General features: G+C 48.0%; 112 protein-coding genes, 1 other RNA gene and 1 pseudogene (2 of these 114 cut by a window edge). 62 read left to right on the top strand and 52 right to left on the bottom strand.

The features are described from left to right. Positions 1–494: the 5' portion of a ribose-5-phosphate isomerase RpiA gene (gene rpiA / locus U1F02_RS09450; protein WP_409990137.1), read on the bottom strand. Its footprint begins 178 nt before the window's first position; 494 of the gene's 672 nt are visible here — the first part of the coding sequence; the start codon lies at positions 492–494; the stop codon falls past the left edge of the window. A 124-nt stretch (positions 495–618) separates the two neighbouring features. Between rpiA and ilvA the strand changes: the two genes are divergently transcribed. Together ilvA and U1F02_RS09460 are read left to right on the top strand one after the other, a co-directional pair. Continuing rightward, positions 619–2133 (top strand): threonine ammonia-lyase, biosynthetic, encoded by a 1515-nt coding sequence (gene ilvA / locus U1F02_RS09455; RefSeq protein WP_409990138.1) that lies wholly within the window; start codon positions 619–621, stop codon positions 2131–2133. Between the two features lie 111 nt (positions 2134–2244). Next, positions 2245–3096, top strand: a complete 852-nt coding sequence (locus U1F02_RS09460) for an alpha/beta fold hydrolase (protein WP_409990139.1) — start codon at positions 2245–2247, stop codon at positions 3094–3096. 352 nt (positions 3097–3448) lie between these two features. On the opposite strand, the gene U1F02_RS09465 is transcribed toward U1F02_RS09460, so the two are convergent. The 5 genes from U1F02_RS09465 to U1F02_RS09485 all read right to left on the bottom strand — a co-directional run bounded on the left by U1F02_RS09465 (position 3449) and on the right by U1F02_RS09485 (position 5580). Further along, positions 3449–4042, bottom strand: a complete 594-nt coding sequence (locus tag U1F02_RS09465) for a 5-formyltetrahydrofolate cyclo-ligase (protein WP_409990140.1) — start codon at positions 4040–4042, stop codon at positions 3449–3451. A gap of 234 nt (positions 4043–4276) precedes the next feature. Continuing rightward, a non-coding RNA gene (gene ssrS, locus U1F02_RS09470) (6S RNA) lies at positions 4277–4454 on the bottom strand. A 183-nt stretch (positions 4455–4637) separates the two neighbouring features. Beyond that, positions 4638–5006: a VOC family protein gene (locus U1F02_RS09475; RefSeq protein WP_409990141.1), complete on the bottom strand. Its 369-nt coding sequence runs from the start codon at positions 5004–5006 to the stop codon at positions 4638–4640. A gap of 51 nt (positions 5007–5057) precedes the next feature. Continuing rightward, positions 5058–5357, bottom strand: coding sequence for a cell division protein ZapA (locus tag U1F02_RS09480; protein WP_409990142.1), 300 nt, complete (start codon positions 5355–5357; stop codon positions 5058–5060). Positions 5358–5373: 16 nt separating this feature from the next. Next, on the bottom strand, positions 5374–5580 hold the full coding sequence (locus U1F02_RS09485; RefSeq protein ID WP_189420179.1) for a TIGR02449 family protein: 207 nt from the start codon (positions 5578–5580) through the stop codon (positions 5374–5376). 228 nt (positions 5581–5808) lie between these two features. Between U1F02_RS09485 and U1F02_RS09490 the strand changes: the two genes are divergently transcribed. The 12 genes from U1F02_RS09490 (at position 5809) to U1F02_RS09545 (ending at position 16632) form a co-directional block, all read left to right on the top strand. After that, a complete protein-coding gene (locus tag U1F02_RS09490) occupies positions 5809–6411 on the top strand; it encodes a UPF0149 family protein (RefSeq protein ID WP_409990143.1) in 603 nt (200 codons plus the stop codon). A 213-nt stretch (positions 6412–6624) separates the two neighbouring features. After that, positions 6625–7935: a Xaa-Pro aminopeptidase gene (pepP, locus tag U1F02_RS09495; RefSeq protein WP_409990144.1), complete on the top strand. Its 1311-nt coding sequence runs from the start codon at positions 6625–6627 to the stop codon at positions 7933–7935. Positions 7936–8111: 176 nt separating this feature from the next. Next, positions 8112–10799: a hypothetical protein gene (locus U1F02_RS09500; RefSeq protein ID WP_409990145.1), complete on the top strand. Its 2688-nt coding sequence runs from the start codon at positions 8112–8114 to the stop codon at positions 10797–10799. Positions 10800–11005: 206 nt separating this feature from the next. Next, positions 11006–12247 carry a 2-octaprenyl-6-methoxyphenyl hydroxylase gene (ubiH, locus tag U1F02_RS09505; RefSeq protein WP_409990146.1) on the top strand — a complete coding sequence of 414 codons (1242 nt, stop codon included), beginning with the start codon at positions 11006–11008 and terminating at the stop codon, positions 12245–12247. A gap of 65 nt (positions 12248–12312) precedes the next feature. Beyond that, a complete protein-coding gene (locus tag U1F02_RS09510; protein ID WP_409990147.1) occupies positions 12313–12609 on the top strand; it encodes a DUF3144 domain-containing protein in 297 nt (98 codons plus the stop codon). Positions 12610–12640: 31 nt separating this feature from the next. Continuing rightward, positions 12641–13846 (top strand): UbiH/UbiF/VisC/COQ6 family ubiquinone biosynthesis hydroxylase, encoded by a 1206-nt coding sequence (locus U1F02_RS09515; protein WP_409990148.1) that lies wholly within the window; start codon positions 12641–12643, stop codon positions 13844–13846. Between the two features lie 15 nt (positions 13847–13861). Continuing rightward, a complete protein-coding gene (locus U1F02_RS09520) occupies positions 13862–14365 on the top strand; it encodes an MgtC/SapB family protein (RefSeq protein ID WP_409990149.1) in 504 nt (167 codons plus the stop codon). 42 nt (positions 14366–14407) lie between these two features. Further along, positions 14408–14782, top strand: a complete 375-nt coding sequence (locus tag U1F02_RS09525; RefSeq protein WP_409990150.1) for a hypothetical protein — start codon at positions 14408–14410, stop codon at positions 14780–14782. Between the two features lie 275 nt (positions 14783–15057). Then, positions 15058–15267 carry a cold-shock protein gene (locus U1F02_RS09530; RefSeq protein ID WP_189420171.1) on the top strand — a complete coding sequence of 70 codons (210 nt, stop codon included), beginning with the start codon at positions 15058–15060 and terminating at the stop codon, positions 15265–15267. A 151-nt stretch (positions 15268–15418) separates the two neighbouring features. Beyond that, positions 15419–15739 carry a DUF3301 domain-containing protein gene (locus U1F02_RS09535; protein WP_409990151.1) on the top strand — a complete coding sequence of 107 codons (321 nt, stop codon included), beginning with the start codon at positions 15419–15421 and terminating at the stop codon, positions 15737–15739. A gap of 18 nt (positions 15740–15757) precedes the next feature. After that, positions 15758–16054 (top strand): hypothetical protein, encoded by a 297-nt coding sequence (locus U1F02_RS09540; protein WP_409990152.1) that lies wholly within the window; start codon positions 15758–15760, stop codon positions 16052–16054. A gap of 11 nt (positions 16055–16065) precedes the next feature. Next, complete coding sequence (locus U1F02_RS09545) at positions 16066–16632, top strand: NUDIX domain-containing protein (protein ID WP_409990153.1); 567 nt, start codon at positions 16066–16068, stop codon at positions 16630–16632. 34 nt (positions 16633–16666) lie between these two features. On the opposite strand, the gene U1F02_RS09550 is transcribed toward U1F02_RS09545, so the two are convergent. Then, complete coding sequence (locus U1F02_RS09550; RefSeq protein WP_409990154.1) at positions 16667–17389, bottom strand: acyltransferase; 723 nt, start codon at positions 17387–17389, stop codon at positions 16667–16669. Between the two features lie 73 nt (positions 17390–17462). Between U1F02_RS09550 and U1F02_RS09555 the strand changes: the two genes are divergently transcribed. From U1F02_RS09555 to U1F02_RS09565, 3 genes are all read left to right on the top strand, one after another. Next, entirely contained in the window at positions 17463–18089 is a 627-nt protein-coding gene (locus U1F02_RS09555) for a class I SAM-dependent methyltransferase (RefSeq protein ID WP_409990155.1), read from the top strand. A 577-nt stretch (positions 18090–18666) separates the two neighbouring features. After that, positions 18667–20043, top strand: coding sequence for an ATP-dependent RNA helicase DbpA (gene dbpA / locus U1F02_RS09560; RefSeq protein WP_409990156.1), 1377 nt, complete (start codon positions 18667–18669; stop codon positions 20041–20043). A 25-nt stretch (positions 20044–20068) separates the two neighbouring features. After that, positions 20069–20341 (top strand): hypothetical protein, encoded by a 273-nt coding sequence (locus tag U1F02_RS09565; protein WP_409990157.1) that lies wholly within the window; start codon positions 20069–20071, stop codon positions 20339–20341. On the opposite strand, the gene hslO is transcribed toward U1F02_RS09565, so the two are convergent. Genes hslO through yrfG form a run of 3 tightly spaced genes read right to left on the bottom strand, consistent with a single transcriptional unit; the run spans position 20338 to position 22365 of the window. Further along, a complete protein-coding gene (hslO, locus tag U1F02_RS09570) occupies positions 20338–21240 on the bottom strand; it encodes an Hsp33 family molecular chaperone HslO (RefSeq protein WP_409990158.1) in 903 nt (300 codons plus the stop codon). The two genes, U1F02_RS09565 and hslO, sit on opposite strands and share 4 nt — an antisense overlap. A gap of 19 nt (positions 21241–21259) precedes the next feature. After that, complete coding sequence (locus U1F02_RS09575) at positions 21260–21673, bottom strand: RNA-binding S4 domain-containing protein (RefSeq protein WP_409990159.1); 414 nt, start codon at positions 21671–21673, stop codon at positions 21260–21262. 26 nt (positions 21674–21699) lie between these two features. Then, complete coding sequence (gene yrfG, locus U1F02_RS09580; protein ID WP_409990160.1) at positions 21700–22365, bottom strand: GMP/IMP nucleotidase; 666 nt, start codon at positions 22363–22365, stop codon at positions 21700–21702. A gap of 30 nt (positions 22366–22395) precedes the next feature. Here yrfG and nudE point away from each other — a divergent pair, with 30 nt between their 5' ends. From nudE to U1F02_RS09620, 8 genes are all read left to right on the top strand, one after another. After that, entirely contained in the window at positions 22396–22953 is a 558-nt protein-coding gene (nudE, locus tag U1F02_RS09585; RefSeq protein WP_409990161.1) for an ADP compounds hydrolase NudE, read from the top strand. Continuing rightward, on the top strand, positions 22950–23807 hold the full coding sequence (cysQ, locus tag U1F02_RS09590) for a 3'(2'),5'-bisphosphate nucleotidase CysQ (protein WP_409990162.1): 858 nt from the start codon (positions 22950–22952) through the stop codon (positions 23805–23807). Before nudE ends, cysQ begins: the two co-directional genes overlap by 4 nt. A gap of 221 nt (positions 23808–24028) precedes the next feature. Beyond that, positions 24029–26704, top strand: a complete 2676-nt coding sequence (locus U1F02_RS09595; RefSeq protein WP_409990163.1) for a response regulator — start codon at positions 24029–24031, stop codon at positions 26702–26704. A 12-nt stretch (positions 26705–26716) separates the two neighbouring features. Continuing rightward, positions 26717–29641 (top strand): class I adenylate cyclase, encoded by a 2925-nt coding sequence (locus U1F02_RS09600; protein ID WP_409990164.1) that lies wholly within the window; start codon positions 26717–26719, stop codon positions 29639–29641. 89 nt (positions 29642–29730) lie between these two features. Further along, positions 29731–30318: a TetR/AcrR family transcriptional regulator gene (locus tag U1F02_RS09605; RefSeq protein WP_409990165.1), complete on the top strand. Its 588-nt coding sequence runs from the start codon at positions 29731–29733 to the stop codon at positions 30316–30318. A gap of 95 nt (positions 30319–30413) precedes the next feature. After that, entirely contained in the window at positions 30414–31154 is a 741-nt protein-coding gene (locus tag U1F02_RS09610) for an SDR family oxidoreductase (protein WP_409990166.1), read from the top strand. Positions 31155–31280: 126 nt separating this feature from the next. Continuing rightward, the gene (locus U1F02_RS09615; protein ID WP_409990167.1) at positions 31281–32654 is read left to right on the top strand and encodes a family 43 glycosylhydrolase; all 1374 of its coding nucleotides are present in this window, start codon (positions 31281–31283) and stop codon (positions 32652–32654) included. Between the two features lie 149 nt (positions 32655–32803). Continuing rightward, the gene (locus U1F02_RS09620; RefSeq protein ID WP_409990168.1) at positions 32804–33490 is read left to right on the top strand and encodes a hypothetical protein; all 687 of its coding nucleotides are present in this window, start codon (positions 32804–32806) and stop codon (positions 33488–33490) included. A 101-nt stretch (positions 33491–33591) separates the two neighbouring features. Here the strand turns inward: U1F02_RS09620 and U1F02_RS09625 are convergent, their stop codons facing one another. Further along, on the bottom strand, positions 33592–34188 hold the full coding sequence (locus U1F02_RS09625) for a hypothetical protein (RefSeq protein WP_409990169.1): 597 nt from the start codon (positions 34186–34188) through the stop codon (positions 33592–33594). 583 nt (positions 34189–34771) lie between these two features. Beyond that, the gene (locus tag U1F02_RS09630; RefSeq protein ID WP_409990170.1) at positions 34772–35800 is read right to left on the bottom strand and encodes a hypothetical protein; all 1029 of its coding nucleotides are present in this window, start codon (positions 35798–35800) and stop codon (positions 34772–34774) included. Between the two features lie 318 nt (positions 35801–36118). Between U1F02_RS09630 and U1F02_RS09635 the strand changes: the two genes are divergently transcribed. Next, positions 36119–36655 carry a hypothetical protein gene (locus U1F02_RS09635; RefSeq protein ID WP_409990171.1) on the top strand — a complete coding sequence of 179 codons (537 nt, stop codon included), beginning with the start codon at positions 36119–36121 and terminating at the stop codon, positions 36653–36655. A 270-nt stretch (positions 36656–36925) separates the two neighbouring features. On the opposite strand, the gene U1F02_RS09640 is transcribed toward U1F02_RS09635, so the two are convergent. From U1F02_RS09640 to U1F02_RS09710, 15 genes are all read right to left on the bottom strand, one after another. After that, positions 36926–37312 (bottom strand): hypothetical protein, encoded by a 387-nt coding sequence (locus tag U1F02_RS09640; RefSeq protein WP_409990172.1) that lies wholly within the window; start codon positions 37310–37312, stop codon positions 36926–36928. 53 nt (positions 37313–37365) lie between these two features. Next, positions 37366–37692, bottom strand: coding sequence for a type II toxin-antitoxin system RelE/ParE family toxin (locus U1F02_RS09645; RefSeq protein ID WP_409990173.1), 327 nt, complete (start codon positions 37690–37692; stop codon positions 37366–37368). After that, positions 37692–37967 carry a type II toxin-antitoxin system Phd/YefM family antitoxin gene (locus U1F02_RS09650; RefSeq protein WP_409990174.1) on the bottom strand — a complete coding sequence of 92 codons (276 nt, stop codon included), beginning with the start codon at positions 37965–37967 and terminating at the stop codon, positions 37692–37694. Before U1F02_RS09650 ends, U1F02_RS09645 begins: the two co-directional genes overlap by 1 nt. Before the next feature lie 176 nt (positions 37968–38143). Continuing rightward, positions 38144–40477, bottom strand: coding sequence for a penicillin-binding protein 1C (pbpC, locus tag U1F02_RS09655; protein WP_409990175.1), 2334 nt, complete (start codon positions 40475–40477; stop codon positions 38144–38146). A 20-nt stretch (positions 40478–40497) separates the two neighbouring features. Then, positions 40498–42222, bottom strand: coding sequence for a hypothetical protein (locus U1F02_RS09660; protein ID WP_409990176.1), 1725 nt, complete (start codon positions 42220–42222; stop codon positions 40498–40500). 220 nt (positions 42223–42442) lie between these two features. Next, positions 42443–42730 carry a type II toxin-antitoxin system RelE/ParE family toxin gene (locus U1F02_RS09665; RefSeq protein WP_409990177.1) on the bottom strand — a complete coding sequence of 96 codons (288 nt, stop codon included), beginning with the start codon at positions 42728–42730 and terminating at the stop codon, positions 42443–42445. Beyond that, positions 42711–42959 carry a CopG family ribbon-helix-helix protein gene (locus tag U1F02_RS09670; RefSeq protein ID WP_409990178.1) on the bottom strand — a complete coding sequence of 83 codons (249 nt, stop codon included), beginning with the start codon at positions 42957–42959 and terminating at the stop codon, positions 42711–42713. Before U1F02_RS09670 ends, U1F02_RS09665 begins: the two co-directional genes overlap by 20 nt. A 111-nt stretch (positions 42960–43070) precedes the next feature. Then, positions 43071–49070, bottom strand: coding sequence for an alpha-2-macroglobulin family protein (locus U1F02_RS09675; protein WP_409990179.1), 6000 nt, complete (start codon positions 49068–49070; stop codon positions 43071–43073). Between the two features lie 103 nt (positions 49071–49173). Next, positions 49174–50211, bottom strand: coding sequence for a TraB/GumN family protein (locus U1F02_RS09680; protein ID WP_409990180.1), 1038 nt, complete (start codon positions 50209–50211; stop codon positions 49174–49176). Positions 50212–50381: 170 nt separating this feature from the next. Beyond that, positions 50382–50936: a porin family protein gene (locus tag U1F02_RS09685; RefSeq protein WP_409990181.1), complete on the bottom strand. Its 555-nt coding sequence runs from the start codon at positions 50934–50936 to the stop codon at positions 50382–50384. Between the two features lie 221 nt (positions 50937–51157). Next, positions 51158–52471, bottom strand: coding sequence for a diguanylate cyclase domain-containing protein (locus U1F02_RS09690; protein WP_409990182.1), 1314 nt, complete (start codon positions 52469–52471; stop codon positions 51158–51160). A 14-nt stretch (positions 52472–52485) separates the two neighbouring features. Continuing rightward, entirely contained in the window at positions 52486–53097 is a 612-nt protein-coding gene (locus U1F02_RS09695) for a hypothetical protein (protein ID WP_409990183.1), read from the bottom strand. Between the two features lie 3 nt (positions 53098–53100). Next, positions 53101–53469 carry a response regulator transcription factor gene (locus tag U1F02_RS09700; RefSeq protein ID WP_409990184.1) on the bottom strand — a complete coding sequence of 123 codons (369 nt, stop codon included), beginning with the start codon at positions 53467–53469 and terminating at the stop codon, positions 53101–53103. A 159-nt stretch (positions 53470–53628) separates the two neighbouring features. Continuing rightward, the gene (locus U1F02_RS09705; protein WP_409990185.1) at positions 53629–55959 is read right to left on the bottom strand and encodes a response regulator; all 2331 of its coding nucleotides are present in this window, start codon (positions 55957–55959) and stop codon (positions 53629–53631) included. Positions 55960–56066: 107 nt separating this feature from the next. After that, entirely contained in the window at positions 56067–56675 is a 609-nt protein-coding gene (locus tag U1F02_RS09710) for an RBBP9/YdeN family alpha/beta hydrolase (protein WP_409990186.1), read from the bottom strand. Positions 56676–56917: 242 nt separating this feature from the next. On the opposite strand from U1F02_RS09710, the gene U1F02_RS09715 reads away from it, so the two are divergent. From U1F02_RS09715 to U1F02_RS09755, 9 genes and pseudogenes are all read left to right on the top strand, one after another. Beyond that, a complete protein-coding gene (locus U1F02_RS09715; RefSeq protein ID WP_409990187.1) occupies positions 56918–57109 on the top strand; it encodes a DUF2292 domain-containing protein in 192 nt (63 codons plus the stop codon). A gap of 92 nt (positions 57110–57201) precedes the next feature. Beyond that, complete coding sequence (locus tag U1F02_RS09720; protein WP_409990188.1) at positions 57202–58470, top strand: porin; 1269 nt, start codon at positions 57202–57204, stop codon at positions 58468–58470. A gap of 78 nt (positions 58471–58548) precedes the next feature. Next, on the top strand, positions 58549–59541 hold the full coding sequence (locus U1F02_RS09725; RefSeq protein WP_409990189.1) for a sulfate ABC transporter substrate-binding protein: 993 nt from the start codon (positions 58549–58551) through the stop codon (positions 59539–59541). Positions 59542–59640: 99 nt separating this feature from the next. Then, positions 59641–60522 (top strand): sulfate ABC transporter permease subunit CysT, encoded by an 882-nt coding sequence (gene cysT / locus U1F02_RS09730; protein WP_409990190.1) that lies wholly within the window; start codon positions 59641–59643, stop codon positions 60520–60522. Positions 60523–60524: 2 nt separating this feature from the next. Next, positions 60525–61421 (top strand): sulfate ABC transporter permease subunit CysW, encoded by an 897-nt coding sequence (cysW, locus tag U1F02_RS09735; protein ID WP_409990191.1) that lies wholly within the window; start codon positions 60525–60527, stop codon positions 61419–61421. Between the two features lie 275 nt (positions 61422–61696). Beyond that, complete coding sequence (locus U1F02_RS09740) at positions 61697–62755, top strand: sulfate/molybdate ABC transporter ATP-binding protein (protein WP_409990192.1); 1059 nt, start codon at positions 61697–61699, stop codon at positions 62753–62755. 607 nt (positions 62756–63362) lie between these two features. Further along, positions 63363–63596 (top strand): annotated as a pseudogene (locus U1F02_RS09745) (methyl-accepting chemotaxis protein); the annotation flags it as partial. 96 nt (positions 63597–63692) lie between these two features. After that, entirely contained in the window at positions 63693–64049 is a 357-nt protein-coding gene (locus tag U1F02_RS09750) for a CZB domain-containing protein (protein ID WP_409990289.1), read from the top strand. A gap of 208 nt (positions 64050–64257) precedes the next feature. After that, the gene (locus tag U1F02_RS09755; protein ID WP_409990193.1) at positions 64258–64476 is read left to right on the top strand and encodes a hypothetical protein; all 219 of its coding nucleotides are present in this window, start codon (positions 64258–64260) and stop codon (positions 64474–64476) included. A gap of 112 nt (positions 64477–64588) precedes the next feature. Here the strand turns inward: U1F02_RS09755 and U1F02_RS09760 are convergent, their stop codons facing one another. Further along, on the bottom strand, positions 64589–65863 hold the full coding sequence (locus U1F02_RS09760; RefSeq protein ID WP_409990194.1) for a M48 family metalloprotease: 1275 nt from the start codon (positions 65861–65863) through the stop codon (positions 64589–64591). 67 nt (positions 65864–65930) lie between these two features. Between U1F02_RS09760 and U1F02_RS09765 the strand changes: the two genes are divergently transcribed. From U1F02_RS09765 to U1F02_RS09780, 4 genes are all read left to right on the top strand, one after another. Continuing rightward, positions 65931–66413: a DUF4265 domain-containing protein gene (locus U1F02_RS09765; protein ID WP_409990195.1), complete on the top strand. Its 483-nt coding sequence runs from the start codon at positions 65931–65933 to the stop codon at positions 66411–66413. Positions 66414–66436: 23 nt separating this feature from the next. Further along, positions 66437–67216: a peroxide stress protein YaaA gene (gene yaaA, locus U1F02_RS09770; RefSeq protein ID WP_409990196.1), complete on the top strand. Its 780-nt coding sequence runs from the start codon at positions 66437–66439 to the stop codon at positions 67214–67216. A gap of 198 nt (positions 67217–67414) precedes the next feature. Beyond that, positions 67415–67801 (top strand): TfoX/Sxy family protein, encoded by a 387-nt coding sequence (locus U1F02_RS09775; protein WP_409990197.1) that lies wholly within the window; start codon positions 67415–67417, stop codon positions 67799–67801. Between the two features lie 77 nt (positions 67802–67878). Further along, the gene (locus tag U1F02_RS09780) at positions 67879–68748 is read left to right on the top strand and encodes a response regulator (RefSeq protein WP_409990198.1); all 870 of its coding nucleotides are present in this window, start codon (positions 67879–67881) and stop codon (positions 68746–68748) included. A gap of 12 nt (positions 68749–68760) precedes the next feature. Here the strand turns inward: U1F02_RS09780 and U1F02_RS09785 are convergent, their stop codons facing one another. Beyond that, complete coding sequence (locus U1F02_RS09785) at positions 68761–70653, bottom strand: ATP-binding cassette domain-containing protein (RefSeq protein ID WP_409990199.1); 1893 nt, start codon at positions 70651–70653, stop codon at positions 68761–68763. A gap of 109 nt (positions 70654–70762) precedes the next feature. On the opposite strand from U1F02_RS09785, the gene U1F02_RS09790 reads away from it, so the two are divergent. Then, positions 70763–72364 (top strand): alpha-N-arabinofuranosidase, encoded by a 1602-nt coding sequence (locus tag U1F02_RS09790; protein WP_409990200.1) that lies wholly within the window; start codon positions 70763–70765, stop codon positions 72362–72364. A 14-nt stretch (positions 72365–72378) separates the two neighbouring features. After that, positions 72379–72858: a TIGR02444 family protein gene (locus tag U1F02_RS09795; protein ID WP_409990201.1), complete on the top strand. Its 480-nt coding sequence runs from the start codon at positions 72379–72381 to the stop codon at positions 72856–72858. Between the two features lie 67 nt (positions 72859–72925). Here U1F02_RS09795 and U1F02_RS09800 read toward each other — a convergent pair whose 3' ends face one another. Next, a complete protein-coding gene (locus tag U1F02_RS09800) occupies positions 72926–73825 on the bottom strand; it encodes a hypothetical protein (protein ID WP_409990202.1) in 900 nt (299 codons plus the stop codon). Positions 73826–74289: 464 nt separating this feature from the next. Here U1F02_RS09800 and U1F02_RS09805 point away from each other — a divergent pair, with 464 nt between their 5' ends. Continuing rightward, positions 74290–75141 carry an FKBP-type peptidyl-prolyl cis-trans isomerase gene (locus U1F02_RS09805; protein WP_409990203.1) on the top strand — a complete coding sequence of 284 codons (852 nt, stop codon included), beginning with the start codon at positions 74290–74292 and terminating at the stop codon, positions 75139–75141. A gap of 192 nt (positions 75142–75333) precedes the next feature. On the opposite strand, the gene rsd is transcribed toward U1F02_RS09805, so the two are convergent. Continuing rightward, positions 75334–75795, bottom strand: a complete 462-nt coding sequence (gene rsd / locus U1F02_RS09810; protein ID WP_409990204.1) for a sigma D regulator — start codon at positions 75793–75795, stop codon at positions 75334–75336. A gap of 171 nt (positions 75796–75966) precedes the next feature. Continuing rightward, positions 75967–76488: a disulfide bond formation protein B gene (locus U1F02_RS09815; protein ID WP_409990205.1), complete on the bottom strand. Its 522-nt coding sequence runs from the start codon at positions 76486–76488 to the stop codon at positions 75967–75969. A gap of 149 nt (positions 76489–76637) precedes the next feature. Between U1F02_RS09815 and U1F02_RS09820 the strand changes: the two genes are divergently transcribed. Continuing rightward, the gene (locus U1F02_RS09820; RefSeq protein ID WP_409990206.1) at positions 76638–77210 is read left to right on the top strand and encodes a flagellar basal body-associated FliL family protein; all 573 of its coding nucleotides are present in this window, start codon (positions 76638–76640) and stop codon (positions 77208–77210) included. 40 nt (positions 77211–77250) lie between these two features. On the opposite strand, the gene gshA is transcribed toward U1F02_RS09820, so the two are convergent. Together gshA and U1F02_RS09830 are read right to left on the bottom strand one after the other, a co-directional pair. Next, complete coding sequence (gene gshA / locus U1F02_RS09825) at positions 77251–78873, bottom strand: glutamate--cysteine ligase (RefSeq protein ID WP_409990207.1); 1623 nt, start codon at positions 78871–78873, stop codon at positions 77251–77253. 45 nt (positions 78874–78918) lie between these two features. Further along, complete coding sequence (locus U1F02_RS09830) at positions 78919–79308, bottom strand: hypothetical protein (protein ID WP_409990208.1); 390 nt, start codon at positions 79306–79308, stop codon at positions 78919–78921. Between the two features lie 190 nt (positions 79309–79498). Between U1F02_RS09830 and xerC the strand changes: the two genes are divergently transcribed. Then, positions 79499–80416, top strand: coding sequence for a tyrosine recombinase XerC (gene xerC / locus U1F02_RS09835; protein ID WP_409990209.1), 918 nt, complete (start codon positions 79499–79501; stop codon positions 80414–80416). An 18-nt stretch (positions 80417–80434) separates the two neighbouring features. On the opposite strand, the gene U1F02_RS09840 is transcribed toward xerC, so the two are convergent. Beyond that, a complete protein-coding gene (locus U1F02_RS09840) occupies positions 80435–80965 on the bottom strand; it encodes a DUF2059 domain-containing protein (RefSeq protein ID WP_409990210.1) in 531 nt (176 codons plus the stop codon). Positions 80966–81149: 184 nt separating this feature from the next. On the opposite strand from U1F02_RS09840, the gene U1F02_RS09845 reads away from it, so the two are divergent. The 5 genes from U1F02_RS09845 to U1F02_RS09865 are packed head-to-tail and all read left to right on the top strand — an operon-like array spanning position 81150 to position 85741. Continuing rightward, the gene (locus U1F02_RS09845) at positions 81150–82463 is read left to right on the top strand and encodes a glycosyltransferase family 4 protein (protein WP_409990211.1); all 1314 of its coding nucleotides are present in this window, start codon (positions 81150–81152) and stop codon (positions 82461–82463) included. After that, positions 82464–83180, top strand: a complete 717-nt coding sequence (locus U1F02_RS09850) for a class I SAM-dependent methyltransferase (RefSeq protein ID WP_409990212.1) — start codon at positions 82464–82466, stop codon at positions 83178–83180. After that, on the top strand, positions 83177–84238 hold the full coding sequence (locus U1F02_RS09855) for a prenyltransferase (RefSeq protein ID WP_409990213.1): 1062 nt from the start codon (positions 83177–83179) through the stop codon (positions 84236–84238). The genes U1F02_RS09850 and U1F02_RS09855 overlap by 4 nt, the downstream gene beginning before the upstream one ends. A 27-nt stretch (positions 84239–84265) precedes the next feature. Beyond that, positions 84266–84700, top strand: a complete 435-nt coding sequence (gene trxC / locus U1F02_RS09860; protein ID WP_409990214.1) for a thioredoxin TrxC — start codon at positions 84266–84268, stop codon at positions 84698–84700. A gap of 21 nt (positions 84701–84721) precedes the next feature. Beyond that, entirely contained in the window at positions 84722–85741 is a 1020-nt protein-coding gene (locus U1F02_RS09865) for an Ldh family oxidoreductase (RefSeq protein WP_409990215.1), read from the top strand. A gap of 62 nt (positions 85742–85803) precedes the next feature. Here the strand turns inward: U1F02_RS09865 and U1F02_RS09870 are convergent, their stop codons facing one another. The 5 genes from U1F02_RS09870 to U1F02_RS09890 form a co-directional block, all read right to left on the bottom strand. Then, complete coding sequence (locus U1F02_RS09870) at positions 85804–86226, bottom strand: GFA family protein (RefSeq protein WP_409990216.1); 423 nt, start codon at positions 86224–86226, stop codon at positions 85804–85806. Between the two features lie 86 nt (positions 86227–86312). Continuing rightward, entirely contained in the window at positions 86313–86774 is a 462-nt protein-coding gene (locus tag U1F02_RS09875) for a DUF4426 domain-containing protein (RefSeq protein ID WP_409990217.1), read from the bottom strand. A 47-nt stretch (positions 86775–86821) separates the two neighbouring features. After that, complete coding sequence (locus U1F02_RS09880; protein WP_409990218.1) at positions 86822–87541, bottom strand: hypothetical protein; 720 nt, start codon at positions 87539–87541, stop codon at positions 86822–86824. 12 nt (positions 87542–87553) lie between these two features. Then, positions 87554–88141 (bottom strand): methionine biosynthesis protein MetW, encoded by a 588-nt coding sequence (gene metW / locus U1F02_RS09885; RefSeq protein WP_409990219.1) that lies wholly within the window; start codon positions 88139–88141, stop codon positions 87554–87556. 6 nt (positions 88142–88147) lie between these two features. Further along, the gene (locus U1F02_RS09890; protein ID WP_409990220.1) at positions 88148–89293 is read right to left on the bottom strand and encodes a homoserine O-acetyltransferase; all 1146 of its coding nucleotides are present in this window, start codon (positions 89291–89293) and stop codon (positions 88148–88150) included. A gap of 448 nt (positions 89294–89741) precedes the next feature. Between U1F02_RS09890 and U1F02_RS09895 the strand changes: the two genes are divergently transcribed. After that, the gene (locus U1F02_RS09895) at positions 89742–91205 is read left to right on the top strand and encodes an ammonium transporter (protein ID WP_409990221.1); all 1464 of its coding nucleotides are present in this window, start codon (positions 89742–89744) and stop codon (positions 91203–91205) included. Then, positions 91202–91582 (top strand): hypothetical protein, encoded by a 381-nt coding sequence (locus U1F02_RS09900; RefSeq protein WP_409990222.1) that lies wholly within the window; start codon positions 91202–91204, stop codon positions 91580–91582. The genes U1F02_RS09895 and U1F02_RS09900 overlap by 4 nt, the downstream gene beginning before the upstream one ends. A 291-nt stretch (positions 91583–91873) precedes the next feature. Here U1F02_RS09900 and U1F02_RS09905 read toward each other — a convergent pair whose 3' ends face one another. After that, positions 91874–93886 carry a dynamin family protein gene (locus tag U1F02_RS09905; protein WP_409990223.1) on the bottom strand — a complete coding sequence of 671 codons (2013 nt, stop codon included), beginning with the start codon at positions 93884–93886 and terminating at the stop codon, positions 91874–91876. A 289-nt stretch (positions 93887–94175) separates the two neighbouring features. Between U1F02_RS09905 and U1F02_RS09910 the strand changes: the two genes are divergently transcribed. Beyond that, positions 94176–96170, top strand: a complete 1995-nt coding sequence (locus U1F02_RS09910) for an alpha-L-arabinofuranosidase C-terminal domain-containing protein (protein ID WP_409990224.1) — start codon at positions 94176–94178, stop codon at positions 96168–96170. Positions 96171–96245: 75 nt separating this feature from the next. Here the strand turns inward: U1F02_RS09910 and U1F02_RS09915 are convergent, their stop codons facing one another. Continuing rightward, a complete protein-coding gene (locus U1F02_RS09915; protein ID WP_409990225.1) occupies positions 96246–97103 on the bottom strand; it encodes a PA4780 family RIO1-like protein kinase in 858 nt (285 codons plus the stop codon). 175 nt (positions 97104–97278) lie between these two features. Here U1F02_RS09915 and U1F02_RS09920 point away from each other — a divergent pair, with 175 nt between their 5' ends. Continuing rightward, positions 97279–97518, top strand: coding sequence for a hypothetical protein (locus U1F02_RS09920; RefSeq protein ID WP_409990226.1), 240 nt, complete (start codon positions 97279–97281; stop codon positions 97516–97518). A gap of 110 nt (positions 97519–97628) precedes the next feature. Here U1F02_RS09920 and U1F02_RS09925 read toward each other — a convergent pair whose 3' ends face one another. The 6 genes from U1F02_RS09925 to U1F02_RS09950 all read right to left on the bottom strand — a co-directional run bounded on the left by U1F02_RS09925 (position 97629) and on the right by U1F02_RS09950 (position 102583). Further along, positions 97629–99455 carry a hypothetical protein gene (locus U1F02_RS09925; RefSeq protein WP_409990227.1) on the bottom strand — a complete coding sequence of 609 codons (1827 nt, stop codon included), beginning with the start codon at positions 99453–99455 and terminating at the stop codon, positions 97629–97631. A 104-nt stretch (positions 99456–99559) separates the two neighbouring features. After that, the gene (locus U1F02_RS09930) at positions 99560–100015 is read right to left on the bottom strand and encodes a helix-turn-helix domain-containing protein (RefSeq protein ID WP_409990228.1); all 456 of its coding nucleotides are present in this window, start codon (positions 100013–100015) and stop codon (positions 99560–99562) included. 74 nt (positions 100016–100089) lie between these two features. Beyond that, entirely contained in the window at positions 100090–100404 is a 315-nt protein-coding gene (locus U1F02_RS09935) for a DUF167 family protein (RefSeq protein ID WP_409990229.1), read from the bottom strand. Further along, positions 100405–100995, bottom strand: coding sequence for a YggT family protein (locus tag U1F02_RS09940; RefSeq protein ID WP_409990230.1), 591 nt, complete (start codon positions 100993–100995; stop codon positions 100405–100407). A 24-nt stretch (positions 100996–101019) separates the two neighbouring features. Further along, positions 101020–101856, bottom strand: coding sequence for a pyrroline-5-carboxylate reductase (proC, locus tag U1F02_RS09945; RefSeq protein WP_409990231.1), 837 nt, complete (start codon positions 101854–101856; stop codon positions 101020–101022). 25 nt (positions 101857–101881) lie between these two features. Further along, complete coding sequence (locus tag U1F02_RS09950) at positions 101882–102583, bottom strand: YggS family pyridoxal phosphate-dependent enzyme (protein WP_409990290.1); 702 nt, start codon at positions 102581–102583, stop codon at positions 101882–101884. 111 nt (positions 102584–102694) lie between these two features. On the opposite strand from U1F02_RS09950, the gene U1F02_RS09955 reads away from it, so the two are divergent. Genes U1F02_RS09955 through U1F02_RS09965 form a run of 3 tightly spaced genes read left to right on the top strand, consistent with a single transcriptional unit; the run spans position 102695 to position 105273 of the window. Then, entirely contained in the window at positions 102695–103729 is a 1035-nt protein-coding gene (locus U1F02_RS09955) for a type IV pilus twitching motility protein PilT (RefSeq protein ID WP_409990232.1), read from the top strand. A 59-nt stretch (positions 103730–103788) separates the two neighbouring features. After that, entirely contained in the window at positions 103789–104934 is a 1146-nt protein-coding gene (locus U1F02_RS09960) for a PilT/PilU family type 4a pilus ATPase (RefSeq protein ID WP_409990233.1), read from the top strand. A gap of 27 nt (positions 104935–104961) precedes the next feature. Beyond that, complete coding sequence (locus U1F02_RS09965; protein ID WP_409990234.1) at positions 104962–105273, top strand: hypothetical protein; 312 nt, start codon at positions 104962–104964, stop codon at positions 105271–105273. A gap of 10 nt (positions 105274–105283) precedes the next feature. Here U1F02_RS09965 and ruvX read toward each other — a convergent pair whose 3' ends face one another. The 4 genes from ruvX to gshB are packed head-to-tail and all read right to left on the bottom strand — an operon-like array spanning position 105284 to position 108232. Beyond that, positions 105284–105700 carry a Holliday junction resolvase RuvX gene (gene ruvX, locus U1F02_RS09970; protein ID WP_409990235.1) on the bottom strand — a complete coding sequence of 139 codons (417 nt, stop codon included), beginning with the start codon at positions 105698–105700 and terminating at the stop codon, positions 105284–105286. A 5-nt stretch (positions 105701–105705) separates the two neighbouring features. Continuing rightward, positions 105706–106299 (bottom strand): YqgE/AlgH family protein, encoded by a 594-nt coding sequence (locus tag U1F02_RS09975; protein WP_409990236.1) that lies wholly within the window; start codon positions 106297–106299, stop codon positions 105706–105708. A gap of 56 nt (positions 106300–106355) precedes the next feature. Further along, on the bottom strand, positions 106356–107267 hold the full coding sequence (locus U1F02_RS09980) for an energy transducer TonB (protein WP_409990237.1): 912 nt from the start codon (positions 107265–107267) through the stop codon (positions 106356–106358). Next, a complete protein-coding gene (gene gshB, locus U1F02_RS09985) occupies positions 107264–108232 on the bottom strand; it encodes a glutathione synthase (protein WP_409990238.1) in 969 nt (322 codons plus the stop codon). The genes U1F02_RS09980 and gshB overlap by 4 nt, the downstream gene beginning before the upstream one ends. A 323-nt stretch (positions 108233–108555) precedes the next feature. Between gshB and pilG the strand changes: the two genes are divergently transcribed. The 6 genes from pilG to U1F02_RS10015 all read left to right on the top strand — a co-directional run. Next, the gene (gene pilG / locus U1F02_RS09990) at positions 108556–108951 is read left to right on the top strand and encodes a twitching motility response regulator PilG (protein WP_189419968.1); all 396 of its coding nucleotides are present in this window, start codon (positions 108556–108558) and stop codon (positions 108949–108951) included. A gap of 71 nt (positions 108952–109022) precedes the next feature. Next, entirely contained in the window at positions 109023–109385 is a 363-nt protein-coding gene (gene pilH, locus U1F02_RS09995) for a twitching motility response regulator PilH (RefSeq protein WP_409990239.1), read from the top strand. Between the two features lie 105 nt (positions 109386–109490). Then, a complete protein-coding gene (locus tag U1F02_RS10000) occupies positions 109491–110033 on the top strand; it encodes a chemotaxis protein CheW (protein WP_409990240.1) in 543 nt (180 codons plus the stop codon). A gap of 106 nt (positions 110034–110139) precedes the next feature. After that, complete coding sequence (locus tag U1F02_RS10005; protein WP_409990241.1) at positions 110140–112290, top strand: methyl-accepting chemotaxis protein; 2151 nt, start codon at positions 110140–110142, stop codon at positions 112288–112290. A 47-nt stretch (positions 112291–112337) separates the two neighbouring features. Next, positions 112338–113186, top strand: a complete 849-nt coding sequence (locus U1F02_RS10010) for a CheR family methyltransferase (protein ID WP_409990242.1) — start codon at positions 112338–112340, stop codon at positions 113184–113186. A 55-nt stretch (positions 113187–113241) separates the two neighbouring features. Next, a protein-coding gene (locus tag U1F02_RS10015; RefSeq protein ID WP_409990243.1) for an Hpt domain-containing protein crosses the window boundary here: on the top strand, positions 113242–115343 show its beginning. 5062 nt of this gene lie beyond the right edge of the window; 2102 of the gene's 7164 nt are visible here — the first part of the coding sequence; its start codon is at positions 113242–113244; its stop codon lies beyond the right edge, outside the window.

The following is a 115343-nucleotide window of genomic DNA, read 5'->3' on the forward strand; positions in this document are numbered from 1 at the left end:
ACCACGCCTTCGCGATAGACGGGGGCACCGCCTAATTTCACGAGCTCGCGCGCAACGTATGAGCGGGCCATAGGAATAACTTCTACCGGCAGCGGGAATTTACCCAAGACATCCACCCATTTGCTGCCGTCGGCAATACACACAAACTCTTTGGAAATAGCGCGCACAATTTTCTCGCGGGTAAGGGCTGCGCCACCGCCTTTAATCAAATGCAGTTGCGCGTTGCTCTCGTCCGCGCCATCCACGTAAACCACCAACTCGCTTACGGAGTTGCAATCCAAAACCTCAATGCCCAGCTTTTTTAAGCGCTCGGCAGAAGCATCGGAACTGGCGACGGCACCCGCAAATTTGGTTTTGATGGTGCCGAGGTAATCAATAAAAAAATTCGCCGTAGAGCCAGTACCCACGCCAATAATGGAATCGTTAAATAATTTGGGGGTGATGTAATCAACCGCTGCGCGCGCGACAGCTTGTTTTAGTTCGTCTTGGGTCATGACCGAGTCCTCTCTTTGAATGCGCGCATTATACGGAAAATCGCCCTCAACGCGCGTTTTGAGTAAAGCCCGCAAATTGTTTACTATGCGGGTCACTTTAACGCCATGAATCTTTTGAAATCCTATGCCTGAATCTTACATAAAACGCATCCTCAACGCCCGCATCTACGATCTCGCGGTAGAAACGCCGCTTGACGAAGCGCGCCTGCTATCCGCACGTACCGGCAACAAAGTCTTGCTTAAACGTGAAGACCTGCAACCCGTGTTCTCGTTCAAATTGCGCGGCGCTTACAACAAGCTGCAACAACTCAGCGAAGAAGAGCGCAACCGCGGCGTAATTTGCGCCTCCGCGGGTAACCACGCGCAAGGTGTTGCGCTCGGCTCGCAGCACCTCGGTATTAAAGCCACCATCGTAATGCCGCGTACTACACCGGCGATTAAGGTGGATGCGGTAAAAGCGCGCGGCGCAAAAGTCGTGTTGCATGGCGATAGTTACGACGAAGCCTCTGCGCACGCCAAAAAGCTGATGGAAGAAAAAGGCCTTACCTATATTCACCCGTTCGATGACCCGGACGTGATCGCCGGCCAAGGCACCATCGGCATGGAAATTTTGCGCCAGTACCCCGGCAAAATCGACGCGATCTTTATCGCCGTTGGCGGTGGCGGCTTAGCTGCAGGCATAGGCGCTTACATAAAATATGTTCGCCCGGAAACCAAAATTATCGCCGTGGAATCTGACGAGTCTGCGTGCTTGTTCGCGGCTATGGAAAAGAAAAAACGTGTTGTGCTTCCGCAAGTGGGTATTTTTGCGGACGGTATTGCGGTGGCGCAAATCGGCGAAGAAACCTTCCGCGTGTTACGCAAGGTTGTGGATGAATGCATCACCGTCACCACCGATGAAATTTGCGCAGGCATTAAAGATATTTTTGAAGACACGCGTTCTATTGCCGAACCTGCAGGCGCAACCGGCATCGCTGGTTTGAAAAAATACGTGGAGAAATATGGCATCACCGGTCAAACACTGGTGGCAATTGACTGCGGCGCAAATATTAATTTTGATCGCTTGCGTTACATCAGCGAGCGCACCGAAAGCGGTGAACAACGCGAAGCCATTTTGGCGGTAACTATTCCAGAGCGCCCCGGTGCTTACAAAGATTTTTGCAAAGCCTTGGGCAAACGCAACATCACGGAATTTAATTACCGCTACGCTGACACCAAAGACGCCAAAATTTTTGTAGGTATTCAAGTAGCTCCCGGCGGCAAAGCGCGCGAGGAATTAATTGCGGAATTAAAAGGCCAAGGTTACGAGCTTGTCGATATGACCGACAACGAACTCGCCAAATTGCACATTCGTCATTTGGTCGGCGGCCACGCACCACAAATCACGGACGAAGTGTTATACCGCTTCGAATTCCCAGAGCGCCCCGGTGCGTTAATGACGTTCCTCAATAAAGTGGCAGGCCGCTGGAATATTTCTTTGTTCCACTACCGCAACCACGGCTCCGCGGCCGCGCGCGTGTTGGTGGGAATGCAAGTGCCTAAAAAAGATTACGCGGAATTAAAAGTCTTTTTAAATGATTTGAATTATCCCTATTGGGATGAAACCAAAAATGAGGCATATAAGTTTTTTTTGGGGTAGATGAGTGACGAAAAGGCGCAACGAGAGTTGCGCCTTTTTATTGTGTATAAAAATTAGATTTATTTCGCCTGCTGGCGAAACAAAAACTCAATCAACATACTAATCAAATCTATGAAAATTAAACTCAACCAAATCATCGCCTCCCTCAGCATTCTACTCATAACTTTCTTCTGCACCCACGCCTTCCTCTCAAACGCATCTTCCGCAAAAGGCGAATACATAAACCTCGGCGACATCACCATGTACGTCGAACAACAGGGTAAAGGCGAGCCGATAATTTTCTTGCATGGCGGAATGGGCAGTGCAAATTCCTGGGTTGACCAAGTTGCATTTTTTTCAAAAAACTATCGCGTGATTACGCCAGAGAGTCGCGGGCAAGGTCGCACGAGTGATGCAAATGTTCCGCTGACGTATCACCTCATGGCGGAAGATACGATTCGCCTGATGGATGCTTTGAAAATTCAGTCCGCCTATATCGTGGGTTGGAGTGACGGTGGAAATATTGGAATCGATATGGCGATTCACCATCCAAGCCGCGTGAAAAAATTGGTTGCTTACGGAGCCAACATCAACCCGAATGGATTGCAGCAGCATTTCCTAAACTATTTACAAACCGTTAAGCCAGAAAAAATGCAGCGTGATAACGGTAGCGATTATTTAGCGCTTTCAAAAACGCCAGAGCATCTTCCTGTCATGGCCGAAAAAATTCGCGTGATGTGGCTGGCAGAACCCAAATTCACTGCGCAGGAGTTGGGTTCCATTTCAGCTCCTACCTTAGTAATGGACGGCCAGCAAGAAGAACTGATTCGCCCCGATCACGCCGCTGAAATTGCGCGCGCTATTCCCAGGGCAAAATTGGTGATGCTGCCTAACGTTGGTCATTACGGCACCTTCAAGACGCCGCAGCAATGGAATTCTGCAGTCGAAAGCTTCCTTAAGGCGGATCAAAGTTCTGCGAAGTGAGCATCAATGCACAAAATTGATGCAATTTGGCGTTTTATCCTTCAAATTCATAGACCGACTGTATCTTTTTTGTACAGCTGAGTTATGCTTGCCCTCCCGCTCACACCCCTGTGTGCGGCTGACGTTGGAGCCAGTCTGGCTCTTCTAACAATAACGATGCGTCAACAGTGTAATCCCAAGGTGAACCCATGAAGCTCGATATTATTTCATCCGTTGTAGTGGTGTTTTGTTTGTGCGTTTGCATCACGCTTGCCTCAGAGGCTAAAACCTTTTTTAGCAGTAAGAGTGAGCATGTTGTAGTTGCTAAGGCGCCTTGATTTCTCCGTTGCCAAGGAGTTGGCAACATCTCACTTCATTTGACTTTAATCAGCTCTTTATCGCTCACAACCCCAAATAGCGGAATATCCCAATCGGCCATTTCCAAGCTCTCCATTTCCTGACACGCGTGGGCGAGTCCTAACAAATAGGGCTTGGTTTTCTTTCCTTTGTGAAAGGCGAAGGTGCGATCGTAAAAGCCGCCACCCATGCCCAACCGGCCACCTTTGCGGTCGAATCCCACCAGCGGTAAAAGCACCACATCAAGCAATTTGGCGGGTAGTTTTCGCTCTTGGCGGTGATCTGGCTCGGGAATACCAAAGCGATTGGGTTTTAGAGGAGTTTCTGGCGTGTACTCTAGGAACCACAGCTCGCCTTCGCGGGTTGGGTGCAAGACTGGCAGGTAAGTTTGCTTGCCCATTTTCCATAGTTGATGGGCTATAGGTTGCGGATTCAGTTCGCCGTCCGCCGCCATATAAAGCGCGACGTGCTGTGCCCGCAAGAATTGCGGAAGCTTCATCAAATGCCGCAACGCCCAAGCCGATGCCGCTTCTTGTTGAGTTGTATTCAACGCATTTCGGCGCGCACGTAATTCTTTGCGTAAGGTTTGGCGGTAATCTGGGTTGGTCATAGGAAGTCACGCTGATTGAATTGGGGAACATTCTAATTCAGCTGAGCGAGTGAGTAACCCTGAAATGAGCGTTTGGGAAATTGGATGATTTTATTCGAAGGCGCGTGATGCAAGGACGCATCACCATTTGCGCGAGCAAATGCGAGAGCGAAAAAACAAGCAAACCCACGCGTTTGCGCCAGTTTTTGTTGCTCGACAAATTAAAAAGTCATGGATGACTTTTTAATTAAATGAAAGAACCCCGAAAATGCCGCTACCAAGCTGGCCTTGAACCCATAGGTTCAAGGAGGTAGCACCTGTGGTTCTTAAGGCTTTCCGTCAGGCGGACATGCACACCAAACACAACGAGACACCACCAGTTTTGTGGAAATCGGCTCAAGGACTTGTCGGTTTGCAAACATTCCAGGGCGGAGGCCAGTATAACCCAGAGTCCCCCGCTGCTCGCAAATGATATTAAGCTTGGGTCATATAACCATTTAGAAAAAATTAGTCTTATAAACGGCTGGACAGGAAACAAAAACGCGCTAATTGGCGCGATAAAAATCACATTGCGGAAAGCCTGATCGCTTGGGTTAAAAAGTGATTCAAAAAATAATTAGCGCTTTTCTTCCATCAATCCAACGAGATTTCCATCGAAGTCGCGCAAAAAGCCAATCCAGAGTTCGTGATCGGGCATCTTGGCTGCGAGCTGAGGTGCACGCTCAGGTGTGGCACCGCGGGCGACAAAATCCGCAAAGCTCTTTTCTACATTTTCGTTTTTGAAATAAAGTGTTGAGTTTGCTCCAACAGCTCCGGCACCTTGTGGCGTGCTGAGCATAATGCGCACAGAGCCGGCGGCGAGGAATGCGAGGTTCGGGCCGGCACTAAATAGAAACTCCAAGCCGAGGATGTCGCGGTAAAATCCCAAAGCTTTTTCCACATCGCTAACGGTAATGGCGATTTGCCCTATATCCGATACCGGCATATATCCCTCCCAGAAACAAAAACGCCTGCGTTTGCAGGCGTTTTAGGTGATTTAGTTGCCCGAGAGGGCGCGTTCAATTTTATCGCTTAAGCGCTGCAAGTCGGCTTTGTCGGTTGCTGATCCAGCAGCTGCGGGATTTGCCGATTTGGCTTGAAGTAATTCATGGCTCAGGTTGAGCGCTGCCATAACGGCAATGCGCTCCAAACCTATTACTGCGCCGGAACCGCGAATGGCTTTCATGCGTTCGTCCAGTAGCTGGGCAGATTCAATCAGCGCCTGACGCTCTTCGCGCGGGCAGGCCACTTGGTATTCTTTATCGAGGATTTTTACAAAAACGGTTTCGTTAGCCACGGCGATTTCTCGGTAATTATTCGGTATCTAGACTTTTGAGATGGGTAATCATGGCTTCTACGCGACTACGCGCCAGCTCGTTCTTTTCAATCAAGCGCACGCGCTCTTGCTGCCATGCGCTTTCGCGCGCTTTCAGCTCAGCATTTTCCTGCTGTAACCGGCTGGTGAGCAGAATCAAGCGGTCGAGCTTGGTTTCCAAGGAGAGTAAGAGTTCGTCAGACATGATGTTTGGTGACCAATATCAAGGCAAATGTACGTAGGTCAGTCACTATATTGCGGGACTTGGCGAGGGTCAATCGCCCTAGTGCCTTAGGGATGGGTTTTAAAGTAATTTCGAGGACTGATCGAAAATTCGGCGTCACAGGCTTCAGGTGGGTGAATTGCGGCGCGAGAAAAGCAAAGGGCATCGTGGTAGCATTCTTCTTCTACTTATTGAACGGCTTTTCCTCTCATGACTGAACAATCGCTCTCCCCCGAAATTACCTTCTTAAACTTCGACGACTTCTGCAACCTGATCGCTCCATTGGGCGCTATTACCAGCCCCTCGGAACTGCATGGATTATTGTGCGGAAAATTAAGCGGGGGTGCGGAGCTGAGCGAAGTCCGTTGGTTGTTAGACGCCGTAGAATTTTTGGATTTCACTCAAGCGCCCGATGAACGCGTGCGTGAAGCGCTGACCAATTTGTACCACACGAGTTTGCAGCAATTGCGCGATGGTTTTGGTTTAAAGCTTATGTTGCCGGATGACGATACCGATCTCAGCCAACGCACGGCAACGCTCGGCCAATGGTGCTACGGATTTTTAACTGGATTCGGTTCAGCGGGGAATACCAAGCGCGAATTAACCGAAGAAGCTGAAGATGGCTTGCGCGACCTCGCCGCAATTTCGCAAATCGCCGTGGAAGATGGCGATGACTCCGATGAAGCCGACTATATGGAAGTAAGCGAATACGTTCGCCAAATTGCAGCTTCCTTATTTTTGGAATACGGAGCGCAAACTAATAAAGCATCCAGCGATGCAATTGCAGCGCCTATTTCTAACCAGATTCACTAGAACAAAATTGTTGTAGCATTCCGTTAAATCAATTTTGAGTTACATCGTCGAAAAATAGGGAGTCGTCATCCTCGCGTAGCGGGGATCCAGCTCTTAAAATTATCGATACAGAACAAAAGCTTGATCCCCGCTGCGCGAGGATGACGATTCCCTGATTAATTTTTACTAGCGGGAACGTTTGATGATCTAGACAAGAGAAATTAGAGAACCGCTATGAGAATCAGCAAACAAGAATTCACTCGTCGTCGTAAAGCGCTCATGACGATGATGGAACCCAACAGTATCGCTATTGTGCCCGCCGCGCCGGAGCGCACACGCAGCCGCGATACGGAACATCACTATCGCCAAGACAGTGATTTGTTTTATCTCTCTGGTTTTGCTGAACCGCAGGCAGTACTTGTGTTGATTCCTGGCCGCGAACACGGCGAATACGTTTTATTTGTGCGCGAGCGTAACCGTGAACGTGAAATTTGGGATGGCTACCGCGCGGGTCCTGAAGGCGCGATTAACGAATACGATGCAGACGATTCATTTCCCATCGACGACATCGACGATATTTTGCCGGGCTTGATCGAAGGCCGCGAGCGCGTCTACTACGCCATGGGCAAGGACAGCGAATTCGATAAACAAGTGATGGATTGGGTGAATACCATTCGCGCAAAAGTTCGCTCAGGCGCAACACCACCGGGCGAATTTTTAGACCTCAGTCATTTCCTCAACGAATTGCGTTTATACAAAAGTGCCGCCGAATTGCGTGTGATGAAAGAAGCCGGCGAAATCTCTGCGCGCGCTCACGTTCGCGCTATGAAATTTTGCAAACCCGGCGTAATGGAATATCAACTCGAAGCTGAAATCATGCACGAATTCCAAATGGCAGGTGCGCGTTTTGCTGCCTACAACACCATCGTCGGCGGTGGAAAAAATGGCTGCATACTTCACTACATTGAAAATTCTGCACAATTAAAAAGTGGCGATTTGGTTTTGATTGATGCCGGTTGTGAGTTGGAAAGCTACGCTGCAGATATCACCCGAACTTTCCCCGTGAGCGGAAAATTTTCGCCCGAACAAAAAGCGCTTTACGAAATTTGTTTGCAAGCCCAACTTGAAGCCATTGCTGTTGCCAAACCGGGTAATCATTGGAACGACCCACACGAAACGACGGTACGTGTTATTACCGAAGGTTTAGTGAAGATTGGTTTGTTGGAAGGTGATGTAGACGAACTGATAAAAACCGAAGCCTACAAAGAATTTTATATGCACCGCGCCGGTCACTGGTTGGGCATGGATGTACACGACGTTGGCGACTACAAAGTTGGCGGCGAATGGCGTGTGCTCGAACCGGGCATGGTGATGACCGTAGAACCTGGCATTTACGTCGCGCCCGATAACGAACGCGTTGCGAAAAAATGGCGCGGTATTGGTATTCGCATCGAAGACGATGTCGTCATCACCAAAGACGGCAATGAAGTTTTGACGAAAGATGTACCCAAAACAATTGCTGATATTGAAGCATTGATGGCGTAAAACCGCGTCTGAACGAGCCTCCTGCCCAAAGAGATCGGGAGGCTGTAATCTCGCCCCTTCAATTATGTAGTCAAATTGTGATCAATTTGTCATTTGGCACTTGCGTCAACGCAAAGATCCCTTTGATGTGACTTGTTATGCTCCATCGATATAACTATATCGACCGGATCATTCATATGAGTAAGTTTTGGCGCTGTAGCGGTTTTGCTCGTAACCAAGCCTCTTTAGGTGGATTTTTACTGTTTCTCTTTACTTTGTCGGGTTGCGGTGGGGGCGGCGGAGGCGAAACAACTTTCAATGCGCCAGCCAGCAGCGTCGCGGCAACCAATACAACTGCGGTTTCAATGCAGTCACTTTCCAGCGTTTCTAGCTCCAAATCAGCGCTGAGTTCGGTCTCAGTTAGCTCATCTGCGGTAAGCGCGTCTAGTACACCAAGTTCTCAGGTCTCGTCAGCTATTGTGGTCTCAAGTTCGCCCAGTTCCGTAACAGCGTCCTCCGCTGGCCAGACGTCGTCGGCGGCTTCGCTTTTATCCTCTGTGAACTCAACGTCTAGTCAGATTAACAGCTCAGGGTCTGTCAGATCTTCTTCCTCATCTGCTGTGAATGCGAGTTCGTTTTCATCGGCATCCAGCGTGATAAGTTCAGCGAGTTCGGTTGCAAAAATCCTTATGCCTATCGAGGTTATAGGCACGCCGGGTACGGTCAAAAGTGCCGATTTTGTGCTCACGGGCGATGTAGGAACAGCAACTCATTTGTGGCTACAAACTCATCGGCTAACCTGGCGGGAGGATGGTGAATTTGCGATGATTTTCAATGGTTCGGTTCGCCCCGGCTCAAAAGGTAGCGTGCGGTTAAACAATGGACCTTGGTTGGGTCTGTCTAACGCGACTGTGACCTGCGAAGCCCATGAGGCAGCCTACGGTTGTTTGAATGGCACTTACGCTTCTGTGCGTTTGCGCGTGCCCCTGAGTGCTTTGGGAGAACCCGGTTTAAAAGCAGGCATCAATCACATCGAGTTCAGGTTTGATGCAACCGATGGCATTAGTAGTGGTTGGCGAGTCTTGGCTTTTATGGTCAAGGGCACCTTGGGAGACCAAATAGCTGCTAACAGTTTTGTGTCCGATAATCCCGATACTTGGGTTGCACCCAAGCCTTTGCCCAGCGATGTCGCTGAGGGGAAACAGCTATGGGAATCCGCCAACCTAACGGATTTAGGTTTTTCCAATAGTCGCCACGCTATTAATGGCAAATGTAAAAGTTGTCACGCTCGCGACGGTTTCGACTTGGCCTATTTTAACTACTCCAATCTTTCCATTGTTGAGCGCGCCAAATTTCACGGTTTGAGTCAGGATCAGGGGGAAAAAATCGCGTCCTACATTCGCTCTCTGGACATCCATCTGCCTTCGGGGTACAGCAAGAAAGACGCGGGAAGACCTTGGAATCCACCCTATCAGCCCGGCTCCGGTTTGGATGCTAAACCGGTTGAGTTGTGGGCTGCGGGAGCAGGGCTCTCCGCAGTGCTGGAAAACGACACCGTCATGAAAGCCTATATGTTTCCCAATGGTGAATACAATGCGGCGATTTTGGGAGCGCGCGGCTTTTTAAATCCCCGGGAGATGCCGCAAGCCTTCCAGCTACCGGATTGGAATACGTGGGTGCCGACAACGGCATTGGAAGACATGGTTGTTGATCCTAGCAAGGTAGTTGCATTTGCAGGCGATACGCCACCGCCGGATAACGAACTCAATCCCTTGGATATGCTTAAAGTCGCAATTCAGTGGCTTGATAAGTACCGCTACACCAACATGGAGACAGACGACTGGTATATGCGCTGGGGCTTGTTTTTGATTCACCGTTGGGGAACCTCCAAGTGGCCGAATGCAAACCCCGGAATACCAGGTACTCTCCTCAGCCAGTCAGATCCAGTCGCGCGCGCTCGACAGGGGCTTGCGTTCAATGCGTGGTACGGAATGCGCATGTGGGAGCTAATGAAAAAGTACAAGCTGGAAGACGTAGCCACTCGTTCAGGCCTGAACCTCGCAGAGACCACAACAGATCCGGTTCGAGGTACGGTTAATACGGGTTCAGCCACGCGCGGACTTCCGCAGAACTATCGTAGCTGGCCAATGCCTCATCGCACCTTGTTTGAACTCGCCCCGCACTTTGTGGGCCCCAACGGGCCCACCTACGGCAACTTCGTATTTTCCAAGCCCGGCGAATATTTAACGACAGCCTGGTACACCTTGGAGCAAATAGTAAATGGTGGTTGGCACTCGGGTTCAGCGGGGATTGATTGGAACTACCATCCGCAGCATCTAGCTGGAATGCATTCGGGTGGGACTGGGTATTATAAGGATGGCCCAATGCATCCCTATCGCTGGGCTTGGTCTGTACTTTGGCTTTATCAAACCCGTCCCACAGATTGGGCACCCAACTATTTCGCAGGATGCACCTGCGGCTTCATGCAACGTCAGATCGGATTGGGATTAGATGTCCCTTTTATGGACGAAGCCGAGGCTGCTGGCCAGATAACAACAGCTGAACGCAAGCAACTTCAGGAGGCCTTGGCGCTCGCCTTCCTTGGCACAGTTGAGCGCTACACACCGAACCAGTGGACGCGTCGAGTGGCAGACGACGCAGCACACCTAGACTCCTCCACCTTTGAAACTGTGAATTACGCACCCCGGTATAACCCGCTAAATTCCTACGATTTGCCTGAACGCGGCTATCAAGCGGACGCTTACTACTTGCGTATCAAGACACTTAAAGATCGCAACTACCTCACTGCTTCAACCCTAAATCGCTTGGTTAATTGGGGAGCAAGTATTTGGCCGAAGGGGGAGTGGGAGTTGTTGCGGCCTTGATGAGGCGGGAAAAAGGTGGCTCAAGGGGTGCATTTTCGTATTCCGGAAGCACTCCCAAATTTGATGGGCTCTTTTCGCTGACACCAGATTCTGTTTTGTGGGAGGGTTTGATTTAAGTCGAGCTTGCCCTAAATATCGACAACCCTGATGAACCCCACCGCCTTAATGGGATACTATGAGCTATTGATAATCACTCTACTCTTCTCATGCCTGATTTAATTTCCTTCGACATCGCTATCATCGGCGGCGGCATGGTGGGCGCAAGCCTTGCGCTTTTGCTCGCTCGCCAAAATCCCGCGTGGCAAATTGCATTGCTTGATGCGCAACCTTTCTCTGATTCAGACACACAACATTTCCAACCCAGTTTTGATTCGCGCTCCACGGCAATTGCTTACGGTAGCGTAGAAATTTTGCAAGATTTGGGGGTGTGGCAAAGCTTATCGCAACATGCCACGGCAATCTCTCAAGTACATGTGAGTGATGCTGGTCATTTTATGGGTGGTTTGATTGATGCGAATACTTATGGCTTAAATGCTGTGGGCTACGTGATTCCCAACGCATGGATTGGCCGTGTGTTGTTAGGTGAATTGCACAACTACACCAACATTCGTTTATTTGCGCCTGTTCAAGTTCAATCCATTAAGCCGCGACAATTGGGTGCGTTGCTGTTGGTAAAAAGTGGCGAAGATATTGTTGAACTGCAAACAAAATTGGCGGTAGTGGCTGACGGTGGTGATTCACCGCTGCGCAGAGCTTTAGGTATTGATTCTCAAATCAAAGATTATGGGCAAACCGCCATCATTACGAACGTGAGTTACAGCGAGCCACACAAAGGCGTTGCCTACGAACGCTTCACGGCGCAAGGCCCGCTTGCTCTTTTGCCCTTGGGTGAAAAAGCATCTGCAAAAGAATCTGCATTGGTATTAACGCTTCCGCGCGATACTGCACACGAAATTGCCGAATTAAATGATGCGGAATTTTTACATCACTTGCAGGCACGATTTGGTAATCGTTTAGGTCGCTTCCTAAAAGTTGGCAAGCGCCATGTGTACGATTTAAAACTGGTCACGGCGACTGAGCAAATTCGTTCCCACATAGTTCTCGTGGGTAACGCTGCGCATTTTCTTCATCCCGTTGCGGGCCAAGGCTTTAATTTATCGCTACGCGACTGCCAATGTTTGGTGGATGCGTTGATGACGGGCGAGGCTTCTGGAAAATCTTTAGGCGAACTCAGCGTGCTGCAAGACTATTTAGATCGCCAAGCCTTGGATCAGCAAATCACTATTGAGTTTAGCGATAAGTTGGTACGTCTTTTTTCAAGCGCATCATTGCCGTTAATTGCCTTGCGTCATTTAGGCTTTGTTGGTTTGGATTTAATGCCCTCGGTGAAAACACGCTTTGCGGCGCAAACCATGGGAACGGCAGGCCGAGCTTACATATCTCCTTAAAATTAAACGATTCGATTTAAGTCGTCCGACTTTACGATGCCTTATCCAATGTTAGAAGGTGCCCAATGGCAGAAGATTCAGATGAAAAATTCTATGATCGCGCAGACGCGCATATTCGTCTGGCGAATGAACAACTAACCGATATCGCACGCGGCAGAGTAAGCGGATCATTAATGTTTGCTGCTGCTCGCTATAACGCCTGGGTTAGTGCGACTGACTTGCAATCGAGCCAGGAATTGAAAAATCGCAGAGATGAATTGATCAATTACTTTGTTGGCCAATATAAATCCATGTTGGAACACAATATCGACAACTATATTGCGCATTTTGATGACTACATGAATGCTGCGAAAAAATCTTAAACTCTTAGCGAATCATAACGGCAAATAATAGATGGCAACTGCAGATTACGACATAGCAATTATTGGCGCGGGTCTCGTCGGTGCGAGTTTGGCCTGTACTATTGCCCGACATTCTGACGCTCATAGTCTCCGCATAGCCTTGGTTGAAGCGAGTGTTGATCAGCAGGCATTTAATGGCGAAGAATTTGACCCACGTGTTGTTGCGCTCACGCAAGCATCGCAAAATTTATTGGATGCGATTGGTGTCTGGGATGAAATAGCGAACACTCGCGTTTGCGCTTACCGTGATATGCACGTGTGGGACGGCGAGGGTACCGCAGAAATTCATTTTGATTGCGCGGAAGTTCGCACGAATTACCTAGGGCACATTGTCGAAAATTCTGTTGTGCTAAACGCCTTGCGGAAAAAAGTAGCTCAATACACAAATATCACCCTTATCCAACCGGCGCGCGTGACATCTCTGGTTAATGGCAGTTGCGTGCAAGTTGCTTTGGATAATGGCGAACTCATTAATACTAAATTACTAATTGCCGCAGATGGCGCACAATCTAAAGTGCGTGAAATTGCCGAGTTTGAAACCCGCGAATGGGAATATGGCCACAAAGCGATTGTTACGACTGTACAAACCGAATTACCTCACCAAGCAACAGCATGGCAACGTTTTATGCGGACAGGACCTCTTGCATTTCTACCGCTTTCTTCTGTTAATGGAAAACACTTTTGCTCCATTGTTTGGTCAGCAGAAACAGAATTGGCTGAAGACTTGATGCAATTGAATGATGAAGAATTTCGCACACGTCTTGGTGTGGCTTTTGAGCATCGCTTAGGAAAAATTTTGCGCGCCGATAAACGCTTTGCGTTTGGTTTGCGTCAACGCCATGCAAAAACCTATATTCAACCGCACATAGCCTTAGTTGGAGATGCTGCGCACAATATTCATCCATTAGCAGGCCAAGGTGTTAACTTGGGTTTGTTAGATGTTGCGGCTTTGTCGCAAGAAATTCATCGCGCGCTTGAGCGAAAAATTCCCCTGAATGATTTTTCCATTCTCCGTCGTTATCAACGCCAGCGCTTGGCAGGCAATTTAGTGATGATGAGTGCAATGGAAGCTTTCAAACGTTTATTTGGTAGCCAGTCGCTAATGATTACCTGGTTACGCAATACCGGTATGCGTCAACTCAACTCTTTAGCGGAGTTGAAAAAAATCATCATTAAAGCTGCTATGGGCTTGTCTTAATTTTTTGGATTTAAAATGACATTTGCAGAAATTGTTTCTATAGCTCCCTTTGAATGGAAAGCCATTCTCACTTCGCTTGCGTGTGGGACGATCATCGGTCTTGAACGTCAGCTGCGCGGCAAGCCGGTAGGTATTCGTACATCGGCATTAATTGTTTTGGGCACCTATATTTTTATCGCGGCATCTATGTTGGTGTCTAACGCAACCACGACCGATCCATCGCGAATCATCGGGCAGGTCATTACAGGCATAGGTTTTCTCGGCGCAGGTGTCATGCTGGCGCGTGATGGCATGGTGTGGGGCGTGACCTCTGCTGCAACCATTTGGGCTTTGGCGTCCATCGGTGTTTGTATCGCCATTGGTTACGATGTTATTGCGATCAAGCTTTCGCTTGTGGTGGTTTTTGTTCTGGCGGGTGTGGATACCATGGAGGATTATTCGCAGGCGCTCACGCGTGGTGTACATAAGAAATATCACGATTGGTTTGAAAAACAGAGTGATGGCGACAAGCCATCGTAAACATTGGTGTAAAAAAGTAACACTTATTCGTTGGATAACACGATGTCAAAAACCTTAAAAGTCGCAAACACTCTACGCTGGATATTGCTCGCATTCCTCGTAATGTCCGTTGCAGGATTTTTATCATTTGGAAATATTTACGGCTTATTCTTGGCGTCTGTTACCGCATTAATTGCATTTGGTGTCTATAAAAATCACCCTTTGGGTTATTTTGCAGCAGCAGCCTGGGGTTTAGCTGCGTTTCAATTGGCTAAACAAGGCTATGAATTTCAAGACATTAAGCGTTTTGCGATGACTGCCGGTTTTGTTGTAATACCCGTAGCACTCTTTTTGCACGAAGTTCTTGCCAGAAAAAGAGGCAGCAGTGCGCAAAAAAGTGTCAAAAATGAAACCGATAACCGCAATATGCCCGAGTAAAATGTGTGCTCCTTACACAAATTTGCGATATTGCGGAATTTAGCGCATAACTGCTTGAACTCATGTTTCACAAGTGCTTTAATTTTGAACTGCTGCAGATTGAGATTCGCCCCAAGAAAAACGCTTTTGTAAGACAACCGCTTGCTCAAGACACTTGGACGTACCACGACCTGAGCAATAGCTTTATTAACAAGCTATTTCACTCTGGCTTTTAGTAAAGTCGGTTATTTTGTTCGGTCAGCTTCGCTGACGTTTTATAGTAAGACGAGGAAAGTATGTCAGATTTAGTCTCTGGTGTTGTTAAGTGGTTCAACGACGATAAAGGCTACGGTTTTATTGAGCGTGAAGGCGGTGCAGACGTATTCGTTCACTTCCGTGCAATCAACGGCAGCGGTCGTAAAACCTTGAAAGAAGGTCAAAAAGTGACTTTCGAAGTGACCGCTGGTCAAAAAGGTCCGCAAGCGGAAAACGTAACTCCTCTCTAATGAGATGAGTTGTGAAACAAAGGGCGATTGAGCAATCAATCGCCCTTTGTTGTTTATAGCCACAAAATTTCGGGTACGCTTTTTAGGCGCACTTGAAGTCCAGGGTTCCCACCCCACCTCAATGACTTCTTACTACACATAGCTCATTCCCATGTATTTTGATATCACCTCTATTTTGTGGTTAACCGTTTTTGCCGTGGTTATCTTCTATTGGATTCACGCAGTTCGCAGCAAAGAAATTGCCGTTAAAGCAGCCGAAAAGCACTGCGAATTTATGCAGGTTCAATTTCTGGATCAAACTGTATTTCTAAAGAAACTCAATTTCAAACGCTACGGTGACGGCCGTTTGGGATTTATGCGTGAATATTATTTTGAATTTACCGTGAGCGGCGAAGATCGCTACTTTGGGCGCGTATTTATGCTGGGCAATCGTGTTGAAAGCGTAAATCTTGATCCACATCGTATTCACTAATTTTAATCAGGTATTGCTGTGGATCTTATCGATAAAATTATTTTTGTTTCAAAAAAGCTCGTTATGGAAAACGGAAAAGTATATTTCGACAATTATTTTGTGCGGACTAAAGCGATTAACGAAGAAGCGTTGGTTGTCGTTAAAGCCAATGGCGAAGAAGAAAATCTACCACTCGACCAAGACTTCTATGAGCAAGCTGAACCTGGTTTATATGAGTTAGATGATGGGACTCAATGTGAAGACCCGGACTATATTGCTGAGTTTCTGATTTTTGAAAATGACGAGACCTACGAAAAATTCAAAGATGATTATTAAGTAGAACAAACATGAGCGAAGAAAAGTTCCCAATCGAAAAAGTCGGCGGCTGGATAACTAAATCGTCAAACGTAGCCTACGAAAACCCTTGGCTAAAAGTTTCCCATGAAGAAGTTGTAACACCCAAAGGTACAGATGGTATTTATGGGGTCGTACATTTTAAAAATACCGCAATTGGTGTACTACCTATAGATGAAGAAGGTAATACGTGGTTGGTGAAACAGAGTCGTTACTCGCTTAATCAATACACATGGGAAATCCCTGAGGGCGGTTGTCCGCATGGCGAAGAACCTGCAAATGCAGCGCGCCGTGAACTCGAAGAAGAAGTCGGATTAAAGGCGGCGGAGATTACCGAATTGATGCGTATGCATTTATCCAATTCGGTAACCGATGAATTGGCAATTATATTTGTGGCTAAAGGTTTATCCGCAGGCCAACAAGCGTTGGAATCCACAGAAGATATCGAATATAAAAAGTTACCGCTCCAAGAAGCCATCGCAATGGTGCTGTCCGGCGAAATCACCGATAGCATTTCCGTTGCGGCGCTGTTGCGTTTGGCTTTGGTTACACGACCATAAAATTTGTGAGGCAGGTGCGGAACGCTAGACATTTCTAATCCTGCTGATTTGGCTTAATCAAAGAGAGTAGCCAATTCCATAAGGAATTTTTTCCTAGCATATACCTGTCTAACTGATCCTGATTATAAAAATAGTGCTCAGCATCTTTAAATAATAATTCGCGCTTTAGCATGCGTCGGTTAGGGTTAATGGATTTAATAACACGAGCAGGATTTCCGGCGGCGATGGAATTTGGTGGAATATCTTTTGTAACCACTGCGCCCGCACCTACAACGGAGTTCTCTCCAATCGTCACACCTTTATTAACGATAACGCTCTCGCCCAGCCACACATTATTTTCCAACACTACAGGTTTGGTGCATCTAAAAGGACGTATGCGGTTGTAGATTCCGTGCCAATCACTATCGCTAATATATACGTTGGCCGCGAACATGCAGTTATCTCCGATGCGAATGGAGTGAGCGGCAGAAATACGTACGCCGGGAGAAATCAAACAATAATCACCGATCCTAATTTCACCTGAACGCTGCTTGCTGGGCCAAGTGGTAAAGCGAATGCAATTATCTGGCGCGGCGATAATTTGCGCGTAATGGCCAATATGAATATTGCGGCCAAAAATCACCAGATGACGAGGATGCCCAATATCCAAACCTTCGCCCACGCTATCAAATTGCGGTGCGATAAAACGCCGCACATAAAAGCGGTTAACCGCTGAATAGATGCGTTTTACAAAGTAAGGCGTGTTATTACGGCGCATGAAAGAATTCGCAGCGAGGTTGTTGGTGAGTAAGTCTGTTAGAATGATGGCTTCATTATGCTTGAGACTCGCCATGCTGCCAAATGCACTAGATCTTCCGTTGGATATAGAATCGGTTAAAGGCTTTTTAGACGCGGAAGAGGCGCTGGCGCTTTATCATCACGCCGTTTCAGCAGCAGCGCGCGGCCCGCTGTTAGAAGTAGGCAGCTATTGCGGTAAATCGACTGTCTATTTAGGCACAGCCTGTAAGCAGCAGAACAGTGTTTTATTTGCGGTTGATCATCATCGCGGTAGTGAAGAACATCAATTAGGTCAGGAATATCACGATCCAGATTTATTTGATAGCCGTTTTAAAAAAATGGATAGCTTCCCCGAATTCCGCCACACACTGGCGCGCGCAAGTTTGGAAGATGTTGTTATTCCGATTGTTGCACCATCAGCGCTTGCTGCAAAAGTTTGGTCAACGCCGCTTGCCATGGTGTTTATTGATGGCGGCCACAGTATGGAAGCGGCGTTGACAGATTATCGCGCATGGAGTGTTCATGTAATGTGCGGCGGATTCTTGGCCATTCACGATGTGTTTCCAAATCCTGCCGATGGCGGAAGGCCACCGTTTGAAATTTGGAAGCTTGCACAAGAGTCAGGATTGTTTGAGGCATTGCCCTTAGTAAAAAGTTTAGGCGTTTTAAAACGCCTTTGATTTTCGCTTTTGTTCTAAAGTCCCCCTTATGGCTTCGCCGAGCACTGGAATAAAATGGGTGTAAAACAAACAGGAGGTTTGTTTTAGTGACTACGCGACATGGATGTCGCGTCGGAACGACAGCCATTTTATGAAGCGCGCAGGAAAACGAAGACGTAGGGTGCCATTTCTTTTGGCTACTTTTCTTTGGGCAAGCAAAGAAAAGTAGCTCGCCAAGAGGCGAAACACATTTTATAAAACGGCAGAAAAGTTTTTAAATTATTTGGTATGCCTGCCGCAGGCCTCACTTTTCTTTCATGAAAGCCATCCGTGGCTTTCACCCTAACGGGCAGCTGAGCTGTGCAAAATTACTTCCTGTAATTTTGTGCTCTCGCCAAAGAAAAGTAAGCAAAAGAAAAGCGACCCGTCTCGCTCGTGTTTCCTGCGCGTTTCGGAAAATTTAAGTCATAAATTTTCCTGCAATGCTCGGGGCGCTCTCATGGGACAAATGCACCCCGATCACGAGTTGAAGAGGGAGTCGGCATCCTCGCGTAGCGGGGATCCAGCTTTTAAAATTTTCAAACTATTTGAGTTAGCTATGACATCAACAACATTTTCATCTCTTCCACTCTCTGCCGAGATGCTCTCCAATTTGGAATCCCTCGGTTATAACGAGATGACACCCATTCAATCGCAAAGCCTACCAATTATTTTGCAAGGCCAAGACATTATTGCCAAAGCCAAAACCGGTAGTGGAAAAACTGCGGCCTTTGGTATTGGCATTTTGGCGATGCTGGATGTAAAAAAATTTGCCATACAATCATTGGTGCTTTGCCCAACGCGCGAACTTGCTGACCAAGTTGCAAAAGAAATTCGCCGCATTGCGCGTGCTACTCATAACGTTAAAGTACTAACACTTTGTGGCGGTGTTTCAATTGGCCCCCAACTAGGTTCGCTGGAACACGGTGCGCATATTATTGTGGGCACGCCGGGCCGCATTGTTGACCATATTGAAAAAGGTTCGTTAAAGCTCGATAACATAAAGCAGCTTGTTTTAGACGAGGCTGATCGCATGTTGGATATGGGTTTTGCTGATTCGTTAAAAGTTGTATTGAATGCCTGTCCTGCCGAACGACAAACCTTGCTGTTCTCGGCGACTTATCCAGACGAAATAAAAGCCATCAGCGCACACTGCCAAAAAAATCCGCAAGAAGTACACGTTGAATCGGTTCATAGCGATGTGAATATCGAGCAACATTTTTACGAGTTGCGTGAAGGTGAAGCAAAAGATGCCGCTGTACAAAAACTTCTCGCGCATTTCAAACCTCAATCGTCGATTGTGTTTTGCAATACGAAAGTTCAATGCCAGGAAGTATGCGATTTATTGCGCGCTCAGCGCATTAATGCGCTGGCATTGCACGGTGATTTGGAACAACGTGAACGTGATCAGGTTTTAGTACGCTTTGCTAATAAAAGTTGTTCGGTGTTAATTGCAACTGATGTTGCTGCGCGCGGTATTGACGTTAAAGGTTTGGATGCAGTAATTAATGTTGAATTAGCGCATGATAGTGAAGTTCACATTCATCGCATTGGACGAACGGGTCGTGCAGGTGAAAACGGTCTTGCATTAAGTTTGGTTTCACCAAAAGAGTTAGGGCGTTTGAATCGTTTGGAAGATTATTTACAAAAGCCAATCACGCTTGAACAGGTTCCGGAAAATGATGGTGCTATTGGCATAATGCCGGAAATGGTGACTTTAAATATCGATGGCGGTAAGAAAGACAAGGTTCGGCCCGGCGATATCATTGGTGCGCTGACCAAAGATGCAGGCTTACCTTTTGAAAAAATTGGCAAGATCGATATTTTTGAATTTGCTTCTTATGTTGCTGTGCATCAATCTATTGCGAAGCAAGCCTTGCAACACTTGCAAGATGGAAAAATCAAAGGCAGAAAATTCCGCGCGCGTAAGTTGTAATAGGTTTTTAAGATAAGAGATTTGTATGAAAAGGTTTTGGTTTCGTTTGGTGATTATGAGCGGTTGTCTGCTGTCGCTAGTAGCAACTGCTGATAACGCAGAAAAGGCAGCAACAGTCGGTCTTGCTGCTTCGAGCGCGAAACAAAAATCAGGGTCAGAAACTATTATCACCAATGAAGCTGATTATGCGGAACTGGTGCGGGCGAGGGAAAATCAACAAACAACTTCAGCAACATCTTCAACGATAAAGTCGTCTAACAAATCTTCCCAGGCGTCGAGCACATCAAACAAGCCTTAGTGCAGCGTTTTTCCACCGAGTAAAACACGTACGTCTTCTGGCGTGAAATGGTAATGTTTATTGCAGAATTGGCAGTCGATATCAATACTGCCTTTTTCAACTAACAACTCTTCCACTTCTGTTTTACCCAATGCAAGCAGGGCGCTTTCACTTCGCTCACGCGAGCAGCTGCACGCAAATTTAACTTGGGTTGGATCAAATACGCGAACCTGCTGCTCATGGAACAAACGGTAAAGAATTTGTTCGTGATCGAGTTGTAACAATTCTTCTGGCGTAATCGTGTTCGCCAAGGCTTCAATGGTTTCCCATTGGTCGCGGTTTTCTTCTGGCGTTTTTAATTGATGAGGCAGGGCTTGAATTAAAAATCCGCTAGCATGTTCGTTGTCTGCCGCAATCCAAAAACGGGTAGCAAGTTGTTCGGATTGTTGAAAATAATCTTCCAGGCAACCTGCCAAGGTTTCACGCTCAAGCGGAACAATACCTTGGTAGCGCTCCAATTTTCCGCCGAAGTTTTCTGCGCGTTTAGGTTCAATGGTTATCACTAATACGCCGTTGCCTAACAGATCTTGCATGCTGCCGTTGTTCGCCAATTCTTCGCTCAGTTCAACGTCTGGTTTTAAACGCACTATGCCGCGAATATTATTGTGATGATTGCACTCGGCCATGATGGTTGAAATAGCGCCATCGCCGCGCGCTTGCAAAATAATCATGCCATCAAATTTTAGTGTGGAAGACATGAGGCTGATGGCCGCTAAAAATTCGCCCAACAATTTCTGAATAGCAGGTGGGTAATTGTTGTGGCTGAGAATTTCGCGATAGCTCTCACCCAAAGTGACCAGTTCGCCGCGAATATCGCAGTCGTCGAAAATAAAACGGTTTAATAAATCGTTGCTAGGCATAATGAAATTCTTTAAAAATTTAATCGTCTGAATAAAGGTTGATACGCTGAAAACGGTGAATATGTCGGCGTTCGCGCTTGTCCGGTTTGTGATCGCTGGCGATAAAACTACCCATCCCGGCTTTACGCTCTGCGCTGCGCTTTTCGCGTTCCGCTTTGCTCTCTTCGGTTTCTTCGTACAGCAACATGGCTTCCGGTGAGCCGCGGCGTTGGTCAGAAAGCATTTTCACCACCACCACTTTTTCGTCCCAATCCTGACGAATGCTCAGCGTAATACCCACGCTAATTTCTTTCGCCGCTTTTACGCGCTGACCGTCGCAATGCACCTTGCCGCCTTCAATCGCCTGCTTGGCGAGATTGCGGGTTTTAAAAAATCGCGCGGCCCAAAGCCATTTATCCAAGCGGACCTTGGATTCAAGGTAAGGTTTGAACATGTGTTGTCTACTAAAAACTGAATCGGTTAAGCGGGCGGCATAATTTCATCAAAGTGATGAATGGCAGGAAAAGCATCCATGGTGCGTGCTTTTTGGCTGTCGGGCTGGTGAATGCCAATCAAATACTTTATGCCAAAGGTTTTTGCTGACTCCAAGATGCGGGCGGTATCGTCAATAAACAAGGTGCGCGCTGGATCAAAATGTTCGCGTGCTTGCAGCGCGTGCCAGAAAGCCTGCGCTTCCTTGGGCTGATTGAACTCGTGGGAGGAGATAATGATATCCAAATCTTTATCGATTTCAGTCACATCGAGTTTTAGCGACAGGCTCTGTGGGTGGGCGTTGGTCACCAGTAGGCATTTTTTGTGGTGTTTGCGCAGGCGCTTCAGGAACTCTTTTACATGGGGGCGAATCTGGATTTTGTGTTTTACCTCTTCTTTGAGGCTGCGAATATCCACATCCAACTGGCGCGACCAAAATTCCAAGCAATACCACTGCAAAGTGCCTTCGTACTGGCTGATATTTTCGTTCAAACGTTGTGTGGCTGTGGCAAAATCCACCTTGTGAATTTCAGCGTAACGTTTGGGCAAGTGCTCCAGCCAAAAAAAGTTGTCGAAATGGAGGTCGAGTAGAGTGCCATCCATATCCAACAGCACCGTATCTATTTGGTTCCAATCAACAAGCTGCGCGGCCATAAACGTCGTCATCAGTAAAAAGAGGGCAGTATGCCGACAAAACCCGAGATATTAAAGCGCGAAACCGTCATGCGCAGCCGCCTGTTCCGCGCCGACCAAGTGCACTTGCGCTTTAGCAATGGCGAGGAACGCCACTACGAAAAACTGGTGGGCGGTGGTCGTGGCGCGGTTTTAATTGTGCCGCTTTTGAATGACGATACTTTTCTGTTGGTGAAGGAATACGCGGTGGGTTTGGAGGATTACCATCTCGCCTGCCCTAAGGGTGCCATCGACGAAGGCGAAACCCTGTTGGATGCTGCCAACCGCGAGCTGAAGGAAGAGGTTGGCTACGGCGCGCGTAAGCTGACCTTCCTGAAAAAAGTTCATCTCTCTCCTTCGTACATGGAACACGGCATTAACATCGTGATTGCACAGGATTTGTATCCCGAGCGTTTAGAAGGTGATGAGCCAGAACCTATTCAAGTACAAGAGCTACCCATTGCCGACTTGCCCGACTTTTGCCTGCGCGCTGATGTGTGCGAAGGCCGCAGTATCGCTGCCTTGTTTCTTGTACGTGAGTGGCTGGCGAAACCTGAGAATCGTCTATGACGTGCGTGGATCAAGGCTTTACCGAGCAATTGATGGCGATTGCGCGGGTGGCGGGCGATGCGATTTTAGCCATATACAACGCACCTGAAACCGCCAACATCCAAACCAAAAGTGATGATTCCCCGCTGACGGCGGCGGATTTAGCGGCGCACCAGTTGATTGTGCGTGAGCTACCAAAACTGTTGGATGTGCCCATTCTCTCGGAAGAATCCCTCATGCCTTCATTGGCCGAGCGTCAGGCTTGGTCAACCTACTGGTTGGTTGACCCCTTGGATGGCACGAAAGAGTTCATCGCCCGTAACGGGCAGTTCACAGTGAATATTGCCTTGGTTGTAAATTCGGTACCGCGCTTGGGTGTGGTTCATGTGCCGGTAACGGGCGAAACCTATTTAGGTGTCGATAAATCCCTGTCGTCCGGTCAAGAAACCCGGGCAGAGAAATACCTTAACGGCGAGTTTGATCGCGTTTTACAAACCTCATCCATGTCGCAAAAACTAGCCAATCATCAGCCGCTTGGCGTACTGATGAGCCTGCGCCATGGTTCCCCGGAGCAAACCGCTTTAGTTGAGAAGCTGCAACAGTGTTGGCCTGTGCCCTTAAATCCGGTAAACGCCGGCAGTTCCTTAAAGTTCTGCTGGATTGCAGAAGGCCGCGCCGATTTTTACCCACGCCTTGCGCCCACCAGCGAGTGGGATACGGCCGCCGCCCAAGCCGTGCTCACCGCAGCAGGTGGCGCAGTGGTTGAAGCAAACAGCTTTGAACCCTTGCGCTGTAACACCCGCGATAGCCTGCTGAATCCCTTCTTTTTGGCGATGGGCGATGCCAGCTTCGATTGGCGGGCACTTTTATCCTGATTTCTGGTGTTTGTCCAAACGCTCAGATAGGAATAAAGGTTTCCACAACATCCGCCAGAATTTTCACCATCCTCTGGTAAACCCCACAATCTGAACTAGCCTTAAGTGCTGGACGACGTGTTTTTTGTGAAGCCAAAAAGGGCTCGCACGTTGTCATTGAATGGGAACTATCGCGCCGCGCGAGTTTCCGACTATCGGCGAATTATTTAGCCACTGGCACTATGACTAACGGGTATAAAGGACAAGATCCCCAAGTGTTGGAGCAACGCATCCAAGCGCTTGAAGCAGAGGTGAAACGCCTCGAGGAGCGTCTGCGCCATTCAAAAGCCGATGACACGGCCAACCACAAACCCGAGGGCGGTTTGATCCACAACTCCTGGCTCATTCCCTTCGGCCAATACCTGTTGATTGAATCCGATAAAGCCAACATCAACGAAGCGCTTGAGAAACTAGGGCGTTTATTCGATGTGGCCGATTGCAGCCTTTGGCGGCTGACCAACGCGCCTATTACGCCAGAAAATATTACCCCTTCCGCCTGGAGCTGCCATGGTCATTGGCAGCCCAAAAACGCGCCCAAGCTGCAAGAAAATAAGTGGTTGACTGGCATTTGGCGCAAAGATTCCGAGGTTGCCGCCAACCTAAATCGCGGCAAGCCCGTGGCTTTGTTGGCAAATGATCCACATCACGCCGAAGCCACTGAACCTCTGCGTAAAGCGAACATTTTCAGTTCGCTGCTTGTGCCTGTATTGCGCTACAACTTGCTAGAAGGCTTCGTGGTTTTACACCGCAAGGATCCACGCGGATGGTACACGCGCGATCTCGACCGTTTGATGTTTATTGCCACCGCGCTCTTTAATTTATACGACCGCCAACAATTGCTCGCTAAACTGAGCGACCGCGACACGCGCTTCAATTACGCGATTGAAGCGAGTAACGACGGCCTGTGGGATTGGAATATTCGCAGCGGCAAAATTTATTTCAGCCGCAGCTATTTGCGCATGTTGGGTTACTACTACGAAGATTTGCCCGGCAATTTAACTACGCTGCAAGATTATTTTTTGTATAGCGAAGATGCTGAAAAAGTCATGAATCGCTTGTTCGATGCGATTGATGCCAGCGACACTTACGTCAATATGCAATTTCGGATGCAGCACCAAAACGGCAAAATTATTTGGGTGCAATCCAAAATGAAATTTTGCGAACCCGACGAGTCGGGTAGGCCAACACGCTGCGTGGGTATCAATAACAACATCACCGATTTTATTCTCGCCCGCGAAGATTTACTCGCCGCCAAAACCCAAGCGGATATGGCGAACAAAACCAAAAGCGAATTCCTTGCGCGCATGAGCCATGAAATTCGCACGCCCATGAACGCCATTATTGGTTTGGGGTATTTGCTAAAAGACACGGCACTGGACGAGCAACAAAAAAGCTATTTGGGCAGCTTGAATTCCGCCTCTGATTCCCTTCTTCATATCATCAATGAAGTATTGGATTTCTCCAAAATCGATAGCGGAAAAATTATCCTCGAGCAATCCAATTTTGATCTGGATCAGCTATTTGAAAAAATATCCCGGCTGTTTGAAATCAGCGCCAGCAGCAAAGCTATTCGCATTGCTTACGACATCAAGGCAGATGTTCCTCGGTTCTTGCGTGGCGATGCGGCGCGCTTGAGTCAAATTATTGATCAACTCATATCAAACGCGGTGCAGTTTTCCGCATCCGCCGAAGTCGTGGTGGGCGTGAGCTTGCGCGAAGCCAATGCGAAATTTATAGAGCTTGAATTCAGCGTCACTGATTTTGGAAGAGGCATGAGCCCGGATCGCCTGACCAGTATTAATGAAAGTTTGAAAAACCATGTAACCATTAGCGACTCTGGCAGTCTACGTTTTGGTTTGGGAATTTGCGATAACCTCGTGCAGCTCATGAATGGCAAAATGCACATTGAAAGCGCTCCCGGCCAAGGTTGCCGAGTCACCTTTAACGCTCGCTTCGACCACAGTCATTTAGGTTCTCGTCTTTTGGGTAAACGTTCGCGCGAGCTAAAAAATATTCGCGTATTAATTGTGGATGATAATAACGTTGCGCGTACGGTAATGGCTAGCACTGCACGAAGCATTGGTCTTGCGGTTGAGGATGTTGAAAATGCCGAGCAAGCGCTAGAAAAAATCAATCAAGCTAACATGGCAGAACAACCATTTCACTTTGTGTTAATGGATTACCGCATGCCAGCAATGGATGGCGTAGAAGCTGCGGCCCTTATTAAGAAAAATGCTGCGCTGACTTTTAGTCCCCACGTGATCTTGGTATCGGCTTACCATCGCGACGAAATTCCCAATACCGATAATCTTGCGCTTAATATTGATGAATTTTTAAGTAAACCTGTTAGCGAGGCGCGCTTGCTGGAAACCATCAGCAATATCATCGGTAAAGATTCACATCTACAAACGATTAGCGCACTCAATCTGGACACATCTGAACAAGATGAATTCCTACAAGCCAAGCGTGTATTAGTAGCGGAAGATAATCTTGTTAACCAGCAAGTCGTTCGCGGCGTGCTCAGAAAGAAAGCCATGCTGGTGACTGTCGTTAATAACGGCCTTGAAGCTGTTGACGCTATCAAACATAGCCAAGAAGGTTTTGATTTGGTGTTAATGGATTTGGAAATGCCGGAGATGGATGGCATTACCGCTACGCAAAAAATTCGCTGCGAGTTGGAAAGTAACATTCCTATTATTGCGCTTACTGCGCAGGCCATGCGTGGTGATCGTGAGCGTTGCATTGCTGCGGGTATGAATGCCTACCTCTCTAAACCCATCAATCCTGAATTGCTCTACAAAACCATTGCAGAGCAACTTAAAGTGCAATCCTTGGAAAACGACGAAAGTTCCCATTAACCTTTTAATAGCTTGCCATCAACTACTGCGGATTATTTTATTTTGCACGCTGATACATCCACAAATGATTCGATAGATGAGGGAATAGATCGAAAGCAACTCAGTAAAGTTAAGCAATCGTTTATTCAGCTTAACCAAATTCGCTATGAGCGTACACTCGCGGCGCTATCGGAGCGTCAGCAACAATTTCTTATTTTACTGCCGCTGGTATTCCACGTTAATCACCCCATGCTACCGGGTTATGTGAGCCATACAACACCCGCTGGCGTGCAAGCCTATGCTCCCAGTAAAGATGATATTCGGTTAGCAAAGACGGTAGCGCGTAGCTTTAATTACCAGCGCGATTTAGTTGATAAAAGTGAAGCCATTGAAGCGCTGTTTGTAATGGGAAGTTTGGGCACCATCGCTCATGCGGATAACAGTGATATAGACGTTTGGGTTTGCCATTCCGCGGAATTAACCAAAGCTGGCATTGCGGAGTTACAAGAAAAATGCAATGCACTTACACGTTGGGCAGAATCCATTCATATAGAAGCGCATTTCTTTTTAATGGAAGCAGATAAATTTCGGCAAGGCCAGCACAGCTTATTAACTAGCGAATCCAGCGGAACCGCGCAACACTTTTTATTACTAGATGAATTTTATCGCACAGCCGTTTGGTTAGCGGGCCGCTTGCCATTATGGTGGTTTGTACCCGCTGCTAACGAAAACGAGTATGCGGAATACACACAAAATTTATTGGAGAAACGCTTCTTACGTGCGAATGAATACATTGATTTCGGTGGCGTTCCTGCGATTCCTGCCAACGAATTTATTGGCGCCGGTATTTGGCAGCTTTATAAAGGAATAGACTCTCCCTACAAGTCAGTCTTGAAATTACTTTTGTTGGAGGCTTACGCCAACGATCAATTCAGTGAACCCTTATCCTTGAGTCTCAAACAAAAAATCTATGCGCAACTCGCGCGGCACCAAGCATTAGATGCAGACGAACTTGACGCCTATGTATTGGTTTACCAACGTTTAGAAAATTACCTGCACTCGCAACATCAGGAAGCACGCTTAGAACTCGTGCGGCGCAGCTTTTATTTTAAATCGGGCAAGCAGTTGTCGCGCACCAGCCGCAACGCCGCTAAAGCTTGGCAGCGCGTTTTGTTAGAAAAAATGGTTAAGGCTTGGGGTTGGGGTCAACATCAATTAACCATGTTGGATAATCGCGCTTATTGGAAATCTCCACACGTATTGGCAGAGCGAAATTTATTAGCCAACGAATTAAGCCAAGGTTACCGGCTGCTGGTGGATATGAACAAAAATATTTCCAGCGAAGTGGCTATTAGCAGCAATGAATTATTAATTCTCGGCAGAAAATTGCACGCGGCCTTTGAGCGTAAAGCAGGAAAGATCGATTGGATTAACCCCAATATTTCGCAAGATTTAAGTGAAGAAGCGCTTTGTTTTGTGCAAACCCAGGAGGCGGGTGCGCAAATTTGGCACGCCTATCGTGGCAGCCAACAAGATTTTACCTTGCGCAACCAAGCCTCGGAACCCATCAAGCGTTCACGTAATTTTATGGAGCTGCTGCTGTGGTGTTACGGCAACGGAATTTTTACGGCCACCACCAAGCTCGATATAGTTGCGCAGCAATTTTCGCTGCAAACATCGCAGCGGCAACAACTTGTGCAAGTCTTACAACAGTGGTTGCCTTTGCCGATTAAAAAGGTTGAGCATGAAAATTTCATGCAGAATGCGCAGCCCACCAAAATGTTGATGTTGTTTAATCTTGGTGTTGAGCCGCAAGCAGAATTGCATAAAAAAGGTATGCAAATGTTGAGCAGCCAGCGCGATGCTTTTGGCTACAGCGGCATGAAAGAAAACTTGGTGCTTGAAGTACACATCATTCAAGCCAATAGCTGGGGCGAAGTCGTTTGCCGTCATTTTGATTCAGACGCGCTTGTCAATTGCCTATTGCATTATTTACGCGCGCTGCCGCCTGGAAAAAACACCAGCTTGCCAAGCTTAAATGTACGCTGCTTTAGTCTTGGGCAGGGTACGACTATTGAGCAACGCGTGTTGGAGTTGTGGCGCGCCATCATTAGCTGCTTCTATTCAGGTTCGCGCCCACGCAGCACGCGTTTTATTTTTGAAATGGCCGATGAATATTTCGTGCTGCAGTTTGTGCAACATCACGCGCAAATTTTGCGCTTCCAAACTTACGATAAATTGCTGGAGAAACTAGCGCTACCGCAAATGGAATTTAGCCCGGTAGTGGTGGATGCCTATGCATTGCGCGATAAGCCTCTGCGTCTTTTTTGCGATGCGGTAAAAACACCTGCGATTTATTTGTTTTACTACATTGAAAACCAACAGGCGCAGGTCACCATTGTTGATCAGAAGGGCGCGTTTTTTAGCAAAACCTTTCCGCTCTTTAATGCACAAGCTTTATTGCGCCCCTTGTGCAGATTTATTCGCTCAGCAGTAGAACGCCAAGCGCTCGCCTATGAACACAACGATCACGCAATGGATGTCGAGAATCTGCAAGCCATTAAAATTTTTGAGTTGATGGGCGATGCAAAACAAAAAAATGCCTACCTTGAGCCGCGCAACATCGCGCAAGATTTATCGCAAGTGCAGTTCATTAATGTGTGTGCAGTAGCGGAACCCAACGAGAGCGACCAACTCAGTTTTACACTCTATTGCGACGGCAAAGAATTTTCTGCGCTTGAATTTGGCGACGATCTATTTCGTGTTGTGGCCAACTACATATTGGCGCGGCGCAAACACGGCGAAACCTATCCCTGCTACATTACCGATCTGGATCTATCCCTGTGCCGCGAAATCATCGCGCCGCAAACCGGGGTTCAGCTCATCCACTACCTCCATATCAAAACCGACATTGAGCGCCGCCTGAACGAAGCGCTGCAAACCATCGCCAGTAACTAGTTGCCTAAGCTTGCTCGCCAATCCCGACTCGTGGATCATAGCCATTCAAATAACTTGCATTTACTAGGCGACTGGTCTACTCTAATTCCATGACAGAAAACACGCGTGACAAGCTTATCGCCACCAGCATTCAAGTAATGGCGGTGAAGGGCTTTAACAATACCGGCATTGCCGAAATCCTTGCTGAGGTAAAGGTGCCGAAAGGCTCTTTCTACCATTACTTCAAAAGTAAGGATGACTTGGGCTTCGCCATTATTGAGCAGTACGGCCAGCAAATGCGCCAAGGCTTGGAGAATCACCTGGTAACCGCGCAGGGCTCGGCGCTCGGTAAGTTAAAGGGTTATTTCACGCAGATTTTGGAATTTGTTGAAGGAAACTTTTGCGCCTGCAACTGCTTGCTTGGCAACTTGGGGCAAGAACTGGCGATGCAAAACCCCGCCATGCGCGATGCGATTTTTGCCCACTATCGCGGGGTAGAAAAAGTAATTGAAGGCGTATTGCGACAAGCGAAAGCCGAAGGCGAGGTCAGCCAATCTGCCGATGAAGCTGTGCTGGCCAAGATGTTTTTCGCCGCGTGGGAAGGCTGCCTTGTACGTGCGAAGCTGGAGCAATCCGCTCAACCCCTGCGCGAGTTAATTAATTTGTACTTTTCTGTGGTGTTTCCGAGCACCAAGTAAACGAGCAATAAACGATTTATTCACGACCCCACAAGGGTCTTTTTTTGGCAAGAATGTTAGACGACCGGTCTAATATAAATTAAAGGTAAACAAAAATGGCTTATTCAATTCAAGGTAAAACAGTATTAGTAACAGGCACTAACCGTGGTATTGGCGAGGCCTTGGTAAAAGAACTTATCGCCCAAGGCGCAGGCCGCATCTACGCCACCGCCCGCAACCCTGCCACTTTGCAAGCACTGGTCGCCCAAGCGCCGAATCTTGTTGTGCCGGTTCAGTTGGACGTGACTAGCGCCGATAGCATTGCGAAGTTGGCGAAGGAAATCACTTCGCTGGACATCCTCATCAACAACGCAGGCATAGTGAACAGCACCACCTTTTCAGGCGAAGACGCCTTGGCTATCGCAACCGCCGAAATGGCCACCAACTACTTTGGCCCTATCCAACTTACGCAAGCATTGTTACCACTGTTGCACCAAAGCCAAGCGGCGGCCGTGGTGAACATAAGCTCTATTGCGGGCCTTGCTAACTTCCCCTCCGTGGGCCCTTACTCGGCGTCCAAAGCGGCGGTGCATTCATTCACTCAAGGCCTGCGCGCCGAATTACGCAAAGCCAATATTTTTGTCCAAGGCGTTTACCCAGGCCCAGTTGATACAGATATGACCAAAGGTTGGGAAATGGAGAAAGCGACTCCGGCGGAAGTCGCTAAAAATATATTTACCGCATTGCAGAAAGGTGAGGAAGACGTGTATCCGGATGCCTTTGCACGCCAAATGGCAGATGTTTACAACCAAAGCCCCAAGCAGCTTGAGCAACAGTTTGCGGCAACCTTGGGGTAAGAGCTTGATCCCAGGGTTTGTGTAGTGCGGTTACGCCTCTGGCTAAGCTGCGCTACCAAGCTTGCATCTACGCGGCCGGAGGCGTCTAATTGCCCATTCCTACTATTGTCATACTAATGGGCGACTATGAAAAAATCTCTTGGTTATTTGCTGATTCTTGGCGTTGCTGGCTTTCTGAAAACCTCATCGGCCTTTGCAACCAATCCTTTGATTATGGATCAGTTCACTGCTGACCCAACCGCGCGAATCTTCGACGGTAAAATCTACGTTTATCCCTCCCACGACATCAAAGCGCCGCCAGAATACAAAGGCAAACCCGACTGGTTTGTGATGGAGGACTACCACGTTTTCTCGTCAGACAACCTCACCAACTGGAAAGACCACGGCAAAATCCTTTCACAAACCAGCGTTGATTGGACTGATCCCACGGCCTATGCCATGTGGGCACCCGATTGTGTGTTTAAAGATGGAAAATACTATTTCTACTTTCCTGCCATTGCCAAACCAGAAGGCAAAAATGAAGGCGCTGAACCCAAGCGGCCGGAATTCAGAATTGGCGTAGCCGTTTCCGATACACCTTACGGCCCCTTCAAGCCGCTGACGACTTACATTCAAGGCGTAAGGGGAATTGACCCGAACGTACTGATCGACAAAGACGGCACCGCTTATTTGTATTACTCGCAGGGCAAAATTTTCGTTGCCAAGCTCAAGCCCAACATGACTGAGATTGATGGCGAACCACTCACTATCGACAACCTCCCCACCAAAGGTTTGCTGGAAGGCCCCTTTGCTTTTGAGCGCAAGGGCACTTACTACCTGACCTATCCGCATGTGGAAAACAAAATCGAACGTTTGGAATACGCCACTGCCTCTTCACCTATGGGGCCGTTCAAACAAGCCGGTGTAATTCTGGATGAATCTGAAAGCGGCTGCTGGACAGTGCATCATTCTATTCTTGATTGGAAAGGTCAGTCATACCTCTTCTATCACGATAGAGATTTGTCACCCAACTTCGACAAGAACCGCTCAATTCGCGCCGATAAATTATTCTTCAATGCCGATGGCTCAATCCAAAAAGTAAAACCGACATTACGCGGCGTTGGATTGGTGGATGCAAAAAGCGAAATTCAAATTGATCGCTACAGCGAGAAGAGCGCCGAAGGCGTTGCGATTTCGTTTATCGACCAAGCCAACACACACGCAGGTTGGAAAACATCCTTTAACGCAGCCAATTCATGGGTGAGATTCAACGAAGTAGACTTTGGTCGCGGTGCGCAAAAATCCGTTAAAGTACGCGCAAAATCGGGCACCAGCGGCACACTCGAAATCCATTTGGATAAACAAGATGGTCCATTGCTCGGGCGCGTGAAAATTGACGATGCAACCGATTGGAAAATTTCGAGCGCTACCGCCAAGAAAATTCCAAAAGGCGTGCATGATATTTTCGTTACTCAAACCAGTGGCGATGCTGTTGAGGTGGATTGGGTAAGTTTTAAATAAATTCATCTGAAAAAGTTAAAAAACTATTGGGGTCAGAACAATTAAAGAGCGAAATTTTTCATACTCTGAAGAGTTCGCAATTTAATTTGCTCTGGCCCCAATTATTTTTTCTCCAACTATTTTTAATAGTCCATTGAATAGGAGCTTCAATGAAATACTTACTATTCGCTATATTTTTTGCCCAACTTGCATTCGCGGAAGCAGGTGATAAAGAACATTTCCTAAAATCATGGGAAGAAATGCAATCAAAAAGCGGAGCCTTTGAAACTTTTACAAAAGTGTCGGATTCAGAATACAACGTAAAATTTAAAACCATTCCTTATGAAGGCACATTAAAGATTTTGGTGAGTGATGTACAAGAGAGCCCTTCATACGGCAATGCCGATGGGTTCAGCAAAATGGGATATGTAGAAGTTGATTTGCCGGGCGCGCCGGCTGACTTAACGGAAAAATACAGCCGCACCTATTATAAATGGGCGCAGAACAATACGCTTTATTACAACTCAAAAACCGCAACCTGGGTGGATGCCACCGAGTACAGCAAATCATTTAAAAATAAAGAAGGAAGTTTTGGATTCAAACTGTGGACCTCAGTTCTTGAATACTGGAGCTACATACTTATTTTAATTGTGCTCTATTTTTTGTGGTCAACCATTGTAAACAACCTCCGCACAAAAAATGCTTTAAAAAACCAAGAAGAAGCCATTAAAAAATCCTTGCAACTCAGTGAACAATCGCTACAAATTCAGAGCCAAGCAATTCAATCTTCGAGTGAGGCTCACCAAAGAACGAATGAGTTATTGGGTGAAATTCTTGAGGAATTAAAAAAGCGGTGAGGGGAAACTGGAGTCTGAGTAAAATTAAAAGCGAATTTTTTATTTTGACGGATTCTCGATTAATTTTACTCTGACCCACAATTGTTGTTATGTAATGCTTATCACTGACACTTTAGTCGACACAAGATTTCCGTGTCTACGCTTTTGAACGTTCGGCCTCTACACCCAGAATATGCGTCTGGTATAAATTTTACGTCCTGATCCTCTTTTAAACCTAGGCAAGGTGTCACTGCAAAATAAGCGGTATTCGCAATGACAAAAACCGCTGAATCGCTGGAAACAGCTTGAATTTTATACGTCGAACCAACTATCGCGCCTCCGCCAATAATACAAGATTGAAAGCCTCCCCTCGCAGCTCCATCACCTCGCATGCTGTCTCCGGCGTTTAAGTTGGCAAGGATGCAGGGATCAGGTCTGGTTTCATTGATCATCGATGCGGATGCATAGTAGTGTGCCGCCTTCTTTCCATCATTAAGCTCTTTCTGAGAAGGAACGAATGGAATCCCCGGAACAATTAAGAGGCCGGAATCAATCATTGTAATTACTTTTTTAACCTCGATAAGCTCAGGTGCTGAGAGTGAGCTGTATAACTTCGTGTTCGTGGCAACTGCTCTATAGTTGTTAATGCCCCTTTCTAGGTCAGCGTACGAACTCGCGGACATTGAAATAAAAAATATAAAACGTAAAATCCTCTTCATGACGCAACTCCATAATCATGTGCATAACGTAACATTGAACAAAATACTTTACGTTGAGGTTTGATACAACAATGAGTGCAAAAAATGCTAAACGCGAATTGTGAATAATGCATCCACTTGAAAACTCTTTACGAATAATATCTTCTAAGCATTTTCTCGATAGCAATAACCCACGCAAGCAAATACAAAAAGCAAATGAAAATCAGAGGTGTTTTGAATTTTGGTATCTTCAGCTCTCGGGTCATTCAATTGCTCGAATTCGTCGAGAGAGAAAGCGCAGCTTTTTCGGCGTCGCTTTAGCGCAAGGCTGATAACGCCCGCACTTTCAGTATCATGGGTGTTGCGTTCCGTAGCAAATTGTATGCAACTTGTTAATCATCGCCCTAAAGCCAAGAACCCCCCAAATGACACAACCATGTACAGTAACTTCACGGTAAGGATTACCATCATGTTGCCTTTACGCCGTTAACGTTTTGGACCCCATGAAAAAACAGGTAGGCGGCCAAACGCCTACCAAGCGACGATAAGCCGCGAGAAAACCGCAAGTAAACCTGAACAGTCCAAACTTTCTTCTCCCTGCTGCCTAGTATGCTTGTGGCAAAACGACGCTATTTAACACTCGCTGGCACAACGGTTTGATTCGGTTGAAAGACTCATATACCTTGGCCTCCTCGCCTTCCGGCCCAACCGCTTGACACATAATGCCAACTGCTTTTCCTCGAAAGAAGAATTGGTAAATTAATGCTTCCTGATGCGTTTTCATTCCAGCTCGCTCAAGAGACATAGAAGTTTGAACCCACCAACCGGTTTGATTTTCCAATGTAAAATTACCAGAGGCGACATAAGTAGAACCGTTAGGAACAGACTCTTTTACCTCACCTGACTTGACGAAATCCTCTAGCTCCTTTTTCGTTGGGCTATAACCCTGCGCATCTCGGATATCGAGATGTATGATTTCTAGGCCAGTTCCATTTTCACTCACCCACTTTTGAACGATATGCGGCCGCTCGCCCTCTTCCCTAGCCCAAGAACGCGGCAATTGTAAATTTAACTTGATTCCCTGGGACTTACCCATCCCGTTAGTTTCATAGCGTTGCCGAAAGCCGTCTGCGAACTCAGCCGCAGGATTAGTCGTGTATCTCAGAGCCAATAAATACTCCAGAACCGGACTTTCTATATCCCCTTTAGATCTGCCTTTCACTTGCTCAAGAAAGCTGAGCGCGCTTTCTTTTGTGATTTGCTGGCGCCCGATAGTTTCCTTGAGTTTAGTTAGCAAATCGGCTTTCGTTTCCTGGAACAGCCTTTCTCCCATAGCTTGTTTAAGTTGTGTTTCCAGCTTGACTTTAATGTCGGGATACGTCGATCCAAACTGAGCACCTGCCAACTCAACACGCACGGTTAAGTCAGGGAACTCCTTTGTTATTCGCGACAAAGAATATTCTTGTCCTAGAACGAAACCGTATGCCTGTGCCATTCCCTTTACCGATGTGGGATTTAAGTTCATTGCAAAGCATGCGGTCGAATATGAAAGCAGCGCAAGCAGAATTAACACCCACCGCTGAACTCGTTGCGGCGCGCCGATTACTTCAGCAACTTGAGTAGTGGACATCATGTTCTGTAGTTCTTTAAAGAAAAACCATTAGAGACTAAATTACCCATATAACTAGCCCTCCCTGAATCCATAGCAGTTTAAAGAATGCAAATAAATTTCTTTCATTGTTAATTATTGCTTTCTAACTCCGAACTAAGCGGTAGTTTTTAAGTTTCGACCTTACTAAATACTTGCACACGCAAAATCAGAGAATTGCGACTTAAAATATACAAGCAGTAAACTATTGCTTGAGTGACTTGTGTGTTATATTTTGGGACACATAATTTTTAGGGCTTTGCTGCATAAGCTTGCCACGAATAGATTTTGAGGGAAAGTTATATGTTAAAATATGGATTCTTAATTTCACTGCTGTTTGTTAATGATTATTCTTTTGCCGATTCGGAGATTGAAATCTCAAAAACAGAAATTGTCCCCAATAAAGGATGGGACGAATACGACCGCACGTCTCCAAAATATTTCCTAAAAGCACGAATATTTAATAATTCAGCGCAACCGTTGACGGGCTACAGCGGTGTCTTAACTTTTTCAGATTGCGAAAAAAACGGTAAGTGTGTTGTTATTGGCACACAACCAATTGTGGATGGCACGGATGCAGGCGATGTAACCCTCCAATGGATTGGCTCTACGGGGGCAATACCACCGAACCAAGCCCGTGATTTTGCTCGGCCAATTTATAATTTGCCGTTAGCATCAGGTTCTTTGAGATATAGCATTACCATTAGCCCAAGCTTTGGGGCGAGATATACTATATCTGAGGCGATATCGAGAGAGTCACAAAAAAGGTTCGATAAATGCAACGAATATTATGCACTGCCTATTTACGAGCGAGTGCTTAAAAAATCTCCCGGATGCTGAGGGAACGCGCAGCGTTGATAAATGAGTTAATGGGTAGTAGTGATTTATTTATAACCAATCGCTAATATCGGCCTACCTTGGTTTAAAAATCCAATTTTTCTTTTCAATGCAATCTCAAGCTGCGCTCTAAATTTTTCAGAGCCTAAAACTTGATTTGCTGAAAGCGATTCGCGAATTAAGTATTTGTTTTGCGGCAATTAGTTTTCTCGAAAAACTCAGGCTTCGTCATTAATTTGTTCTTACTCGATCATCTTTTTCAAATGCTAATCGCTAGCGCTCACGCAAACTCTCTGACGCATGGCTCATCAACGGATCAAGGAAGTTTTCAATCGCTCTGCGCTGCGTGGTTTTGATTTCAATTGTGATGGCCATACCAACTGATAATTTGATATTGTTATAATCTACAGAAATTGCGCTCTTATTCAGGCGTACTCTCGTGGCAAAAACGAGCCCCAGCTTTTCATCTTTAATAGCATCCGATGAGACTGAAATAACTTCGCCTTTTACGGTGCCGTATTTGGTAAAATAAAATGTTTCAACCTTCACTTCCGCTTGCTGGCCTTTGCGAACGAAGCCAATATCCTGATGTATAAAACTCAGCCCTATCCAATCCACCGTCATCTCCCTTTCCGCCACTTGTCCTTGACCATCCACCACGCGGATATTGTGATTACCTGAATCACTCGGGCGATAGGCCAGCTCTAAATTAACTATCCGCCCAACAACCGCCGTTCCAATAAAGCCTGCATATCTCTGCGGCCATCCGCGATGAGATAAATTAATATTTTCCCGCCGTAAACACGATATATCACACGATAAGGTTTGAAATAGATTTGGCGGTATTCGCGCATACCTATGTTTAGCAATTCTTTGGGATAGGTTCCGCGTTCGGGGCTTTCGCTAAGTGTATTAATTTTTTCTTGCAGCTGATCGAGGAGTCTATTGGCTTTTTGAGCAGAGTCTTGCTCGGCAATGTAATCATAAATGGCTAATAAATCGCGCTCTGCACTTTGGGTAAAATAAATGGGAAGTGACATTAATCCTGCACACTCCGGTTGCGAATTTTACTGAACACGTCTTGTGCAGGCGCAACCTTCCCTGCTTCCAATTCTTGATTACCCAACGCCAATATTTTCAGCAATGCCAAGGTTTCTTGGGTGTCTTTATAGCTGTTAACGTCCTGTAAAACTGCTTTGGCTTCACCGTTTTGGGTGATGATTAATGGCTCGCGGTTTTCAGCAAGAGTTGATAGCACCTCTGCGGCATTCGCTTTGAGATAACTGACGGGTTTGATTTGCGATGAGAAGTTCATTGATGGCTCCACAGAAGACTAAATTTGGTCTTTTATTAGTCTAGGTGTGTTCGGTTGTATTAGCAATCCATGCAGCACCGTAGGGCGTATTTAAAGCGAAGCATAATAAGCCATTTACAAGGCAAAATTTTTTGGCGTACCACGCTTCGCTTTAGGTACACCCTACGTATAAAACCTCACTCCCCAATCCAATCCACCGTCATCTCCCTTTCTGCCACTTGCCCTTGATCATCCACCACGCGGATATTGTGAATACCCGAATCACTTGGGCGATAGGCCAGTGCGGTGAGCGGGTCGCTACTGCCGATGTAGCGGTTGTCGTCGAACCAGAAAAGGGTGCGGACTTGGGCGGCGGCTTTGGCTTGTAGGGGGATGGTGACCTCAGGCTGGCTGGTGCGCAGTTGGTAGGCAACGTGGCGCACGGGCGATGTGATTTCCGGCGCTTGGGTTTGGAAACCCTGTTGGCATTTGGGTGGGCTGCGGCGGGGTAGGCCGGCTTGGCGAAAGAGCTTTTGCATATCGCTGCTCCAGAATTCCATCACTTCCATGCGGACTTGATCGGCTGCATAAGGCGGGCAGAGTGGTTGGCCGGTTTTCAGGCTGATGGCCACAGGCTGGTGAAGCTGGCTGACTTTAATGGGCGATTTACCCGGAATGTACCAAGTCTTGTGGGTCATGGGGCACCAGGCATTGGGCAGGTCGCCGCTGGCGCTGCAAACGGATACTTGGCTTACGCCTTTGGGTGGAATCGGCGGTGCGATGCTGCTGGGCTTGTTGAGGTAAAGCCCATCGGCAATGCGAAAGAACAGGGGCGCGGCGGCATCTACTCCCACAAAGGCGGGGTTGCCGCGGCTATCGAAATTGCCAATCCACACCGCCAATACATAAGGTCCAACCACTCCGACCGACCACGCATCGCGAAAGCCCCAAGAGGTTCCGGTTTTCCACGCAACCGGCCAGCCGGATTTCAGGTTGTAGGCCGAGTCGTCGCCGGGGCGCGGGTTGTGGCTAAGCATATCCAGCGCTATAAAACTGGCTTCCGGCGAAATCAAGGCTGTGCCTTCGCTGGCTTTTTGGGGGTGCGCGCTGCTGTGCAGGTATTGCACGGGTTTGAGCTTGCCGCCGCGCGCGAGCATGGCGTAAAGGCCGGTGAGTTCTTCCATAGTCACCTCGCCGCCGCCCAGCACTAGCGCCAGCCCGTAATATTTTTCGCTTTTGAGTTGGGATACGCCCGCCATGGTTAAAAAGCTGTAGAGGCTGGGGGAATGCAGCTGGCTCGCCGTCCACACGGCGGGAATGTTGCGGGAATGGATGAGTGCATCCTGAGCGGTAATGGGGCCGCGAAATTGGCCGTCAAAATTCTCGGGTGTGTAGGGGCCAAAATCCGTCGGCGCGTCTTTCAAAATACTGGCGGGGTGGAGAATGCCCTGATCCATCGCCAGCGCGTAAATAAAGGGTTTGAGGATTGAGCCGGGCGAGCGCTTGGCGGTCACTCCATTCACTTGGCCATCAATCTCTGTATTGAAGTAATTGGCCGAGCCTAGCCACGCCTTAACTTCCATGCTCTTTGGGTCGATAAGGAGCGCGGCCGCGTTTTGGATTCCTTTGCTGCCAACTTCCTGCAAATACTGGCGGGTTTGCCGTTCCACAATGGTTTGCAAATTCAGGTTCAGGCTGGTACGAACTTGCGCCGAGTCGCTGCCTTTAATGAGGTTGGCTTGCTGCTGAAGCATGTCCACAAAATGGGGCGCGCGGAAGGGTAAATCCTTGATGGCGTGAAAGCGCACCGGCAAATGGGCAAGGCGGGTTTGGGTTTCGTCCAGCGAATAGTATTCCAACCAACGCTTGAGCAGGCGCTCCTTAGGCGCATTAAGGGCGGCTTGCATGGCCTTGGTTCCGGCGCGGCGGTTGGGTTGCTGCGGAATAATCGCGAGCGTTAAAGCCTCTGAAATACTCAGCTGCTTGGCAGTTTTGCCAAAGTAAATCAGGCTGGCGGCACCCGCGCCCTGAACGTTGCTGCCGTAGGGCGCCAAATTCAGGTAGGCCTCCAAAATCTCCCGCTTGCTGTAGCGCAGCTCCAACCACACCGCCCGCGCCATTTGCTCAAACTTACCTGCAGGTGTTTTGGTATTTAGGCTGTAAAACAAACGCGCCAGCTGCATGCTGATGGTAGAGCCGCCTTGCTGTTGCCCGCCGCTGTAGGTGCGAAAAGCGGCGCGCGCTACCGCTTGCGGGTTCACCCCCAAGTGCCAGTAAAACCAGCGGTCTTCATAAAGTAAAACGGCTTTGGGGAGTTGCGGGGAAATATCGCTAAGCGGTGTCCACACGCGGTATTGGTCATCGCTCGCCAAGGTCAGCCGCAGCAGCTCACCATTTTCTGCCAAAAAGGCTTGGGAACTTGGGATTTGTTGGGCGAGGCTGGGGCGCGGCCAGCACCGGATTGCCGCGAGTAACACGGCAATCACGGTGAGGGCGATAAGACAAAAGCGAAAGCATCGGGATAGCGTCATAGAGCCCAAGGTCTTATGGGCTAAAGATCAGCCGCTAAAATCTTAAGCTTCGAGCGCACTTTATCCGCGAATTTATCGTAGGACGAACCGAGCAGTTGTTTCAGCTCGGGCTCGGTGATGTAGTTAATCTTGCGGCGGTATTCGCGTTTTATTTGCTGGCCCTTCACCCAGCGATCATCCATGCCTTCCAAATCGCGCACTTGCAGTGCAATGGCGCCCGGGTAAGCGAGTTTGTGTTCTTCGAGTCGTTCCTGATGGCGGCCAACCAGTTCAGCGACCGATGCGGTTTCAGGCACTTTTTCGATATAAATCGGCGGGCCGTATTCAAACGGAGACACGCTGAAATACTGGGTGTTGACGTAATCGCCGTTGGAAAACTGGCTGACGCATTCCACAAGCGAGTTGACCTTAAACAGCGACCGCAAGACTTTCCATTTGCCGGTCATGAATAAAAACAGCATGGCGATGGGGCTGATTTTTTTTGGCTTCATGCAAAAGGCGGCAACGCCCATTTCGCCCGCTTCGTCGGCAAAAAAGGTGAGCAGCACTTGGCGGCCAAGCATCATGCGCAGACCTTCCGCTTCGGCATCGGCCACATGCACCAAACCGAGCGCTTCCAGTTCTCTCTTGGTTTTGGCGATAAATTTTTGCTGATAGGGCGGGTAATCTTTGGGGTCTACTTCAATCAGGTTGGGCGCGGGTTCGTTGGCCACATTGAGGATTTGCGCCGCTATATTGGTGGCGATGTTGTCCATGGGGTCGTCAGACAAGCGCTCTTCCAACGCTTCGCTCACCGATTTGCCGCCGCGCACGGCATTGGCGGCGCTCAAAAGTGCTTGGGCCACATTATCTTCTTCCTGAGTGCGTTCTTTACCGTCGTTGGCGATGGCGGCTTCCAGCAATTGCGCCATTTGTTCGCGCTCACCGCCGCCATCGTTTTCTGAACGGGCGCGGCGTTCCAGAATAATCGAACGGTAAGGATCATCTTCCGCCACGTTGGCGAGTACCTTGTCGTAAGCGGCGAGCGCTTCGTCAAAGCGGCCTAAATCGTGGAGGATGGAGGCCACGCGCAACCCAAAGCGATGCTCGCCGGTGAGTTGGTAGCAGGTGTGAAAATCTGACAGCGCCAGCTCCATTTGGTCGCGCTTGTAACGCATGCCAGAAAAAGTGCTGACGATATTGATGGAATTGGTCGCTTCGCCTTCTTGCACAATCGCGCTGCCCAACAAGCTATTGCCGCGATCTTCCAGCAAATCGACGCGATGAGGTGCCAGCGCAACAGCGCGGTTGAGCAGTTGGTTAGCCTTGGCGACATGGGTATTGCCTTCGTGGCCACGCAGCAAGCCAGACAACATATAAAGTGCATCCACCGCGTTGGGGTCGATGCTGAGAATCTTATAAAGGCGTTGCTCGATCAGGTTAAACCGCGCGTGTTCGCTCAGAGCTTCCTCTTCATCCAGCTCTTGCTCGTCGCTGTCATCCTCATCGCGCTGGTAGAAATCCAGCTGCACTTGCATGATAAGCGCGGGCACAAAATCCTCACGTAAACTCAATACTTTGGCCAAGGCAACGCGCGCCTCCGCAAACCGCTCCAGCTTTTCCAACACCTTAGCGTGGTGCCAGCGCAGGGCGAAGGATTGCGGGTAGGTCACCATCAGCTTCTTCAAACTATGCAGCGCATAGTTGTAGTTGCCTTCTTGGTAGGCCTTTTTAAAGTTTTCAAATTCTGGATCTTGCAAAGACATGGTCGTGTCCTTAAGAGGCGTTGAGTTATTAGAATCCCTTGGTTTGGCGCTGTTTTTCCGTCACTGACGACGACAATTCTCGTCTGCACTCTCCGGCAGACGAGAAATTGACTAAAAGAATGCACAGAAAGATGTGCATAGAAGGTTACGTGCAAACCTACGGCTTCACAACCTTAAACTTGCTGGCTTTGCCAAGTGGTTGGCAGCCTTGCTAGCGGGTTCAATCTGCCGAAGGCCATTGCTGCGCATCGTGCAATACGCGCAAAACCTGAATCTCATTCAACTGGCGATAAACCACCAAAAATGGAATGCCATCAATAACAAGTTCGCGGGTGTTCTTTACACGGCCAATACGGCCAGCTTTAGGATGATTAATGAGCACGAGTTCAGTAACGTTTATTATTTTCAGGACAAGATCAATCGCAACAATAGGGCTGTTTTCTTTGGTGATATAAGCTTCAATCGAGTCTAAGTCCTTAACTGCTAAATCAGTCCATTTGATTTGCACGCTTCGCTTCCCACTTGGCTTTGAGGTCTGCGTGATCCGTCAGCTTGCCTTGATCCGCCGCTTCTACGCCTTTGTTCACCTGATTCATAAACCAGGTTTCCCGCTCTACGTATTGCTTGATGGCTTGTGCCATTAGCCATGCGCGGGGACGATCCATCGCTTCAGCCATTTGCGTGATGCTGGCGAGAGTCTCGTCATCTAACCGAACTGAAGTTGCTTTAAGAGTCATCGAGGTTCTCCAAGAATCTTTGTGATGCTCAAGTCTAGGATTCTGTTGATTAAAGGGCAACCCCCTCCTAACCTCCCCCTTGAGAAGGGGGAGGAACACCATCCAATAGCTTTAAGGCTTCACAACCTTAAACTTGCTGGCGAGGCTGCGTGCGAACAAGTTGGGTTCGTACATGGCCTCGGCGTAGGCGGCCGGGGTTTGGTAGGAACCTGTATTGGTGGCGCGCACGCGGTAGGTGAAGGTCACCATATCTTTGGTGAGGTGGCCGTAAACTACTACGCGGTCGTCACGCAAATCGGCGAAGGCGGCTTGCCAGGTAGACTGGCCGGGTTCGCCGCTAAAGCCTGGGATGTAATTCACTGCAGGCGCGGCATCGGCAGCTGCTGGCTCGGGTTCAGCAACATTTGCCGACTCGTCGCCCTCTGCTTCACCCTCAGCACCTTCGCCTTCCAGATTTTCATCGCCTTCGCTGGCTGCGGGTTCTTCGTTTTGCGGATTAGCGCGCTCGGGGGTTGGCAGCACTACGCGGTTAATCACGGGTTCTACGCCGCCGGGCAATAAATCCACCACGGCCACTTGGCTGAGGAAGGATTTATCCACGGTGCGCAAACGCAGGCGAACCAAAAATTCCTCGCCCACTTTGATTTGCTCCAGCGGCTTGCCGGTGACATCCAAGTATTCGCGCTGAATCTCCAGGCCCTGTTTAACCTCTGGCAAGCTTGCGCTTTGCTGGTCGAAGCCGCTTTCTACCATGCTGTAGAACAGCGGCAGCTTGGTGTCTTGATTCAGCTGCACGCCTTTGATGTTTTGCGGGATATCAGCTTTTTGCAGCAAACCAGCCGACGCCGCCAATGCTTGCAGACTGTCATTCGCCAAAATGCTGCTGAGTTTCACCGGAAGTTTCGCCTGACTAGTGGCCACTTCGCCGTATTGGGTTAAAGCCAGCAATAAATAGGCGGAACTCAGGCTGTTGTATTCCTTGTTGGTGATGCGTTGGCCCATGTCGTCCAGTACCGTGGCGGGCAGCTTATCCAGCAGCTCGGGGAAGTGCTTGGCGTAGAGGTACAACAACTGCGATGAATGGCTCAGGGCGTTGTAGTAGCCATCGCTATCGTAAAGCGTGTTTTTCCACGGCACGGCTTTCAAGGTCTTTTGTGCAAGATCGGTTTGTTGCAACAAGCGCTGGCTAGCCGCTACGTAGGCTGCGGTGATATCCGTTGGCCATTCTTTCTCATAACGTGCTTTCAGCTCTTGCTGCAAACCGCTCAATTGGCTGCCGGTTTGAACGCCCAAGCGGCTGAGCAAGTAGATGGCGTAAGCGCGTTGGCGCATATCATCCATGCTGTTGCCCCAGGGTTGCGCCATGCGGTTGAGCCATTGTTGCGAGCGCGAGAAGAGTTCGTTGGGAACCTGCTGGTTGCGTTCGCGCGCTTCGATCATATATTGCATCGCCCACAGAGACGGCCAATTGGCCACCACGGTACTGGCAGACCAAAGCCCGAAAGCACCTTCCTCGTTTTGGCGGCTTTGCAGGGTTTGAATAACCCCCGCCACAGAACCCTTGCCTTTAATTTGGCCCAAGTCCGGGTGCTGGCTAAACAGCAACGCGGGCAAGCCCATACTCACCAATTGCTCGGTGCAGGAATAGGGGTAATCGTTGAGGTACTGCTGCAAACCGCTCGCCCACGCCAGCGGCGTGTAGGCCGCTGTGACGTTCACGGTGCGGAAGGGGTCGTAAAGTTTGCGTGTGAGCAACAGCTGCTTTTTATCGCTCTCGGTGCGACCGGTGCTAATTGCCGTGCGGAAAGGCGCGGCGGGGCGCACGCTCAAGCCTTCCTCCAGCTGTGCTTTTGCAGCACCGGTCGACGCAATAAACACCAAACTCGCGGCTCCGGGGGTGTCCTTGGCGCGAATATGGAAGCTGCCTTGGCCTTCTTTGCCCGCGGCTATATCCAAGCTCTGTTTGGCATCGCCCACCACTTCAATATTGGGAGAGGTTTTCAGGGTGATATCCACTTTGCCCGAACTCGCTTTCAGGTTATTGGCGAGGCCAAAACTCACATCCACTTCATCGCCGGGCGCCAGCATAACCGGCACGTTGGGGGTGATGATCAGGTCGCCGCGAACCTCGGCTCCGCCTTCGGTAACGCCAATGCTGTCGTGGTCAACGGACACGGCGTAGAGATGCAACTTGCCGTTGAAGTAATCCGGCACTTTGTAGCTCACTTTGGTGCCGGAGGGCGATACATCCACCAAGCCGGACCAATAAACCGCTGGCGCTTTGCGTTTGTTTTTGAAGGGGTTGAGGTTGCGGCCAAGCGCGCCGTCGCCATCTCCACCGGGGGCAGAGGCTTTCAGCAATTGGCTGAACTCCGGCAAGATCAAATCCAAAATTTGGCTGGAATCCACCTCCAAACGGCTCTTTTGGAAGAAGAAGCTGAGCGGGTCTGGCGTTTTATAGCGCGCGACTTGGAGAATGCCTTCGTCCACCGCGTAGATAACGGCTTGGCTGGCGCGCGGCGCTTGCAGCTCCAAATCCAAGGTTTCGCCCGGTTTTACTAATTCTGGCGCTTTAAGCGTAAGCACTTGGGTGCGCGGCGCGAGCGACATTTTGAACGGCAAAGCGCCGTAGGAAAGCGGGCTGGTAAAGACTTCTTCCGAATTCAGCGAACGCACAAACTGCACGGTCACATAGCCGTTGCCTTCAAAGTTGGCGGGAACGGTGATGTGCTGAACGGAGCTGGTTGTGTCGGTTTTAAACCATTGGTGCGCGTAAACCTTGTCGCGCTCGAGGGTGATCAAACCCGCACCGGTATAAGGTGCTTGGATGGAAACCTCAATGCTATCGCCGGGCGAGTACTCGGTTTTATTGAGCTTGAGCTGCAACTCGGCGCTGCGTTCCAGCGAGCGGCTGAGGTTGCCTTGGCCAATGACCGAGTAGCTTAAACGGTTGAGTTCCTGGCCTTCGGCATTGCGCAATACCAAGGCGAAATCACCCGGTTCGTCAGTGGGCAAGGCGATCTCGCTACCTTTTGCCGCGAGGCTTTGTGGTTGTGAGTTACGCAAGGTTTCTTTCAAACGCGATTGGTATCTATAGGTGCCGTCGTTTTGCTTCATCAATACCGACACATATTTGCGTTGCACCCATTCCAGCGTTAAACCGTCCACTTGCTGGCCTTTTAGCTCGGGGTTGAGCGCAATCCATTGGCTGGATTGTTTGCTGGATTTGGTGATAAAGCTCAGGTCAGCATCCGTCTTTTTCACGCCGACTAAATAGGCAGAACTGGAGACGAGCAAGTCGCTCACCGCCGCCACATTGCGGCCACCTTCCGGCTCAAAAACGCGAGCGAGAATAGAAAGACGATAGGTGGCTTTGGCAAACCGGTTGAGGTTTAGATCAAAGGTTGCCTTGCCTTGGTCGTCGGTTTTTCCATCCGGTAAGGCTTGTTCAGAACCTTCGTTAAACTTGTTGGGGTCGTAGAATTTGTAATCCGCGTAGCCCGCAAAGCTGGGCACGGTGGGTGACAAAGTCATAGAAGCGGTTACGCGTCGATTGGTGGCGGGCGTACCAAACAGGTTCATGGCCAACACGCTGGCGCGAACTTTATCCGGATTGAGCCAGCCGGTGACGGGTTGCTCTGACAGACTTGCGGTGACCTTGAGGCGATCTGGCTCAAACTCCTGAACCTTAATAGTGGTGCTGCCCAGCATGCGGTCGCGGTAGCCGCTTTTCACCAAGTAAACCATGGCGCTATAGGTACCGGTGGGCGCGCTGACCGATGGCTTCCAACTGAATTCGTTAAAGCCGGTCGCCTTGGCGCTAAAGGCTTGGCGATAGGCCTGCATCCCGCGTGGATCAAGGATTTCCAGCTCCAGTGGTACGCCTTCAAGGGAGTTTTTCCAATCCTGCGTGCGCACAATATTGCCCAAATGCACTTCTTCACCCGGGCGATACAAACCACGGTCGCTAAAGATATAACTGCTCAAGGTATTAGGGTCGGTATTGGTATCCACGCCGCCCGTGTCGAAACGCGAGAAATTCAGGCGGCGGCCATAGTTGTTGTAAGGCAGGAAGGACAAGTCATCGCCATAGTGGGCCAAGATCATGAGCGGCGTTTTTTCACGGCGGTATTGTTCAGAGATTTTGGGCAATTCCACTTTACCGCTGGCGTCGGTGGTGCGGGTTTCCAAGGCAAGGCCGTTACGGCCAATCAACTCCACTTTTGCACCGGCAACAGGTTCGCCTTTAGCGATGGATTGCACGTACACGTTCTGACTGCCGTCTTTATTGGTCTTCACTAAAATGCCGAGGTCAGTGACCAGCAAGAGGCGGCCGTCGCGGTTATCGGTGTCGCTGTAGTCTTTGCGGTCTTGCGAGCCTTTTTTGTTGGCATCATTCAACGACAAGCCTTTGGAGCGAACTAAAAAGATGCCGAGCTTGGATTGGCCGGGGCTGTCTGATTTAAAGTAGCCGCTCAAATCCAGATTGTCGTAAACCGGCTTGCCGGGCGTGTTGCCCAAGGTGGGGCGAACCTCAGCAAAACGTTCAACAATGCGGTCTTCTTGCCATGCGTCGTATTCGCTGGGAATAGTTAAATCGCCGCCAGTTTGCGCGAGCAATTGATGCAATTGGTTGGGCAGTAATCGACCTACTTCTAATTCCACCGCATCCAACGCGCGGCTTACAAAACCAATTTTGCGCTCGCCGCCCAAGCCAAGAATAGAACCTTCACCCAACAATTTGAGCGAGGCTTCGTAAGGCCTAACTTGGAAGGTTTCGGTACTTGCCTTGGCAGATTGGGTGCCGCCCACGGCGACAATTCCGGGGGCAACTTCCACATAAACATAACGGCCAACGGGCGCTTTGAATTGATAGCTGTGGAGCGCTTGTTGGGAATCATCGCTGGGTAATAAATTCAGCGGTAAAGGTTCAGCAGCGGCAAGAATTTTTTGATCTACGTAATCGCTGCGCCAGTTAAATGGCCACTTGCGTGAACCTTGCATTTTTTCGTCGGGATGAAATTCCGGCAGCACCCAGGCTTTGATTTTTTTATCCAGACTCGCGTCGGTTACAGGCGCATTGCTGTTAAAAATCAACACTTGCTCCGGTTCCAACTTTTCGTTGTCCGCCAAAATCATTCCAAAATTATTGAAACGCAAACTGTAACGACCGGGAATGGTGATATTGCTGCTCAGGTCTTCGCTGGTACCGTCGCCACCACGGCTGGCGTGAATGCCTTTCTTCACCGTGAGGGTCATGGGGGTGTCTTCGCGCGGCAAACTTAAACTGTGCGAATGAATGTAAGCGTTGAGTTTGAGCTTGTCGTAATTAACGGTAAAGCCGGTGGAATCATCGCTTAAACCCAAAAATGCAGCGTCTTTGGCGAGTGAAAGCTGAATGTGTTTTTCAAATTCTTCCGCATTAACGCTGTGGCTGAAATGAACTGTGGCGACCAGTTTTTTCAGTGCGGGGTCAGTAGGGTCTTGGTAAAACTGGTTCTGAGCAATTTGCGCAGCGAAAGGCGCAGTTTTAAATTCGTAATCGTATTTTTCCAAGCGCACTTGCGATGCCAGGAATTTTTGTTTGGCGAGACTCAACTCAAATTTTTGACCCACGGGCCAATCGGCAGCAGGCGTGAAGACGAGCTTGCGATCGTTCTCCCACACCCATTGGCCGGCGATTTTCGGTTTTAGGTTAATGCCTTTGGTTGCGGGTTTTCCAACGGCTTCCAAAGGCGCGACTGATTGATCGCACTTAAGCACCAGCGGATGAATTTTTTGTTTGTCGTCAACATAAGTTGTTAAGGCAGGCGCGTTAACTTCGCATTGCGGATAAACGGGTTTGGGTTGGTGTTTATACCATTGATAGCCGTAAAGCCCGCCAGCGGCGAGCACCACTAAACCGGCGAGGCTTGCTGCGCTGGTTTTAGGTTTGCTTTTTACGGCAGTGCCAGCACGTGCAAGATGATTACCACTCCAACGCATCCACGGCGGCAAGTTCCATTGCATTTCACCAAAAAGCCCGCGCGCCAGCCATTTCAGCGCCGCTATACTTTTTTTCCATCCTTGAACTATTGCGGCACCCACTGCCGCCAATCTTGTTGCCGCCATAAAACCCACCCTGGATGTAGAAGTTGAGCGGCGATTGTAGCAGGCGGCATTTTTTAAAATGAGTGGCAATAAGTCGCAAACTGCAAAAAATGTTTAGCGATTGCTATTCCTCTTTTGTATTGTCAAAACCAAAACCTTCAATGCGATAACCCTTGGCTTTTAGTTTTGCTATCACACTTTCTTTTTTAAGCATTTCGGCTGTGCCTATAACCGCAAAGCTCACCGCGTTGTTGGTTAAGGCCTCATCAATCTTTGCAAACCATTCGGCTTCCACTTTTGCGGGCAAGTCTTTTACGCCTTCTTCTTCGGCAAAGGAGGATTTCATAAACGCGTCAAAGCATTCGCTGCTCGGGTCGGTAATTGGCAAGCTGGCGAGCGCGTTAAGATCACCTGTTGCCCAAGCGTTTGCTCGCAACTTCATGGTGTCCAAATCAGTGGAAAGGTGATCCACCATTTTGGTAAAACAACTTAAGTCATCCATTTCGGTTTGTTTGAAATGTTTTAGGGTTTGTCGTGGTTTGTCCACAGTGAATTCGTAGGTGGGGACGGTAATCTTTACCTTGTGTTTTTTGGCAAGTTCCTGAACGCGCTTGGTCACTATGTCCTCATTATCAAAACCCGCTTTCTTTTGTGCTTGTTCCATTAACTCATGGCCAGCAAAAATGGGGCGGTATTTTTCGATGGCTTTATCTTTGCCGATATATTTTTCTTTAAGTACAAGCCAACGGCTGTAAACATCCGCCGGGACTTTTTCTTCCAAGCTCATTCCGTCTGGGCTTTTTTTAATACCGATTAAAGATGGCAATAAAGTAAGTTGACTGAAAAATCCCACTTTCGCGTGCGCGGAAGGTTGTAAAAAAACTTCCTGTGAATTGGCGATAGCATCTTCCGCTTGTTGCGAACGCCACTGAAGTTTATTCGGCAATGGATAAAAAGTTCCCAATACCCAGAGCAGGTGATCTCCCTTATAAACTTTCCATAAAGTCGGACCGGGTTGCTCACCAACAATTAGTATTTCATCGACAGCATCAGTTGCACCGGTTGTATCAGTAGATGGGGCAGGAGCAGCCTCAGTAGTGGCACTGGCAAGTTCAATCGACAAACAAACAGCCAAGCTCAACATCAATAGAAAGCAGCGCATAAAATCCCTTAATAAGAATAATGATGCTGTTGGATGTTGTAGGGGGAGAAAAAGTTGCAGGCCGATGAATTATTTTTAACGGCGTGATTAAATCTGATAAGTAAGCTAGGAAGAAAAAATATGATTTAAAATTCTAATCAGGAAAGCCGAAGCTTTCCTGAGCGTGCACATTAGAATGTGTAGGTTGCACCAACTGTGAATGAACTCAGGTCCATATCACCAAACTTGACGTAGTCAGCGCGCAAAGCAAACTTCTCGTTTACTTTATAAGCTGCGCCAACACCATAGGTCGCTTTGTTTTCAGAATCAGAGACTCCTACAGGCACTGTAATACCTAGAGCACTGCCTGTGCCTTTTGAATCGATTGAAACATGGGCGTAACCTAAACGACCATAGATATCAAATTTTTCAGACAAAGGTAATTTAGCGAGAGCGCTGAGGCTATATGCAGTTACATCGACAGAAGCGTCAACATCAATGTAACCGACGCTCGGCTCGTACACAGAATCAGAAATACCAAAACCGCCGAGATCGTGATAAGCCAATTCAAAGCTGAAAGTGCTGTTAAGGTTGTAACCAAGGCCGAGTGCCAATGCGTTATCAGTTTCGCTAATATCACCAGAAAATTTCGACTGACCAACATCGCCAAACACGTACAGGCCATCAGCAGCAGCTGGGAGGGATACGGCGGCTACTAAACCTAAAACTAAAGCGTGCTTTCTCATAAAAACTCCATTATGCAATAAAATCCCTGCTCCAATAGCAGGCCGTGCAGCCTATATGTAGTATAGGATTAATGCCATGTTTGATAAAAATTAACGGATTCATTTGATGCTGAGGCTGGGTTGATTCTGGCTTACCCCAGCCTAACTCGACTCAATTATTGATATTTAAGGTTTATTTGATAACGGGGCTATTACATTCATGCCCTATGTGGGCTTGATACTCACGAGCGCTTGCCTGACTTATCCTTGTACATTTCCATATCGGCATGATTCATAAGTTGTTCAAACGTGTCGCCGTGTTGCGGAAATATAGAAACACCTATGGCACATTCTGCTTTTAGATAGATGTTCCCTATATTGACGGGCAAGGAAACGGCGTGGCGTATTTTCGCCACAATTGTAGGAATAGCTAATTCGCTTTCAATATCGTTAAGGATAATGGCAAATTCATCGCCGCCCAAACGTGCGACAACGTCGCCCTCACGTACAGCGCGTCGCATTTTAGCGGCCACTGATTTGAGAACTTTATCGCCAGCGCTGTGACCGTATTCATCGTTAATTTCTTTGAACTTGTTGAGATCGACAAACAAAAAACCAAGCTTTTGGTTTACCTCGCGGGCACCGGCAACCGATGAGCGCAATTTGGTTTCAAAATAATTTCTGTTAAATACCAATGTAAGGCTATCGTAATTAGCACGGAACTCAATTTTTTGTATGTGATCTCTGTGTTCGGTAATATCTTGAATGGTACCAATGTAGCCGGTCACTTTTTCTTTTTCGTCTTTAATGGCCCTGCCTTCCATTTGTAGCCATATGATTTTCCGGTCAGGTTTACAATACATAAACTGCAACCAAAAACGGTGCGAGCCATTTTTTGCATGGTTCCATTCTTTGTGAGCGTTTGCGTTTTCACTTTCAGGAACAGCATTAGTCCAGTGGATGTTAAGCAGCTCGTGTTCTTCCAGTCCAAGTATTTGCGAGCACTTTTCGTTTAAAAATCCCCAGCAGCCATTTTCATCCAATTCAAACAGACCAACAGGCGCGTGTCGAGTTAGTTCGCGAAAGCGCAATTCATTTTTTCGCAAATGCTCTTGCACCAGAGATAAACGCTGTACGTCAATTTTTGATTGACGGGCTTGTTGGCGCAAATATTCCTCGCGTTTTACAACGTCTGTTACATCGCGAACCAACAGCAAGCAATGATGTTCACCGAACTCAGAAGAGAAAGGCGTGATCTCAACGGATTGTTTAATGAGTACTGGTTCACCACCTGTGTAGTCATATAAGGGCAGTGGGTTGGGGTGTAATGTGTGGGATAAGACGCTTGCCATACCTAAGTGAATGGCTTCGTTTACTGCGAAAGATAGCCGTAGATCCAGCAAACCGCCGAACAGCGAGCCGAGGTGCTTATTTAGCGCTTCTTCATTCGTTAGTCTTGAGTGTTGCTCAATCCATTTATTCCAAACAACAATTTTTTGCTGTTGGTTAACAACAATCACTCCCAGATTGATGACATTGAGAAGCTGATCATTCATAAAATTCACGATGCTTAATTGCCGCTGATTTGAAAGGCTTTTCTAACTTCACCCATAAAGCGCTGAATGGAATTTACGTCCATAATAAAAAGCACAAGTCCCGAAATATTTTTGGATGAGAGCGACATACCAATTCGAGCCACCAAAAACATATCGTTCATTTCATAGTTGTCCAGTACCTCTGATGTATCGGAAACGGTGACATCGGGCAGCGTACCGGTCATACGGTTATTAAATAAATTGGCGAGGCTGCCCATGCAGCCATTCATGATGATATTACCTATTTCAGCCAGAGTATCTTGCTCAAGCTCGGTGATATGTTCAATAGGCGTACTATCGCCAAGCATACGTCTAACAAGTTCCAAGGTGCCTTGTTCGGGAAACAGTAAAAGGGTATTGGTTTTAAAATCAGACGTTGATTCAAATTGTTGTTTTATCGCACACAAGCGGTTGCTGCCTTGAAGATGCAATTGTTCTAATAATAATGCACGGGACAGAATTTCAACGGTGGGCACAGAAATAAGAATGTCTTCGCGCACCATTTCAGAAAACATGGCCGCTGCTTCACCTAGGGATAAATTGAAAGTCTCAGCGAGCGCATCTAGTTCTAATTCAGAAAATTTCATGTCTTAGCCTCGGGGCAACAGTTGCAAGATTTCTTTCAGTACGCGTTCGGAGACAGGCTTTTTAAAAAAGTGAACGCTATTTCGCTCTGCTTCCAGCCGCGTAGACTCCTGAATGTTTGCCGTGAGCAGCGCACGCACTGTCGCGGGAGAAATATCTGCGATTTTAGTTGCCAGCTCAAGACCGGTTATGCCGGGCATATTCATATCTAAAATTGCAATGGCAGGCTTGGACGATTCAAGTAGCTTGAGCGCTTCATCGCCGTTACTAGCTTCGAGTATGCGAGCGTTCGGCAGTTCGTTTTTAATAATGGCGAGAATCAACATGCGAGATGCCCGGCTGTCATCTACAACAAGAATTTCAGTGTTATTCATAGTAATCTCAAATAAGCAGGGGGGGTGTTGTCGTCATTGTGGTTTTAAGCTCCTACCAACTTATAGGAGCTTAACTTGCAAAGAACCCACAAAATATAGTTTGTGAAACGTAAATAGCAAGCTTTGGTAGTTTCGTAGCTAGCCAAAAGTACGGTTGAATTAATTCAGTTGTGCCAGTGAATTTTCGGCATTCGCAAGCACAGCTTTCAGGCTATCAATTTGAATTGGCTTGGTGGTAAAGGCGTTCATGCCAGCCGAAAAGGCGCGTTCACTGTCTTCCTTCTGCGCACCGGCGGTGAGAGCGATAATCCAGGGACGGGTGTTTTTTTGCGTTTGTTGGCGAATGAACCTAGCGGCGGTGTAACCATCCATGCGCAACATTTGAATATCCATAAAAATAATATCGAAGTCGATTGTCTTGCAAAGTTCAACGGCTTCTTCACCATCGGCAACAGCAGAAAAATTGGTGTAGCCCAATTTTTTTAACATCATACCAATGACCATTTGGTTAACCGTGTTGTCTTCAACAATAAGTATGCGCGTGCTATTCGTGGTCAGTTGATCAATGTGTTGGGGTTTGGATATAGGACAAACGCCCGTTCTACCTACAGCTTGGGCAACGGTTTTATGCAGTATGCTGTTGCGAACCGGCTTTAACAGGCAGGCGTCCACATGATGCATTTCCTCGCGCTGTGTTGTGGCGCTGCTAAGGATAACGATGGGCTTATCCTGCATATGTGGTAATTGCTTTATTTTTTTTGCCAGATCGCAACCGTTGGTTTTAGGCATGCAGAAATCCAGCAACACAAGATCATACTCGTGGCCGAAGGCGAGGTTTTCCAAGGTAGTTTCGGGTGAATGAAAGGCCGCGGGCAGCATACCCCACTGAATAACCGTGTTGGCCAGCACCTTTCGGTTAGTCGCGTTGTCGTCAACAATTAAAACACGAAGCCCCTTGAGATCGACTTTTTCACTTGGGTTGCTGCCATCCCAATCGGTAACTTCAAAATCCAAAGTGATTCGCACAAAAAATGTTGTTCCTACGCCGAGCTCACTTTCAAACCAAATTTCTCCGTCCATTTGTTCGACAATTTTCTTGCAAATGACCAAACCTAAACCCGTTCCACCAAATTTGCGGGTAATGCTGTTATCGGCTTGGGTGAAAGCATTAAACAGATTACTTTTGTTTTCATCTGAAATACCTATGCCGGTATCTTTTACGCGAATCAACAAACCGCAGCGATGTGCTGAGCTATCCATGTTTGAAAGCGAAACTTCAATAAAGACTTCGCCCTGGCTGGTGAATTTAATGGCGTTGCCTACCAAGTTGTTAATAATCTGGCGAATGCGGGTTGCATCGCCATTCAGTGTGAGAGGGACATCAGCTTCAATAAAATAATTTAGCTCCAACAATTTGTCGGCAGCTTGCTTGCTGAATAATTCGATGCAATCTTCAATGAGCAAACGCAGTTGAAATGGGGAATGTTCAAGATTAATTTTCCCCGCTTCGATTTTTGAGTAATCCAAAATATCGTTAATCAACACCAGCAAACTTTCACCGGATGTTTGAATTGTGTGGAGAAGTTGTTCTTGCTCGCTGTTTAAAGGTGTCGATGCCAGAAGCGATGCGCAGCCAATAACACCGTTCATGGGCGTGCGAATTTCGTGGCTCATGACCGCGAGAAATGAACTTTTGGCTTTGGCCGCTTGTTCGGCCTCTAGTTTGGCGCTTTCCAGTGCCATTTGGGTTTTCACGAGTTCGGTAATATCACGCGTCAATCCCACCATGCCCACAACTTGGTTGCGGTCGTTATAAAGCGGAACTTTTTTTGCGTCCACATAAGTGAATGAACCGTCGGGTTGTAAGTGGCGTTCTTGCTCGTGAAGCGCGATACCCGTGCGCATCATTTCCTGTTCTTGTTCAAACAATGTCTGCGCAAGTTCATGGGAAAATGCGCCAGATGTTAAATCTGATTTTCCAATTGCATCTTCAAGGCGCTTGAAACCATGCATGTCTAGCCAGGCTCTATTCCCACCCCTGAAAATTGAGTTGCGATCTTTAAAATAAAATACGTCGGGCAAATGATCTTGCAGATACAAAAAATAATTTGCGTCTTCAACTGCGCGTACTTTTTCTTGGTGGCTCTCGGTTATATCCGTGATGAGTCCACATATTGCAGGGGAAGCGGAATTATCGACCGGAGTGACGTGCATGAGCATCCATAAAGGGGCGCCCGGCTTAGCCACCCACGCAAACTCCAGATGTGATTCACGGTGAGTAGCGATCGCTTGGATCAGGGCATCTTCCACGCGGCCTCTGTCGGCCTCGGCAATACATTTCAGTAGAAGGTTAGCGTCAGCTAACACGGATTCGGGAGTGATACTTGCGAAGCGGCTGATACAATCGTTACAAAAACTAAAGGCCAGCTTTCCTTGCGAGGAAAGTTGAGCACTGAAAACAATTGAAGGCAGTGAATTAAGGAAGTCCATTGCTCAAGCTCGTGTAGGCCACCGCTTAAGCATAGAGGATCATTCGCCGATTTCCACATGGGTGGTCAAGCTTGAGCGAGGAGTTATTTTACCCGCTCCTGCAATCTCTACTGAAATGCCAATGAACCTTCTTGCGAAGCCTTGGGTTTCAGCCGAGCCCGTGCCTTCAACACTAATTGCTTCAGTTGATGCAGTCCTTCTGTCCATGTTCCTAAGTTGGATTCGCTATTGATGTGGCCAACACGTTTTATGCGCAGATAATCTGCACCCCAAAGTAGTGCCCAGTAAGCGGCTTTGGCTTCGGTCATCCAAGGGTCATCGCTGCTGGCAATTAACTTTGCCGTAACGGGTAAAAAATCCTGCGGAAGCTTATCGGCTATTCCAAATTTGTTGGGATCGGCAGGTGCAACCAAAAATAAAGCGGCGATCTTCTCGGGAAACTCAGCCGCAATTGACGCGCTCGCCAAGGTGCCAAAGCTGTGCGCAATCAACACGGCAGGTTTATCCAGCTTGTCGAGTTCCGCTTTTATCCCCGCTCTCCATGCATCCAAATCGGGTGTGGCCCAATCATTCACAGTAATGCGTTTGCTGTTGGGCAAGCGCGCCTGCCACAGGCTCTGCCAATGGAATTCATCGCTATTGCGCAAGCCGGGCACTATGACTACCGGAAAGTTTTCAACTGCGCTGAGCAGGCGATCTGTTGGTGAATAAGTCATGTGTATGAACTCCAAATATGAGTTGGAGGGCAGCTTAGAGGCTTTTGAAGCAGGCGAAAAATAATCGTTTTTTATGAGCTTATTCCAAAAATGTACGAGTTTCGAAAGTTATAAGCTAATGAATAAACGGTATTTTTAGAATTAAAAAACGCTGATTAGTATGGCGACCGTCGCAAGGCAACAGGCTGGGTATACGTTTTGAACCAGCGAGTTGGACTTGATTTTAAGATTGCGAGGTAGAGATGTCTAACCATCAACATGAATCTTTATCACATCAGCATTCCGCTGTGGATGAAGAAGTAGTTGCTGAAATTAAACGGCAGTTAGCACACATCCAATACGGCTCATTGGAAATATCCGTTCACAATGGCCAAGTCGTGCAGTTGGAAAGGCGAGAGAAAAAGCGCTGGGGCAAAGGAGAAAACTCTAAATAACCACGCATTTAACAAACATTGATTAGAACACACATTTAAAAAGCACTGACCGGACAACTGGAAGTGACAAATTAATTTTTGGAGCTTTTAGCATGTCAGTACAACAAAAAAATTCAGTCGCACGAACTGCGAAATTCGCGCTTAAATTATTACCCTTTGCCCTGGGCGCTTTAGTATCAAGCCACGCGTCAGCAGGTTTTCCAACACTTTATGGAAAAGTTTTCCTGACTGCGAATGTGTATGATTTTGAAAAAAATAACTTCGCGTTAACCGCTGCCAATGCAACTACTTACAAACATGTGGGCGCAACCGGTGTAAGCACAGAATTAGATTCAACTGCTGTTGAAAGCACGGGCTCACGTATTGGTATTCAAGGTGACTTCGGTGCAGCAAATGATTTAACGGTTTTCTACCGTATTGAATACGGAATTGACGTTGATAACGGCGCCAACAGCAATGGCCGCGAATTAACGCAACGTAACGTATTCGGTGGTGTTCGCGGTGACTGGGGCCAAGTATTGGTTGGTAAAAACGATACCCCTTTGAAGACTCTGCAAACCACCAGCGTTCTGCGTACCGATGTAGATCGTTTTAATGATTATCCACTGGCGGATATTGGTACTTACATTGCGGGTGAAAACCGTCCAGATAACGTTATTCAATACACTTCTCCGATTTTGTTGGGCGGCTTGGAAATTAACCTTGCCGCTATTCAGGCCGAAGAAACCGGTGTAGATGCCACTCCGGCAGCCACTACCGCAGTTCCGAAACCAACTCCCAACCCACAAAACGATAATGGCTTTGCAACCGGCAAATCTTTGTCTGTCGTGTACGGAAAGGCAAAGTGGTACGTAGGTGCCGCTTATGAAAGCAACGTTGCTACCGCTGATACTCTACGTTTAGCCGGTGAATATACCTTTGGCACAGTGAAGCTTGGCGGCTTTTACCAAACTTCTGAGCGCCACGAAGATTTCGACACCATCGGTGGTTTGACCTCAACATTTGTGGGTTCAGCCGGTACTACTTTAGGCGCACAAAATGGTTTGAACCCATTGGCTGAATGGGATGGCGCTGCAGGCACTGCGTACAAAAAACAAGACGCTGTAATTGTTAATGGCCAATGGAAAATTGCTGGCCCATGGACAGCCAAATTCCAAGTCGGTAAAGCAACCAGCACACCGAGTGCTGCATTCAAAGATGTAAAAACCGATGCAGCTGCGGTAGGTGTGGATTACGCCTTAAGTGATGCGGCGCGTTTGTTCACTTACTACGCCAGACTTAAAACAAAGGGCGATGAAGCAATCAACACAGTTGCGAGCGTTGATAAAACCTTTGCCGTTGGTTTGGATTTCAAATTTTAATTTCGGTTAGGCTTTGCATCGGGTGATTTCGCCCGGTGCAGCAATCTAAACAAAGGTCATTCTTTAGGAACACATACCATGAATGCAATTAAGAAATTAGCGATTGTTGCAAGTGCATTGCTGCTCTCCAGCGGAGCCATCGCGAAAGAAGTAAAACTGTTAAACGTATCCTACGACCCAACGCGTGAGCTTTACCGCGAGTACAACACCGCGTTCAGCAAATACTGGCAAGCCAAGACCGGCGACACGGTAAAAGTTGAACAATCACATGGTGGCTCTGGTGCGCAATCCCGTGCGGTTATTGATGGCCTGCAAGCGGACGTGGTGACTTTTGCACTCGCTGGAGATATCGACCCACTCTATAAATTTGGAAAATTAATTCCAGAAGATTGGCAAACTCGCTTACCACAAAGCAGCGCACCTTATACATCGACTATCGTTTTTTTGGTACGCAAGGGCAACCCAAAACAAATTAAAGATTGGGATGATCTCATCAAGAAAAATGTTGAGGTGATTACACCAAACCCTAAAACCTCTGGTGGTGCACGTTGGAACTATTTGGCAGCATGGGGCTTTGCAAAGAAAAAATTTGGTTCTGACCAAGCTGCGCAAGACTTCGTGAAAAAGCTTTTTAAAAACGTACCTGTATTGGATTCGGGGGCACGCGGTGCTACGACTACGTTCGTTCAGCGTCAAATTGGTGATGTGTTGCTTACCTGGGAAAATGAAGCCTTTTTAGCCGTGAACGAATTAGGTGCAGATAAAGTTGAAATTGTTGTTCCCTCGGTTTCAATTTTGGCGGAAGCCTCAATCACAGTAGTTGATAAATACGCAGACGCACACGGCACTCGCCAAGTTGCAGAAGAGTATTTGAAATATCTCTACACCAAAGAAGGCCAAAACATTATTGCCAAAAACTACTACCGTCCACGTGATAAAGAAGTTTTGGCTGCCTACGGTAGCAAGTTCCCTAAAATTGAACTCTTTACAATTGAAGACTTTGGTGGCTGGAAAAAAGCGCAACCAGAACACTTTGGTGATGGTGGAATCTTCGACAAAATTTATCAATAAGCCGTAAAAAAATCGCTCGCAGTTGTGCGAGCGATTTTCATCACAACTAAAAATTTCCAGCAAAAGTTACCTGACCACAGGTACTGACGAGATTTAGAAATGAGTGTCTCAACATCAATTGAACCGCTACCACAACACGCGGTTTCTAAAAAACAGCCCTGGCTACAAAAATCTGTACTGCCGGGTTTTGGTTTGTCTTTAGGGTTTGGAACCCTCTACGCGAGCCTTATTGTTTTTATCCCACTCGTTGCATTGGTTTTAAAGAGCTTTGAAATGCCGCTCGAGCAATTGTGGGACGTAGTCACCAATCGCCGAGCCTTGGCAAGTTATCGCTTAACCTTTGGCGCATCGCTTATAGGTGCAACGATTAATTTATTCTTCGGTTTAATTGTTGCTTGGGTCTTGGTGCGCTACACATTTCCGGGCAAACGTATTGTTGATGCGATTGTCGATTTACCTTTTGCGTTGCCCACCGCAGTAGCGGGCATCGCACTTACCGCGATTTATGCTCCTACAGGCTTGGTTGGAAAATATTTCGCATTATTAGATATCAAAATCGCCTACACATGGATCGGCGTAACTATTGCGCTGACGTTTATTGGATTGCCTTTTGTGGTGCGAACAGTTCAACCGGTATTGGCCGATTTAGAAGCTGAAGTAGAAGAAGCCGCCGCAAGCTTAGGTGCAAATCGGTGGCAAACGTTTAAATACATTATTTTCCCCGCACTTTTGCCGTCGCTGTTAACTGGCTTCGCCTTGTCATTTGCGCGTGCTATTGGCGAGTACGGTTCAGTTGTCTTTATTAGCGGCAACATGCCATACCGCACCGAAATTACACCGCTATTAATTATGACCAAGCTGGAACAATTTGATTACGCAGGCGCGGCTGCCTTAGGTAGTGTGATGCTTTTGTTCTCTTTCATTCTGTTATTGCTGATTAACTTGCTCCAGCACTGGAGCCATAAGAGAACCGGAGGCTAATCATGGGCGGTATTGTTTCAAATTTGCATAGCTCAAGCGCACAGCGCGTACAAGGCGCCACTACTGAAGCTCCATGGATTCGCTACAGTTTAATAGCTACTTCGCTCATTTTTTTAACGCTTTTTTTAATTTTGCCCTTAGTAGTCGTTTTTGTTGAAGCTTTTAGTAAAGGTGCTGGAGTTTATTTTGCGGCCATTACCGAGCCTGAGGCAGCACATGCGATCAAACTGACATTAATTGCGGCCGCTATCGCTGTGCCCTGTAATGTTATTTTTGGTTTGGCCGCTAGTTGGGCCATCGCGAAATTTCAATTTCGCGGTAAACAACTTGCTATCACCTTAATTGATTTGCCCTTTGCAGTTTCACCGGTGATTGCGGGTTTGATTTACATGTTGTTATTTGGTGCGCAAGGATTTTTTGGTCACTGGCTAATGGATCATGACATTCGCATTATGTTTGCTGTACCTGGCATTGTGTTAGCAACCGTATTCATTACTTTTCCTTTTATTGCCCGTGAGTTAATTCCCTTGATGCAAGAGCAAGGTAAAGAGCAAGAAGAAGCTGCAATTACGTTGGGTGCAAGTGGATGGAAAATGTTTTTCCGCGTAACCCTTCCTTCTATTAAATGGGGTTTGCTCTACGGAATCATTTTGTGTAACGCGCGCGCCATGGGTGAGTTTGGCGCAGTGAGTGTGGTGAGCGGAAAAATTCGCGGCCAAACCAACACCATGCCTTTGCATATTGAAATTCTATACAACGAATATCAGTTCGCTGCCGCATTCGCCGTTGCTTCTTTGTTGGCTTTGTTGGCACTGGTGACATTGGTGTTGAAAAGTGCGCTGGAGTGGAAGGCAGCGCGTGAGCATGAATTAGCAGTTAGGACAGCGCAGGCGCAGTAGTTTATTTGAGGCAGGTTTCGCCTGCTGGCGAGTTACTTTTCTTTGCTTGTCCAAAGAAAAGTAACCAAAAGAAAAGGACACCCTTCTCGTTCCTGTTTCCTGCGCGCTTCGGAAAATTCACGCCGTGGTGACGCGACATCTTTGTCGCGGCACCACTAAAACAAACGTCCTGTTTGTTTTGCGCAAATTTTCCTCCAGTGCTCGGGGAACTCGCAAGGGGCCCGTTTGGTGCCAATAGACAGAATTCGTTTCTAAATTTTTTTTGAGAAAGCATTATGAGCATTGAAGTTCGTAACCTACATAAAACCTTCGGCAACTTTACCGCGCTGAACAACGTATCCTTGGATTTTCCGACGGGCGAATTAGTCGCTTTGCTTGGCCCTTCTGGCTGCGGAAAAACAACACTGCTGCGCATTATTGCCGGATTGGAAAATCCCGATAACGGCAGCGTTCTTTTCCACGGCGAAGATGCAACCGATGTACACGTGCGTGAACGTAACGTCGGCTTTGTATTTCAACATTATGCGTTGTTTCGTCACATGACTGTATTTGACAACGTCGCCTTCGGCTTGAGTGTTCGTCCTAAAGAGACACGTCCAAGTAAACAAGAAATCAAAAAACGTGTGCACGAATTGTTAGAACTTGTGCAACTTGATTGGTTGGCAGATCGTTACCCGCATCAATTGTCGGGCGGTCAACGTCAGCGTATTGCCTTGGCACGCGCACTTGCGGTTGAACCAAAAGTATTGTTGCTCGACGAACCTTTCGGCGCGCTCGATGCAAAAGTGCGGAAAGATTTGCGCCGTTGGTTGCGCCGTTTGCACGATGAATTGCACATCACCTCAATCTTCGTGACTCACGATCAAGAAGAGGCGATGGAAGTGGCGGATCGCATTGTTGTGTTGAACAAAGGCAAGATCGAACAAATCGGCTCACCGGATGACATTTATAACAATCCGGCCAGTCCCTTTGTTTACGATTTTATCGGCCAAGTTAATTTATTCCACAGCCGTGTTGAAAATGGTTGGGCGCATATTGGTGAGTATAAATTACCTGCGCCGGAATTTAGCGGGGTTAATAATCGCTCGGCCGTCGCTTATGTAAGACCGCACGATATCGAATTGACGCAAGACAATCACGAAGGTGCTATTCCCGCCACTGTGTCACATGTCAGCACCGCCGGTTCAGTGTTGCGCATCGAACTCAAAAATGATTTGAGTGATGATGTCATTCATGTGGAGCTGCCGCGCTCACATGAACGATCCTTGGATTTAAGTGTTGGTGCCCATGTATTTGCACGTCCAACCAATTCCAAGGTGTTTTTACAAAGCTAAGGTCGGCTTGGAGCTGTACGCGAGGGGCTAGTGACTGGGTTGCTAGCCTTTTCTTTTGCCTGCCATTTGGTGGGCGCTTAAAAGTTTTCCAATATTGGTGAATTTATAGTCTAGGCTTAAGCATACACCGCTGTAGCTTTTCGCCAGCGTAATAACCTAAACAATAAACACGCTCAAGGATTCACTCATGTTTGGCTTTAATAACCACGAACTCATTGCAGCACGGGAAGAAATTTCTACCTTGCGCCGCGCCCTTAATAACCGCGATTCCGAACTGATGGAGGCTACCCAAGAGCTGGAACGCCTTCGCGCTTCGGTCAATGAAGACAAAGCTGAGTTGCACAGAGTGAAGGATTTATTAGTACAACTACAGTCGATGGGCGATTCCATTACTGCTATTCAGAGCAGCCTGGGTGGGTTCGCTACCAACATGCGCGAGGAAAAAGATCGTGCGGCGGAAATGCAAACAGCATCATCTAGCTGCAGTTCGGCTGTGGGTTTAATATCTGGCCATTTGGGCAAGCTTGCAACGGATTCGCAAGTGTCTGCAACTCGTGTGGGCGAGTTGGATAGCCGCGCGCAACAAATTAGCGGCATCGTCAATTTGATTAAAGGTGTTGCCGATCAAACCAACTTGCTTGCGTTAAACGCAGCGATTGAAGCCGCGCGTGCAGGTGAGCAGGGGCGTGGCTTTGCGGTAGTGGCAGATGAAGTTCGCAGCCTTGCACAACGCACCGCGCAAGCAACCGGTGAAATTTCGGCATTAGTCAGTCAAATGCGCGAAGACAGCGCAGCAAGCCGTGAGCAAATTGTTTCCTTTGCAGTACAAGCAGAATCCTTTAGCAGTGACGGTGCCGAAGCTGCAAAGACCATTAGCCATATTTTGGAAATGGCAAAAGTATCTGAACGCACAACGTCAGCTGCATCCGTACGCAGCATGTGTGAAGTCGCCAAGGTAGATCACATTCTTTATAAATTTCGCGTGTATCGCGTGCTCTTTGGTTTATCTAACGAGAGCTTGCATGAGTTTACGGATCACACCAGTTGTCGCTTAGGTAAATGGTATAGCGAAGGTGAAGGTCGTGAGCATTCGCACTTGGGCGGCTACAAAGAAATGGATGAGCCGCATCAAGCGTTTCATCGCGAAGCGCGCTTAGCGCTCGAAGCTCATAATCGCGGCGATATGGATTCTGCCACACATGCCATCAAGCGTATGGAATCTGCCGGTACGCGCGTGTTGGACGCTTTGGAGCGTATGGCGCACTCCGCTGAAATTTCGTTCCACCAACATTGATTTACTTCTGCAAAAGCCCGTGCTCCTGAAAAGTTGCGCGGGCTTTTTTATGTCCGTGTTAAAAAAGCCACAAAAAAAATAATTGTCGCCAAATCCTTGTTTTCGCTGATTTATGTTCGTTGACGAACGATATAGTCTTAACGCCTTGATTAAGATCTAGGCAGTATCTGAAGACCGACCTCATATCCAAAGTTTGGCTGGAGGAAAAATGGAACATCGTTATGTGGTTGAATACACGCTAGATGGCCAAAAAGAATCTCTCGAAATCATTACCGATTCGGAAACACTCACGCGGGAAGAAGCGCAAAAGCGCGTTTTTGCTGCGGCGAAGCCTTATGGAAAAACGGATATTGAAAATATCCAAATCGTGAGTGTGCACAGCGCCAAGGTGATAGATACAGATCCGGAGACTTCCGCCAGCGAATGAATGGTCAAACTGTTTTAGCCTTTTTGAGATTGATATTTGTCAGGCAAGTATTAACTGGACATAAAAAAGCCCGCGTAACTGATTAGCTACGCGGGCTTTTTTATTCAATCACTTATTGTATCTGCGCTAATTTCACTTTGGCGCGTTCGCCCGCTTCACCACCGGCAGCAGCGACTTGCTCATAGTAAGCACGCGCTGTGCCGCGGTCGCCTTTGGCTAAAGCAATATCGCCTAATTGTTCACTGGCTTCCTGCGTTGGTAGCAATTTTTGGCTTGCGATTAAATCGCGTTCTGCAAAATTGCGATTGCCCAATTCTTTATAAGCCATACCGCGGTAAATGTATGGGCGGAAGAAATTAGGGTTTGCTGCAATCGCTTTATCCAACGCGGGAATGGCTTCTTTGTTTTGATCTTTTTGCAGTAGCAGTTTTCCTTTCAATTCCCAAAAGAGATTTTCTTTGGGCTGTTGCTGAATGGAGTTATCTACTAAAGAAAGCGCCTTATCGTATTGTTTGGCCTTGGCGGCTTTAATGGCGTCTTGGTAGCCGGTATAAGCATCCTTATCTTTTTTGAGCTGTGCGAGTGCGCGTTGGAATGCGTCTTTATTGCGAGTGCCACCTTTTGGATACTTCGCCACTTCAGCACGGTTTGCGGAAACGCGATCTCGTGATGGTGGATGGCTCGCAAATAAACCTTCTACCCAGCTGGGTTCTTGTTTCTCCATCATGCGCACAAATAATTCTTGTAGTTCAACCGCTGCCTGTGGATCGTAACCGGCTTTTTGCATGTACTTAATGCCGTAAATATCTGATTGGGTTTCGTGGTCGCGGGAATATTTTGCGTTCCATGCGGTAGCGCCCACAGCCAATGCACCTACAGCAAGTGCCCCGTATTCCGGCTTTTTGTTGGCGATGGCAACGCCTGCGAGCAAAGCACCTGCACCCACAACCATTTGTTGTGATTTGGCGCTAGCGCCATGGCGCGCTGCGGCGTGAACAATTTCGTGGCCTAACACAGCGGCCAATTGCGCCTCATCCTCCAGCTGCACAATCAAGCCGCGGTTAATCGCGAGCTTACCACCGGGCATGGCCCAGGCATTGGGAACATCGTTATTCAGCACCACAAATTCATAGGGGAGGTTGGGCATATCGCTTACGGCGGCAAGTTTTTTACCCACTTGATTAACGTAGGCGGTTAAACCGGGGTCAACCACATATTGCCCGCCTTGAGATTGCTGGCTGGGAACATAGTTTTGGGTTCCGGTGGCTATGTCTTGCGCAACGGAATCGAAAATCATTTCTTGCTTGCCTGTAACAGGATTCACCGCACAGCCCGCTAAGCTCATGGCTAGCAATGCACCTGCAGACAATCGAATTAGGTGTTTCATAGTGCCTCCTTTATGAGTCTGTATCTCGGATATAATGCCACATCCGCAAGAGAACATGAGAAACCCCATGAAAGCGCTTCAAGTTATTGAGTTATTTGCAGGTTTAGGCGCAAACGGCCAGCCGATTGTTGAAAAAATGCATGTCCGCGAATTGGAAAATAACCAGCTTCAGCTGGTGAAATCCCCCGCGTTTGTGAAAGGGCTCGCTAGCGGTGATGTGATTCGCTGCGATGTTCCTAATCAGGAATTCGAAATAGTCCAACGCAGCGGTAACCTCAGCGTGCGCGTGTTTAGTAAGGATAACATCAGCATCCTAGCTGATTCCCTCACCGCTGAAATTGAAAAGCTGGGCGGTGATCTCGATGTCGAAACCCCGCGTATGTTGGTCTACTCCGTTCATGTGAGTTGCGGCTTCAGCGTTATTGAAGATTTGCTCAACCAATTCATCGGCAAAGATGGCCGCAGCGCGTGGATGTACGGCAACGTCTACGATCCCATCGACGGCCAAACCCCACTGAATTGGTGGCAAGACATTTTAAAACCCGAATAATCGCCCTAACGACTGAAGCTCATATGCTGTTATTGATCTCCCCCGCTAAAACGCTCGACTTTGAAACGCCTGCGCCCACCACGGAATTCACCCAAGCGGACTTTCTCAAGCAATCTAAACAACTTGTTAGCGAGTTGCGCGTGTTGGCGCCGCAGGATATTTCTAAGCTGATGAGCATTAGCGACAAGCTGGGCGTGTTGAACTTTGATCGCTTTGCTAGTTGGAAAACGCCCTTTAAACCCACGAATGCCAAGCAGGCCGTATATGCGTTTCAAGGCGATGTGTACACGGGCATGCAGGCCGAAACTTTCTCGCAAGACGACATTCAATTTGCGCAACAGCACCTGCGCATCCTGTCTGGCCTTTATGGATTGTTGCGCCCGCTGGATTTAATTCAAGCCTATCGTTTGGAAATGGGCACCGGCTTTGCCAACTCGCGCGGCAAAAATCTCTATGAGTTTTGGGGCGATAGTATTACGGCGGCCGCGAACAAGCAGTTGAAGGAAATATCCTCGTCGATTGTGATCAACCTCGCGTCTAACGAGTACTTTAGCGCGATCAAGCCTAAATCTTTAAAAGCAGAGATTATTACGCCCGTCTTTAAAGATCAAAAGAACGGCCAGTACAAAATCATCAGCTTCTTCGCTAAGAAGGCGCGCGGCATGATGAGCGCCTACATCATTCAAAACCGCATCACCGAGCCAGAAGCCATTAAGCATTTCAATGTAGCCGGTTACGCGTTTGAACCCTCGCAATCGAGCGAGCGCGAATGGGTTTTTATCCGCGATGAAATCCCAAGTTAGCCGGGATTGTTTGTTACTAATTTATTAAAAAAATTTTCTAAATTTTTTTCTTTATATTCCTAAAATCTCAACTAAGCTTCGCTTATTAAAAAATTCATTCTTAGAAGTTTGTTGCTTTCAATGAGCCAAGGACATTAAAGTTCTCGTTGATTTTTTGCACACCACCATACAATAACAACCTATAAAGTCAGGAACACTATGACGGTAAGTAGTAGCTTTTTACTGAGTGCAGTGGAAAGTATGAGCCAAGTGGCTCCGGTGTCTTACCGCCGTATCTTTAACGGCTACGGCATTTACCATCAGGGTGTGCAGTTCGCTATTGTTATTCACGATCATCTTTACTTCCGCGCGGATGACTACTCGCGCAGTCTCTACATCGCCAAACGCATGACCGCCTTCTTGCCATCTACCATTGAAACTGGCGAATCTAATTTTTTCCAAGTGCCCGAAGAAGTTCTCAACCAACCCGATGAGCTGATCTTTTGGATGCGCATTGCCGTTGAAGCCGCCCAAGGCGGATACTCTCTGGAAGATGACGAACCCGACAGTATTAGTATTCCGGTGCGTCACCTGAAGGTTCGCTAAGTTTTAGTCGCCCTCTTTCGAGGCAAAATCCCCTATCTGAGCTAGGCTAAAGAGATCACCTAAAGGATCTCTTTTCAATGGCCTTGAAAATTCTAGTCGCCGACGATGCCACCTTCATTCGCGACATGATCAAAAAGCAATTGCGCGATCGCATCCCCGGCGTAGAAATTTTTGACGCAGCCGATGGCGCTCGTGCTCTAGCGCTATTTCGTCAAAACGACATAGATTTGGTGCTCTCAGATTGGGAAATGCCTTTGATGACGGGTGAGGAATTCCTGCGCAACGTTCGTAGCTCACCCAATGGCGCCAAAACCCCCTTTGTGATGATCAGCAGCCGCGGTGACCGCGACCATATCGTAAAAGCTATTCATTCTGGTGTTTCCGACTATCTCTCCAAACCTTTTTCACCGGACGAATTGCTACGTAAAGTCAGCAAACAACTGCGCGCCATCGGCAAAATGCCTACCGCCAGCGCGCCACGCGCGGCGACCCAAGGCATAGCGGCCGCGTCAATTGATGTGCTCACTGGCGGCCGCGCTGAAGCGCCCGCACCCAAGTCGGCTGCCGCCAACTCAAGCGCTGCCTTGCTTACCGGCTCTTCCCCCCTTGTCCAAAAGCCAGTAGCCGTAAAAACACCGCCAAAGGCGAAAGCCCAATTACGCTTTTCTGATCACCGCATTTTCGAGTGCACCATCCGCGAAATGTCGCTACAACTCATGAGCTGTACATTTGAGCGCACAGATAAATTGCCCATGCTATTTGAACAAACCGTGGTAGATATCGACATGGGCGAGGACAAAGGGCTGGCGCGCGTAAACGCCTACGTACACAGCCTAACAGCCGGTGAAAACCGTGCAGATTCCAACATCATCAAAATGGTAATTCGTTTTGTTGATAACGATGCGGATAAGTTTGAAGTTTTGTCGAAATTTATTGCGCAGATGTAATAAAGCGACGAGCTAGTTGCTCGCCGCTTCAATCTCTTCAGTAATCAGCAACCAATTTTCTTCTGTTGTTTCCAACTCTTGTTGTAGTTTGGCTTGGTCCAATAACAGCTGCTGCAAAGTCGCTTTATTTTTATCGTCGTAAATACTCGTGTCGCTGAGTTGGGTTTCTATGTCCGCCAGTTTGGTTTGGAGTTTTTCCATTTGGCTTTCTAGATTTTTCAGCTTATTGGTTAGCGGCTTTAATTGTTGGCGCTGCGCAGCGGACTGCTGGCGCTGGGCTTTTTTATCCACTTTGTTTTCGTTAACGGGTGCGTATTTTTCTTCAGCGGCAGCTTGGGCTTGGCGCTGTTGCAGCAACCATTTGTAATAGTCTTCCAGGTCGCCATCGAACTCGCTGACTTTGCCATCGGCCACCAGCAAAAATTCGTTTACGGTGTTGCGCAGCAAATGACGATCATGCGAAACGATAATGATCGCGCCTTCAAAATCTTGTAGCGCCATGGTCAATGCTTGGCGCATTTCCAAATCGAGATGGTTTGTCGGTTCGTCAAGCAATAAAACATTTGGCTTTTCCCACGCGATAATTGCCAATGCAAGACGCGCTTTTTCACCGCCGGAAAAATGTGTGATGGGTTCAAACGCGCGGTCGCCGTGGAAATCAAAACTGCCGAGGAAGTCGCGAATTTCTTGTTCACGCGCCGTGGGCGACAAGCGTTGAATGTGTAACGCGGCAGACGCGTTAATATCAAGCGCTTCTAATTGATGCTGCGCAAAGTAACCGAGCTTGAAATGCTCTCCATTAATACGCTCACCCGCGAGTAGCTGCAAAGAACCGGCAAGGGTTTTTACCAAGCTCGATTTGCCTGCACCGTTGGGGCCAAGCAAACCTATGCGCGTTTCTGCGCGGATTGCGAGCTCAACTTTATCGAGAATAACTTTTTCACCGTAACCGATTTTGGCGCCGCTGATATGTACCAGTGGAACCGACATTTTGTCGGAGCAGGTGAAGGTAAATGTGAACGGTGAATCCACATGCGCTGCGGAAATTTTTTCCATGCGCTCTAATTCTTTAATACGACTTTGCGCCTGGCGAGCTTTGGTCGCCTGCGCGCGGAAACGGCGAATGTAGTTTTCAACGTGAGCAATGCGCGCTTGTTGCTTCTCGTAACTCGCTTGTTGCTGCGCAAGTTTTTCGGCGCGCTGGCGTTCGTAGGCAGAATAGTTGCCGCTGTAGTTATCGAGTTTTTGCCGTTCAATACAAACGATACGGTCAACAATGTTGTCGAGAAAATCGCGGTCGTGCGAAATAATAATGAGCGTACCGGCGTAACGTTTGAGCCATTCTTCCAGCCAGAGCGTTGCGTCCAAATCCAAGTGGTTGGTGGGTTCGTCGAGCAGCAATAAATCGGACGGACACATAAGCGCTTGCGCGAGGTTTAAACGAATGCGCCAGCCGCCGGAAAAATCCGTCACGGGGCGTGTATCATCGCCCGCGCTAAATCCCAAACCATTTAAGAGTTGTTGTGCACGCGCCGGAGCGGAATAGGCGTGGATATTTTCCATATCGCTATACAGGTGCGCTAACTTTTCACCATCACTTCCGGCCGCTGCAATCTCGTGCTCGAGACGACGCAACTCGCTATCGCCATCCAGCACATAATCAAGCGCGCTGCGCGAGGTGTGGCCAACCTCTTGTGCCATGTGGGCAATGCGCCATTGCTTGGGAATATCGAGAGTACCCGTATCGCTCGCGAGTTTGCCAAGCAACATTTGGAAGAGGGTAGATTTACCCGTGCCGTTGCCGCCAATCAAACCGATTTTTTGGCCGGGGTAAATGGTGAGATCGGCGGAATCCAACAGAAATTTGGGGCCGCGTTGCAGTGAGATATTTTGTAATTGAATCATGGCGCGCATGCTAGCAGACTGCGGGGCTGATGAATAAGCCTAATCTGTGCGGACTCGATAATTTGTAATATAATATGCACTTACAACAATAATGCTTGAGGCCATCCCTATGCATACATTTTTCAATCCCTTCGTTAGCCGTGTTGCGCGCGGATTTATGTATTCCGCGTTGGTTTGCACGGTCGGCTTTGGTTCCTTCAACGCGGCAGCAGATACAGCCGTAAAAATATCGGTCGATCCCAGTCAGGAAGGCCCCGTCATTAACCGCCATATTTTCGGCCAATTTGCAGAGCACTTGGGGCGCGGCGTCTATGAGGGCGTTTGGGTTGGCCCGGATTCCAAGATTCCAAACACTCGCGGCATTCGTAAAGACGTGGTCGCCGCCCTAAAAGCCCTTAAAGTGCCTAACGTAAGGTGGCCGGGCGGTTGCTTTGCGGATGAATATCACTGGCGCGATGGCATAGGCAAACCCGAAGACAGACGCAGCCGTATTAACGCGAGCTGGGCGGGTCGGCCTGAACCCAACTCCTTCGGTACCCATGAATATTTTGATTTCATCCAACAGATTGGAGCAGATGCCTTTATCTCTGCGAACGTTGGTTCGGGCACCGTACAAGAAGCTGCTGACTGGCTGGAATATTTAACAGCGCAAGATTCCACTTTAGCGAAAGAGCGCGCGGCCAACGGCCACCCCGAACCCTACGAAGTGGCGTTTTGGGGAATAGGCAATGAAGTTTGGGGTTGCGGTGGGCCTTTCACGGCTGAGGAATACGTGACCAAGTTGAAACAGTTTTCTAACTTCAGCACCAACCACAACAAAAAAATGCCAACCCAGCAAGTCTCCGTGGGGCCCGATGGCGATGGTTACCCCGAATATGCGGAAGTGGTAATGAATGCCTGGAGCAAAAAAACCTGGGCTTGGAATATTGATGCACTTTCGTTACATCGTTACACCCGCAATGGATGGCCGCCCAATATTCCAGCCGTTGGTTTTAATGAAAAACAATATGCCAGCGTGATTAAAGAAACTCTGGTCATGAATGATTTTATTAACACCAATATCGCGATTATGGATAAATATGATCCGCAGAAAAAAGTCGGCATTATGGTGGATGAATGGGGCACATGGTACGCGCCAACCAAAGGTACTGATCCTGGTTATTTAGAGCAAGAAAATTCGCAACGTGATGCAATCATCGCCGCGTTGAATTTTAATATTTTTGCTCGTCATGCTGAACGCGTACGCGGCGCAAACATCGCGCAAATGATTAATGTGCTGCAAGCTATGATTATCACTGACAAAGAAAAAATGGTGTTAACGCCGACCTATCACGCATTCCGTATGTACGTACCTTTCCAAAATGCGGTAAGGCTAAAAACCAATTACGATCAAGGCGTTTATAAAGAGGGTGATGTCAGTGTGCCGCGCATTGATGCGATTTCTGCACGCGATGCACAAGGCCGTATTTTAGTCGCGGTGACCAATATCGACCCCAAGCAGTCTGTTGATATTGATCTCTCATTGATTGGCAAAACCATCGCCGGTGCAGAAGCGGAAATATTACAAGCGCCCACAATGGATGCGGTAAATACCTTTGCCAAACCTGACGTAGTGTCGCCGAAAAATTTGCCGGTTAAATCTGCCGATGGCCAATTAAAATTCCGCCTAGCACCGCAATCGGTCAGCGTAATTACCATCAAAAGCCGCTAAATAACGAGGATAAATTGGTTAACCGGAATTCAGCCAACACATCAACACTGTGGGACTTCGCCTTAGCGCTCTACGCGCAACCGCAAGTCCCCGACACCTGTTTGCAGTTGCAAGATGAATACAACGCGAATGTGTGTTTGGTGTTAGCTATGTGCTGGTTGGATGCGCGGCAACATCCGCTGAGTGATCGGGGTTTTTCAAACCTAAAGTTGCACATTTCTGGCTGGACGACACAGATTGTTGAGACCTTGCGACGCATCCGCAGGCAACTCAAATCACCCATCGATTCTTTTGTACAAGATGAAACGCAAGCGCAGCTGCGTAATCTTGTTAAACAAGCAGAACTCTTGGCCGAAAAAAAATTGTTGGAAGAAATTGAGCGCTGGGTGGACGAGAATTCGCAGGCGAAGGACCCAATAACAGCCTCAAACCTAGAGCGTTATATGCGTGAGTTAAATGCGCCGCTAAGCTTGGTTTTTGCTTTGCGCAATTGACACGTTAAAAAGGAAATAAAAAAGGCGCGCTAGAAGTGATTTTCTAGCGCGCCTTTTTTATTGAGGTTTATTCATTAATTGGCTTGTCCAGATTTTCGTCCTGCGCGCTTTCTTCGGGAGCGATTTCGGCGGGCGGAACAACCTGGGTTTCTACTACAACATCTTTACCTGTTTCACTCGCAGCAGGTTCTGCGCTTGTACCTTCAGGCGTATTCTCGGTTGTGATGTGAGCGGGCAAGCTCGCGTGTGTAGGTTCGAGATCTTTAGGTTCTATCACCTGTGTTTGCGCTTCTGTTTCCGCAGGAGCAGCTACTTCAGCTGATGCAACTTTTTTAGCGCGCGGCTGTTTTGCAACTGGCTTTTTAGCCACAGGTGCTTTTGCTTTAGGTTTTGCTGCTGCGCTCGCTTTTGCGCTTACATCTTGAGTGGCTTCAGCTGGCTGCTCGGCTTTAGTCGTTGCTTGCTTTGTATTCTTCTCAGCTTTTTTGGCATCCTTTTTAATTTGCTTGGCGGCTTTCTTGTCATCCTTTGCTTTTTGCTTTTCGTTTTTCTTGTCTTCTTTCGCTTGTTTCTTTGCTTCCTTTTTATCTTCTTTCATCACCTTTTTTTCTTTCTTGGTGAGTTTGATTTTTTTGCCGGGTTTTTTGCCAGCGAGTACTTGAGCCACTTCTTCAGCAGCATCCTTCACGGCTTTGGCTGCATTAAATTGCTCTTGCGCGGCAGCTAATAGATTTTCTTGTTCGGCCAGTGCGGCCTTTGCCAGATTCAAACGATTTTGTGCAGCGGCAGTAGCGCTCCCTTTGGCAACAAGGTCTTTCACTTTCGCCTGCGCAGCTGTTGCGCGTTTTTGCGCACTAACAAAGGCTTTTTCAGCGGCAGCGTATTGACTCGAACGCGCTTTTTCCAATGCGGCGGTGATCTTGGCGATTTGGTTTTCGATGTGAGTAATGGTGAGCGTGGGTGCCATAGTAAAATCCTGCTAATACATGAGAATAAAGGGCAAAAGTCATGAGCCAGTGTAGTGTGATGGACTGCGAAAAAGTATGACATTCAGGTGACAATTTGATGGGCATAGCCAAGCCTGATGATCTTTTCGTTTGGTTGCCGGTTAAGGACGGCAATCGTCCACCTAGTTTGCATAACTTTTTATCGGCTGCTAAATAAGGCTTTTTTTTGGGTTTTCAAGAACTAAGTAGCAAGTCTTGTGTCTCAGGCGCTCATGAGTTTTGCGGGCAGTCGTTAAATCGTCCTAATCCGTGAAAAAGTGGGCAAAATACCGCACAATTTTAGTGTTTTGGTATACCATTGGCGCCCGTTAGGGCTGTTACACCCGTGGTATAGCTGCAGGTTGCCCATCACGTGCTTGGCTTAGATTGTTCGGGCAAACATGAGCCAATATTCCTTTAAAAATGTAATCCACTAGGGTGCAAAATGATCAACAAAAAATTAGCAATTATCGGTTTAATGGCTTCTGCAGCCTTGGTTACCGGCTGTAAAGATGATGCCAAAAAGCAAGCGCCAAAATTGGACACGCTTGAGCAAAAAGTTAGCTACTTGATCGGCCAAAATATCGGTAACGGTATTAAGCAAAACAACATCGCTTTGGATCAAGATTCTTTCCTCTTGGGTTTGAACGATGCCAAAAACGGTCTGAACCCAGCTGACCAAGCAAAACTGGCCGAACTGAAAGCTAAAGCACCAGAATCTTTGAGCAAAGAAGAAAAGGCTGAATTGGATAAGCTGAGCGCTTCTGCTCCTCGCATCTCTCAAGAAGATGCTGAGAAAATCATGAAAGAATTCCAAGAAAACATGATGAAGAAGAAAGAAGAAGAAGCTAAAAAATTAGCTGACACCAACAAAGCTGCTGGTGAGAAATTCTTGGCTGAAAACAAAACCAAAGAAGGTGTAAAAACCACCGAATCTGGTTTGCAGTACAAAGTGATCACCGAAGGTACCGGTGTTAAGCCAAAAGCAACTGACACCGTTAAAGTTCACTACACCGGTAAATTGTTAGACGGTAAAGTGTTTGACAGCTCTGTACAACGTGGCGAGCCAGTTGAATTCCCAGTAAGCGGCGTGATTGCTGGTTGGGTTGAGGCTTTGCAATTGATGCCACAAGGTTCCAAGTGGGAAGTGTACATTCCAGCTGGTTTGGCTTACGGCGACCAAGGTAACCAAGCTATTCCACCAGCGTCTACCTTGATTTTTGAAGTGGAATTGTTAGAAGTGAAATCTGCCGCTGCCGCAGAAGAAAAACCAGCTGCTAAACCAGCTAAAAAATAAGTTGATTTGATTAGCTTTGAAAGAAACCCGCTTCGGCGGGTTTTTTTATGCTTGGAAATGATGACGGCTCCCTTCTACTTCATCTTTTCGAGTATTGGCTCAATACCCACATTTGATAGAAGTTGGGCTGTGGAAAACCCAATAAAAAACCCGCACGCGGCGGGTTCTTCGCAATCAGTTTGGTTTTAGCGCTTAGCCATTTACCAAATCTTTGTGCTTGGTGTGCAATACCGAAATCATGCGGTCTTCTGCACTGAAACGAATTTCCAAGGTTTCGCCCAGTTGTGATAAATCGCTATCGAGACTGCTGAGATCGTCGGTTTCCAAATACTTGTCGTTAAAGTCGAGTAATTTTTCGGTGGTGCCATCAACGATAGTGAACAAGCGACCGGCTTCTTGCAGGGCTTCTTCATCGTCAAATTCGCGGCCTTCTTTAATCAGTTGGTCGTAAATTTCAAAGTGGCCGGCGGAAACATAATCCACCAAAATTTGGCACAGGTTACGCAGTTTTTCTCCACGCACTTCTTCGCTTTGATCGGCGCTGCCTACATCGCAGTACTGCACCAACATATCTTGGCGCTCTTGCAACCAGCGGTCGATGATGATGCTCACACCACCCCAGCGTTCTTTAGCGTTTTGGCAATTTTCTAACATGCTCAGTATTCCTGATTACTGCTTGATTATCGGATTTGGTTTAGGTGTGCCTTTAGGCTTATGGCCTGCACGACTGACGCTTGATGCTGAATCGCCAAGGGCGCTTTCCGGTTAAAAGCGCGGGTTTGCATCACAGGTAAGGCGACACAATAGGCGATCTTGCAAAACGCATCAACTGGCTTTTTGCATTTTTAGGCCGCGAACGATTTGCCATAGATTGATAAGCGCAAAGATTGCAAAGGCAATCAACGACCATTTTGGCAAGCTTAAGCCCAGGATTTTATCCACGTGCGCGCAGCTGCCATCGCCTTGTAGCAGGAGTTTCATGGCTTCCATAAAGGGAAAGACTTCAAACATATAGGCCAAGCCCGGGCCGCAGGCGGGAACCTGGTCGGCAGGTAAACTTTGCAGCCACACTTGATGTTGGGCGAAGTAACCGCCGCCAAGGGCGGCAATCAAACCGAGCACTGCATAAACCACGACACCTTTGCCGCGTGGATTGTGAATGGCGGCAATGAGGCCGAGTAAACCTACCAAGTCAAAAAAAGCGCGTTGCGTAATGCACAGCGGGCAGGGTTCCAGCTTCATGACGTGTTCCATATAAACACCGCACAGAATGGTAAAAACACCACCTAAAAAAAGCAGAACATTGGTTTGACGAACGGATGGAAGCTGGCGTGTAAATGGGGGCATAGTGGCCTCTGACTCCAAATGGGGCGCTTATAGTAAGCAAAAAGCGATTAAGAGAGCCAGATGTTTGCGACAAATCGTCTATGCTGTAGATAAACGTTGCCACGGTGGCGACGACCGACGAATTGCAATCTGTTTGCTTGGGAGTTTTCATGAAGTTAGTGCGTAAGCTGGGCTTAGTGGCTGCCTTGGTCGGCAGCAGTTTTTTGCCCATGACGGCTTTTGCCAGCAGTGGCGGTGAGACCTTTAAAGAGGGTGTGAATTACATTGCGATCAAGCCACCCTTGGTGGTGAATTATGGGGGCCCCGGCCGCGTCAAATATATCAAGGCCGAGATGTCTCTGCGTACCGAAGATGCCCACGCGGCAGCCGAAGTTTCCCACCACATGCCCCTGATTCGCGACACCCTGATTATGCTGATCAGCAGTGTGACCGATGAACAAATGGCCAGTGGCGAGGGCAAAGAAAAAATGCGCCTTGAAGCCTTGGCCAAAGTGAATGAAGCTTTGGAGAAAGTGAACAACCCGGGTGGAGAACACGGCGGCGAACATGCTGCTGCCGATGAGCACGCAAAGGCTGACAAAGCAAAAGGCGATAAGAAAAAAGACGAGAAAGCCAAGAAAGAAGAAAAGTCTGAACACGCGGACGAGAAAGATAAAAAGGCTGGCCATGAAGGCCCACCGGTAAGCGATCTGCTATTCGATAACTTGGTGGTTCAAAAGTAAAAACCGGTGCGTGGATCTGACAACAAAAACGCCTCTTGTATCAACAAGGGGCGTTTTGTTTTTCGGGTGTCGCGCAGCTGCAGTTATGGTACTGCTGATAATAGCTAGCCAAGTATTCGCTAAAGGGAATTTGTGGTGACTGTTCCAGCTGGTGTTGTTCGTTGAGCGATTTAATACTCATTAGCTCAAAAGCATCAGCTGTTGCGCAAGCTAACGGGGCGGAGGCAAAAAATTGGCGATGCTGCTCAGCCAGCGCAAGACTGTGTTCAAAGAAACTTTTCCCTTGGCTTTGCATATCTGCCAGCACGCGGGCGGAAGGCGTTAGGGCTGGGTTGCTAAGTTTGGCGAATTGGCGATTTACCGCGGTAATGTAATCTTCGCCGCCGTTCGCCTGATCTAACAGTTTGGCGCAGGCTTGCGAGTTGTGAAGAATTTCTTCAGCCCATTCCTTAAAACTCACTTCCTCGCCGTTGCGCAGCAAGCGTAGTTCCGGGTCGCGTCCAAAGTAGACAATCCGTTTTTGGTTTTCCAGCCACTCGGCGTATTCCTCCAAGGAGGTTTGCGGGCTGTCGCTCAAGAGGCAGGTCAGCAAGAAGGCATCAATCACACGTAATTGCTCAGCGCTTACACCTAAAGGCTCGTAGGGATTCAAATCCACACAGCGCACTTCAATGTATTCCACGCCGCGTAACCGCAAGGCTTGCAGCGCTGTCTCGCCCGATTGAGTTGTGCGCTTGGGGCGAATACTGGAGTAAAACTCGTTTTCAATTTGCAGCAGACTGGTGTTGAGCTGTTGGTAATTGCCTTGTTCGTCTTTCACACCAATAGCTTCATAGGCCGGATGCGGGCGCGTGATAGCACCGCACAGTGTGCTCAGGTAGCTGCTTAGGTTGTTGTAGCACACGAATAATGATTGCTGCGCATCGCTCTGGTAACCCAAATCGCCCATGCGTAGCGAGGTTGCGAAGGGTAGATGCTGGCTGTCATCACCCAGCGGTTGCAGGCGATGTTTACGGCCTTCCACAAAGTTGTTACTCACCGCAGGTGCCGCACCGAAGAGGTAAACCAGCAACCAGAAGTAGCGGCGGAAGTTGCGAATCAACGCAAAGTAACGTTGAGTCTTAAAGGCTTGCAGGTCTTGGGTATCGCCTTCTTGGGTTTGCAGCGCTCGCCAAAAATCGTCTGGCAAGGAGAAGTTGTAGTGAACGCCAGCGATGGTTTGCATACTGCGGCCATAACGATGCCCCAAGCCAATGCGATAAATGGTTTTCATGGTGCCGCTGTTGGATGTGCCGTAACGCGCAACGGGAATTTGTGCATCCGGCGGTAAATGGCTCGGCATGCTCGCGGGCCATAAGCGCTCGCCACTTCGCGCAAGTTCCTGATAGGTGAAGCGATGAATATCGTCCAGCTGCTGCAGCAACGCAGAAATATCGGTAAAAGGTTCGGTAATAAATTCCAGTAAGGATTCGCTGTAATCGGTGGTGATGTGGGGGTGCTTAAGCGCCGATCCTAATCCGAGCGGGTGGTCGGTTTGCGCCAGTTCGCCCTGCGGTGTAATGCGCAAGCTTTCCTTTTCCAGCCCACGCAAAATGCCGCGCAGGCTTTGGTTGGCGGTAGCTTGCGCGAAGGCAGCCAATTGATCGTTATTGATGGAAGGCAAAACCGAACCCCTTGTGATTGTTGTTGGTGGATCGCGAGTGGTGGCTTAGATCAGTGTAGCTTGGGTTTTGTCTTCATCCGCAGCGGGCTCAGCACTAAAGCTCAGCTCTTCCTCGGGCTCATCTTCTACTTCTTCGCCTTGCGCTTCCGGTTCAGCAAATAAATCTTCACCCGCTTTTGGCGGCTTGGGCACTTTGGGGAGCGGGGCGGGCATTATGTCAGCATCAATAACCGGCAGCGCCTTTTCGTCCAAGGCACAAGCAATCACTTTTACGCGTTGCTTGTAGTCTTTGGACGTAATCTCGAACATCTGGTTAACCGCTTCATCTTTATGCGGCGTTTTGAACACGGCGTTGGCGTCGTAACCATCTACCCATTCTTTGCTTTTACCAAAGAAAAGTTTGTCCTGATTTTGCAGAATAAAGGTTTGATTCATAGATTTTGTTCTCTGCACGTTTGTTCATATGGCAAGGAAATGCCAGCACGCAATCAAAGGGCAAAGATTGGGGGCGGGGGAGCAAAACTTCAAGCCTTATACGCAAATTAATGCAGGCGATTTCCCTTGAATCTGAGGGGATAAACTGTTTAGCTAAGAACAACGCAATCGCAAGGCTAGAGATTCGCTTATGTACCAACAAGAACGTGCAGAATTTATTGAATTTTTGCGGAGCGAAAAGCAACTCTCTGTGCACACGCAAACTAATTACGAGCGCGATTTACAAAAATTTGCGGACTCCTGCAAAACTTATTCGTTAACGCAATTGGCCGATATTCGCTCACAACATATTCGCCAAATGGTGGCGCAATTGCATCGCCAAGGTTTGGGTGGAAAAAGTTTATCCCGTTGGTTGTCAGCCATGCGCAGCTTTTTTGCGTTTGCGATTCGAAAAGGCTGGGCAAAAAATAATCCTGCCGATGCAATTCAAGCACCTAAAAGCCCAAAGAAATTACCCAAAACGCTGGATGTTGATCAAACTGCGCAATTTGTAAACGTAGAAGGCGATTCTGTTTTAGCGCTGCGCGATCGCGCCTTGCTGGAATTAATTTATTCATCCGGTTTGCGCTTGGCTGAAGTGGTTGGCTTAAACCTGCACGATGTAGATTTGAGTGATGGAATGGTGACTGTTCTGGGTAAAGGCAATAAAACCCGAATGTTACCCATAGGTAGTCACGCTATTGCGGCACTGATAGACTGGCTATCACACCGAAAAAATTTGCTAAAAGATTCAGCCGAACAGGCAATTTTTATTTCGCAAAAAGGTACGCGCATTACGCACCGCGCTGTGCAGATGCGCATGCAGCAATTGAGCGTGCAGCAGGGAATGGATACGCCAGTGCACCCGCATATGCTGCGCCATTCCTTCGCCAGCCATATGTTGGAGTCTAGTGGTGATTTGCGACTGGTGCAGGAGATGTTGGGTCACGCGAATATTTCTACCACGCAAATTTACACACACTTGGATTTTCAACATCTCGCAAAAGTTTATGACAGTGCGCATCCACGTGCGCAGCGGAAAAAAGAACCACAGGAAAGGCCGGAGTGATCCGGCCATTTTTTTTAATTATTTAGTGGGCGCGGTACCTGCGTGCTTCTCCGTGGTTTTCTTCATTTCCTCAGTCATTTCCTGCTGGATCTTTTGTATCTTGGGGCCAAGGGTTTGCATTTGCGTTTGTACCATAACCATAGAGCCCTGCATTACCTGTGGCATTTTCTTAATCACTGCTTGGCCAGCTTTACTCTTGTAAAATTTGAGCATGCCATCAACTTCCTCTTGCGTGAAAGCATCGCTGTAAATATTGATAAACATAGGCTTCATTTTTTCGAAAGCGAACTCTTCTTTAATGACGGCTGACATCTTCGCCAAGTTGCGATCCAGCACCTCTTTTTGTTCCTGAGTGAATTGGCCTTCAGTAGTGGAGCGCTTCGCAGTATCGCTCATCATTCGTTCCATTTGCGGCCATATACCGTCCATTAATTTTTGCGATTCTGTTACTACCAGCAACTCTTCGAGCGAGGCATCGCTTGGCTTTGAATCTGCAAACGCAGTCAGGGAAATCAGACAAAGTCCTGTAATAGCGATTAATTTTTTCATTGATCTTTCCTTTTAATGTTATGTCATTGAATGTAAATAGTTTGAAGCCATAAAAGCCCGCACAGAATAAACCCCGCCGAGCGAAAAATCAGCGGGCTCGCGCACAAATATAATCGTTGAGCGAATAATCGAAAACGGTAAAACCTGTGGTAAATTACCTTTACATTTTCTGGTTGCTTTTTATATGTCTTACTTTTCTACAAGTTCCCACAAGGCTGCGACTCCAATGCCAGCGGTTAACGCAATGCAAACAGGTTCCGGCTTGCGCATTGCATTGCTCGGTTATCGTAGCCATCCTCATGTGGGCGGTCAGGGCATATACCTACACTATTTGAGTAAAGCATTAGTGGAACAGGGCCATAGTGTGGATGTCATTTCAGGCCCGCCTTATCCCGAACTCGACGCTCGCGTGAATTTAATTCAGCTGCCAAGTTTGGATTTATATGCGGTTGAAAATCCCACGCGCGCGTTAGATTTTAAACATTTATTTTGCTTTGCGGATTTTTACGAATGGTGGAGTAAATTAAGTGGCGGTTTCGGTGAGCCTTATTGTTTTGGTCGTCGCCTTGTTCGTTACTTCAAAAAGCACAAACCCCATTACGATATTATCCACGACAATCAGAGCTTGTGTTACGGATTACTCGAATTGCAAAAGCGTGGTGAAAATATAATTGCCACCGTTCACCACCCTATCACACGCGACCGCGATATAGCCTTGCAAGCCGCAACTACAAAAGGCCATAAGTGGCTAATCAATCGTTGGTACAACTTTTTGGTTATGCAAAAAGATGTTGTGCAAAAACTGAATCATGTTGTGACTGTTTCCAAACAATCACAACAAGATATCGCAGAGGCTTTTGAGCGCTCCACAGAAAAAATCAACGTAATTCCTAATGGTATTGATACGGATATTTTTAAGCCGCAACCTCACATCAAACGCAAACAGTGGCAGCTCATTACAACGGCATCTTCAGATCAACCCTTAAAAGGTTTAAGTGTTTTATTAAATGCTTTAGCAATTTTGCGAATCGAGTTTCCACAGCTAAAGCTGGTTGTGATTGGAAAGCTAAAACCAGAGGGCGCAACGGAAAAAGAATTGTATTCGCTTAAACTTATTGAAGCCGTCGATTTTCGATCTGGTATTTCTACGGATGAACTAGTCGCAACTTACGCTGAATCCAAACTCGCCATAGTGCCATCGCTCTACGAGGGTTTTGGATTGCCCGCGGCCGAAGCACTTGCTTGTGGCATTCCGTTAATTTGTAGTGATGGTGGTGCCTTGCCGGAAGTTGTGGGTGATGCAGCTTGCCTTGTCAGAGCGGGCGATGTGAATCAGCTTGCGCAAGCCATTCGCGATTTATTGACCGACGAAGATAGCTGCAACACATTAAGCATTGCAGGTCGTGTTCATAGCTTGCAGCATTTATCCTGGCAAGTGGTGGGCGAGCGCTTTAGCGATTACTATCGCAATATATTAACCAATGCGAGAAGCGCTTAATTGTTGACGATAAATTACAAGCTGCTCGCGTTTAAGGATGGCGATACACTTTTGGATCTGGGTTGTGGGGAAGGACGCCATATTATTCATGCCTGCCTTGAACACAATCTCACTGCGGTAGGCGTGGATTTATCTGCACGGGATTTAAACATTGCGTTGGAGCGTTTTACCCCTTTCGCGAATTACAATCCCCGCAGTGTTTTTTCGCTCCAGCAAGCGGACGCCACCAAACTGCCCTTTGCCGATTGTAGTTTCGATAAAATTATTTGCAGCGAAGTGCTAGAGCACATAGAAAATTACCAAGCGGTTTTAGGCGAAATAAAACGCGTATTAAAACCAAATGGCACTCTGGCGATATCTGTACCCCGTGCATGGCCAGAAAAAATATGTTGGCGCTTGAGTGCGGCTTACCATCAAGTAGAAGGTGGGCATATCCGAATTTTTAACGCAAAAGATTTGCGAGCTAAGGTTGAAGCTATGGGCTTCGTACACACACATCGCTACTGGGCGCATGCCCTTCATTCACCTTTTTGGTGGTTGAAATGTTTGTGGTGGGGTTCGCAAGATAGCTCGCGTATTATCAAACTCTATCATCGCTTACTCGTTTGGGATTTGATGCAAAAGCCATGGATCACCCAAACCGTAGAAAGGATATTGAATCCGATAGTTGGAAAAAGTGTCGTCATGCATTTTATAAAAGCTGATAAATCCCAATGAAAAATTTATTGCTCACCAAAGGATTTTTTCCCGAAAGCCTGTTGCGGCCAACCATAAATTATATTTTGCAAAACCAACTGCCTAATGGTTGTATCCCTTGGTTTAAGGAAGGCAAAGCCGATCCATGGGATCATATCGAAGCAGCTATGGGACTTAGTGTTGGTGGTGAATTAAAAGCAGCGGAGCGCGCCTATTTATGGCTCGCTGCAGAACAATTAGAAGACGGTAGTTGGTGGGCGAATTATTTAGATCATCAACCCGTCGATAAGAATCATCGTGAAACAAATTTTATCGCTTATATAGCAACGGGTGTTTGGCACCATTATTTGATTTCACGCGACAGCGATTTCTTGCAGAAGATGTTTCCCGTTGTTCAAAAAGCCATTGAATTTGTGCTTCGCTATCAGTCGCCCACGGGTGAAATCTATTGGGCAGTAGCGGAAGATGGTAGCGCAAAAAAAGATGCACTCGTCACTGCATGTTCGTCCATCTACAAAAGCCTGCAATGTGCCATTCTCTGTGCGCAGGAATTAAATGCTGATTACGCAGGCTGGTTAAAGGCCTATCAAAAGTTAGGTAACACATTACGTCATCACCCCGAATGTTTTGATCGTACTTGGGAATCCAAAGAACGCTTTTCCATGGATTGGTTTTATCCCGTACTTGCGGGTGTTGTGCAAGCTAAAGCGGCGCAAGAGCGTATTGAATCTCGCTGGCAAATATTTGTTGAAAATAATGTAGGTTGTCGCTGCGTGAGTGATGAACCTTGGGTAACAGTTGCTGAGTCGTGTGAACTAACGCTTGCGTTGCTCGCGGCTGGCGAACATGCAAAAGCTGTCTCGCTATTTAGTTGGTTGCATCAATTTTTGGATGAAGATGGCGGCTACTGGACCGGATACAACTTTCGCGACAAGGTTATTTGGCCACGTGAAAAAACAACTTGGACTGCTGGTGTGATTTTATTAGCCGCCGATGCTTTAACCTCACACACTGCCGCGTCAACCTTATTTGTTGCTCACGCGCAACATTCAGAGTGGCTTCAGCAAATCGAAGCCTAGGTAATTCGAAATATTGGAATAATTTTTATGAACCCAATTCAAATTTCCTGCCCGCATTGCAATGCCATTAATCGTTTACCGCAAGAGCGTTTGGGTGATAAGCCCCAATGTGGAAAATGCAAGAAGCCGTTGTTTTTTGGCAAACCGGTTGAACTGCACCCGGGCAATGTAAATTCAATGTTAGATAAAAATGACATTCCCGTATTGGTGGACTGCTGGGCACCTTGGTGCGGTCCCTGCAAAAGTTTTGCGCCCGTATTTGAACAAGCCGCCGTTCAGTTTGAACCAAAGTTACGCTTGGCGAAGTTGAATACAGAAGCCGTACCGAGTATTGCGCAGCGTTGGTCTATTCGTAGCATTCCCACCTTAATATTGTTTAAGCAGGGCAAAGAAGCTCAGCGTATTTCGGGCGCTATGTCGCTACCGCAATTGCAACAATGGTTGCGTTCTACAGGAATTTAATTTTTTAAATACGAGAAAAATATGACCGAGTTTTTACGCGTACCCTATGAGTTGCTCTGCGAATCCGTGACCGGAGCTATTCACAATGCAGGTGTTAGTTTAGAGCAAGCGAAAATAGAAGCTCAGGTTATGGCCGAGGCAGATTTGCTGGAAGTACCTTCGCATGGTGTACGCATGTTGCCGGGTTTGTTAAGCGCGCTTTCTGAAAATCGTGCTACTGCAAAACCAAAATTTTCCGTAGTCCGTGAGCTTGGTGCTATTTGTGTATTGGATTGCGACAACGGCCCGGGTCGTTACGCATCCATAAAAGCTATGGATGCAGCAGTGCAGCGAGCAAAAAATTTTGGTGTAGGTGTTTGTCTCGCCAGAAACACAACCCATTGGGGTCGCGCTCATGCTTACGCGAGCCATGCAGCGCAGGCAGGTTTTATTGGGTTATGCACAACCAATGCGATTCCCACTATGGCGATTGCGGGTGCGAAAAATCGTGTGATTGGAAATAATCCATTAGCAATTGGAATCCCCAACGAAAATCCCGATACACCCATCGTTTTAGATATGGCCATGAGCCAAGCCGCGGTAGGCAAAGTTAGTACGTGGTTGCGCGAAGGAAAATCAGCGCCGAGCAATTGGGGGATAGATGCGAATGGCAATCCAACATCTGATACCAAAGAAATTTTACAAGGCGCAGTAACTCCCATGGGCGAACATAAAGGCGCGGGCATGGCTGTTATGTTTGAACTCCTCACCGCAGCGCTCGCAGGTTCTGCGTTTACCTTCGATATTCTAGCGCGCGATACCAGTGGCATAGATTCAACGGCCAGCAAAATTTTTATCGCACTTAATGTAGATGCCTTTATTGAACGAAAAGATTTCGATGAACGAGTAACAACTTTTTTAACCTATTTAAAAAACGAAACAACCGATTTCAATTACCCCAGCGAACGCGGATGGGCAGCGCGAGACAAAAATTTAACTGAAGGTGTGCCTCTGCATAGAGAAATTGTGGAGCAGCTAGCGGCGGTAGGAATTAGGTTTTAAATTTAGCAGGGAGTTTTCAATCCCCTCCCCCTAAAAAGAGGAGGGAATGGATACTTCGAATTTTATTTCACAGTTGGTGCAGGTGGTTGCTTTTCAAATTGTGGAATATTGGGGTCGAGATACGCCCACTTGGGTGCTGAAGATGTCCAAATTAACGCATCAATTTTTACATCGCTGGGTTCATCAAGTGTACCCGCACGAATAATTAAAATATGCGGGCGAACTTCCGCTTGACTAAATAAATGCACACCGCACTTGGGGCAAAACTTTCGGTGCATTTTATTACCGCTATCCGCAGTACTTTCAAAATCGCTCAACTCACCGGTAATGCTAACGGCGTCCGTCGCAAAAACCATATTTACGGTTGCGTTGCCCGAGGCAAGATGTTGGCAGGTGCGACACCAGCATGCACGCGTCATTATAGGTTTTGCATTGGATTCGTAGCGGACTGAACCGCAGAGGCAACCGCCTTTTATGTTTTCCATTGTCTAATGTCGAGCCTATGAAGTGTTTGGTAGGGAATCGTACGGGAGGATGAGGGCTCCCTTTTTAGTTGTTATTGAGTTTTTAATTAATTCTCTGTAAACAACTTCCGAGTAAAGCTAACTGTCAAAGGTTTGCTTTCACCTTGCGGTACCACGCTCACTTCAAACCGAATATCTTCTTCATTGGTATGGCGAAACTTGGCAATGTAATAAGTTGCGTCGGGCTCTTTTATTTCCATAAAGTCCAGCTCTTTGACTTGTTGCATTAAGTTAACGGCTTTTACACTCACCTTGGCTGGTAAACCCAAACTTGTGGTTCCGTTTTCAGTTTTGGTGAGGCTGATGTTTACTAACGCAATATCTTTAGCGCGCGTGAGTTTATAAAGGGTCGCCACTTCCGCTGGGATATTTTTGCTGTTGAAGACGTTGTAGTGAACGGTGTAATTGCCAAATTTTTGTGAGGTTTGGATTTCTTTTGTTTGGTTTATTTGCGCGACAGCAAATAGCGAGCTCAGGGTTAACATTAAAAATAAGATTAAATGCTTCATGACGAAAACCTCTTAAAGTATGTATTGGCTTTTTTGAAACGTTAAGGTTATTGAGTTTTACGCATCATTAATATATAGCATGCACTATGATCAGCGTTGAAATCTACGGTACCAGTAACTTCATCTAATACCCAGGGTTGTTGCATTAAGTCCCCAAACAGGCCTAATAGTAAGAATTTTTTCTGCTCGAATAAGCGCATTTCACACATGTTTGCGTTGCAACGAATGGATTCAATTTTTATGTCGGTTGCTAATGGCCGGCTCATTACGAAGTCGGTTAGAAGGCCTTGCATACGTATATCCCAGTCATCTTTACGCTGATTGTTTGTTTCTAAAAAATCTTTGTATTTCTCCTTTAAGCTTTGGTGTGCCTTTTTGAAAGAATCATTAAATGGCTTGGGAATGTTTTGGTCGATTTCTTCATCGCTCAATTGATTCGGTGGTGTGCTTGAAAGACTGTTGGTTGGATCTGGCCCGGTCTCGGCTGAAGCAGCTGTTGATGACGAGCTGCTAGAATTGGATGCTCCGCTTTGTGACGAATGAGCGATGCTGGACTTCGACTCCGTGTCTTTTACTGAGCTGCTTGACTGGATCGAGCCATCGGGAAATTTTATAGCATCAATGTCTAATGTCTTTTCGTCAAGGTTGGATAATTGAGATTGTGCTTGAACGGACACTGTAGAATCTGGTGTGCTGATAAAAGCATGGATACCAAAACCGGCCGCAAATGAAGCTACAAGTGCGGCAATCCAGATTTTATTGCGCATAACTTTCCTTGTTTATTTACTCAAATGATAAATCGCCGTTTCGCCAAACAAATTAGGTAATGCATCTTTTAGCAAATCGCCGCTTTGCTCATTGACCACTTGGCGGTGAATGACTTTGTAATTGCGTTCGCGGCAGAGCACCTCAAAATCTTTGAAGGTACAAAAGTGAATGTTGGGTGTGTCGTACCATTCGTAGGGCAGTAAATCGGACACGGGCATGCGGCCGCGGGTGAATAAATGCAGGCGCGCTTTCCAGTGGCCGAAGTTGGGGAAGGTGACGATACATTCTTTGCCGACGCGCAACATTTCATCTAACACTAAATGTGGGAAGTGAAGTGTTTGTAGCGCTTGTGTCATAAGCACGGTGTCAAAACTATTGTCCGCGAAATTGCCGAGGCCGCGGTCGAGGTTTTGTTCGATAACATTTAAGCCTTTATCGATGCACAAATTAATTTGCTCGGCATCAATTTCCAAACCGTAGCCTTGGGTTTGTTTATTGTCGGCCAAAAATTTTAAGAGCGTGCCATCGCCGCAACCTAAGTCGAGAATGCGGCTGCCTTGTTTGATCCAATGTTGAATTTCGTTTAAATCAATACGCATGTTCGCTTACTCCGTCGCTATGCCTGCGAGATAACGACCAAAAACTTGTTCGTAGCGCTCATTGGGTAAGAGGAAGGCATCGTGGCCGGATTTGGATTCAATTTCGGCGTAGGTGACAGATTTTTGCGCGCCGATTAATGCGCTCACAATTTCGCGCGAGCGTTCAGGTGCAAAGCGCCAATCAGTGCTGAAGGAAATCACTAAAAATTTTGCTTGGGCATTTTTAAATGCTGCGCTGGCATCGTCGCCGTATTCGCGTGCTAAATCGAAATAGTCGAGCGCTTTGGTAATCAACAAATAACTGTTGGCATCAAATTGTTTAGCGAAGTTGCCGCCTTGGTAGCGCAGGTAGCTTTCGATTTGAAATTCAACTTCTTCGTCGGTTCCAATATCAAAACTGCCGCTGCGTAAATCGCGACCAAATTTTTCGCCCATGTCGTAATCCGACAAGTAGGTAATGTGGCCAATCATGCGCGCAACGCCTAAACCGTGGCGCGGTACGGTGTTGTGTTCTTGGTAGCGGCCATCGTGAAAGTTGGGGTCGCTGATAATCGCCTGACGTGCGGTTTCGTTGAACGCAATATTTTGCGCGCTCAATTTCATGGCCGAGGCAATCACCGCGCAGTGGCGAACGCGGTCAGGATATTCCAATGTCCAACGCATGGCTTGCATGCCGCCGAGGCTGCCGCCGATAACCGCAGCCCATACGTCGATGCCGAGTTTATCGGCCAAACGCGCTTGGCTGTGCACCCAATCGCGCACGCGCAGTTTGGGGAAATCGGGCCCCCAGGGTTTGCCGGTTTCGGGGTTGATACTGCTTGGGCCAGTCGAGCCATGGCAGCCGCCAATGTTGTTTAAACTAACGACGAAAAATTTGTTGGTGTCGATAGGTTTGCCGGGGCCGATATAAGAATCCCACCAGCCGGGGCGTTTGTCGCTCATGCTGTGGTAGCCCGCGGCGTGGTGGTGGCCAGAGAGCGCGTGGCAAATCAGCACGGCGTTGCTTTTGTTGGCGTTGAGCTGGCCGTAGGTTTCGTAGACGAGTTGATAGTCGCTCAGGGTTTTACCGCAAGCCAACAGGAGTGGCTCGCTAAAGTGCAAGGTCTGTGGTGTGACAATCCCGACAGAATCGGGTGGTAGCACATCAGGCATGGTGTTCTCTTTATAGATGCGGAAAAGCGGGAGTTAAACGCAAAGCTTAGCCTGCTTTTGTTAGTCGGTGCTGTTATCGCTTGGTGGGCGACGCGCCTTTCACACAGGTTTTGCCTCATTTATCGGCTCTTTCGCCGACTTCTTTCTTAAAATTGTGCGTTACGGTTATGGGGCGCCAGTCTAAAGACGCAGCTTATTAGCTGCAAGTTAAGTCACCTTATATAAGCGCTTTTTGGTGGATAGAGCCCGAGCACGTCTGCATCTTCTCCCTGTGATCTTCTTCACAAAATTTAGTGCTTTGCACAAATTCGGTGCGTATGGGTCAAATTTGAGGCTAGATTTTGCCCAGTTTTGAACCCTTAGAGCAGGTTTATCCCCGTCTTATGACGTATATTTCCACTGGCACATTAAATGCTACGCCTCACCTACCAACTTATGAGGTGTTTGAATGCGCTTTACTTACTTCAAGCTATGTGTGCTTTCCCTATTTCTCGGCTTAGCCGCGGCGCCTTGCTTTGCGCAAGACGCGACCGCTAGCAATGCTTCTTCCGCCATAGTTGCGCCTGACACGGCGGCTCCCGCTTCGGAAGCCGCGCCAGTAGAAGCGACCCCTGCACCTGCAGCGCCTGTTGCTGCTGCGCCCGCCGAAGCCCCGGCTGCTCCGCCCATGACTAAACCTACATTGGTCAGCACCAGCACGATCAGCTCAGGTGATACCGCATGGATGTTGGTCTCTACCGCCTTGGTTTTGTTAATGACCATCCCCGGCGTAGCTCTCTTTTACACAGGTATGGTGCGGAAGAAAAATGTCTTGTCCACTATGGCTCATAGCTTTGCAGCGACCTGCATAGTCTCTATTTTGTGGGTGATTGTGGGTTACAGCATCGCATTTACACCGGGTAAAACCCCGTGGATCGGCGGCTTTGACCGCCTGCTTTTAAACGGCATGGAATACATAAAAGAAACCGGCATGGTCACAGTTCATCACGTGGCGCAAACCATTCCTGAAAGCGTCTTTATGATGTTTCAAATGACCTTTGCCATTATCACCCCCGCCTTGATTACCGGTGCTTTTGCCGAGCGTATGAAGTTCTCTGCTTTGGTTGTGTTTATCGCTCTTTGGTCGCTGTTTGTTTACGCTCCCGTTGCCCATTGGGTATGGGAACCTACAGGCTGGTTGGCTTCCCTTGGGGTGTTGGATTTTGCCGGTGGAACTGTAGTTCACATTAACGCCGGTGTTTCAGGTTTGGTTGCGGCCATCATTGTTGGCCCGCGCTTGGGTTTTGGTCGCGTATCCATGCCACCACACAATTTAATTCTTACGGTGGTCGGCGCGTCCTTGCTCTGGGTAGGTTGGTTCGGTTTCAACGCAGGTTCAGCGGGTGCTGCTGATGGTCGTGCAGGTATGGCCATGTTCACCACTCAATTGGCGACAGCTGCAGCAGCCATGACTTGGATGGCGATTGAATGGTTTAAACGCCGTAAACCGTCTGTATTGGGCATGGTGTCTGGTGCGGTGGCTGGTTTGGTTGCCATTACACCTGCCTCTGGGTTCGTAGGTGTGACAGGAGCTTTCGCGATTGGTATAGCGGCCGGCATCGCCTGTTATTGGGGCGCTACATGGTTGAAATCCACGATGGGTTATGACGACTCTTTGGATGTGTTCGGCGTCCATGCTGTGGGCGGCATAGTCGGTGCGTTACTTACCGGGGTATTCGCGGTCAAGAGCATTGGCGGTGTTGAAGGAAGCCTGGCGGTTCAATCCATCGGTGTCGCCACTACTGTGATTTATGCGAGCTTGGTAACTAGCGTTATTTTGATTTTTATTGACAAAATTATTGGCTTGCGCGTGGACATGGATGAAGAAAACGAGGGCCTTGATATAGAGCAGCACGGGGAACAAGTCCTATGAATTCATCCGTAGAAGAATTGGAAAGCCAGGCTTTTGGTTTGATGGGACGCCTGCACGTGCAACTTCGCCGCGAGATAGGACGTGTGACCGATATCAAATACATGAGCACCAACCCGGAATACTGCCTGCACGTACTGGAGTTGGCGAACTCAACGTCAAATGCCGATTTGCAGACTATGAGCCATAAGCTCGAAGACATTTATTTTGGCGAGGGCGGGTTGTTTGCCGATTCTCCCTTACAGCCACGCCGCATGATGGTAAGTGCGTCTTCTCGAGTCTCCATTCCCGTAGAACACGCGGTGCACGAAGTTATAGAGCCGGAGCCTGAGCAACCTGCTGCTGAATCAGACAAGCACTACGTGGGGCGTTTGCGTTAAGTTTTTTACCGAGGTTTGAGTACCTGAAGTTTTTACCTGTCGTTAGCTGTTAACGAACTCTGTTGGCCGGATTCCAGAACCAAGACTGGATCCGGCCTTTTTTATGTTCAGGATGAACGGTATGCCGCAGGCGCATGGGTGAGTCGAGCGCATGTGAAGCATGCTTCGCGCGAAAACGAACGGCAATCAGCTAGCTGATTGACAGGCCCGCTATGCGGCGCAGGAGTGGCGTCGCTCAGAATGGCGATAAGATAGTCTGGGAGCGTTTTAGGAGGCATTTAACCGTAGCAGTTAATTCGCCCGCGCTGCTTTTCTCGCCTCCATCAAAGACACTACCTGCCCGCTACGAATCTCCGCCAGCTTTTCGCTTGCGTCGCTAACCAGCGGTGCGCTGATAATCTCTTGATACAAAGGTTCCAGTGAACCCAGCGCGGTTTGGAGTTGGTAGATGTTGGTTTGCAAGCTTTCGATTTGCTCGGCGTGGGTGTTGCGTTGGGTTTGCAGCTGGGTCAGGCGCAGCATGTGGGCTTCGAGCAATTGCTTTTGGTACTGGTTGTTGTGAATCAGGGGCGCGAGCGCTTCTTGTAACCATTGAGAAATATGGTCGTTCAATTCCTGATAGGTGTTGCGAACCTCCTGCACCAGCGTGTTGATAAAACGGTTGATCAATGCACCTTTGCGGGTGAGCAAAGTGTTCAACGAGAAGCGGAAATCGTCAGCGCGTTTATGTAGCTGGCGCAGCTGGCGGCGCTGGTTATGAATCTTCAAGAGGTGACGCATGAGTAAGTCGTCGCCCGTCAAATTGTGTTCAGGGCGTTCATAAATGGAGATGAGGACGCGATTGGCGCGCTCAATTTCACGTTCAATGTGTTGCAGGCTGCTGTCCACATCATCAAAGAAATTGCCGATGGCGCGCGCAAGCCCAAGTGTTGTCCAACTTTGGGCGAGGTTGCGGTGCGCGCTGCTGATTTGCTGTTCCAACAAGCCGGAGCTGACGGGCGCGAGCAATGCGACGCGTTGCGATTCCAACAAGCGCTGGCTGGTGCGCAGAGAGAGCGCTTGTTTATGGTATTGGTGATGAGTTTGGCGGATGGTGTCGCGCAGTTGTTGCAAGGTTTCCGCGGCTTCTTGCGGTGCCGCTGCGCGCAGAACGTTGATCTCGGCTTCACAGGCGTTAAGGCGTTGGGCGAGGCTGTTACGCGTGTTGATGATCATTTCATAGCTGTCGCCTACCAGCCTATGGCCAATAATTTGCTGCTGGCTGTGTAAAACCACATCCGCCAGTTTGCGCTCAAGTTGCGGAAAGTTGCTGCGCTCCAACTGGGGCAAATTGCGCCCAACTTTAGCGAGCAAGCCTTGTTTGGCGGAGAGCGCGATCACTTGCTCGGGTGCAAGCTTCAACTGTTGGGCGGTGGTGTGGCGAATTTGCTCTATAGCTGTGTTGACCTCGGCGGGGCTTTGCAAGTCGTCCCACAGACTGTCGATTTTGTTGAGCAACGCGAGTACGGCGGTGCATTGCTCATCGCGCAGGGTTTGCACGTGTTCACGCCAAATGGCCATGTCGCTCGCGGTTACACCAGCGTCGGCAGACATCAAAAATAAAATCGCCTGGGCTTCAGGTAAGGTCTTTAAGGTAAGTTCAGGCTCGTTGCCCAGCGCATTCAGGCCGGGAGTGTCCACAATGCGTAAGCCTTGGCGTAGCAGCGGGTGATCGAGGCTGATAAGGGCGTGGCGCCAAGCCGGTACGGCAACGCGACCTTGATCGTCGCGTTCGCCCAGTTCATCCATCGCGAAGCCGAGTTTGAGTGCATCCGCCGGTGAAACCCACTTGCTGGCCGAAACTTGATTGATGGCTGCGCGGGTTTGCTCATGGTCGCGCGGATCAAAGTTGACCGTCACCCAGTTTTGGGGAATGCGCTTGAACTTTTGCAAGCTGGTATTGGTGCGGCGGGTTTCAATCGGCAGCAAGCGAACGCAATTTACCGGCGTTTGGGCATCCCAAAAAATCTCGGTAGGGCACATGGTGGTGCGCCCGGGTTGGGATGGCAGCAATCGGCGACCACCCTCGGTGTACAAAAGTGCGTTAATTAATTCGGTTTTACCGCGGGAAAACTCGCCCACGCAGGCAATAGTGAAACTGTCGCCGCGCAAGAGGGTGCGGGCTTTTTGAAGCGTGCGCTGTACATCTAGGCTCAGCATTTGGTGGCTTTCGCCCCAAGCTTCAAAACGTTGTAGGCGCTCATCCAACTGGCGCTTCCAACGGTTGTACTGTGTCATTTGGCGATGTAGTGCTCTAACGTCCATAGGAGAGTCGCTCGTTCAATTAAAACGCGGGCTACGGCTTAGAAATGAATGGGCTAAGCCTTTATTGTTGTAATTTCAATTAAAACCGAATTGGCCGGAGCTGGCTAGATCTTGAGCAATTAGTGGTCAATTTAGCTGACTAATGGTGGAGAATGGTGACAATTTGCCAATTCTGTCACCCTTCCGATGTGAATTAGCTTCTCTCTATTGTTTGATGCGTTAACATTGCCGACGTTAATAATTGAAATTATTATATGACAATACTCCGTTGCCAACACAGGAAAATAACATGAATCACAGCTGCAAAATAAAGGGCGCCTCCAAAATAATCGGCGCGCTGGGTTTATTGATGAGTGCCGCGAGTGTATATGCGCTTGATCTGGAGGTTGATGCCAGCAAATCGCTCACCAAAATCCAACCCACTATGTACGGCATTTTCTTCGAAGATATTAACTTTGCAGCCGACGGTGGCCTCTACGCCGAGATGGTAAAAAACCGCTCCTTTGAATTCGATACCCGCATGATGGGTTGGAAAGAACCCAACAGCAGTACCCAAAGTTTTAATGAGCAATCGGGCATTGCCAACATCATTCATACTAGCGACAACAAAACCAACAAAAACTTTGCGCGCATCACTATCAATAACGACAAAGGTTACGAGCTGATTAACGAAGGTTTTCGTGGCATGGGCGTTAAAAAAGGTGAGAAGTACAACCTCAGCTTGAAAGCGGCCAACCACGCTGGTGATATTAAAAAAATTCGCGTGCAGTTGATCGATAAAGACAAAAAAGTCTTGGCTGAGGCAAGCATCAGCCCCAACTCTCCGCAGTGGAAAAATTACTCCGCACAACTGACTGCAAATGCCACCGAAGCCAAAGCACAGTTGAAATTATCTTTTGAAGGTAAAGGCGATATTGATCTGGATATGATTTCGCTTTTCCCGGAAGACACTTGGAAAAATCGCAAAGGTGGTTTGCGTAAAGATTTGGTGCAACTGCTCTATGATTTGAAACCCGGATTCTTGCGTTTCCCTGGCGGCTGTATTGTGGAAGGCCGCACCTTGGCAGAACGTTACCAATGGAAAAAAACCGTAGGTAATGTGGAAGACCGCGAATCTATGATCAACCGTTGGAACAAAGAATTCGCGCACAAACCCGCGCCAGATTATTTCCAATCCTTTGGCTTGGGCTTTTTTGAATATTTCCAATTAGCGGAAGATATTGGTGCCTCGCCGCTGCCTATTTTAAGTTGCGGGATTGCTTGCCAATTCAACACAGGCGAATTGGTTCCCCTCGCTGAACTTGATCCCTACGTGCAAGACGCGCTTGATTTAATTGAATTCGCCAACGGCGATTTAACAACACCATGGGGTAAAGTGCGTGCGGACATGGGTCACCCAAAACCCTTCAATTTAAAAATGATTGGCGTGGGTAACGAGCAATGGGGTTATCAATACATTGAGCGCTTCAAAGTTTTCCAAGCGGCGATAAAAGCCAAGTATCCTGAAATTAAAATCGTATCAGGCGCTGGCCCATTCCCTGAAGGTCCGCATTTCGATTACGCGCAAGCCGAGTTGAAAAAACTGAACGCTGAATTGGTAGATGAACACTATTACAAAGATCCAAAGTGGTTCCGCGAGAACGTAACGCGTTATGACAACTATGATCGCAGCGGCCCCAAAATTTTTGCCGGCGAATTTGCAGCGCAAAGCGTAGCCACCGTAAGCCCAGACAACAAAAACAATTGGGAAACGGCGTTTTCAGAAGCGGCCTTTATGACAGGTTTAGAGCGCAATGCAGATGTGGTTTATTTAACGTCTTACGCACCTTTGCTTGCGCATGTAGACGCATGGCAATGGACGCCAGATTTAATTTGGTTTAACAATTTGGAATCTTACGGTTCTGCCAACTACTACGTGCAAAAATTGTTTTCCAACAATAAGGGAACCGATTTGATTGCAATTACCAACCAAGGCAAGCCTGTAACAGGTCAAAGTAATCTTTTTGCGACCGCAACTAAAGATGAAAACACGCAGGAAGTGATTATTAAGCTGGTTAACACCGATTCAAAACCACAAACGCTGTCTATCAACATTAAAGGTGCACAACTTAAAGGTTCGGGTACATTAACTAAATTGACCAGCGCGAATTTGGACGATCTCAACTCATTTGAGAAGCCCAAAAATATTTACCCAGTGGACACTAAATTTAACGCCAAAGGTGACAAGCTCAGTGTTGAAGCCGGCGCTTACTCGGTGAATGTGTTGAAACTGAAAGTAAAATAAAAACGAGCTTGCGTAAAAATAAAAAGCCACCGAAAGGTGGCTTTTTATTTGCGGGATATTATTAACGCAGGCTAGTCAGTCTTCGCTTTCTGCGGCTTCACGCGCGGCTTTTCGGCGTTCCATTTCCAGGCGTGCATCTTCAATTTCGCGCAGTACCGCATCTATATCAGCCTCTACCGCTGAGTGTTCAAACTTGCCAGTCAGCTTGACGCTGGGGTTTAGCTTTCCGCTTTCGTAAAGCGCCCAAATTTCGTGGGCGTAATCCGTATCGAGTAACTCGGGTGCGAAGCGGCCAAAATAATCTGCCATATTTTTTACATCGCGCTCAAGCATGGTGAACGCGTGGTTGTTTCCTGCGGCATTTACAGCCTGTGGCAAATCGATAATGACAGGCCCTTGCCAGCTCAGTAATACATTGAATTCAGATAAATCGCCATGAACAACACCCGCGCATAGCATGCGCACGACTTCCATCATCATAAATTCATGGTATTCGCGCGCTTGCTCTGGTGTTAAGTCCACATCATTCAAACGCGGAGCGGCATAGCCCTCGGAATCTATGACTAACTCCATCAATAACACGCCATCAAAACAACCAAAGGGTTGTGGCACGCGAACGCCTGCATCTGCTAAACGATACAAGGCTTCTACCTCAGCATTTTGCCAGGCGTTTTCCTGCTCTTTGCGGCCGTAGTTCGAGCCTTTGCTCATGGCGCGGGCGCGGCGCGAGTTGCGTTCGTTGCGCCCTTCTTGATATTTGGTCTGGCTGCGGAAGCTGCGCTTTTCCACATCTTTATACACTTTTGCGCAACGGATTTCGCCAGCAGAGGAAACAACGTAAACGGTGGCTTCTTTGCCGCTTTTCAGTGATCTAAAAACATGGTCGACAAGGCCGTCTTCGATAAGTGGCGCAAGGCTGGGAGGGGTTTTCATGAAGCGGAGTTTCCAGTGTGAACAATGCGGAGCTGTGATTTCAGGTCGGCGGGTTAATTAGGCCTATCATATTGGAGATAGCTGCCTAAAGCTTGGCGATTTTGTATAAAATGACATTTATTCCCGCAAGAGCGACCTTGTCCGCTCAGGGTCACGTCATTTGAGGGTAAGGTTAATGTTTAGAATGTTATTTCGTTTTTGGGTGCGCCGTTTTATTTTTACCTTTAGCGCCGCGCTGATTATGTTATTTGTGTGGAACTACAACCGCTACGGCCTTTCGCAAAACATGCTTATCAACACTTGGATATGGGCGCTGTTAGCGGCGATCGTCTCGTCTTGCTTATCAACCTGGTGGGCTTACACGCGCCAATGCAAGGTGTTAAAAAAATACGAAAATAAATCAGATTCTGAATAATTCTTCGCTAAGGGTAGCATTATTCTATTTTTTCCTTATTTGTTTTTCCCAAGTTCGTCAGCATTCTTGAATGCTGACGATACATCCATCCTCAGGCGATTAATCGCCGTTTATCTGGGTTGCCCGGTGAAGGACCCCGTTTTACTCTCGGTGCCTTGATTGCCGCGCGCTTGATCCTGAATTTGCTGCTCCTGCAAAAACCCTGCTATTGCCGCCATTTCTGCAGATTTTTGAACAGATTGCATGACCGAATCCCCGGCAACTGTCCATTCAACAAAGCGTGGATTGGGTTCGATTTCCGTGCGCATTTCTGCGAGTAAAGCGCTTCGTGCGACACCGGAACTGAGTTTGGCTTGCCAGGTTTTTGCCCACTCCGCCATTTTCGGATCGCGACTGTTGCGTGCCATTAAATCCAAGGTGGCTTCTGTCTCGGGTATCTGTTTTAAATAAGCGTGGCTCAGCGCCGCAACTCTGAGGTAACTGCCGACTTCAGGTGCGAGTGTGCGAGCTTTGATGGCCGCGCTAAAAGTTTCTTCTGTTGGCATTTCGTGCGCGAGAAGACCTGCTTGGAAATACGCGTATTGTGTTTCTGCAGCGGTAGGGTTCAAGCTAATCGCTTTTAAAAGATTGCTTTGTGCTGCTTTTAAATAGGTGGTTTTCTCTTCACCTTGGCTTGTGCCCGCCAAACGAAGTTGTGCTGCGCCTAGTAAATAAAATGCTTCAGCGTTATCACCTTTTGCAATAGAGCTTAAATAAGGCAAGGTGCTTTTCGCATCGCCCCAATTAATTTGAGCGCGGCTTAAAATAGTTTGCGCATAGTCACTAGTGGGATATTTTTTGGCTTCATTTGCAATATTTTGTAAAAGTGATTTTCCGTTATCAGGCGTTGGGCAGGATTTAATCGCGGCGTCAGCCAAGACTAATGTATTGGCAGAAATAGGAAGGCTGCTGAATTGGATATCTTGATTGCCACCGGTTGTTAAATTGAGTTTCAATCCTTCGGCAGATTTGCGTTTGTATTTCCACAAATAGTTGCTGAGTTTTTTAACGGGGAAGCCAAAGCTTTGTTCAAAGGCTTTTGTGCGCTCGGTACCGGCGGCTACTAACTGATTGTAAGCGCGGAAGCGCTGAATATTTTCGTTAGACGATAAAATATAATGCGTAAGTGCCCAGGCGCGCGCCTGAAATTCTAACTTAACGCCAGCTTCGCCGCCAACGTTGTGTCCCTTGGTATCGTTATCGAGCAGAATATCTTTGTAATCCAAACTGTAATAAGTGTTGCCGCCACTGATATACATTAAGTAATCGCGAATACTTTGCGGTGGAATGCCCAATACAGTTTCTTTGTCGGAAAAACGAGTATTCGCAAAATATTGCGCAAAGCCGTCTATGTACCAATTAGGGCTGCGAATATCTGTGTGGCGATACAAAAAATGTCGTGCGTAGGCTTCAAAAATATAAGATAGCCCTTCGTTCTCAGGTTGCTTTTCTAACGGAACATCCGGGTTGGCACCGTAATACATGTGGGTGGCAAAAGCCTGAACGCCTTGAGTGCAACTGTTGTACAAACCAATCGCGTAGGATGGTTGTTCTTTATCGATCTTTTTTAAATCTTTGTAATTAGACTGGTAATAAAGCGTAAGCTTTGGTTCAGATTCAGAAGACGTATTAGGTTTTGCATACAAGCGCAATAGATAGTCGAAGCGCTCTAGTTTGTTAATTAAATGATAAACGTGCTCGCGCTTGGTATCTGAATACACAATAAAGTGTGTGCTTTCAGCGCGAAACCAATCTGAGTCACGTTGCTGACCGTTAATGACGATTTCAGCAACGTCTTTTTGTTTGGATGACGTGAGTGCTGTAGTCTGGGCACTTGTGTTAATCGAAAACACTAAACTGGAAACAGCGATTGAGAGTGGGTAAATAATTCCCTTCATATCCTTACCTTATCGAAATAGATGAAAAGTGAACGTTACATCTTCTAATTGTTGTAGGTTGGCGACATTCGTAGAAATAAAGATACAACGTCGCCGTTATTAAATCATTTTATGGGTTCATACCAAAGACCATAGGCATCGCCTTGTCGAATGAGGAAATAGAATAGGTATGCCGTGAAGAGCATACACAAACCTCCTGCTAAGGCTGCTTGATTAAACAAACCCAGTGCGCAAAAGAGAAAGCCGCTGACATGCGAAATTAACTCTACCCTTTTAGCCGAATCTTTGGTTGGACGAAAGTTAAGAAAATTAAAGAAAAACCAGCATTTAAGCCACAAAGACAACTTGTGCCAGTTATCGGTGTTTTTATCGATCATAAAAATCTCCTGATTCAAGGTTGAAACATCAACTTCCAACACAGCCGCTAGAGATTTAAGTGATTCGATACTCGCTTTATGGCCGCTCTCAATCCGCTGAATGGTTCTAACATTCAAACCAGACATTAAAGCCAACTGTTCTTGAGATAGATGGCGGCTGATACGTAGTTGCTTAAGAATCATTTAAATACTCCAAGGTTGTGAATCATGAGTATTCACTGCTTTTTGTACTGACGGTTACGGCTTTCGCCCGACAATTACCCGACACTTGCCGATTTGCAGCATAGTGTGTCCAAATCATTCGGTAACGTTTTGGGTGTGCGGATGCGTAGGGTTTTTTGGCGCCCCAGTTCGCCTTGTAAAATTTCTATATTGCTCTTGGGTGTTTTAAACAGTTTACTAAACCATTTGATGATGTGTTCGTTGGCTTTGCCATCGACGGGTGGTGCGGTTATTCGGATTTTTAGCCTGTCCCCATGTGCGCCAACAATCTCGTCATTGGCGGCTTTGGGTTGAAAGTGGCAGTGGAGAATTAAATCGTCTCCCTGCCAGCTATAAAAAGTGGTGCTCAATTAAAATCCGAAACCTAAGCCGGGAATCATTCCCACGGATTGCGCGAGGGCAGGTAATACGAAACCGCGAATGATATGAAGCACCATGAAAAAGATAATGGGCGATAAATCCAACACGCCCAGTGGTGGCAAAATTTTGCGGAAGGGCGCCATCACGGGGTCGATAATTTGATTGAGCAAACGCAGCGCAGGATTGTAGCTTTGCGGCGCAACCCAGCTGGCGATGATCATGATGATGGTGCCCCAATAATAGAAAGTCACCAGCAAGCCCAAGAGTGCAACGGCGGCCCACAAAATCACTAAGGCGATATTCACGATACCGTAGCCGGCAATTACAAGCACAACTTCAAACAAAATCGTTTGCAGAATCAGCGCTAACACCAACGCAGCCCAATCGATACCAAAAAATCCCGGAATAATTTTGCGCAGTGGCACCAGTAAAGGATTGGTGTATTTCACCAGCGCTTTGCTCAGCGGGTTGTAATAATCTGCGCGAACAACTTGCGCTAAAAAGCGTAGCAACACCAAGCTCACGTAAAGCGTGCCGAGGGTACTGATAACGTAAATGGCAATTTGAGCCAGTGTTTGCATGATAAAATCTCTTTCGTGAATAACTTATTTGCCCAGCAATTCAGACAACTCAACCGCACGATTGGAACAGGCTGTCATGGCGCGGCTAAACATAGCGCGAATCTGGTCGTTCTCAAAGGAGTTAATCGCCTGCTCGGTAGTTCCCTTGGGCGATGTCACGCGGCGGCGAAGTACAGCCACATCCTCGGCACTTTGCTTGGCTAAGATGGCGGCGCCTAAGGCCGTTTGCAAGGTCAGCTCAGTGGCCGATTCGCGTGAAAGGCCCAATTCCACGCCGGCGTCGATCATGGCTTCCATCACCAGAAAGAAATAAGCGGGGCCTGAACCTGATACGGCGGTGACGGGGTTGATCAAGGCTTCGTCATCCACCCACTGCACAATCCCGACCGCGCCCAAAATGGTGTTCGCCGTGGATTTTTGCGCAGCGCTCACATGGGCGTTGGCAAAGAGACCGCTCGCGCCCACACGCAGTTGGGATGGTGTATTTGGCATACAGCGGACTATGGCTTGGTCGCCACCCAGCCAGCTCGCTATGCTCTCGGTGGTGATACCAGCGGCCAATGAAATGATTAGCGGTTTGTGCGCGAGTGAGTCGGCCAAGCCCTGACAAACTTCTTTAAGCATTTGCGGCTTAACTGCCAGTACAACTACATCTGCCGTGCTGGCCGCCGCTTGGTTATCAGTCGTGACGTTAATGCCATACTCCGCTGCGACTCGATCCAAGGTTTCCTGACGCGGGCCGCTCGCCACGATGTTGATGCGCTTAAAACCCTCGGCCAATAAGCCGCCGATAATGGCTTTCGCCATGTTGCCTGCGCCAATGAAGGCAATTTTGGGAGACGCATTGTTGAGAATAGACATGGTTGATTCCGATTATTTTAAAAAATTAGGCTTTTATTCTAACGCCGAAGATATCTGTACCCACTCTAACCATAGTTGAGCCTTCGGCAATTGCTGCTTCCAAGTCGCCAGACATGCCCATGGATAAGGTATCCACCGCGTAGCCTTGGGCTTTTAACGCTTCTAACGCGTCTTTCAATTTAGCAAAAGCAGCATGCTGTTGCGCGGGTGTGTTGCTGGCCGCTGGAATTGCCATGAGTCCGCGCAATTGCAGGCGTGGAAGCTTGCTTACGGCGGCGGCCAAAGCCGGTAACTCCGCTAAGGTCACGCCTGATTTGGTCGTTTCATCGTCTATATTTACCTGCAAGCACACTTGCGCCGGGGGTAAATTGTCCGGGCGTTGGTCATTTAGGCGCTGCGCGACTTTTTCACGGTCTATACTGTGGATCCAGGCAAAATTTTCAGCAATCGGGCGTGTTTTATTGGATTGGATAGGGCCAATAAAGTGCCATTGGATATCCGGCAGGTGGGTTAATTCTGCTTGCTTCTCCAGCGCCTCTTGCAAATAGTTTTCGCCAAAATCACGCTGCCCGCAGGCGTAAGCCTGTGCTATAGCATCCGCCGGCTGGGTTTTGCTCACCGCGATCAAGCGCACACTTTCGGGCTCTCGCTGAGCGGCAAGGGTTGCTTGGTGAATGCGCGCGGTGACTTTCGCCAGCGCCTCAGCTATGGTGTGATTTATTGACATATGCATAATAACGTGACGAATTTCCACAAACATCCACGCTAGCTGCGCACTCTACATAAAGAGCATCAGCTAACAGAATAAAATAAAGTAGTTCTTACATAAGGTAGCTCTATGGATATCACCGAACTCTTAGCCTTCAGCGCCAAACAAGGCGCGTCCGACTTGCACTTGTCGGCGGGTTTGCCGCCTATGATCCGGGTTGATGGTGACGTTCGCCGCATCAATTTGCCGCCCATGGATCACAAGCAGGTCCATAGCTTGATTTACGACATTATGAATGACCGGCAGCGTAAGGACTACGAAGAATTTCTGGAAACCGACTTTTCGTTTGAAGTACCCGGCGTCGCGCGCTTCCGTGTAAACGCCTTTAACCAAAACCGCGGTGCGGGCGCGGTGTTCCGTACCATTCCTTCGAAAGTATTAACGATGGAAGAATTGGGTATGGGCAACGTGTTCCGCGATATCTGCGCGGTACCGCGTGGATTGGTGTTGGTGACGGGACCGACAGGTTCGGGTAAATCCACCACGCTCGCGGCCATGATTGATTACATCAACGACAACAAATACGAACACGTACTTACGATTGAAGACCCGATCGAATTCGTACACGAATCGAAAAAATGTTTGGTCAACCAGCGTGAAGTTCACCGCGATACCCACGGTTTTAATGAAGCACTTCGCTCCGCACTTCGTGAAGACCCGGACATTATTCTGGTGGGTGAGATGCGTGACCTTGAGACTATTCGCCTCGCATTAACTGCGGCGGAAACGGGTCACTTGGTATTCGGAACCTTGCACACCACCTCAGCGGCAAAAACGATCGACCGTATTGTGGACGTATTCCCTGCGAACGAAAAATCCATGGTGCGCTCAATGCTGTCGGAATCTTTGCAGGCGGTAATTTCGCAAACGCTGATGAAGAAAAATGGTGGCGGCCGTGTGGCGGCGCACGAAATTATGCGGGGTACATCAGCGATTCGTAACTTGATTCGCGAAGATAAAGTTGCGCAAATGTATTCAGCGATTCAAACCGGTGCTTCACTCGGAATGCAGACCATGGATCAGTGTTTGGCCGATTTGGTTGCGCGCCGAATTATCAGTCGCGAAGCGGCGCGCGCCAAAGCAAAAATGCCCGAAAATTTCTAATTATTATCTGCGCTTAATCGCAGCTGTAAAAAACCTATTCACACAAGCAGGCACAGGTTATGGATTTTGATCGTTTGTTGTCACTCATGGTAGAAAAAGGCGCGTCGGATTTATTTATCACCGCCGGTGTTCCACCATCAATGAAATTGCATGGCAAAGTTGTGCCTGTTACTGCCACGCCGCTCGCGCCTGAAAAAGCACGCGAGCTGGTGTTAAGTGTGATGAATGAAAAGCAGCGCAATGAATTTCTGGATAAAAAAGAGCTCAACTTTGCGGTAAGCGCGCGCGGTATAGGTCGCTTCCGTGCCAGTGCATTTTATCAACGCAACTTGGCGGGTATGGTGTTGCGTCGTATCGAAACGAATATTCCCAGAATTGACGATTTAGGTTTGCCGGACATTATTAAAGAACTGGCTATGACTAAACGTGGCCTGATTATTTTTGTGGGCGCAACGGGTACGGGTAAATCAACATCGCTTGCCTCCATGATTGGTCACCGCAACCGCAACTCCAAAGGTCACATTATTTCCATCGAAGACCCGATTGAATTTATCCATCAACACGAAGGTTGCATTATTACGCAACGTGAAGTGGGTATAGATACAGAATCGTTTGAGGTTGCGTTGAAAAATACCTTGCGCCAAGCGCCAGACGTGATTTTGATCGGTGAGGTTCGCTCGCGCGAAACTATGGACCACGCGATTGCATTCGCGGAAACCGGTCACTTGTGTTTGTGTACGCTTCACGCCAACAACGCGAACCAGGCGTTAGACCGCATTATTCATTTTTTCCCGGCCGACCGTCACCGCCAATTGTGGATGGATTTATCGCTCAATTTAAAAGCTATTGTGGCGCAACAATTAATTCCCACACCGGATGGACAGGGTCGCCGTGCCTGTTTGGAAATTTTAATCAATACGCCACTCGCGCAAGATTTAATTCGCAAAGGTCAGGTATCTGATCTAAAAGAATTAATGAAGAAGTCTACCGAGTTGGGTATGCAGACTTTCGATAAAGCCTTGTACGATCTTTACGACAATGGCGAAATCACTTACGAGGATGCGCTTCTCCACGCAGACTCACCCAATGATTTGCGTCTGATGATTAAGCTGGGTTCAGAAACAGACGCCAATTATTTAAATAACGCCGCGGATAGCTTGTCTATCGACAACGATGATCGGCATAACCGCGGGAAGATGTTCTAACTATGTAAAGAAAGAGGCAGCTTGATCATGCTGAAAAAAACAATAAGTCTATCAAGTGTTTTAGTTTGCTCTCTTGCAGTCGCTGATGATTCAGCAGAAGTGAAAGCTCTAAAGAAAGGTATGCCACAAGATGTGGCAACTATTATTGGTCGTACCGTTGAGTGCAATTCATGGTTGGGAGAGGACACCAGCAATAAAGCACGCGCGGAAAAAGTGAATCAGGCTTTGCAAAGGTTGCAATGTGATGTGCTTGAAAAAGATCAGGCCAGCATCATAAAAACCTATCAAAATAATTATGAAGTGAAACAACGAATACAAAAAGCGAAAGAAATATTTTAACGGCTTTTGGCTAATTATTTCGCTCCAGCCAACTTTCTAAAATGAGTCGCGCGGCAATCGAATCCACGGGATTATTTTTGTAATCCCGTGAGCCGCCACGGCTCATGACTTCCCCCTTTGCTTCAAAGCTGGTGAGTCGCTCATCCACCATTTCAATTTTTACCCCGAAGCGGCCGTTGAGTCTGTTCGCAAATTTTTTTGCGCGCGCGCTGAGTTCGCTTTCGCTGTCATCCATGTTGAGCGGCAAGCCCACCAGAACAAGATCTGGTTTCCATTCTGCCAAAAGTTTTTCAATCTGCGACCAATCCGGAATGCCATCTTTTGCTTTTAGAGGCGGTAAAGAGCGAGCGGAAGCGGTAATGGTCTGACCGACGGCGACACCAATATTTTTGGTGCCGTAATCAAATGCAAGTAGGGTTTTAATCATTCGGTTTATGCGTGTCCGGCGGTGTTGGAAATTAAATTTACATCAATTCCCAAAGCTTGCGCGGCGGCAGTCCAGCGTTGTTCAAAAGGGGTATCAAAAATAATGTGTTTACTAGCAGGAACTGTGAGCCAAGAGTTAGCGGCAATCTCGGCTTCCAATTGGCCTTCGCCCCAACCGGCGTAACCTAAGGCAACCAAATATTGTTTGGGTCCTTGGCCTTCGGCGAGTGCGCTAATAATATCGCGCGATGCGGTGAGGCTAATTTCCGGTGACACTTTCAGCGTTGAATGCCATTCGGAGTCGCTGCTGTGAATAACAAAGCCGCGTTCCTGTTGAACAGGGCCTCCCGCAACGACGGGTTGATGACCTTGCCCTGCGGCAGCTTTCAAATCCATCTGCGCAAAAATTTCATGCAGCGTCATAGGCATAGGGTTATTAATGACAATTCCCATAGCGCCTTCGCTGGAGTGTTCGCAAATGTAGGTCACGCTGTGGGCAAATGAAGAATCTTGCAAACTCGGCATGGCAATGAGGAAGTGATTGCACAGGCTGCCGGGTACAAGCTCAACGGTATCTATAGAAGTATGTTTTTCGGTCATGACTGGAGTATTGAGGCAAGAGCAGTGGAAAACAAGTAAAACCTGCGATTTGTTATTTATTGGTCGCTGGTAGTGATGTTGTTGGGCTCAAAGCGCACGTAGCGAATAATTTTCAACCGGTCGGTTTGGCGACTGATTTCGGGCGGAAATTTCGCGTAAGGTGCCGCGAGGCGAACGATTTGGCGTGCGGAATCATCCAAAATGCGGCTGCCAGACGAGAGTGCAACTAATACCTCTTCTACGCTGCCGTCAGGGCGAAGGGTCACGCTTAGCATGACGCGGCCAGTAATATTTCTGGCAAGCGCCTCACTGGGATAATTTTTGGTACCAACGCGCTCAAACTTTTCGCTCCATTTGATCAGGTATTCCGCGTCAAAGGATTCTTTGGCAGAGACTGCTGTGAGCGTGCGAATACGAGGGCGTTTGGCATATTCCTGCTTTTGTTTATCCAGCCGCGCCTGAAGGCTGGCAATTTCACTCGTTACGGCTGTTTGGTTTTCCAGCAGGCCTTTGTGCTTCTCTTTTTCCTCTTGCGTGTTTGGGCTTTGCAGTTCGCTTAGCTTGAATTCGCTCAAACCTGTTGTGGTAATGATTTGCTGTTGTTTCTTTTGGGCGGTAGAAGTTTCTGCCACTTGCGGCATGGGGTTTACGTTGCGTACTTGGGTATCGGCAAATTCCGCGTGCTTTTCCGTCGTCAATTGCCGCGCTTTTTCTTCAGTGCCACTGCCTTCCTGATTATGTTGCGCCAGAAAATCCGCCTCTTTAGGTGCTTTGGCAGATTTATGCGTTGCTAAAGTAACCTCGATGGTTTGCGAACCTTTGGAGGCTGGCGGCATTTTGAAGGTCACCCCCAGAATAATCAGCGCATGGATGGCAATCGCCACAAACAGCGTAAAGCTGAGCCGATCGCCAGCATCTACCGGCTTGGCTTGGAACTCTTCCATGTCCATTGCAACGGCTGAACTCACAGGGAATAGTCCGGTTGTGGTTGTTTGCGGCGCGCAATCGCGGCCATTAGCATGTCGCCAATATTAGTGCCGTAGGCTTTGTCGATTTCGCGCGCGCAGGTCGGGCTGGTAACATTGATTTCGGTGAGGTATTCGCCAATCACGTCCAAGCCGACAAACAGCAAGCCTTTTTCACGTAAGGTAGGCGCAACTTGGCTGACAATCCAACGATCCTGATCCGATAGGGGTTGGGCTACGCCTGTACCGCCGGCGGCCAAATTCCCACGGGTTTCACCCTTGGCCGGAATTCGCGCAAGACAATAGGGCACGGGCTCACCATCAATAACCAAAATGCGTTTGTCTCCCTGCGTAATTTCGGGAATATAACGCTGTGCCATGATTGTCTGGGTGCCCATGTTGGTCAGGGTTTCAAGGATCACCCCCACATTGGGGTCGTCTTGCTTGCAGCGGAAAATGCGGCTGCCGCCCATGCCATCTAATGGTTTGAAAATCACATCGCTATGCTGTTGGTGAAATTCACGCAGCTTAGTCGCATCGCGACTTACCAGTACTGGCGGGCAGCATTGGGGAAACTGGGTGGCGAAGACCTTTTCATTGCAATCGCGCAGGCTGCGCGGGTCGTTCACTATCAAAGTACCTTGCTTTTGCGCGGCTTCCAAAATGTAAGTGCTGTACACAAATTCGTTGTCGAATGGTGGGTCCTTTCGCATCAGGACGACATCGAGCTCGGCAAGAGCGCGATCTTCAGATACGCCTAGGCAGAAAAAATCGTCCGGATCGGCGCGCACTGTAAGGCTGCGCATGTGGGCGCGCGCCTCGCCTTGCAACAAATAGAGATCGCTCTGCTCCATGTAAGTCAAGCTCCAACCCCGCGCTTGTGCCGCTAGCAGCAAGGCTAGGGTGGTGTCTTTGTGATACTTGATATTCGCGATGGGGTCCATGACTACGCCGACTGATAGCGTCATTAGAGAATCTCACTGAGGAATTTGCGGTTGTTGAAAATGCGGCCTAAAGTTAAGTCCTAAGAGTCCTTAAAGCAAGGGTGGCGCGCACACTTTTGCGACAGAACCAGAAGTACTTAAAGACAAAACTTGATAACAGATTGCTTATGGTTTCAAGTAGTTATAGCTAAACCTTAAAAACTATGTTAAAAGTTGGTTGCGCGTATGTTTATACTATAATTTTGGGCGCACGATTTCGCTAATCAACCCTGTTACAGCGCAATTCTCCAATATCTGGCGTAACTACGCATGACAAAGGCGCATAACAAAGGCAAAGGTCAGAGAGTATGGACGTAAGTTTAGAAAGCTTGAAAGTAATGGTTATTGACGACAGTAAGACCATTCGCCGAACGGCAGAAACCCTTTTGAAGAAGGCCGGTTGTATGGTGATTACTGCCACCGATGGCTTTGATGCCTTGGCGAAAATTGCCGACAGCCGCCCCGATATTATCTTTGTTGACATTATGATGCCGCGCCTTGACGGCTACCAAACCTGCGCGCTGATCAAGAATAACAGTGAGTTCAAATCTACCCCTGTCATCATGCTATCGAGTAAAGATGGCTTGTTTGACAAGGCTAAAGGCCGAATCGTTGGTTCGGATCAATATCTCACTAAACCTTTTAGTAAAAGCGAACTTCTGGACGCCATTGAAACTCACGTTAAGCACGTGAAAGCCTCCTGATTCAACTGAAGGCATTTGTAAACTCCAAAGGATTATCAACTCTAACACTAACGATTCAACCTGGAGCAGCTATGGCTCGTGTACTCATTATCGACGACTCGCCAACTGAAACTTACAAGTTAACAACCATGCTGGAAAAAAATGGCCACGTAGTGCTCACTGCGGAAAACGGTGAAACCGGCGTTGCTATGGCCGTTAAAGAACGCCCGGATTTGGTATTGATGGATGTGGTTATGCCCGGCCTTAACGGCTTTCAAGCCACTCGCCAACTGTCCAAGTTGCCTGAAACTGCCCATATTCCGGTCATTATAGTAACGACGAAAGATCAACAGACCGATCGCGTGTGGGGTATGCGTCAGGGCGCTAAAGCCTATTTGTCCAAGCCCATTACGCCTGATGTACTTATGTCTGCCATGGCCGAGGTCATGGGTTAAACGTTTCGAGCCTTATTCGAGAGTTTTTAAAGCAACACACAATAACGAAATTCGCAGATCGTCTGGCTTGTGCCTGAATTTATCGCGAATAAGATGGATGCTGTTATGTCAGAACCTCAAGCAGCCTTCGAGGCGCTTCTCGACTTGGCCCAGCGTAGCCGATCCGCTGCGCGCGGTCTGCCAGCACAAACCGATATTCGCCCTCAGTGGAGCGGAATCGGTTTTTCCCTTATGGGCAGCCGCTTTGTCGCGCCTATCGGCGAAGTGTCAGAGATGCTCGAAGTTCCTAACTACACTCACTTACCCGGGGTTCAGCCTTGGGTGAAGGGCGTGGCCAACGTACGTGGCCGCCTCTTACCTATTTTTGATCTCGCTGCTTATTTCGGTGACCGCCTTGTCGGCGGGCGCAAGCAGCGCAGGGTACTCATTTTGGAAACCGAAACGCTCTATTCCGGCCTTATGGTGGATCAGGTTTTCGGTATGCAGCATTTTCCCATGGACGAATACAGCGAGCAGGCGGGAACCGTAGCGGAAAACATATTGCCTTTTGTAACAGGGAGCTATCCTGCTGGCGAGCACGTGTGGTCGCTATTCAGGCCAGCTTTGCTGGCAGAAGATCCGCGTTTTATCAACGCGGCTAAGAGTTAAGGATTGAGATTAAACGTACAGAATTAAAACGAGTGAGTGAGAGATTTCCGGATTTAAGTTCTCGTAGATAAAAATTAAAACGCTGAGTCGGTAGGAGTAATTTTAGATGAAAGCAGATTCCAAAAGTGTTTTTGGTGCTCACAAAACCAACCCGATTGTTTTTTGGTCGGTGATAGTGGGTGGTCTGTCGCTATTCGCATTCTTCGCTTCGTTGGGGATTGTTATTAACGACGGCAACAAAGACCAGAACAACCTTCAGCAAGTTGCTGAATTGCGTGCTCAGGCCTATCGACTTACGTCACTTTCACGTGATGCAACCTCGGGCAGTGAAAAAGCCTTTGGTGAATTGGCGGGCGTGGTATCCAAGATGGATGCATCCTGGAACCAATTATCCTCCAACGAACGCGCCAAGAATGAATTGAAGACACAATTCGATGCCTACGGTGCTATCTGGGGTCGCGCCAAGAACAACGCTCAGGACATTGTGAAAAACAAAGACCTGATCGTAACGCTCAACGGCGTAGGTAAAACCCTGAACGCCAACCTCCCCAGCTTGCAGTCGGAACACCGTAACATTGTGGAAATCCTGCTGGATACCAAAGCGCCCGCTGACCAAGTATCTGACGCCCAGTTGCAATCCTGGATCGCGGAGCGTATCGGTCGTAACGTGGATAAGATGCTCCGCGGTGACGCCGACGCGGCACAGGCCGCCGACCAGTTCAACACCGACGCCAATGTGTATGGTCGTATGTTGCGCGGTATGAAAGAAGGTGACTCCATGATGCACATTTCGCGCGTAACTGATTCTAGCGCGCGTGCGAGTTTGGAAAAAATTACCAAGTTGTTTGAAACTGTAAACAAAAACGTTCAAGAGATGTTTGAGGGTTCTGCAACGCTGTTCCGTGCTCGTCAGGCATCTGATGCCTTGTTGACGGAATCCCCGCAATTACTCCAAGCACTTACTGATACTGCGGATAAGATTAATGATTTGTCGAATTCGCGCCCAGTCAATAAAAATCTTGCTGGTTTCTGTGCGTTTATCTTTATTGTTTCCTTGGCTGTTGTAGGTTTCAGTATGTACCGCAGCGCACAACAACGTGCGGTTACCAACTCCGAAACTAACGAGCGCAACCAAACCGCGATTTTGCGTCTCCTCGACGAACTGGCAGACCTCGCGGACGGTGACCTGACAACAACCGCAACCGTAACCGAAGACTTCACCGGTGCGATTGCGGACTCTATTAACTTCACCATCGACCAGCTGCGTATTCTGGTAGCGCGAATCAACGAAACCGCAGTAAACGTATCCGCTGCTGCGCAAGAAACTCAGCAAACTGCACTTCACCTCGCAGAAGCATCTGAACACCAAGCGCAAGAAATTGCCGGTGCATCCGCTGCGGTAAACGAAATGGCGGTCACCATTGACCAGGTATCTGCAAACGCCGCCGAATCGGCAGCGGTAGCGGAACGAGCGGTATCAATCGCCGGTAACGGCGCCAAAGTGGTACAGAACACCATCAACGGGATGGATACCATTCGCGAGCAGATTCAAGATACTTCTAAGCGTATTAAACGTCTCGGTGAATCGTCACAAGAGATCGGTGATATCGTAAGTTTGATTAACGACATTGCGGACCAAACGAACATCCTCGCACTTAACGCGGCGATTCAAGCATCGATGGCCGGTGACGCGGGCCGCGGGTTCGCGGTGGTAGCGGACGAGGTTCAACGCCTTGCGGAACGTTCAGCTGCTGCAACCAAGCAGATTGAAGCGCTCGTAAAAACCATTCAAAACGATACCAACGAAGCGGTAATTTCGATGGAACAAACCACGTCTGAAGTGGTTCGCGGTGCGCGCCTCGCACAAGACGCGGGTGTGGCACTGGAAGAAATCGAAAACGTATCGACATCGCTTGCGGAATTGATTCAAAACATTTCGAACGCTGCGCGTCAACAAGCCTCGTCTGCGGGTCATATCTCTAACACGATGAACGTTATTCAAGAGATTACCACTCAAACCTCTGCAGGTACTTCTGCAACGGCGCAGTCGATTGGTAACTTGGCTGAAATGGCGCTCGACTTGCGTGAATCCGTAGCGGGCTTCAAGTTGCCAGAAGAAGTCGAGACGGCGGAACATTACGACGTTACGCCCAAGCCAGCTGGCGCAAGTTACGATTTGTCTTCTGATTCCGATATGGAGCTGGACGCCAGCTTGTTGGATGACGACGACATTTATCCGCATCAAGCAAAAGCTTAATCATGCATTGACGCTTACGAGTTGTAAGTGTCGATTAGGTATTTGTTATGGGTTGGTCACTACGCACATTACCGACACTCTCTCTTGAGCAATTTGCCCAATGGTGCAAATTGCTTGAAGAGCGCACTGGCATGCAATTGGTTCCGCAGCACAAAGCACTTTTGGAATCACAAATTTCGTCACGCATGCGCGAGTTAGGTCTTGATGACTATGATGACTACTACCAGCGAGTCACCCAAGGCGCTGCAGGTATGTTGGAATGGACGGTCATCATTGATCGTATTGCGGTGAAAGAAACCAGTTTTTTCCGTCATCGCCCTTCGCTCGAATATGTTCGCAATTACCTGCAAACCAAAATCAACAATCAGTCCCTTACCCAAAGCTTTGATGTGTGGAGCGTGGGTTGTGCAACGGGCGAGGAAGCCTACTCGCTCGCTATGGTCATTAATGACTGCTTTGAGCTAGCCGCGCTCAATCCTTATTACGGTATTACAGCATTTGATCTGAGTATGTCTGCGCTCGCAACTGCTCGCAAAGGGCGTTATGCCAAGCGCAAGATTGAAACGGTAAAGGCAGAAGAATTTAAACGCTATACCAAACAAACAACGGACGGCAATTATGAAATTGTCAGTCGCTTGCGCGAACGTGTGTGTTTCACCCAAGCAAACATTATCAATCACAACAGATTGCCGGGCGTCAAAGTCGATGTGATCTTTTGTCAGAATTTGTTGGTGTATTTCCGTCGCTGGTTGCGCCGAGACATTTTGAATGCGTTCACCGATCATTTAAAACCGGGCGGCATTTTAGTTACGGGTTTGGGTGAAGTTACCGAGTGGGAGCATCCTAAAATGCAAAAGATTACAGCCGACGAAGTACAAGTTTATGTACACGAATAATAAGCGCTGCCCCCAAGCATTCGCAGCCCAAGAATAACGAAGAGGAAAACACCGCATGGCAGATAATCGCAATTTTGCCGCGTTGGATTGGTTAATTCACGAGATCGGCGAAACGCTTAAAGAGGCGCGACAAGCGCTTGAAGCCTACGTCGAGAACCCAAAAGATGTGGTGCGCATTCGCTTTTGTTTAACGCACATTCACCAAGTGCACGGCAGCTTGCAAATGGTGGAATTTTTCGGCGCGGCCATGCTTGCCGAAGAAATGGAAAAATTAACGCAGGCCATGATTCAAGGGGCTGTTGTTAATCCTGCCGAAGCGCAAGAAGTTCTTATGCGCTCTATTCTTCAATTTCCGGTGTATCTCGACCAAGTTAAAGCCACTCGCAAAGATAACCCGCTGGTTGTTTTACCTTTACTGAATGATTTGCGCGCTGTGCGCGGCGAAAGTTTATTAACCGACACCAAATTATTTGTTCCCAATTTGGCGCCTGCGAAAAAAGTCACAGGTACGCGTTCAGCTGCAGCACAAGATAATGTGCAGTTCCAAGCCATGGCGCTTAAGTTGCGCCAAATGTATCAGTACGCCGCTGCTGGTTATATTCGTAACGTCAACAGTGACGAAAATCTTGCATATCTGCAAAAAGTATTTAGCCGTCTGCACAAATTAACTCAAGGCACGGCGCGCAATGCTTTATGGGACATATGCTTGGCGCTTGCCGAAGCGCTGGAAATGGATGCGCTGGAAATTAGCGTGGCGATCAAAAATTTACTTCGCCAGCTCGATAAAGAAATAAAAATTCTTGCAGTGCACGGTACCAAGGCACTTAACTCATACACCAATGACGAGTTAATTAAAAATTTACTTTACTACGTTGCTCGCGCGGGCAAACACGCACCCGGTTTTAATCCAAATTCACACCTGCAACGCGTTTACCAAACTTACCACCTTGACGATGCCTTGATTGAAGGCAAAGAATCAGGTGAAGACGCAACGAGCATTCTGTCATCACCTGATCCCGATGCAATGCGCTCTGTTGTGGATGCGCTTAAAACAGAATTGGACGTTATAAAAAATGCGCTCGATTTATGTTTGGCTGGTGGAGATACCCAAAGCACACTGAACGATGCTCTGCCTGTTGTTAAACGCATTGGCGACACCATGGCGGTGTTGGGGCTCGGCGATTTGCGCAAGCAAATTTTGGAGCAGGGCGCTGCCTTGGAAATGGTAGCTAATTCGGGTAGCCAATTGTCGCAAGATCAGTTGATGTCTATCGCAGGTAAAGTTATCGAAGTTGAAGATGCGCTAGATAATCTTGCGCAACAACAATCAACCGGCTCCGAAGATACTCCAGCAAGCGAAGCCGATATAACACTTTCCCGCGCGAAAGAATCTGTGCTGCGCGAAGCGCGCAATGGTTTGGAGCACGCGAAAGACGCCATTATTGAATACATTGCATCGCAATGGGATCGAGTACATCTGCAAAACGTGCCAGACACTTTGCGCGAAATTCGCGGCGGTTTAGAAATAATGCCTTTACCGCGTGCAGCCAGAATTCTGGGCGCCTGTGCGCGTTATATCGAAGAGCAACTACTCTCGCAAGAAATCACACCCCAGTGGTCATCGCTCGATACGCTTGCTGATGCGATCACGAGTGTTGAATATTATTTAGAGCGGTTGGGTGGCGGCAGCTCTGAAGAAAATGATTTGTTGCTAACAGTTGCAGAGGAAAGTGTCGCGAGCTTGGGTTATGCGGTTGCGAAGGTATCGCGTACCGATTCTTCGTCTCTAGACATGGATACCCTGCGCTCAATATTACCTGCGACAAATATTCACACCACACCTGAAGCTGCGGAAGCGGACGAAGCGAGTTTGGCGGCAGCCTATGCTGCCATTCAAGATCCGACTAATGAAGTTGCAACAGACGCGTCATTGGTTACAGATACTCTTGAACAAACACCAGTTGCTGAGGACGAATTCGCGCAAGCAAGTGAAACTAGCAGCGATGCAGAAACAGCTTCGCAAACAATTGAGGCCCATGAACCACCAAGCTTGTTAAAAAGCGGGGCTCCTTCCATTGGTAACCGTTACTCATCACCCGAAACCACAATTTCGGTATCACCCAGTTTCTTAGGTAAGGTTGAAGTTGCCTTAAATAC

This window comes from Cellvibrio sp. (assembly GCF_046347455.1).
GTDB lineage: Bacteria > Pseudomonadota > Gammaproteobacteria > Pseudomonadales > Cellvibrionaceae > Cellvibrio.

What these genes read in the sequence shown, in the direction of transcription:
- ilvA (WP_409990138.1), top strand. Translation starts at nt 619, where the DNA reads ATGCCTGAATCTTACATAAAACGCATCCTCAACGCCCGCATCTACGAT.
- U1F02_RS09460 (WP_409990139.1), top strand. Translation starts at nt 2,245, where the DNA reads ATGAAAATTAAACTCAACCAAATCATCGCCTCCCTCAGCATTCTACTC.
- U1F02_RS09465 (WP_409990140.1), bottom strand. Translation starts at nt 4,042, where the DNA reads ATGACCAACCCAGATTACCGCCAAACCTTACGCAAAGAATTACGTGCG.
- U1F02_RS09475 (WP_409990141.1), bottom strand. Translation starts at nt 5,006, where the DNA reads ATGCCGGTATCGGATATAGGGCAAATCGCCATTACCGTTAGCGATGTG.
- U1F02_RS09485 (WP_189420179.1), bottom strand. Translation starts at nt 5,580, where the DNA reads ATGTCTGACGAACTCTTACTCTCCTTGGAAACCAAGCTCGACCGCTTG.
- U1F02_RS09490 (WP_409990143.1), top strand. Translation starts at nt 5,809, where the DNA reads ATGACTGAACAATCGCTCTCCCCCGAAATTACCTTCTTAAACTTCGAC.
- pepP (WP_409990144.1), top strand. Translation starts at nt 6,625, where the DNA reads ATGAGAATCAGCAAACAAGAATTCACTCGTCGTCGTAAAGCGCTCATG.
- U1F02_RS09500 (WP_409990145.1), top strand. Translation starts at nt 8,112, where the DNA reads ATGAGTAAGTTTTGGCGCTGTAGCGGTTTTGCTCGTAACCAAGCCTCT.
- ubiH (WP_409990146.1), top strand. Translation starts at nt 11,006, where the DNA reads ATGCCTGATTTAATTTCCTTCGACATCGCTATCATCGGCGGCGGCATG.
- U1F02_RS09510 (WP_409990147.1), top strand. Translation starts at nt 12,313, where the DNA reads ATGGCAGAAGATTCAGATGAAAAATTCTATGATCGCGCAGACGCGCAT.
- U1F02_RS09515 (WP_409990148.1), top strand. Translation starts at nt 12,641, where the DNA reads ATGGCAACTGCAGATTACGACATAGCAATTATTGGCGCGGGTCTCGTC.
- U1F02_RS09520 (WP_409990149.1), top strand. Translation starts at nt 13,862, where the DNA reads ATGACATTTGCAGAAATTGTTTCTATAGCTCCCTTTGAATGGAAAGCC.
- U1F02_RS09525 (WP_409990150.1), top strand. Translation starts at nt 14,408, where the DNA reads ATGTCAAAAACCTTAAAAGTCGCAAACACTCTACGCTGGATATTGCTC.
- U1F02_RS09530 (WP_189420171.1), top strand. Translation starts at nt 15,058, where the DNA reads ATGTCAGATTTAGTCTCTGGTGTTGTTAAGTGGTTCAACGACGATAAA.
- U1F02_RS09535 (WP_409990151.1), top strand. Translation starts at nt 15,419, where the DNA reads ATGTATTTTGATATCACCTCTATTTTGTGGTTAACCGTTTTTGCCGTG.
- U1F02_RS09545 (WP_409990153.1), top strand. Translation starts at nt 16,066, where the DNA reads ATGAGCGAAGAAAAGTTCCCAATCGAAAAAGTCGGCGGCTGGATAACT.
- U1F02_RS09550 (WP_409990154.1), bottom strand. Translation starts at nt 17,389, where the DNA reads ATGCGCCGTAATAACACGCCTTACTTTGTAAAACGCATCTATTCAGCG.
- U1F02_RS09555 (WP_409990155.1), top strand. Translation starts at nt 17,463, where the DNA reads ATGCTGCCAAATGCACTAGATCTTCCGTTGGATATAGAATCGGTTAAA.
- dbpA (WP_409990156.1), top strand. Translation starts at nt 18,667, where the DNA reads ATGACATCAACAACATTTTCATCTCTTCCACTCTCTGCCGAGATGCTC.
- U1F02_RS09565 (WP_409990157.1), top strand. Translation starts at nt 20,069, where the DNA reads ATGAAAAGGTTTTGGTTTCGTTTGGTGATTATGAGCGGTTGTCTGCTG.
- hslO (WP_409990158.1), bottom strand. Translation starts at nt 21,240, where the DNA reads ATGCCTAGCAACGATTTATTAAACCGTTTTATTTTCGACGACTGCGAT.
- U1F02_RS09575 (WP_409990159.1), bottom strand. Translation starts at nt 21,673, where the DNA reads ATGTTCAAACCTTACCTTGAATCCAAGGTCCGCTTGGATAAATGGCTT.
- yrfG (WP_409990160.1), bottom strand. Translation starts at nt 22,365, where the DNA reads ATGGCCGCGCAGCTTGTTGATTGGAACCAAATAGATACGGTGCTGTTG.
- nudE (WP_409990161.1), top strand. Translation starts at nt 22,396, where the DNA reads ATGCCGACAAAACCCGAGATATTAAAGCGCGAAACCGTCATGCGCAGC.
- cysQ (WP_409990162.1), top strand. Translation starts at nt 22,950, where the DNA reads ATGACGTGCGTGGATCAAGGCTTTACCGAGCAATTGATGGCGATTGCG.
- U1F02_RS09595 (WP_409990163.1), top strand. Translation starts at nt 24,029, where the DNA reads ATGACTAACGGGTATAAAGGACAAGATCCCCAAGTGTTGGAGCAACGC.
- U1F02_RS09605 (WP_409990165.1), top strand. Translation starts at nt 29,731, where the DNA reads ATGACAGAAAACACGCGTGACAAGCTTATCGCCACCAGCATTCAAGTA.
- U1F02_RS09610 (WP_409990166.1), top strand. Translation starts at nt 30,414, where the DNA reads ATGGCTTATTCAATTCAAGGTAAAACAGTATTAGTAACAGGCACTAAC.
- U1F02_RS09615 (WP_409990167.1), top strand. Translation starts at nt 31,281, where the DNA reads ATGAAAAAATCTCTTGGTTATTTGCTGATTCTTGGCGTTGCTGGCTTT.
- U1F02_RS09620 (WP_409990168.1), top strand. Translation starts at nt 32,804, where the DNA reads ATGAAATACTTACTATTCGCTATATTTTTTGCCCAACTTGCATTCGCG.
- U1F02_RS09625 (WP_409990169.1), bottom strand. Translation starts at nt 34,188, where the DNA reads ATGAAGAGGATTTTACGTTTTATATTTTTTATTTCAATGTCCGCGAGT.
- U1F02_RS09630 (WP_409990170.1), bottom strand. Translation starts at nt 35,800, where the DNA reads ATGATGTCCACTACTCAAGTTGCTGAAGTAATCGGCGCGCCGCAACGA.
- U1F02_RS09635 (WP_409990171.1), top strand. Translation starts at nt 36,119, where the DNA reads ATGTTAAAATATGGATTCTTAATTTCACTGCTGTTTGTTAATGATTAT.
- U1F02_RS09645 (WP_409990173.1), bottom strand. Translation starts at nt 37,692, where the DNA reads ATGTCACTTCCCATTTATTTTACCCAAAGTGCAGAGCGCGATTTATTA.
- U1F02_RS09650 (WP_409990174.1), bottom strand. Translation starts at nt 37,967, where the DNA reads ATGAACTTCTCATCGCAAATCAAACCCGTCAGTTATCTCAAAGCGAAT.
- pbpC (WP_409990175.1), bottom strand. Translation starts at nt 40,477, where the DNA reads ATGACGCTATCCCGATGCTTTCGCTTTTGTCTTATCGCCCTCACCGTG.
- U1F02_RS09660 (WP_409990176.1), bottom strand. Translation starts at nt 42,222, where the DNA reads ATGTCTTTGCAAGATCCAGAATTTGAAAACTTTAAAAAGGCCTACCAA.
- U1F02_RS09670 (WP_409990178.1), bottom strand. Translation starts at nt 42,959, where the DNA reads ATGACTCTTAAAGCAACTTCAGTTCGGTTAGATGACGAGACTCTCGCC.
- U1F02_RS09675 (WP_409990179.1), bottom strand. Translation starts at nt 49,070, where the DNA reads ATGGCGGCAACAAGATTGGCGGCAGTGGGTGCCGCAATAGTTCAAGGA.
- U1F02_RS09680 (WP_409990180.1), bottom strand. Translation starts at nt 50,211, where the DNA reads ATGCGCTGCTTTCTATTGATGTTGAGCTTGGCTGTTTGTTTGTCGATT.
- U1F02_RS09685 (WP_409990181.1), bottom strand. Translation starts at nt 50,936, where the DNA reads ATGAGAAAGCACGCTTTAGTTTTAGGTTTAGTAGCCGCCGTATCCCTC.
- U1F02_RS09690 (WP_409990182.1), bottom strand. Translation starts at nt 52,471, where the DNA reads ATGAATGATCAGCTTCTCAATGTCATCAATCTGGGAGTGATTGTTGTT.
- U1F02_RS09695 (WP_409990183.1), bottom strand. Translation starts at nt 53,097, where the DNA reads ATGAAATTTTCTGAATTAGAACTAGATGCGCTCGCTGAGACTTTCAAT.
- U1F02_RS09700 (WP_409990184.1), bottom strand. Translation starts at nt 53,469, where the DNA reads ATGAATAACACTGAAATTCTTGTTGTAGATGACAGCCGGGCATCTCGC.
- U1F02_RS09705 (WP_409990185.1), bottom strand. Translation starts at nt 55,959, where the DNA reads ATGGACTTCCTTAATTCACTGCCTTCAATTGTTTTCAGTGCTCAACTT.
- U1F02_RS09710 (WP_409990186.1), bottom strand. Translation starts at nt 56,675, where the DNA reads ATGACTTATTCACCAACAGATCGCCTGCTCAGCGCAGTTGAAAACTTT.
- U1F02_RS09715 (WP_409990187.1), top strand. Translation starts at nt 56,918, where the DNA reads ATGTCTAACCATCAACATGAATCTTTATCACATCAGCATTCCGCTGTG.
- U1F02_RS09720 (WP_409990188.1), top strand. Translation starts at nt 57,202, where the DNA reads ATGTCAGTACAACAAAAAAATTCAGTCGCACGAACTGCGAAATTCGCG.
- U1F02_RS09725 (WP_409990189.1), top strand. Translation starts at nt 58,549, where the DNA reads ATGAATGCAATTAAGAAATTAGCGATTGTTGCAAGTGCATTGCTGCTC.
- cysT (WP_409990190.1), top strand. Translation starts at nt 59,641, where the DNA reads ATGAGTGTCTCAACATCAATTGAACCGCTACCACAACACGCGGTTTCT.
- cysW (WP_409990191.1), top strand. Translation starts at nt 60,525, where the DNA reads ATGGGCGGTATTGTTTCAAATTTGCATAGCTCAAGCGCACAGCGCGTA.
- U1F02_RS09740 (WP_409990192.1), top strand. Translation starts at nt 61,697, where the DNA reads ATGAGCATTGAAGTTCGTAACCTACATAAAACCTTCGGCAACTTTACC.
- U1F02_RS09750 (WP_409990289.1), top strand. Translation starts at nt 63,693, where the DNA reads ATGTGTGAAGTCGCCAAGGTAGATCACATTCTTTATAAATTTCGCGTG.
- U1F02_RS09755 (WP_409990193.1), top strand. Translation starts at nt 64,258, where the DNA reads ATGGAACATCGTTATGTGGTTGAATACACGCTAGATGGCCAAAAAGAA.
- U1F02_RS09760 (WP_409990194.1), bottom strand. Translation starts at nt 65,863, where the DNA reads ATGAAACACCTAATTCGATTGTCTGCAGGTGCATTGCTAGCCATGAGC.
- U1F02_RS09765 (WP_409990195.1), top strand. Translation starts at nt 65,931, where the DNA reads ATGAAAGCGCTTCAAGTTATTGAGTTATTTGCAGGTTTAGGCGCAAAC.
- yaaA (WP_409990196.1), top strand. Translation starts at nt 66,437, where the DNA reads ATGCTGTTATTGATCTCCCCCGCTAAAACGCTCGACTTTGAAACGCCT.
- U1F02_RS09775 (WP_409990197.1), top strand. Translation starts at nt 67,415, where the DNA reads ATGACGGTAAGTAGTAGCTTTTTACTGAGTGCAGTGGAAAGTATGAGC.
- U1F02_RS09780 (WP_409990198.1), top strand. Translation starts at nt 67,879, where the DNA reads ATGGCCTTGAAAATTCTAGTCGCCGACGATGCCACCTTCATTCGCGAC.
- U1F02_RS09785 (WP_409990199.1), bottom strand. Translation starts at nt 70,653, where the DNA reads ATGATTCAATTACAAAATATCTCACTGCAACGCGGCCCCAAATTTCTG.
- U1F02_RS09790 (WP_409990200.1), top strand. Translation starts at nt 70,763, where the DNA reads ATGCATACATTTTTCAATCCCTTCGTTAGCCGTGTTGCGCGCGGATTT.
- U1F02_RS09800 (WP_409990202.1), bottom strand. Translation starts at nt 73,825, where the DNA reads ATGGCACCCACGCTCACCATTACTCACATCGAAAACCAAATCGCCAAG.
- U1F02_RS09805 (WP_409990203.1), top strand. Translation starts at nt 74,290, where the DNA reads ATGATCAACAAAAAATTAGCAATTATCGGTTTAATGGCTTCTGCAGCC.
- rsd (WP_409990204.1), bottom strand. Translation starts at nt 75,795, where the DNA reads ATGTTAGAAAATTGCCAAAACGCTAAAGAACGCTGGGGTGGTGTGAGC.
- U1F02_RS09815 (WP_409990205.1), bottom strand. Translation starts at nt 76,488, where the DNA reads ATGCCCCCATTTACACGCCAGCTTCCATCCGTTCGTCAAACCAATGTT.
- U1F02_RS09820 (WP_409990206.1), top strand. Translation starts at nt 76,638, where the DNA reads ATGAAGTTAGTGCGTAAGCTGGGCTTAGTGGCTGCCTTGGTCGGCAGC.
- U1F02_RS09830 (WP_409990208.1), bottom strand. Translation starts at nt 79,308, where the DNA reads ATGAATCAAACCTTTATTCTGCAAAATCAGGACAAACTTTTCTTTGGT.
- xerC (WP_409990209.1), top strand. Translation starts at nt 79,499, where the DNA reads ATGTACCAACAAGAACGTGCAGAATTTATTGAATTTTTGCGGAGCGAA.
- U1F02_RS09840 (WP_409990210.1), bottom strand. Translation starts at nt 80,965, where the DNA reads ATGAAAAAATTAATCGCTATTACAGGACTTTGTCTGATTTCCCTGACT.
- U1F02_RS09845 (WP_409990211.1), top strand. Translation starts at nt 81,150, where the DNA reads ATGTCTTACTTTTCTACAAGTTCCCACAAGGCTGCGACTCCAATGCCA.
- U1F02_RS09855 (WP_409990213.1), top strand. Translation starts at nt 83,177, where the DNA reads ATGAAAAATTTATTGCTCACCAAAGGATTTTTTCCCGAAAGCCTGTTG.
- trxC (WP_409990214.1), top strand. Translation starts at nt 84,266, where the DNA reads ATGAACCCAATTCAAATTTCCTGCCCGCATTGCAATGCCATTAATCGT.
- U1F02_RS09865 (WP_409990215.1), top strand. Translation starts at nt 84,722, where the DNA reads ATGACCGAGTTTTTACGCGTACCCTATGAGTTGCTCTGCGAATCCGTG.
- U1F02_RS09870 (WP_409990216.1), bottom strand. Translation starts at nt 86,226, where the DNA reads ATGGAAAACATAAAAGGCGGTTGCCTCTGCGGTTCAGTCCGCTACGAA.
- U1F02_RS09875 (WP_409990217.1), bottom strand. Translation starts at nt 86,774, where the DNA reads ATGAAGCATTTAATCTTATTTTTAATGTTAACCCTGAGCTCGCTATTT.
- U1F02_RS09880 (WP_409990218.1), bottom strand. Translation starts at nt 87,541, where the DNA reads ATGCGCAATAAAATCTGGATTGCCGCACTTGTAGCTTCATTTGCGGCC.
- metW (WP_409990219.1), bottom strand. Translation starts at nt 88,141, where the DNA reads ATGCGTATTGATTTAAACGAAATTCAACATTGGATCAAACAAGGCAGC.
- U1F02_RS09890 (WP_409990220.1), bottom strand. Translation starts at nt 89,293, where the DNA reads ATGCCTGATGTGCTACCACCCGATTCTGTCGGGATTGTCACACCACAG.
- U1F02_RS09895 (WP_409990221.1), top strand. Translation starts at nt 89,742, where the DNA reads ATGCGCTTTACTTACTTCAAGCTATGTGTGCTTTCCCTATTTCTCGGC.
- U1F02_RS09900 (WP_409990222.1), top strand. Translation starts at nt 91,202, where the DNA reads ATGAATTCATCCGTAGAAGAATTGGAAAGCCAGGCTTTTGGTTTGATG.
- U1F02_RS09905 (WP_409990223.1), bottom strand. Translation starts at nt 93,886, where the DNA reads ATGGACGTTAGAGCACTACATCGCCAAATGACACAGTACAACCGTTGG.
- U1F02_RS09910 (WP_409990224.1), top strand. Translation starts at nt 94,176, where the DNA reads ATGAATCACAGCTGCAAAATAAAGGGCGCCTCCAAAATAATCGGCGCG.
- U1F02_RS09915 (WP_409990225.1), bottom strand. Translation starts at nt 97,103, where the DNA reads ATGAAAACCCCTCCCAGCCTTGCGCCACTTATCGAAGACGGCCTTGTC.
- U1F02_RS09920 (WP_409990226.1), top strand. Translation starts at nt 97,279, where the DNA reads ATGTTTAGAATGTTATTTCGTTTTTGGGTGCGCCGTTTTATTTTTACC.
- U1F02_RS09925 (WP_409990227.1), bottom strand. Translation starts at nt 99,455, where the DNA reads ATGAAGGGAATTATTTACCCACTCTCAATCGCTGTTTCCAGTTTAGTG.
- U1F02_RS09930 (WP_409990228.1), bottom strand. Translation starts at nt 100,015, where the DNA reads ATGATTCTTAAGCAACTACGTATCAGCCGCCATCTATCTCAAGAACAG.
- U1F02_RS09940 (WP_409990230.1), bottom strand. Translation starts at nt 100,995, where the DNA reads ATGCAAACACTGGCTCAAATTGCCATTTACGTTATCAGTACCCTCGGC.
- proC (WP_409990231.1), bottom strand. Translation starts at nt 101,856, where the DNA reads ATGTCTATTCTCAACAATGCGTCTCCCAAAATTGCCTTCATTGGCGCA.
- U1F02_RS09950 (WP_409990290.1), bottom strand. Translation starts at nt 102,583, where the DNA reads ATGTCAATAAATCACACCATAGCTGAGGCGCTGGCGAAAGTCACCGCG.
- U1F02_RS09955 (WP_409990232.1), top strand. Translation starts at nt 102,695, where the DNA reads ATGGATATCACCGAACTCTTAGCCTTCAGCGCCAAACAAGGCGCGTCC.
- U1F02_RS09960 (WP_409990233.1), top strand. Translation starts at nt 103,789, where the DNA reads ATGGATTTTGATCGTTTGTTGTCACTCATGGTAGAAAAAGGCGCGTCG.
- U1F02_RS09965 (WP_409990234.1), top strand. Translation starts at nt 104,962, where the DNA reads ATGCTGAAAAAAACAATAAGTCTATCAAGTGTTTTAGTTTGCTCTCTT.
- ruvX (WP_409990235.1), bottom strand. Translation starts at nt 105,700, where the DNA reads ATGATTAAAACCCTACTTGCATTTGATTACGGCACCAAAAATATTGGT.
- U1F02_RS09975 (WP_409990236.1), bottom strand. Translation starts at nt 106,299, where the DNA reads ATGACCGAAAAACATACTTCTATAGATACCGTTGAGCTTGTACCCGGC.
- gshB (WP_409990238.1), bottom strand. Translation starts at nt 108,232, where the DNA reads ATGACGCTATCAGTCGGCGTAGTCATGGACCCCATCGCGAATATCAAG.
- pilG (WP_189419968.1), top strand. Translation starts at nt 108,556, where the DNA reads ATGGACGTAAGTTTAGAAAGCTTGAAAGTAATGGTTATTGACGACAGT.
- pilH (WP_409990239.1), top strand. Translation starts at nt 109,023, where the DNA reads ATGGCTCGTGTACTCATTATCGACGACTCGCCAACTGAAACTTACAAG.
- U1F02_RS10000 (WP_409990240.1), top strand. Translation starts at nt 109,491, where the DNA reads ATGTCAGAACCTCAAGCAGCCTTCGAGGCGCTTCTCGACTTGGCCCAG.
- U1F02_RS10005 (WP_409990241.1), top strand. Translation starts at nt 110,140, where the DNA reads ATGAAAGCAGATTCCAAAAGTGTTTTTGGTGCTCACAAAACCAACCCG.
- U1F02_RS10010 (WP_409990242.1), top strand. Translation starts at nt 112,338, where the DNA reads ATGGGTTGGTCACTACGCACATTACCGACACTCTCTCTTGAGCAATTT.